76 protein-coding genes and 2 pseudogenes are annotated in these 108,669 nt (G+C 69.1%); 31 read left to right on the top strand and 47 right to left on the bottom strand.

Annotation, left to right across the window (positions count from 1 at the left end; translation table 11 throughout):
• The first annotated feature begins 262 nt into the window (after positions 1–262).
• The 3 genes from AB0H83_RS29820 (at position 263) to AB0H83_RS29810 (ending at position 5,757) form a co-directional block, all read left to right on the top strand.
• Positions 263–1,312 carry a hypothetical protein gene (locus AB0H83_RS29820; RefSeq protein ID WP_360100325.1) on the top strand — a complete coding sequence of 350 codons (1,050 nt, stop codon included), beginning with the start codon at positions 263–265 and terminating at the stop codon, positions 1,310–1,312.
• Positions 1,313–2,128: 816 nt separating this feature from the next.
• A complete protein-coding gene (locus AB0H83_RS29815; RefSeq protein WP_360100322.1) occupies positions 2,129–3,160 on the top strand; it encodes an HNH endonuclease signature motif containing protein in 1,032 nt (343 codons plus the stop codon).
• A 320-nt stretch (positions 3,161–3,480) separates the two neighbouring features.
• A complete protein-coding gene (locus AB0H83_RS29810) occupies positions 3,481–5,757 on the top strand; it encodes a hypothetical protein (protein ID WP_360100319.1) in 2,277 nt (758 codons plus the stop codon).
• 300 nt (positions 5,758–6,057) lie between these two features.
• Here AB0H83_RS29810 and AB0H83_RS29805 read toward each other — a convergent pair whose 3' ends face one another.
• Positions 6,058–7,014, bottom strand: coding sequence for a hypothetical protein (locus AB0H83_RS29805; RefSeq protein WP_360100316.1), 957 nt, complete (start codon positions 7,012–7,014; stop codon positions 6,058–6,060).
• Positions 7,015–8,096: 1,082 nt separating this feature from the next.
• Between AB0H83_RS29805 and AB0H83_RS29800 the strand changes: the two genes are divergently transcribed.
• Complete coding sequence (locus AB0H83_RS29800) at positions 8,097–9,791, top strand: enoyl-CoA hydratase-related protein (RefSeq protein ID WP_360100313.1); 1,695 nt, start codon at positions 8,097–8,099, stop codon at positions 9,789–9,791.
• 102 nt (positions 9,792–9,893) lie between these two features.
• Here the strand turns inward: AB0H83_RS29800 and AB0H83_RS29795 are convergent, their stop codons facing one another.
• The 27 genes from AB0H83_RS29795 to AB0H83_RS29665 form a co-directional block, all read right to left on the bottom strand.
• On the bottom strand, positions 9,894–10,610 hold the full coding sequence (locus AB0H83_RS29795; protein ID WP_360100310.1) for a hypothetical protein: 717 nt from the start codon (positions 10,608–10,610) through the stop codon (positions 9,894–9,896).
• Positions 10,611–10,686: 76 nt separating this feature from the next.
• Positions 10,687–11,448 (bottom strand): hypothetical protein, encoded by a 762-nt coding sequence (locus AB0H83_RS29790; RefSeq protein ID WP_360100307.1) that lies wholly within the window; start codon positions 11,446–11,448, stop codon positions 10,687–10,689.
• A complete protein-coding gene (locus AB0H83_RS29785; protein ID WP_360100304.1) occupies positions 11,445–12,896 on the bottom strand; it encodes an amino acid permease in 1,452 nt (483 codons plus the stop codon). The genes AB0H83_RS29790 and AB0H83_RS29785 overlap by 4 nt, the downstream gene beginning before the upstream one ends.
• Before the next feature lie 103 nt (positions 12,897–12,999).
• Positions 13,000–14,061 carry a M23 family metallopeptidase gene (locus AB0H83_RS29780; RefSeq protein WP_360100301.1) on the bottom strand — a complete coding sequence of 354 codons (1,062 nt, stop codon included), beginning with the start codon at positions 14,059–14,061 and terminating at the stop codon, positions 13,000–13,002.
• Between the two features lie 32 nt (positions 14,062–14,093).
• Positions 14,094–14,582, bottom strand: a complete 489-nt coding sequence (locus tag AB0H83_RS29775; protein WP_360100298.1) for a hypothetical protein — start codon at positions 14,580–14,582, stop codon at positions 14,094–14,096.
• A gap of 83 nt (positions 14,583–14,665) precedes the next feature.
• Positions 14,666–14,926, bottom strand: a complete 261-nt coding sequence (locus tag AB0H83_RS29770; RefSeq protein ID WP_360100295.1) for a hypothetical protein — start codon at positions 14,924–14,926, stop codon at positions 14,666–14,668.
• Positions 14,926–15,390: a hypothetical protein gene (locus AB0H83_RS29765; RefSeq protein WP_360100292.1), complete on the bottom strand. Its 465-nt coding sequence runs from the start codon at positions 15,388–15,390 to the stop codon at positions 14,926–14,928. The genes AB0H83_RS29770 and AB0H83_RS29765 overlap by 1 nt, the downstream gene beginning before the upstream one ends.
• Complete coding sequence (locus AB0H83_RS29760; RefSeq protein WP_360100289.1) at positions 15,387–15,956, bottom strand: hypothetical protein; 570 nt, start codon at positions 15,954–15,956, stop codon at positions 15,387–15,389. The genes AB0H83_RS29765 and AB0H83_RS29760 overlap by 4 nt, the downstream gene beginning before the upstream one ends.
• 109 nt (positions 15,957–16,065) lie before the next feature.
• Positions 16,066–17,928, bottom strand: a complete 1,863-nt coding sequence (locus AB0H83_RS29755; RefSeq protein WP_360100286.1) for a TraM recognition domain-containing protein — start codon at positions 17,926–17,928, stop codon at positions 16,066–16,068.
• Positions 17,928–19,571, bottom strand: coding sequence for a hypothetical protein (locus tag AB0H83_RS29750; protein WP_360100283.1), 1,644 nt, complete (start codon positions 19,569–19,571; stop codon positions 17,928–17,930). Before AB0H83_RS29750 ends, AB0H83_RS29755 begins: the two co-directional genes overlap by 1 nt.
• Entirely contained in the window at positions 19,568–21,064 is a 1,497-nt protein-coding gene (locus tag AB0H83_RS29745; protein ID WP_360100280.1) for an SCO6880 family protein, read from the bottom strand. Before AB0H83_RS29745 ends, AB0H83_RS29750 begins: the two co-directional genes overlap by 4 nt.
• 142 nt (positions 21,065–21,206) lie before the next feature.
• On the bottom strand, positions 21,207–23,174 hold the full coding sequence (locus tag AB0H83_RS29740) for a hypothetical protein (RefSeq protein WP_360100277.1): 1,968 nt from the start codon (positions 23,172–23,174) through the stop codon (positions 21,207–21,209).
• Between the two features lie 731 nt (positions 23,175–23,905).
• Positions 23,906–24,613, bottom strand: a complete 708-nt coding sequence (locus tag AB0H83_RS29735) for a hypothetical protein (RefSeq protein ID WP_360100274.1) — start codon at positions 24,611–24,613, stop codon at positions 23,906–23,908.
• A complete protein-coding gene (locus AB0H83_RS29730; protein WP_360100271.1) occupies positions 24,610–25,011 on the bottom strand; it encodes a hypothetical protein in 402 nt (133 codons plus the stop codon). Before AB0H83_RS29730 ends, AB0H83_RS29735 begins: the two co-directional genes overlap by 4 nt.
• 19 nt (positions 25,012–25,030) lie before the next feature.
• The gene (locus AB0H83_RS29725; RefSeq protein WP_360100268.1) at positions 25,031–25,612 is read right to left on the bottom strand and encodes a hypothetical protein; all 582 of its coding nucleotides are present in this window, start codon (positions 25,610–25,612) and stop codon (positions 25,031–25,033) included.
• Between the two features lie 854 nt (positions 25,613–26,466).
• On the bottom strand, positions 26,467–27,105 hold the full coding sequence (locus AB0H83_RS29720; RefSeq protein WP_360100265.1) for a hypothetical protein: 639 nt from the start codon (positions 27,103–27,105) through the stop codon (positions 26,467–26,469).
• A gap of 170 nt (positions 27,106–27,275) precedes the next feature.
• Complete coding sequence (locus AB0H83_RS29715) at positions 27,276–28,520, bottom strand: hypothetical protein (RefSeq protein ID WP_360100262.1); 1,245 nt, start codon at positions 28,518–28,520, stop codon at positions 27,276–27,278.
• Positions 28,521–28,617: 97 nt separating this feature from the next.
• Complete coding sequence (locus AB0H83_RS29710) at positions 28,618–29,430, bottom strand: HNH endonuclease (RefSeq protein WP_360100259.1); 813 nt, start codon at positions 29,428–29,430, stop codon at positions 28,618–28,620.
• 90 nt (positions 29,431–29,520) lie between these two features.
• Positions 29,521–30,027, bottom strand: a complete 507-nt coding sequence (locus AB0H83_RS29705) for a hypothetical protein (protein WP_360100256.1) — start codon at positions 30,025–30,027, stop codon at positions 29,521–29,523.
• Between the two features lie 309 nt (positions 30,028–30,336).
• Positions 30,337–30,924 carry a hypothetical protein gene (locus tag AB0H83_RS29700; protein ID WP_360100253.1) on the bottom strand — a complete coding sequence of 196 codons (588 nt, stop codon included), beginning with the start codon at positions 30,922–30,924 and terminating at the stop codon, positions 30,337–30,339.
• Between the two features lie 170 nt (positions 30,925–31,094).
• The gene (locus tag AB0H83_RS29695; protein WP_360100250.1) at positions 31,095–32,162 is read right to left on the bottom strand and encodes a GntG family PLP-dependent aldolase; all 1,068 of its coding nucleotides are present in this window, start codon (positions 32,160–32,162) and stop codon (positions 31,095–31,097) included.
• Positions 32,159–32,908, bottom strand: coding sequence for an alpha/beta hydrolase (locus AB0H83_RS29690; protein WP_360100247.1), 750 nt, complete (start codon positions 32,906–32,908; stop codon positions 32,159–32,161). The genes AB0H83_RS29695 and AB0H83_RS29690 overlap by 4 nt, the downstream gene beginning before the upstream one ends.
• Before the next feature lie 23 nt (positions 32,909–32,931).
• On the bottom strand, positions 32,932–34,752 hold the full coding sequence (locus AB0H83_RS29685) for a non-ribosomal peptide synthetase (protein ID WP_360100244.1): 1,821 nt from the start codon (positions 34,750–34,752) through the stop codon (positions 32,932–32,934).
• On the bottom strand, positions 34,749–36,086 hold the full coding sequence (locus AB0H83_RS29680) for a cytochrome P450 (RefSeq protein ID WP_360100241.1): 1,338 nt from the start codon (positions 36,084–36,086) through the stop codon (positions 34,749–34,751). The genes AB0H83_RS29685 and AB0H83_RS29680 overlap by 4 nt, the downstream gene beginning before the upstream one ends.
• Positions 36,087–36,269: 183 nt before the next feature.
• Complete coding sequence (locus AB0H83_RS29675) at positions 36,270–37,136, bottom strand: hypothetical protein (protein WP_360100238.1); 867 nt, start codon at positions 37,134–37,136, stop codon at positions 36,270–36,272.
• 85 nt (positions 37,137–37,221) lie between these two features.
• Complete coding sequence (locus tag AB0H83_RS29670) at positions 37,222–38,124, bottom strand: L,D-transpeptidase (RefSeq protein ID WP_360100235.1); 903 nt, start codon at positions 38,122–38,124, stop codon at positions 37,222–37,224.
• On the bottom strand, positions 38,121–39,854 hold the full coding sequence (locus AB0H83_RS29665) for a S53 family peptidase (protein WP_360100232.1): 1,734 nt from the start codon (positions 39,852–39,854) through the stop codon (positions 38,121–38,123). The genes AB0H83_RS29670 and AB0H83_RS29665 overlap by 4 nt, the downstream gene beginning before the upstream one ends.
• Positions 39,855–40,944: 1,090 nt before the next feature.
• Between AB0H83_RS29665 and AB0H83_RS29660 the strand changes: the two genes are divergently transcribed.
• On the top strand, positions 40,945–43,515 hold the full coding sequence (locus AB0H83_RS29660; protein WP_360100229.1) for a hypothetical protein: 2,571 nt from the start codon (positions 40,945–40,947) through the stop codon (positions 43,513–43,515).
• A gap of 87 nt (positions 43,516–43,602) precedes the next feature.
• On the opposite strand, the gene fabG is transcribed toward AB0H83_RS29660, so the two are convergent.
• Positions 43,603–44,313: a 3-oxoacyl-ACP reductase FabG gene (fabG, locus tag AB0H83_RS29655; protein ID WP_360100331.1), complete on the bottom strand. Its 711-nt coding sequence runs from the start codon at positions 44,311–44,313 to the stop codon at positions 43,603–43,605.
• A gap of 413 nt (positions 44,314–44,726) precedes the next feature.
• On the opposite strand from fabG, the gene AB0H83_RS29650 reads away from it, so the two are divergent.
• On the top strand, positions 44,727–45,560 hold the full coding sequence (locus AB0H83_RS29650) for a helix-turn-helix domain-containing protein (RefSeq protein WP_360100226.1): 834 nt from the start codon (positions 44,727–44,729) through the stop codon (positions 45,558–45,560).
• Positions 45,561–45,563: 3 nt separating this feature from the next.
• Here the strand turns inward: AB0H83_RS29650 and AB0H83_RS29645 are convergent, their stop codons facing one another.
• The gene (locus AB0H83_RS29645; RefSeq protein ID WP_360100223.1) at positions 45,564–46,463 is read right to left on the bottom strand and encodes an MBL fold metallo-hydrolase; all 900 of its coding nucleotides are present in this window, start codon (positions 46,461–46,463) and stop codon (positions 45,564–45,566) included.
• Between the two features lie 215 nt (positions 46,464–46,678).
• On the opposite strand from AB0H83_RS29645, the gene AB0H83_RS29640 reads away from it, so the two are divergent.
• The 4 genes from AB0H83_RS29640 to AB0H83_RS29625 are packed head-to-tail and all read left to right on the top strand — an operon-like array spanning position 46,679 to position 51,157.
• The gene (locus AB0H83_RS29640) at positions 46,679–47,887 is read left to right on the top strand and encodes an ABC transporter substrate-binding protein (RefSeq protein ID WP_360100220.1); all 1,209 of its coding nucleotides are present in this window, start codon (positions 46,679–46,681) and stop codon (positions 47,885–47,887) included.
• Positions 47,888–47,916: 29 nt separating this feature from the next.
• Positions 47,917–48,780, top strand: coding sequence for a branched-chain amino acid ABC transporter permease (locus tag AB0H83_RS29635; protein WP_360100217.1), 864 nt, complete (start codon positions 47,917–47,919; stop codon positions 48,778–48,780).
• Positions 48,781–48,782: 2 nt separating this feature from the next.
• Positions 48,783–49,766: a branched-chain amino acid ABC transporter permease gene (locus AB0H83_RS29630; protein ID WP_360100328.1), complete on the top strand. Its 984-nt coding sequence runs from the start codon at positions 48,783–48,785 to the stop codon at positions 49,764–49,766.
• Positions 49,763–51,157: an ATP-binding cassette domain-containing protein gene (locus AB0H83_RS29625; protein ID WP_360100214.1), complete on the top strand. Its 1,395-nt coding sequence runs from the start codon at positions 49,763–49,765 to the stop codon at positions 51,155–51,157. Before AB0H83_RS29630 ends, AB0H83_RS29625 begins: the two co-directional genes overlap by 4 nt.
• A 59-nt stretch (positions 51,158–51,216) precedes the next feature.
• Here the strand turns inward: AB0H83_RS29625 and AB0H83_RS29620 are convergent, their stop codons facing one another.
• The 7 genes from AB0H83_RS29620 to AB0H83_RS29590 form a co-directional block, all read right to left on the bottom strand.
• Entirely contained in the window at positions 51,217–51,588 is a 372-nt protein-coding gene (locus AB0H83_RS29620) for a helix-turn-helix transcriptional regulator (RefSeq protein ID WP_360100211.1), read from the bottom strand.
• 416 nt (positions 51,589–52,004) lie between these two features.
• Positions 52,005–53,459 (bottom strand): hypothetical protein, encoded by a 1,455-nt coding sequence (locus tag AB0H83_RS29615; protein WP_360100208.1) that lies wholly within the window; start codon positions 53,457–53,459, stop codon positions 52,005–52,007.
• A gap of 170 nt (positions 53,460–53,629) precedes the next feature.
• Positions 53,630–55,210 (bottom strand): amidase, encoded by a 1,581-nt coding sequence (locus AB0H83_RS29610; protein WP_360100205.1) that lies wholly within the window; start codon positions 55,208–55,210, stop codon positions 53,630–53,632.
• A gap of 88 nt (positions 55,211–55,298) precedes the next feature.
• A complete protein-coding gene (locus AB0H83_RS29605; RefSeq protein WP_360100202.1) occupies positions 55,299–56,591 on the bottom strand; it encodes a pyridoxal-dependent decarboxylase in 1,293 nt (430 codons plus the stop codon).
• The gene (locus AB0H83_RS29600; RefSeq protein ID WP_360100199.1) at positions 56,588–57,100 is read right to left on the bottom strand and encodes a MarR family transcriptional regulator; all 513 of its coding nucleotides are present in this window, start codon (positions 57,098–57,100) and stop codon (positions 56,588–56,590) included. Before AB0H83_RS29600 ends, AB0H83_RS29605 begins: the two co-directional genes overlap by 4 nt.
• Positions 57,101–58,114: 1,014 nt before the next feature.
• Complete coding sequence (locus tag AB0H83_RS29595) at positions 58,115–58,522, bottom strand: hypothetical protein (RefSeq protein ID WP_360100196.1); 408 nt, start codon at positions 58,520–58,522, stop codon at positions 58,115–58,117.
• Between the two features lie 265 nt (positions 58,523–58,787).
• Entirely contained in the window at positions 58,788–60,074 is a 1,287-nt protein-coding gene (locus AB0H83_RS29590; protein WP_360100193.1) for a hypothetical protein, read from the bottom strand.
• Between the two features lie 405 nt (positions 60,075–60,479).
• On the opposite strand from AB0H83_RS29590, the pseudogene AB0H83_RS29585 reads away from it, so the two are divergent.
• Positions 60,480–60,965: pseudogene (locus tag AB0H83_RS29585) on the top strand (transposase family protein); the annotation flags it as partial.
• 264 nt (positions 60,966–61,229) lie between these two features.
• On the opposite strand, the gene AB0H83_RS29580 reads toward AB0H83_RS29585, so the two are convergent.
• Entirely contained in the window at positions 61,230–61,451 is a 222-nt protein-coding gene (locus tag AB0H83_RS29580) for a hypothetical protein (protein WP_360100190.1), read from the bottom strand.
• Positions 61,452–61,791: 340 nt separating this feature from the next.
• Here AB0H83_RS29580 and AB0H83_RS29575 point away from each other — a divergent pair, with 340 nt between their 5' ends.
• The 11 genes and pseudogenes from AB0H83_RS29575 (at position 61,792) to AB0H83_RS29525 (ending at position 82,611) form a co-directional block, all read left to right on the top strand.
• Entirely contained in the window at positions 61,792–61,950 is a 159-nt protein-coding gene (locus AB0H83_RS29575; RefSeq protein ID WP_360100187.1) for a hypothetical protein, read from the top strand.
• Positions 61,951–62,488: 538 nt separating this feature from the next.
• Positions 62,489–66,871, top strand: coding sequence for a BREX system serine/threonine kinase PglW (gene pglW, locus AB0H83_RS29570; protein WP_360100184.1), 4,383 nt, complete (start codon positions 62,489–62,491; stop codon positions 66,869–66,871).
• Positions 66,868–70,467 carry a BREX-2 system adenine-specific DNA-methyltransferase PglX gene (gene pglX, locus AB0H83_RS29565; RefSeq protein WP_360100181.1) on the top strand — a complete coding sequence of 1,200 codons (3,600 nt, stop codon included), beginning with the start codon at positions 66,868–66,870 and terminating at the stop codon, positions 70,465–70,467. Before pglW ends, pglX begins: the two co-directional genes overlap by 4 nt.
• 324 nt (positions 70,468–70,791) lie before the next feature.
• Complete coding sequence (locus AB0H83_RS29560; RefSeq protein WP_360100178.1) at positions 70,792–71,076, top strand: Uma2 family endonuclease; 285 nt, start codon at positions 70,792–70,794, stop codon at positions 71,074–71,076.
• Positions 71,077–71,145: 69 nt separating this feature from the next.
• Complete coding sequence (locus AB0H83_RS29555) at positions 71,146–74,847, top strand: hypothetical protein (protein WP_360100175.1); 3,702 nt, start codon at positions 71,146–71,148, stop codon at positions 74,845–74,847.
• Entirely contained in the window at positions 74,844–77,651 is a 2,808-nt protein-coding gene (gene pglZ / locus AB0H83_RS29550; RefSeq protein ID WP_360100172.1) for a BREX-2 system phosphatase PglZ, read from the top strand. The genes AB0H83_RS29555 and pglZ overlap by 4 nt, the downstream gene beginning before the upstream one ends.
• A complete protein-coding gene (gene brxD, locus AB0H83_RS29545) occupies positions 77,648–78,964 on the top strand; it encodes a BREX system ATP-binding protein BrxD (protein WP_360100169.1) in 1,317 nt (438 codons plus the stop codon). The genes pglZ and brxD overlap by 4 nt, the downstream gene beginning before the upstream one ends.
• Positions 78,961–81,081, top strand: coding sequence for a DEAD/DEAH box helicase (locus tag AB0H83_RS29540; RefSeq protein WP_360100166.1), 2,121 nt, complete (start codon positions 78,961–78,963; stop codon positions 81,079–81,081). The genes brxD and AB0H83_RS29540 overlap by 4 nt, the downstream gene beginning before the upstream one ends.
• A 192-nt stretch (positions 81,082–81,273) precedes the next feature.
• Positions 81,274–81,411: pseudogene (locus tag AB0H83_RS29535) on the top strand (transposase family protein); the annotation flags it as partial.
• A 43-nt stretch (positions 81,412–81,454) separates the two neighbouring features.
• The gene (locus AB0H83_RS29530) at positions 81,455–81,781 is read left to right on the top strand and encodes a phospholipase D-like domain-containing protein (protein WP_360100163.1); all 327 of its coding nucleotides are present in this window, start codon (positions 81,455–81,457) and stop codon (positions 81,779–81,781) included.
• A gap of 134 nt (positions 81,782–81,915) precedes the next feature.
• Entirely contained in the window at positions 81,916–82,611 is a 696-nt protein-coding gene (locus AB0H83_RS29525) for a hypothetical protein (RefSeq protein WP_360100160.1), read from the top strand.
• A 9-nt stretch (positions 82,612–82,620) separates the two neighbouring features.
• On the opposite strand, the gene AB0H83_RS29520 is transcribed toward AB0H83_RS29525, so the two are convergent.
• The 3 genes from AB0H83_RS29520 to AB0H83_RS29510 all read right to left on the bottom strand — a co-directional run bounded on the left by AB0H83_RS29520 (position 82,621) and on the right by AB0H83_RS29510 (position 86,404).
• Positions 82,621–82,875 (bottom strand): hypothetical protein, encoded by a 255-nt coding sequence (locus AB0H83_RS29520; protein ID WP_360100157.1) that lies wholly within the window; start codon positions 82,873–82,875, stop codon positions 82,621–82,623.
• Positions 82,876–82,909: 34 nt separating this feature from the next.
• Positions 82,910–83,827, bottom strand: coding sequence for a hypothetical protein (locus AB0H83_RS29515; RefSeq protein WP_360100154.1), 918 nt, complete (start codon positions 83,825–83,827; stop codon positions 82,910–82,912).
• Between the two features lie 345 nt (positions 83,828–84,172).
• Positions 84,173–86,404 (bottom strand): tetratricopeptide repeat protein, encoded by a 2,232-nt coding sequence (locus AB0H83_RS29510; RefSeq protein ID WP_360100151.1) that lies wholly within the window; start codon positions 86,402–86,404, stop codon positions 84,173–84,175.
• 335 nt (positions 86,405–86,739) lie between these two features.
• Here AB0H83_RS29510 and AB0H83_RS29505 point away from each other — a divergent pair, with 335 nt between their 5' ends.
• From AB0H83_RS29505 to AB0H83_RS29490, 4 genes are all read left to right on the top strand, one after another.
• On the top strand, positions 86,740–88,377 hold the full coding sequence (locus AB0H83_RS29505; RefSeq protein WP_360100148.1) for a glycosyltransferase: 1,638 nt from the start codon (positions 86,740–86,742) through the stop codon (positions 88,375–88,377).
• Between the two features lie 5 nt (positions 88,378–88,382).
• On the top strand, positions 88,383–89,159 hold the full coding sequence (locus tag AB0H83_RS29500; RefSeq protein WP_360100145.1) for a hypothetical protein: 777 nt from the start codon (positions 88,383–88,385) through the stop codon (positions 89,157–89,159).
• Positions 89,160–89,196: 37 nt separating this feature from the next.
• The gene (locus AB0H83_RS29495; RefSeq protein WP_360100142.1) at positions 89,197–90,735 is read left to right on the top strand and encodes a hypothetical protein; all 1,539 of its coding nucleotides are present in this window, start codon (positions 89,197–89,199) and stop codon (positions 90,733–90,735) included.
• Between the two features lie 223 nt (positions 90,736–90,958).
• Positions 90,959–91,195: a hypothetical protein gene (locus AB0H83_RS29490; RefSeq protein ID WP_360100139.1), complete on the top strand. Its 237-nt coding sequence runs from the start codon at positions 90,959–90,961 to the stop codon at positions 91,193–91,195.
• Positions 91,196–91,362: 167 nt separating this feature from the next.
• Here AB0H83_RS29490 and AB0H83_RS29485 read toward each other — a convergent pair whose 3' ends face one another.
• The 4 genes from AB0H83_RS29485 to AB0H83_RS29470 all read right to left on the bottom strand — a co-directional run bounded on the left by AB0H83_RS29485 (position 91,363) and on the right by AB0H83_RS29470 (position 98,099).
• Positions 91,363–93,861, bottom strand: coding sequence for a hypothetical protein (locus tag AB0H83_RS29485; protein WP_360100136.1), 2,499 nt, complete (start codon positions 93,859–93,861; stop codon positions 91,363–91,365).
• A complete protein-coding gene (locus AB0H83_RS29480; protein ID WP_360100133.1) occupies positions 93,858–95,390 on the bottom strand; it encodes a hypothetical protein in 1,533 nt (510 codons plus the stop codon). The genes AB0H83_RS29485 and AB0H83_RS29480 overlap by 4 nt, the downstream gene beginning before the upstream one ends.
• 282 nt (positions 95,391–95,672) lie before the next feature.
• Positions 95,673–96,481 (bottom strand): IS5 family transposase gene (locus tag AB0H83_RS29475; protein WP_360100130.1). Its coding sequence is split into 2 segments (ribosomal slippage): positions 95,673–96,143 and positions 96,146–96,481, totalling 807 coding nucleotides; the frame shifts between segments, so codons are not numbered across the junction.
• 220 nt (positions 96,482–96,701) lie between these two features.
• On the bottom strand, positions 96,702–98,099 hold the full coding sequence (locus tag AB0H83_RS29470; RefSeq protein WP_360100127.1) for an IS1380 family transposase: 1,398 nt from the start codon (positions 98,097–98,099) through the stop codon (positions 96,702–96,704).
• Between the two features lie 257 nt (positions 98,100–98,356).
• Here AB0H83_RS29470 and AB0H83_RS29465 point away from each other — a divergent pair, with 257 nt between their 5' ends.
• From AB0H83_RS29465 to AB0H83_RS29450, 4 genes are all read left to right on the top strand, one after another.
• A complete protein-coding gene (locus AB0H83_RS29465; protein ID WP_360100124.1) occupies positions 98,357–99,742 on the top strand; it encodes an IS1380 family transposase in 1,386 nt (461 codons plus the stop codon).
• An 812-nt stretch (positions 99,743–100,554) separates the two neighbouring features.
• Positions 100,555–102,099 carry a hypothetical protein gene (locus tag AB0H83_RS29460; RefSeq protein WP_360100121.1) on the top strand — a complete coding sequence of 515 codons (1,545 nt, stop codon included), beginning with the start codon at positions 100,555–100,557 and terminating at the stop codon, positions 102,097–102,099.
• A gap of 245 nt (positions 102,100–102,344) precedes the next feature.
• The gene (locus AB0H83_RS29455) at positions 102,345–104,678 is read left to right on the top strand and encodes a protein kinase (protein WP_360100118.1); all 2,334 of its coding nucleotides are present in this window, start codon (positions 102,345–102,347) and stop codon (positions 104,676–104,678) included.
• Between the two features lie 817 nt (positions 104,679–105,495).
• The gene (locus AB0H83_RS29450) at positions 105,496–106,587 is read left to right on the top strand and encodes an integrase core domain-containing protein (protein WP_360100115.1); all 1,092 of its coding nucleotides are present in this window, start codon (positions 105,496–105,498) and stop codon (positions 106,585–106,587) included.
• Here AB0H83_RS29450 and AB0H83_RS29445 read toward each other — a convergent pair.
• On the bottom strand, positions 106,563–107,213 hold the full coding sequence (locus AB0H83_RS29445) for a hypothetical protein (protein ID WP_360100112.1): 651 nt from the start codon (positions 107,211–107,213) through the stop codon (positions 106,563–106,565). The two genes, AB0H83_RS29450 and AB0H83_RS29445, sit on opposite strands and share 25 nt — an antisense overlap.
• A 60-nt stretch (positions 107,214–107,273) precedes the next feature.
• Positions 107,274–107,777: a hypothetical protein gene (locus AB0H83_RS29440; protein WP_360100109.1), complete on the bottom strand. Its 504-nt coding sequence runs from the start codon at positions 107,775–107,777 to the stop codon at positions 107,274–107,276.
• Positions 107,778–107,990: 213 nt separating this feature from the next.
• Between AB0H83_RS29440 and AB0H83_RS29435 the strand changes: the two genes are divergently transcribed.
• Positions 107,991–108,587 (top strand): hypothetical protein, encoded by a 597-nt coding sequence (locus tag AB0H83_RS29435; protein ID WP_360100106.1) that lies wholly within the window; start codon positions 107,991–107,993, stop codon positions 108,585–108,587.
• Positions 108,588–108,669 lie beyond the last annotated feature (82 nt).

Genomic DNA, 108,669 nt, shown 5'->3' with positions numbered 1-108,669 from the left:
CCCTCGGGGCAGCAACGGACCCGCGTGTCGGTTCTCGGGGTGGTTCTTCCGTCTTTCGGCGCGCCGAACGACGGCATCGAGCAGCCACCGCCGCACCGATCGCGCCGGCAGCAACACGTGAGCTGCTCCTTTCGCGAGGTGACACCCAACCACACCTTCAGCCGTACCCTCGCGTTCGCGACGCTGGAGCCGTGCTCGTGTTCGCCGGACCGCACCCTCGCGCCGCACGGGCGGCCTGCACTCCACCGTCGGTCGGCCACCCATGAGTCGGCAGATCGGTCCCACCGCCTACGTCGACGAGGCGTACATCCAGCAGCCCGGCCACCCCGGCGTATACCTCCTCGCCGCGGTGCTGGTCGAGTCCGACGAAATCGACGCGATCGGCGAGGCCGCCCGCGTCGCCGCCCGCGGCGAGCCGTTCCACGCCACGCAGCTGCACCACCGCGGACATGCCCGACAGATCGAGGACATGCTCGACGTGGTCAGCCAGTACGCGTCATGGAGCATCGTCGTGGCACACACCCCGATCAGTCAGGGCAACGAGCTGGCCCGGCAGACCGCCATGCAGCGCCTGCTGCGGGAGCTGCACGGCAGCCGGGTCTCCGACGTGATCCTCGACGTCCGCGGTAACCCCGTCGAGTGGGACGCCGCAGCGGCGAAAGGGCTGCCGATGCCGGAGATCAACTATCGGGACCGGGACACCTACCGGAGCCTGGCGGCCGGCAAGCAGATCTCGCACCGAATGCGGTTAATCCATCGCGACGACCGCCTCGAGCCGGGGCTGTGGCTGGCCGACGTGGTGGCCTGGTCTGCACGGCGAACACTCGCCGCCGACGAACCGCAGTGGTTCAACCGCGTCGTGGACGCCACCACCGTGTACGAGGCTGCCACTGGACAGCTGTTGGTCCTGAACAGCGAAGGAGCCGCTCCACCAGACGGCGATCGCGGCTCCCACAGGCAGGCCCAGCGCGGTCCGGAGACCGCCGCCCAACCCATGTTCCCTCTACCATACCCGGGAGCCGACGCAGGCGGCCAGTACCCGCGGATGGGTACGTTCATGACGTCCGTGCACGTCCAAGCGCAGCAGGCACGGCATCCGGCGGGCGCCGCACCATCCGACGTCGCGGCCCGCCTGCTCAGGCAGAACGAGCAGATCGCCGCGGACATCGCCGAGATCCGCCGGGCGCTAGCGACACCTCCCGCGACGTCCCCCGTCCCCGGTCCGCCACCCGCGCTCAGCACAGACAGGACGGATGCGGCGATAGACACACCAAACATCATCACTGCGCCGCCGGTCGCCGAGCTCGACTGAGCACCCGCTGCGGTTGGCTACGTTCACGACATCGCCGGCTGTGGACAAACGGTGTGGATAGCTTGTGGACAAGCCGCCGTACTTGTGGATATCTCGTCGGCGGCGGGCAGCGGCGGCGCCTGTGAGTTCCCAGTGGAACTGATCTCTTCTCACTGGATCTGATCTGTATCTGATCCGTCTCAGTGGTTCTGATCTGCCCCGACTCGAGGGTTCGTCGATGGCTGCCGATAGTCTGTGCCGGTCGTGCGGACGAGGAGGCGGCGGGTTGGGTGGTCTGGCGGCGCTGCGAGGCTCAGCGCCGGCGTCGCTGTCAGGCCTCGCGGTCGGGTACGTCGGTGCGGACGGACGGGAGCAGCGCGACGGCCTGGCTGCTGTGGCCACGATAACTTTCGAGTCGGTGCCGCCGGTCCGGTCGTTCCCGGTTTACCGAGGGCAGCGCAACAACACCGGGTTCGTACTGGTCAGCGACGGTGGGACACCGGATCGAACTCGAGTCCTGGGTCGAGCGAGACCACCTGATCGCCCTCGACTTCGACCCGTCGGTCGTGGCGATGGTGTCACAGCCGTTCCGGCTGCACTGAACCGAGCGCGGGGGCAAGGTGCGGCGGTACGCCCCGGCCTTCCTGGTACGCCTGGACGACGATGGGGCAGGTCGCGGTGCTGGGACTCGCGCCCGGCCGAGGCCGCCCGGAACGCCGCCGAGCAGCAGCACGCCGCGCCGGCCCATCGTACCGACGATGTCGACCGCCGGTACGAAACGCTGCTCACCGCCCTGGCCAGCAGTGGCTTCACCGCCACCGACGCCGGATTCGCCCGGTGACCGCCCGCCGTCGTACTCCGGCCCAGGTCCTCTACGGCGGGGCCGACGACCGTGTGCTGCGGCTGGCGCTGCTAGAGGAATGGGGATGGCGCTGTTATTGGCGCGGAGAGCCGTTGAGTGTCTCCATCGCGCAGATCGACCACATCATCCCGCAAACCGTGACCCCCGCCCGGCTCGCCGAGCTCATCGTGCGGCACCACCTGGCCGCCGACTTCGACCTGCACGCGCCAGCCAACCTCGCCCCGATCTGTGCGGCTTGTAACAACGACAAGCGCGACGGCGACTACCTCGAGGCACCTGCCGTGCACACGAAGCTGGTCACCGCACGCCGGCACGCGCCGGCGGTCGTCCGGCGGGTCGAGGCCCTCAAGACGGCCGTCGCAACCGGCCGTGCGCTCATCGCCGCCGCAACTGCGGACCTGACCCAGCCAAAAGCCCACGCCGAGTTCCTAGAATTCGCGCCAGCAGTCGTGCAAACCCTGGCGCTGCTGGACGAGGACCGGGCCGACTTCGTCGTGCGCCGCGATGTCGTTCTGTACCTCAGCAACGGCACCATACCGGCGTCCTTCACCCTTAATGCACGAGGCCGCGCGAGGTATGCATGGGTGGAGGAGATCTGCAGTAGGGCCTGGTCCGAGCTCATCGAGGACGGCATGCGCAAGATCGTCACTCACGCACAGGCATCGCTCGAGCCGGCCATCCGTGATGAATGCGGCGAGACCGCCAGCATCTTGTCCAGCAGCACCGACAGTCTGACGGCCACTATGGACATCGCCGACGTCCGTCGCGACGGCAGCCTTATGACATGCCAGGTGAGCGGGCAACTGGAGGCTCACTACAGCGCCCTCGTGCACGACGCCGGCCCCGACTTTGAGATCAGCTACATCGACGTGGAAGCAGACGTGGTCACCCGATTCCTTCTCACCGTGTCCTGGGACCTCACTGCAGCGCTCACTGAGCTCCCCGCCACCAACGTGGTCATCACCGGCACCGATGCTGACGTCGGGGGCGACCGGTTGTGGAAATGACCTGGCTGGGCAGCCATCTCCCGGCTGCCCGGCCAACGACGAGCCCACGCTTCACCGAAACCGCCACTTCAAGCTAGAGACGATGACCAGTGACGACTGCTCGCTGCTGCTCGACGTCGTCGATCGTCACGGCCAGCCACGGTGCGCATCAGCAGGACCGGACCGCCATCGGATAAGCCGTGCCGTTCACGCGTGCGAATGACGGTACGGGCGAGGTCACGAGCCTTCGACAGGGTGTGCAGCTAGGAGCTCTGATCAGTACGTCGGGCCGAGGGCGGTGGACGGCACTGCAGCCCCTTCAGTCCACCCGATAATGTCTCGTGGCCTCTGTCGAGTACGACCTGCACAAGCTGGGCTGGCGCGCCTTCCAGGATCTCTGTGCCGTGGTGCTGCAGCAGGTCCTAGGACAGACATTCCATACCTTTGCCGACAGCAACGATGCTGGCCGAGACGGCGCGTTCCACGGTCGGTGGGCCACCAACGCCACGAAGGATCAGGCCGAGCTAGGCGTGAGTGGGCCAACTGTGGCGCAATGCAAGTTCAGCGTGCAGGCGACTGGAACGCTTACGCCGTCCATGCTGGCCGACGAGATCTCCAAGGTCAAACGCCTGAACACGCGAGGTATGTGCGACTCGTACCTGCTCTTGACGAATCTGGCCGTGACCGGACGTACCGATGAGTGGCTACGGGAGCAACTGAGATCCCATGGTGTGCAGCACAGCCTGATCCTCGATGGTCGGTGGATCAGCCAGCAGATCAGCCAGCGGGCAGAGTTGCGACGGTATGTGCCGAGGGTCTACGGACTGGGTGACCTCGGCCAAATCTTGGATGATCGGCGCCTTCGTCAGGCCCGCGTCCTACTCAGCCGGCTGGAGGCGGACCTCGCAACCTTTGTGCCGACCACCGCATACCGCCGTGCCGCCGACGCGGTTGCCGACCACGGGTTCGTGCTGCTCCTCGGAGAACCGGCATGCGGGAAGTCGACCATCGCGGCAACGCTTGCAATGGCGGCCCTGGACAACTGGCAATGTGGCGTGCGCCGCGTGGACTCTGCAGAGGAGCTCGTCGCTGCCTGGAATCCCGACGAACCCAGCCAGCTGTTTTGGGTCGATGACGCGTTCGGTGGTATCCGCCATGATGCCGCACTCACTGATGGTTGGGCCCGTCGGATGGATCAAGTGATGGCGGCCGTGAATCAGGGTGCTCGGGTCATCCTCACCAGCCGCGACTACATCTACCGTGATGCGCGCCCCTATCTGAAGGAGTACGCCTACCCCCGGCTGCGGGAGCGCCAGGTCGCGATCGACGTCACCGACCTGAGCGACACGGAGAAACGCCAGATTCTGTACAACCATCTGAAAGCTGGCGACCAGCCACGCGAGATGCTCGAGCGGTGGCGCCCTCACCTGCGTCGCGCGGCGGCGGTCGACCGCTTCCAACCCGAGGTCGCCCGACGGCTGGGTCGACAAGCGTTTACCGCCACCGCCAAGCTGACCACCGGCGACCAACTCGTCCAATACTTCCAGCGTCCGGTGACCTTTCTCGGCGACGTCTTGCGCCAGTTGGAGGCGGGCCCCCGCGCGGCCCTGGCCTGCGTCTACATTTCTGGTGACGAACTCGCGACGCCGGTGCTCTTCACACCGCAGCTGACGGAGGCAGTGACTCGGCTTGGCGCAACCGAGCGCGACGTCCTGCGTGCCTTCTCAACCCTCAATGACACTTTTCTGCAGCAGGCGACCGACACCCAGGGCGAGCCGGTCTGGCGCTTCCGTCATCCAACGATCCGCGAAGGATTCGCCACCGTCGTCGCCGAGGACGCCAACGCGGTCTCGGTCTTCCTTGACGGACTCAATGATCACGAATTGCTCCTGCAGATCGATTGCGGTGGCGCTTCCGCACGAGGGGCATTGGTGCGCATACCCGGCAGCCTCTACCCACGAGTAGTCCCGCGAGTGACCCTCGAAGCCGCTGCGGGAGCGATATACCTCAACCCTCTCGCCGAGTTTCTAGTCCATCGTTGCTCGCCCGCGTTTCTCCGCTTGTGGGCAGCCGCCCACGAAGGGGATCTTGAATCCCTACTACGGTTCGGCGGATACATCAACGCTCATTGGCAGCCGAGGGTTCTCGGCAAGCTCAACGAGGCAGGCGCCCTGCCAGAGCAGATCCGATGCAAAGCAGTCGAACAGCTCGATACACTGGCGATGGACCTGATGGACGGCGGCTGGCTGGACGAGCCGGTATGTCGCCTATTTACCGACTCGGAGCGCTATGAACTCCTCGAGCGCATCCGGGAGGAGATCCTTCCTAACATCATCGATGAGATCGACCGATCGGCCGAAGGGTATGACGATGACGTCCACCCTGAAGGCCGCTACCAGGAGGCCCGATCGACGATTGCCGCCTACAAGCGAGCGTTTGCGGATGATGAGGAAATCGTCGATTCGCTCGATGACGCGGAGCGCTATTTGGAGCGGGCAATTGAGAGCGCCCAGAGCGAATACGAGGAGCCGTCGTCGCGGCTCGCCGAGCCATCGCTCCCAGAATGGGAGACAGGCGATGGCCGCGACGAGTTCGACGACATTAGCGATGGACATTGAACGATCGATCGGCCCGCTGCATGTTCCGTTCTGAGAACTGTAATGAGTCCCGCGTGACGGTGCACAACATCGAAACCTGGGCGGCGCGGTGCTACCTTGCCGTCGCCATCGGCGGGCAACTTCCGCCAAGTAGCGTGCAATATCTCCGCCAACTACTGCGCACGGTCACCATGGCCCTTTCTGCGACGGCCAGACGCCGTGGCCAACTGACGGCTGTGATCAGCGCCGGCGCGCCCGCGCCATTACCAAGAAAGCACGCCTACAGAGCTCGGTGCCTCGCCGGCGCTCCGCGCCGGGCGTTCATGCTGGAAGCTGCGACCGCAGGTAAGTGCTGACGGTGGTCAAGGCGGGCCGATCGAAGCCACCACTGATGGTACGGAACCGGTAGGGCTGCCGCGTGTAGCGCGGGCTGGAGCGTCTGATAATCCTGCCGTCCGCGCTGCGGGCCGGGTCGTCGAGGCGGTGGATGAGCCCATATCCGGCGAGCTGCCCATGGGTGGCATACACGTCGCGGCGGACGCCGTACCGGTCGACCCGCTGCGCGGCGACCTTGAAGACGCCGTCGCGGCCACTCTCGGGATAGCGAGCGCGCAGATCGAGGATCATCAGGTAGGTAGTGATCTCCGCAGCGGTCAGGACGTGCACCCACCCATTGAGGAAGAACGCCTTCGGCAGCTGCACGACCTCGCCAGCCGCGTCCGCCCGCGGGATGCTGTAGCGGCGAAGCCACGTATGCCTCGTACCGTCGCCAGTCTCGTCGAGGAACTGGACACCGTCGTAGCGGCCGGCGACGCCGCCTCGACCCGCGATCACAGCGAGGTGCTGGCGCTCGAGGAGATTCAGGGCATGCACCGCCTGCCGCCGCATACCCGCCCGTGGTGGATCGGTCTGGGTGATGGTGGGCAGCAGGTCGGCCCAACCGGCTGGTCCGGTGCCAGCTCGGTGCAGCGGACGGGCGTGGTCTACGGTGGCCCCGGCCGGGCGGCGTGACTGCGCGTCGAAGATCGAGATCAGATACAGCTGCAACGCCCACCCCTTGAGCGGTGCGAGAGCACCGGCCGGAGACGACGGCGACGAGTCCGCGCCGCTACGGGGCCGGGTGTGGACGAGGTCAGAGCGGATCGCGTAGTGGGACCGGATACGACCCCCCACCTCATAGATCTCTCCGAGTTCGCCACGGGCCCGCTCGTAGGCGGCGGCGTGCTGCCGCAGCGCGTCCGCCCGCGCCACCTGACGCTCCAAGTCCCGTCGGCTCACCGTGTTGACCTCCCTGGTGACACTTCTGCCGCACCAAACCATAGGGGAGAGGCGCTCGTGCCTTCTTGCTCGGGTGCCTGTGACCTCCGGTTTTGCTCACGCTGTTATGCGGCTGATGTGTCACAGGACGTCCTGGCCTGCGACTGGCGGAGGTGCGACGGTTGCCTTGCTCGCGACTGGGCCCGGTACGTTGCCGGGCCGGCGGGCCACCTGGAATGGAGGCTGCGGTGTCGAGGATTGCGCTGGCCGCGTTGTGGATCGTGGTCGTGGGTCTATGCGGGCTGCTTGTGGGAACGGCGGCAGGCTGGCTGTCGTGGCTCGACGAGCGGCGGCTACCGCGCGCCATCCTGGTTGCAGGGTCAGCCTGTGGTGCGACCTGGGTGTTTGCCGTAGCAGTGGCAGCCCTGGTGGCGTGACGTGGCTTCGCCCTCGTCAGTGGCAGGGCGAACCCGACCACAGCATCTATACCTCGCTCCGCGCCAACGACTCCTCAACAGCCCGGATTCCGCCGCCGGATCAGATTCGATGAGACCCGACGAGTGAACCCCTTCTCACTGAATCTGATCCGGGCAGTTCAGCGGTTTACGGCCGGATCAGATTCGTTGAGAGCCCACAGCGCCCCGGTCCGAGTCGCCGGAGCACCCGGCGCCACACTGTCCGGTGACACGCAAGTCGGCCCCTTGCCAAGCAACTCGGCCCACTCGGCCGCTTTGCCAGTTGAGTCGGCCCGGTGTTGACGGATAGCACCGGCGTCTACCAGGACAATCGCTAGGTCCACCGAGGCAAGTCGCCGGGCCGCGACGGATGGCAGATCATGGGGCGAACCGTGCGGCGGGCCGACTTCGATGGCGCGTGCTGCCCCAACTCTTTGCCATTCAAGAAGGCCCGCGCAGGTCAGGGGCACCCTACCGGGCCGACATAACTGTCACAGGACACACACGGCATGACACGTAGTGGACGGCAGTCCGGCCGAAAAAGATCGAGGGTATGACGAGGCCGAGAACGACTTCACGACCAGCGCACAACTACCGCTTACCAAGCCACGTGCCGTTCGGCGTCGAACAGGGCTCGCGGGATGACCAATGAGGGTACTGCTGCTGATCTCCGCCTTCAACGGCCTGTCGCAGCGGGTGTGGACGGTCCTGCGCGCGGCCGGGCACGACGTCACCGTCGAGTTCGCGGTCGACGACGCCACCATGCTCGCCGCTGCGCAGCTGAGTCGCCCCGACCTGATCCTGTGCCCGTTTCTCCGCGATCGGGTTCCGGCCGCGGTGTGGTCGCGGTGGCCGACGATCGTGATCCATCCGGGCCCGGTCGGTGACCGCGGCCCGTCCAGCCTGGACTGGGCGATCACCGACAGCGTGCCGGTGTGGGGCGTGACCGCGCTGCAGGCGGTCGAGGAGATGGACGCCGGCCCGATCTGGGCGCACCGTACGTTCCCGATGCCCGCCGAGCCGGCCCGCAAGTCCTCCCTCTACGGTGGCCCGGTCGCCGACGCGGCCGTCGCCTGCGTCGAGGAAGTGCTGCTCAAGGCCGCCGATCCTGGATTCACGCCGACGCCGCTGGCACGGGCGGAAAGGCCGGTGCCGGGCACCGGCGTCCGGCCGCTGATGCGGCAGCAGGACCGGTCGTTCAACTGGGACGAGCCCGCAGCGGCGGTCCTGCGGCGGATCCGCGCCGCCGACGGCAGCCCCGGCGTCCGAGCATCACTGGGCGGCACGACGGTGCACCTGTTCGATGCGCACGTTGCCGCCGGCCGACACGCGGACCTGCCGGAACGCCGTCCAGGCACCATCATCGGTCATGACCGCGACAGCGTGCTCGTCGCCGGCGGCACCGGCAGCCTGTGGGTCGGCCACGTCAAGGTCGTTCAGAGCGTCGGGCCGGCCGGGACAGGACGGCCGGGTGTGAAACAGCCCGCTGCGCATGCCCTGCGCGACGCCCTCGCCGGTGTGCCGGACCGCCGGGGTCTCGAGCGGATCCGGTACCGGCGGCACGGCGACGTTGGGGAGCTGTCGTTCGACATCTACAACGGCGCGATGTCCCCGCAGTGGTCACGACGCCTCGCTGCGGCACTGCGCAGGGCCTACGCCGTCGACACGAAGGTGCTCGTGGTCCGCGGCGGCACCGACGCGTTCTGCAACGGCATCGACCTCAACCATGTGGAGGTCGCGACGGACCCGGCCGCGGCGGCGTGGGCGTCGATCCGGGCCATCAACGCGGTGTGCCGGGCCATCGCCGCCATGTCACCGCAGCTGATCATCGCGGGCGTGTCCGGCAACGCCGGGGCGGGCGGGGTCATGCTGCCGTTGGGTGCCGAGGTCGTCGCCGCCCGGGACGGGATCGTGCTCAACCCGTTCTACGACATCGGCCTGCACGGCTCGGAGCTGCATTCGCATGTCCTGCCGGCGCGGGTCGGTCCGGTCACGGCACGGCGGTTGCTTTCCCAGCGGCTTCCGCTCGACGTGGCCGAGGCCGCCCGGCTTGGCCTCGTCGACGTCGTCGGCCCCCGCGATCCGGCGGCGTACGCGGCGTGGCTGCTGGATCTGGCGCGTGACTACGTCGGCGGGCATCTGCGACGGTCGGTGCGGGCCCGGAAAGCCGCCGCGCTGGCTGGGCCGCCGTTGACGTACTGGGAGGCCCGGGAGCTGGCCGAGATGGCAGTAGACATCTTCGACGACCGGGACCGGTTCGCATCCCGCCGTGCCGCGTTCGTGTCCAAGTGGCGGCCAGCCGCCACGCCCCGGCAACTCGCTACACACCGGCAGGTGCCGTAGGCGCCGTGCCAGCACAGCGGTGCCAGCACGGCGGTGCCAGCGCGGTTTCCGTCCCGTGAGGGGCTCCGGTCGTTGCGTTCGACCGGGCTGAGCGGGTGTTGGTCAGCTGAGATCCGGCTCCGGACCGGGCGGGTCGGCCTGGTCCGGGCCGGCGGGTCCGGTCTGCCGCGGATTCTGGTTCAGGTCCGTCCACCGTGACTCCAGGCTTGGGCCGGGTGGCTTCGGTTGCTTGGTCGCGTCCCGGATGGTGGCGGCGAGGCCGCGGATCTGAGCGGCCAGCCGGCCGCCGAAGTCGACGTCGAGGTCTCCGACCATGCTGCGCTGGGCCATCCGCAGGTCGCGGGCGTACTCCAGCCAGGTGTCCAGGGCGGCGTCGACGCGGGCTTGGGCCACCTCGGCGGCGGCGTCGAGGTAACGGGCGGCATCGCCGGGGCTCATGTCACCGGTGAGGGCGTCACGGGTGCGTGGCTGACTGGCCAGCAACTGCTCGGCGTCCTCGGGCAGGGCGATGGTGAGCCGGCCGGTGAGCCGGTCCACGACGAGGCGATGCTGGGCCGGTTCGTGCTCGCTGCCGAGGTGGTAGCCGTTCAGGAGCCGCCGGACGAGGGTGTGGTTGCGGAAGAGGTGCCAGCCGTGCGGGTCGGCGTCGTCGGTGGTGACGCCGTCGTCGATCATGCACAGGGACCGGTCCTGGTAGAGCGCGACGTACTGCGAGTCGCCGAGATAGTCCAGCGCGCGCATGAGCGTCGGCGGCGCCTGCAGCGGTACCTCGACCGGGTGTCCAGGCATCGGCTGTGCCGGCCACACGGGTGCGCTCACCGCCGCCGTCCGAGCACCCGCAGGTCTATTGTCGCCGCGGCAGCGTGCACCGCGTGCGGATCGGCACCGGCCATCGTCATGACAGCTCGACACCGTGATGCCGGTCGGCGCCGCCAGCCGGGTCTGCTTCGGCGCTCGACCATGCCGCTACCGGCTGCATGCGGGCGCCATCGGGGCTGTCGGACGTTCCCGGGCCGGCGGACGACGCTTCCGCCGTACTGCCAGCACCGGGCGTGCGGTGCAGTTGCGTGCTGGTGCGGGCGCTGAGGGCGCCGATCCCCGCCACCACGTCGGCGGCGTGCTGCTGGACCTGGCTGCCGTCCAGGGCACGGGTCAGCGCATCGAGGAGCCGTCCCGCCCGGGCAGCTTCCGCCTGCCAGCCCGGGCCGGTCGGGGCGCGGGCAGCGCGGACATCGGGGTGCACCGCGCGGCCGAGGGTCCGCTCGATTGTGCGCAGCCCCGTGAACCGGTCACGGGTGTGCGGTTGCCCGGCCAGGACCTCAGCGACGTCCCCGGCGTGGCCGACGCGCAGCTGGTTCGTGTCGCGGTCCACGAGGAGCCACTGGGTCGCGTCGCGGCCGGCGCCGCCGAGGTCATATCGGGCGAGTGGCTCGGCGACCGGGTGGCTGGCGAACCGATGCCAGGCCAGCAGGTCACCGCCGTCCCGGAGGAGACCGTCATCGAGCCACACTGCCCCTTGGGGTCCGCGGAAGATGGCGACGTGCTGGTCATCGCCGCGGTAGCCGAGCGCGTCCAGCAGCACCTCCGGAGCGGCGATCGGCAGGTCGACGAGGGCACCGGGTTCCGGCGGATCCGGCCAAGACCGATCGGTGCTCATCGCCGACCGTGTGCTGCGGGTTGCCGGACGCGCCGCCGATCACGCTGCCGGTCCGCGTTGTCGATGGGCTGCGGCTCGTGCTGCGGGTGGTGCCGCCGCCCGCGGGGCTTGCGGCGGCGGCTGCGGTGTGGCGGGCGCCGACGCCACTCCTCCGCTCGCGCATGCCCAGGGGACTCGGGCTCAGCCGCTGCCGGCGCCGGGTTTGGAGTGCTGTCGGCGTGGACGGGGATGAGCCGCAGCCGGGTGACGGCGACGACCGCGAGTGCCGCAGGAACGACGAGGAGCGGCCCGGCGGCACCGAGCACTGCCGCGGTGACGACCGTGGCGGTGACCGCCGCTGTCCACCGCCAACCTCGCGGCAGGAGCAGGACGCCGGCGCTGGTCCCGGCGAGGGTGACCGCGGCGAGCAGCACCGACACGGTGCGCAACAGGGGGGCGACCTCGAGGTGCCCGGCGACCGATCCGGCGATGACGACGCCGGTGAGCGCGGCCTGCAGGGCGAGGCTACGCCGGTGCGCGTTGCCGGCTGCGATGCGGGCCGGGAGGGCGCCGCGTTCGGCGAGGGCGACACCGAGGCGGGTCGCGCCGGCGAGGAACGTGTTCGCGGCGCCGCAGGTCAGCATCAGCGCCACCAGCGCGGCGACCGGCGCGGCGGCGCGGCCCACGCCGTGCTGCAGCAGGGTAATCAGGGGCACGCCGCCGGCCCCGGTGTCCGGGCCGAGGACGCCGACCGTGGTCACGGCGACGCCGAGGTAGATCGCGCCGACGACCACGACCGTGGCGGCAGCGACTTTCGGCAGCGTCCGGGCGGGGTTGCTGACGCCGTCGGTGAGGTGCGCGGCGGCTTCCCACCCGGCGAACGCGATGAACAGGATGACGCATGCGTGCGCGACCGGGACCGGTCCGTTGGGCAGCAGCGGGGAGAGGTTGGCCGGGTTGACGTGCCGGGCGGTGCTGAGGGTGGCAGTGCCGAGCACGGCGATGAGGCTGCCGATGACGACGAGCTGGACCCTGCCAGATGTGCGCAACGCGAACGCGTTCGCGGCGAAGATGGTGCCGAGGATCGCCGCCGTCACCACGGTTGCGCCCGTGTGGCCGGCCCCGAGGGCGGCGGCGACATACTGACCGCCGATGTGCGCGGCGACGTAGACGGCGATCGGGGTCGCGGCCATGAACCAGAACCCGATGACGGCGAACGCCCGCGGCCCGTAGGCGCGGGCCGCGACCGCCGAGACGCCGCCGCTGTGCGGATAGCGGACCGCGAGCGCGGTGAACGTCGCAGCCAGCGGGACGCTCGCCGCGACCAGCGTCGCCCAGGCCAGCAGGGAGCCGGGGCCGGCGATCGCGGCGGCCAGCGCGGGCAGGGTGAGGACGCCCGGGCCGAGCAGCGCCCCGCAGTACAGGGCGGTGGTGTGCACGAACCCGATCCGGGCGCCGGCGGCGCTCACGACCGGACCGCCGCAGCTCGCGTCTCGATCGGCCGCCGTCGTATGCTCCGCCCAGGCATCGGGTGGTGCGGTACCACGGGTCGTCTGGGCATCCTGACGCTCGTCATTTGTCCACCGGTTCGCCGAGACTGACTCCGACACCGGCCATGAAGGGCACCGGGTCGGTCGAGTTCGCGCCGTTCAACGTGCACCGGTCGGTATTGCACGGCACGTCGCGGTGCACCTCGTAATGCAAATGGGTCCCGGACGAGTGCCCGGACGTCCCGACAAGCCCGATCGGCTGCCCAGCGGTCACCTGCTGCCCGTCGGTGACGTCAGGCCGGCGGACCATGTGGCAGTAGCGGGTGGCGATGCCGTTGGCGTGCCGAATGTCGACATACCAGCCGCACCCCTCAGCGTTCTTGCTGCCGTCCACGTCGCAGTTGCCGGTCTTTCGGTCGCACGCGACCCAGACGACCTCACCGGCCGACGCAGCTCGGATCACGTTGTATCGGGGGGCAATCAGGTCAACCCCGGCGTGCAGCCGGCCGTCGCGCTGGCCATAGCCGGACCCGACCTTCGCCTCAACCGGCTTCGTCCATCCGGACGAGGTGAGGGCCACCGGTCCGGCGCACCCGGCCGGCGACGCACCCGGCAGCTCGGTGATCGACTGGTGCTGGGTGACGTAGGCAACGACCTGTTCCGCGTCGTGCTCTTTGGCTGCGTATCGGGTCGGATATTCCGAACGCTGCACAGCCTGCGCCGCCTTCGTCAGCGGCATCGTCTCCCAGCCGTCGACCTTGAGCAGCGCGTCGTAAAACTTGGACGCCGCGTACACCGGGTCGATGAGCTGTTCCGGGGTGCCCCACCCTTGGCTGGGGCGTTGCTGGAACAGCCCGACGCTGTCGTGGTCGGTCACGACCGGCGTGTTGATGAGGCTCGACTCGACCATGGCGGTCGCGACCGCGATCACCCAGCCGCGGGCGGGGACACTGCGGTCGGCGCCGACCTTGACGATGATCGCTGCGTTCGCGACCCGATCGGGTTTCCACACGCCGACCGCCTGGTAGTCGTCAGCACGTACGGAGACCGGCGCGCCGCTGCCAGCCGCTGGCGTACAGGCGTAGGCAGGTTCGTCACCGCCGAGCGAGCCCATGACCAGCATGCACCCGGCCGCGACCGCCACGACGACCGCGGCAACGGCCATGCGGGTGCGGCTCACGAGGACTCCTGAGCAGGGCGTACGTCGGCGACTAGCCAGCGTCCGTCCCGCAGAACGAGCACCACGCGGATGGCGCCGGCGTCGGTCGGGACGTCGACGTCGGCGGCGTCCGGCGTCGCGGTCCGCGGGACCGCGTCGGCGACGATCCGGTGCGCGTCGACGTTGGCCGGGTCGACGGTGGCCAGAACTGCGGTGTACTCGGGCGTCGCGTGCTGGCTGACGCCGGCAAGCCAAGCTGGCTGGTCCAGGCCGGGGCGGGCCCACGCGGCGACGAACGCGACCGCGGCCTGGACCGCTTGTGGCGTGACCGTGGTGCTCGCGGCGGGTCCGGCGTCCTCTTCGTTGGTGTCGCTGCCGGGGTCTGGGGTGCCGTTCTGATGCGGTGCCGTGGTGACCGACGGCATCGATGGCTGCCGCGGCGCGGGGCGGCCGGGTGCGCAGCCGGTCAGGAAGGCGAGGAGGGCCACCGCGAGGACGAAGCGCACACCGGTCGGTGTGGTATCGATCTGCGGTTCCGGACCGCTGACGGGCGCGGGGCTGCGGCGGCTGCGGGCCGTCGGGGTCCCGGTCATGGCGCCTCGTCCGTCGGCGGCAGCGGCGGCCAGCAGTCATCGGCGTGCTGGCGTAGCTGCTCCTGCAGCCGATCGGCGGCCGTGCGCAGGTGCGTCACGAGGTCGGTAAGTGAGTGCGCGCGCCGGGCGGGTTCGGCGTTCCGGGCTGTGATGATCTGCTGGCGGATCCGGTCGACGGCGGCGGCTGCCTGGTCGAGCATCGCCTGATAGCCGGCGTCCGGGCTTGGGGTCGCGGCGGGCGGGGCAATGGTTCGCATCAGCTCTCCAGGTCGAGGTCGGGGTCGGTGGTGCCGCCGTCGCCGGGTTCGGGGTCGTAGTCGCCGTCCAGGACGCCGTCGGACTGCAGGTCGCGTTGCTGCCGTTCGTGCTCTTCCATGACGAGGTCGTCGCGGCGGCGCTGTTCATCGGGTTGCATGGCATCGCTGCCTTTCTCGGGTTCGGTGTCGTTGCCCGCGTCGCTGCCGGGTTCGGCGGCCGGGCTGTCGGCAGGCTCTGAGCGCTGCTGGCCGCGGTCGTCGACGCTGATGTCGGGCTGACGGCGATTGGCCTCTGCTGCCTCGTCCGGCTCGGTGGATTCGGTGGGTTGTTGGCCGGCGCGCAGGTCCTGGTAGTGATCGATCCGGTCGTTGATCCACTGGATGGCCTCGCGGGTGGCCCGGATGGCGTCGAAGAGTTCGGCCCAGCCGTAGGGGGTGGTGATCTCTGCCGGTCGGGTACTCATGGCCGCTCACCGCCGTCCGTGCCGTCGCCGGCTTGTGCCGGCGGCGCCGGCAGGGTCCGTTGCGAAAGGTCGTGTTCGGCGGTGTCGAGGGCCTGGTCCCGCCAGGCGGGGGGCCAGGTCAGGTCGACGCGCCGCTCGTGGTGTTCGCCGTTGCGGCATCGGGTGTGGTCGTCCCACTCCCGCAGCCGGGGCCGGGCGCGGGCGAGCGCTTCGAGCCAGCGCAGCGGCGCGTCGGAGGCCGCGCGTGGGTCGTAGGCGAGATGCCATGACGCGGCGAGCGCGGTGAGTTCTTCGACCAGCGGCGGGTGGACCGGCCAGCATGCCGGGATCTCTTCGGTGAGGCTGTACCGGTCGATGCACCAGCCGACCCAATCGATGAGCCAGATCCACACCTTCGACGCAGTCGGCCGGTCCAGCACGCGCCAGCGCAGGTCGGCCGGTGCGGGTCCCGCCGGGCCGGGCCGTAGGTGCTCGGCTAGGGTCTGGACCTGCTCGCGGAGAGCAAAGTGGGAGTCGGCGAGGTCACCGACGGTTTCGACGAGCTCGGCGAGGCCCTCGCTGAGCATCGTCGCTGCTTGCAGCTCCGGCGGTACGTCACCGCCAGTTCCGGCCGTCGGTGACGTGGTTCCGGCCGGGCCGCCGCTGTCCGGGGCGGGTTCCATGGGGTGTGCCATTTCAGGCTGCCTCTGCGATCCTGCGTTGGAACGCGTCGCGGTCGGCGGTGAGCTCGACGCCGTCAGGGCGTTCCCACCACGCGGTGAGTTGCAGCTCGACCGGGGGCAGGTTCCCGACAAACGCGAGGGCCCGTCCTTCAGGCAGGGTGCGCAGCTCGGCGAGGTCGACCAGGTTTTCCCGGCGGACGCTTTCCGACACCGACGCGCGGCCGCCGCCCCAGGAGTGCCCGGAGGACACCTCGAGGATCTGCCCGGCCAAGGACTGCGCGTCTTTGAGGCCCTGCACGTCGTTGGAGCCGCCGATGACGAGTTCGGCGTTGGCGGAGGCGTTGATCGCCCGGCCGGCCTTCTCGCCCCACCGTTCCAACGGCTGCTGCTTGTTCTGCATGAACAGGTCGATCGCGATACCCGAGCCCCCACCTTCGGTCATCAGCGACGGCAGCGACTGGATCGGCGCGACATTGGCGATCTCGTCGCCGACCAGGTACAACGTCGGCTCGATCCGACCGCCGGGCGCAGTCAACGCGACCCGTTTCGCCTGGTAGAGCAGGTCTTCAGTGACGGCGCCGAGGAGCGGGGCGATGAGGGCCTGGGCATCGCGGGTGCCGACCAGGTAGATCGTTCCCGAGGCGTTGAGCCACTCGCGGGTGTTGAACTGTTGCCCCCGCGGCGGCGAGCACGCGGCGAGGACGCGGGGGTCGTTGAATGCGTCTAGCGCGCCCGACATCACCGATTGGATGGTGTCGCGGGCGCGGCCGGTGGTCTCGCGGTGCCGGGCGAGCCGGTCGGCCCATGAGTGAACCCCGTGATGACGCAGGATCCGCTCCGGACGGGCGTCCGCGGGGTTCTGTGACCAGGCCAGGACGTCGACCATCGTGGCCTTGCCGTCCAACGCGGCAGCATGTAGCAGCCCGCGGATCAAGGAGGCGGCCTGGTCCTGGAAGTATTTGCCGTTCTCCACGCTGTCGCTGCCGACGCCGGACCCAGACGCGAACCCCGACGCGCGGAGCATGGCCACGATCTGATCTTCGGCGCCTTCGATCGGGGACCAGCGCAGCCGCTCGACCCCGGCGATGGGGATCTCGCCCTGCGGTTCGAACACGTGCGTCGGGCCGATCCGGCTGCGCCGGGCGTGGGTGACCGCGGCGACGTCGAGGCGGGTCGAGGTGGAGATGACCGCCCCGCGGGCGTCGAGGACCCGCGGAATCACGCACCGGGATGTCTTGCCCCCGAACCGGGCCACCGCGGCGGCGACCAGCGTGTACTCGTTGGCCAGGAACAGCTTCTCGCCGGTGAGCACGTCGGTGCCGAGGAACCGGCCGACCTCATGCGGGTCCTTCCGCCGGGCTTCCTTCTCGGCCTGCTGTTGGGGGGTGTCGGCTTCGCGGACGGTCAGACCGGGCCGGACGACGTCGACGCGGGCGAGCACCGCGGCCGGGCTGAGCAGCGCCCGGACCGCGCCGCGGCGGGCGAACCCACGCCGACGCAGCAGCCGCCGTCCCACCGCAAGGGTGGGCACGGCGATCAGAAACGCGTGCCACAGGAACATCCCCAGCCACAGCAGGTAGAGCGCGATCCCCGGCGGCAGGTCAGCGCGCGCTGCGGCCGGCCACGCCTGGGCCGGGTCGCCGAGGTGCCCGGCGAGGCGGAACGCGACCCCGGGCGCGTCAGCGGGCTCGGTGTCCGGCCAGGCGAGGTGGGTGACGACACCGCCGAGCTGTCCGGCCAGCCACAGCGTCCAGGTCATGGTGGGCAGGACCACGGCGAGGATGGCGAGCATCGCCAGGCGAACCATGATGTCGCCGCGGGCCAGGCCCTGCTTGGGCAGGTGGTGCCCGGGGGCGGACAGCGGCGGGCGGCGCATCACGGCACCCGCCGTTCCGCGGCACCGACGCCGACCCGGCTGTTCGGCGGACCGGCGTCGCCCGCCCGGTCCAGGCCACCGGCTGCGACGGAGTCGTCCGGCGCCGAGTCGTCGCTGGTGTCCGGCAGGGCCTCCATCTGGCTGTCGGTATGCACCATCTGCCGTTCCACAGAGGACAGCTGGTGGCGGACGACGATGGAACGGTTGCCGATACGCCACAGCCCGACGCCTTGGCGCAGGTGCCGCAACAGGTCGGTTTCGGTGTCGTTGGTGCCGAGGAACTCGGCGGCCTGTTGCAGGGAGCCGGGTTCCTGGCCGTAGGAAACCCGCACGCCGGAGTCCTCGATCAGGCCGCGGGCGATGCGGACCTGCTCGGAACCGGCCTCACCGACCGCTGCAAGATCACTGAAACGATGCAGCGCCAGAATGTTGCCGATGCCGAGCGCCCGGGCGAGTTTGGTCTGTTCACGCATCCGCCGGATGAGGCCGAGATGCCGCGCGATGAGGGTGAACTCGTCGTAGATGCAAACCCTGGGGCCGCCGGCGGGACGGGACAGTTCCGCTTCCAGCCAGGACTGCGCGCAGGTCATCGCCATGGCGGTGAGCTGGTCGGAGGAGCGGATCGCCTGCAGGTCGAGCACGGCGCCGGCCTGGGTGAAGTCGATCCGGGCCTGGGTGGCGGTGTCGTCGCTGTCGAAGACCCCGCCGAGGGCCCCGCGGATGAGGCGTTCCAGGGCGAGGCGGACCCGGCGGGAGTCGGCGGTGAACGCGTCCAGGGGGTAATTGACGGCGTCGAGGCGGTGCTGCCACCACTCGGGCTGGCTCATCGCGTGCAGCACCTGCGACAGGGTCGGGGTGGCCTGCCGGTCGGGGTCGGTGCCGTGCTCGGCGCGGGTGACCGCGTCAACGGCGTACTCGATCATGGACCGTTCGGCCTCGGTGAGCCGTTCCCCGACCTGGATCTCGAGGAGCCCTTCGAGGAGCAGCAGGCGTCGGGAGCGTTGCAGTTGCAGCCACTGCGGGACCGGCATGCCCGGGTCGCGGCGGATCGCCGCGAGGGGGTTGATGGTGGTGCCGAGCCCGGGGCCGATCCGGACCGGTGTGATGCCGCACAGCCGGGCGAGTTCGGCGTATTCGGAGCGGATGTCGACGGCGTAGAACTTGACCCCGAACGGCACGCCCCTGAACGCGAGGGTCTTGAGGAGGCTTGACTTGGCCGTGCCGATCCTCCCGCTGACCATCATGTTAGGAGCGGTGATGGCCTTGGCCCGGTACAGCTCGTGCAGGCTGAAGCAGAACGGGGTGCGGGAGTAGACGTCGAGGCCGACGAACGGCCCGTCAACGGGCAGCTCTTCACCGACGACGAACGGAAAGACTGAGCACAACTGCGCTGATGTCGTCGTTAGCGGCGGCAGGTTGAGCCGCGAGCCGACCCGCCCCGCCGCCGTGCCGAAGCCGCCGCGGCGGTCGATCGAGGGCAGCCCGGTCAGCCGTTCCTCATCGGCGGCCAGTTCGCGTTGTTCTCGCTCGAGTCGGCGGGTGGCGTTGCGCAGGTCTCGTTCGGCGGCGGTGCGGTCGATCAGGTCCCGCAGCGATCCCTCGCGCCGAACGGTGGGCCCCGGGGTGCGGCTGCGGCGGGTCATGCGGCCCACCCGCGGATCGGCTTCAGCCCGCGGGCGAGGGGTAGCGCACCGGCGGTGAAGCCTTGGTCCTGTTCGCCGTAGAGGACGACTGCGTCGCAGCCGGCGCGAGACAGGATCCGCTTGACGGCCCGAGTGTCGCGGTTGAGATCGTCGATGGTGGCGGCGGTGACGGTGACGAGCAGCGCGTAGCGGTAGCGGACGTGGCCGTGGGCTTGTTCGCGGTCGATCTGCTTGACCGAGCGGGCCTCCTCGTCCTCCCGCGCTGTCCTGACGAGGCGGAGCTTCGTCTTCGTCGCCGCGTCGCCGGCTCGGGCGACCTGATCTCGGCGCGACGCCAAGTTCGCGAGCTCAGCCGGGACGGGCTGGGCGGTGAGGGTGACGGTGCGCCGGCACGTGGTGCGGGTGTAGAGCGGCGTCAGCCAGGTTGAGCCGACCGGCTGACGGGGCATCTGGGCGATCCACAGGGTGCGGGAGTAGCCGCCGTCGTGGCGGTAGGTGTCCCAGCCGACGACCTCTGCGGCGACCGGCCCGGCCAGGCGCGGCTCGACCTCGGCGGGCCCGTCAGTGCGCAGGTCGGCGGTCTCCTGCTCGGCCGGGTCCCACTGGGTGCGCAGCACCGCCGCGTAGCGGCGCGGGGTGAGCCAGCCGTGCGTGCTCACGCCGGCCTCGGCGACCGACGCCGCGATGCCGGGCAGCCGGTCGAGGACCACCGCGGCGATCGCCGCGTCGGTGCCGCCGGCCTCGGCGATCTGGCCGGACATGCGTCCGAGGTCGAAGACGCAGACGAGGTGGATGTCGTGCCGCTGCGCCATCATCGACCCGGCCGCGGTCACTTCCGCCAGGGACCGGTAGGCCAGGCTGCTGCGCTCCACGGCTCGCTGCTGCAGGAACCGGGCAGCGCGGTTGCCGGCGTCCGGGACCGCGCGGCTGGTCACCGACCAGCGCACCAATCCCGCGTCGGCGTACTCGGTGCCGAGAATGTTCAGCAACCGCGCCCAGTCGACGAGGCGCCGGCTCTGGTCGTCGCTGTCGGCCAGGATGAAGTTCGCGCCGGAGCAGACCAGCGCCGCCGTGACGGTCTTCTCCCGCCGGTGCAGCAGCAGCCCGACCTCGGTGGTCCCGTCAGCGGCGACCGCTGGCAGCCATGCGTACCCAGCGGCCGGTCCGGGCAGGTCCATGTGCCGCTCGACCGAACCGTCGGCGAACACGCCACCGCGGTAGCGGTCCTGCCCGGTTGCCCGCTGGACGAGGGCGCCAGCGATGACCGGTACCCACTCGGTGATCCGACGCCCGCGGAGCCGCACCAAGGCCAGCACGAACAGCAGCACGGCCGCCGTGAACGCGACCGTCGCCGACCATGTGTGTCCGGCGGCGAGCAGGTTGATCCCGATCACCGCCACGATCAGCCCGGCGACGACTGTGCCGATCTGAGACCACGTGAATCCGAGCACCGCCCCACGGCTGGATCTGGGCGGGAAACTGAACTGCGTCATCGGTGCTTCCCCCGTGCGTTGTCCGGGCGCGCCGTGCGGCGTGTGCCGGTGGCTGATGTGGTGAGCCGCTCCTGTTGAACTGGCAGTGACCCGGCGTCGGCCTGGCCGGTACGGACCGGTGACTGCGGCTGCTCAGCTGCGGTCAGACCGCTGCCGCAGCTGCGGCACTGGACCCGCCCGCACCGCCCCCGGCTCCGGTCGCGCCCTCGCCGACGGCGGGTTCGCCGCCGGAGGCGTCGGGCCCGTCACCGGCGTCGGCGCCGCCTTCGGACCCGCCACCGCCGTCCGCGCCGGCCGAGGACAGGCCGGGCTGCATGGATGGCGAGCCACCGCTCGGGTCGGCGGTGTCGGACCCGGCCGACCCGGAGTCATCGCCAGCACCGGGCAGGCCGGGCGAGTCGTCTGCGCCACCCGACTGCCCCGACGGTGTTTCCTCCGGCCCCGATGGGTCAGCAGGATTCGTCGCGTTCAGGTCGTCAGCGCCGGTGGTGGCGGTGCCGTCTGAGCCGAGTGTCTGCTGGGTGCCGCTCTCGCCGGTCGGATCGCTCGGCACCTGCACACCGCTGCCGTCGTTGTCCTGGTCGTCGTCCTTCCCGGCGCCGGAAAGGTCGTGGGTGGCTGCGGCGACATCGGTCTGGGCACCGGCGGCGTTGTCACCGATCGCGTCGGCTTCGTCGCTGTTCGCTGAGCCGCCTCCGTCGTCGCCGGCGGCCGGTCCGCCCTTGCCGTCGACGGCACCGACCGGTTCGCCCGACTCGTTCGTCTCTGCGTCTTCGGTCAGTTCACCGGCGGTCTCGGTGACGCCTTCGACTGCTGTGTCGTCGGTGTCGGTGCTGCTGCCGGTGTTGTCCATGTCGGCGACGTTGTCGGCCATCACCGCGGCGGCGTCTCCCCCGTCGTTTCCGCCTCCGCCGCCGCTGCCGCGATCCATCAGCGAGTCCGCGGCCCTGCCGGCCAAGTTGCCGATTCCTGCAGCGGCGGCGGTGGCGAACCCGCGGCCGTTGGCGTCGGCGAGGTAGCCGTCCCAGATCGCGGTGAGCCGCAGCAGAATGCCCGGCGCGAGCACCATCAGCCAGATGATCAGTACCGCTTGCAGGATCGTGGTGATGTCGTCGGACCCGTACGCCGCCCGGGTGCCGTAGATCCACAGCGCGGCGATGGCGAACTTCGACATGGCCAGGGCATTGATCGTCCAGAACCAGCGTCGACCCCAGGAGCGGGTCTCATGCGACGCCTGGCCGGCCATTGCGACGGCACCGAACACGGCAGCCGCGGTAGTGAGCATGCCCCGGAACAGCATGATGATGAACAGGAACAGCAGCCCCACCAGCGAGAACAGCCCAGCAACGAGCGCGAGGGCCCCGGTGCCGGCGCCGCCGGACGCGTTCGTCAGCGCGGTGATCCACACGGATGCGTCCCATGGGGTGCTGTTGTTCTGTTCCAGCAGGGCGTTGGTCGCCTCGTCCCAGGCAGTGACGATCAGCCAGGCGATCCCACCGGCAAATACGATGCCGATGACGGCGCGGACCAGCCCGCCGACGCTGGCGAGCGGGCCCGGCCCGCCGCTGAACCGGAGCGTGTTGATGATCGCCGAGATGATGAACAGCACGAAGACGAAGATCAACATGATCCCGGCGGTGGAGTTGTAGACCAGGTAGAAGGCGTCGTCTGGTGCGCCGATCGACGTCTGCGTGAACACCTGCGAGGCAAGCTTCGACAGCAGGATCGCGACACCCTGCACGATCAGACTGATCACGCCCTGGATGCCGGCATCGATGCCGCTCTGGACGGCGCCGTCGACCGCCTTTTCGATCTTGCATTGCTGGTCGAGGGTGTCGCACTGCTTCTCGACCTTGGGCGGCGGCGGCGCGACCGTGGCCCCCAGGGCAGGCAGCAACGCCTCGGCGATCGCGTCGCAGCGACCGGCCATGCCCAACCAGATCTGCGACTCTTGAAAGCCGATCTGACCGCCCTTGCCGGCGGCGGCCGCAGCGGCGAGCCTGAACTTGTCGCAGCCGACCATGTCCTTCACCGGCGCGGTCCCGGCCGGGACGTCGGCGAGGGTGGCGCGGGAACCGTCCTTCGGTTTGCTCGCGAACTCGAACGACACTGTCCGGCACGCCGCGAGCTCGTCCGGAGTCTTCGTGCGGCTGCATGCAGTCGTCCAGTGCGACACCGAGTTCTTCGGCGGGTTCGCGGTGTAGTCGACCCACCCGAAGCACCATCGCTGCTGGCCGGCTGGTACATCCCCGCCCCCGCACGCGCCCGAAGTCGGTGCCTGCGCCGGCGCGGTCGGTGACGGTGGGGCCGGAGTCGGATCGGCGCTCGCCGCCGCCGGGATCAGCAACAGGCCGGTGGCCACAGCTATGCAAGTCACCAACCGGTGCCGCCATCGCCGCACCCGACGCCGCGCCATAGGGGCAGGCGACCGCGTCGCATCGCCGGCCGGACGTCCGGGCAGCCAACGCCGGCGCCGCCGCGGCGGCACGCCACCGATCCGCGACCGTGTCGCCGGGGTGACGACGCGACGGATCCGGGCCAGCCGTAGACCGGCAGCGCCCGCGGCCATGGGTCCGGCGGTGTGCAGTTGCACCGGGTCGCTGCCCACACCGTTGTGACCGGTAGCGGTGCGGTCGGCGAGCAGCTCAGCGAGAGCCCGGGACGGGCCCGCAGTCAACGGCTGCCCTGCCATCAGGACGAACACCGCTGCGGCGAGGAGCGTGCCGATCACCCGGTACGGCAGCTGCCGCCGGCCTCCTCGAACAGCCCGGATGGCCGCCAGTGCCGGTCCGGCGGTGTTGCGCGGCATCGGCGTGGCGGAGGACATGGTTGTCGGCATGGTCACGGCCCCCAGCTGTCCGGGCCCAGGACGCGGGCGAGGAGCTGCCCGTCGCGGGGTGTGCCGTCACGGACGGTCCCGGCGACGTCAGGCGGCGGCACCGGCACGGGGCTCTGCACATCGGCGAGGCGCCACCCGTTATCGGTCCAGCGCATGGTCAGGTCATGGACCATCCACATACCGGCCGGCCCGCCGTCACCGACGCCGGTCATCCCGTCGGTGCCGGGCCCGAACAGCGACACCATCAGCGTCTGCACCCGCACTGTCCCGCCGACCGGCACGGTCGCGGCGGTGTCGTCGGCGCGTTCGGCCCAGACCCGAACCGTCGTGCTCTGCCAGATACCGCCAGCCTGTTCGCGCGGCAACGTCGGCAGCAGCTGCACGACGTCGGCGTCGGTGACGTCCGGGTAGAGCCGCCGGATCAGGGCGGTCCCGTCCTGCCGGGGCAACGACCCGGCCGCCGACAGCACCACCTCGAACCGGGCGGCAGCGTCGCCGGCGCCGCGCGGCGTCGCCGGGAACCCGACCGGGACCCCGTCGACCACCCGGATCCCATCGCCGGAAGCGGCGACGAGATCCGGGGCCGGCGCCGGGGCAGGCGGACGCAGCCAGGCGTGCAGCACCGCGCCGACAGCCAGAGCCGCGACAACGGTGAGCAGCCGCCTCGGCCAACCGGTGCGCGCCGGACGGGCTGGTTTGAACCCGGTCACTGCTTGACCGCCGACGCCTGGATCAGCCAGGCGATCGTGGAGGCGCCGCAGCCGACGATGATGGCGATCAGGCCGGCCTTCCACATCATGCTCTTGCCCCTGTCGCTCACGACGTGGGCGCCGAAGATCGGGCCGACGCCGAAGGCGATGACACCGGCCATCAGGCCGCAGACGGCGGCGACGATGCCGATGTAGAGGGTGGCGTTGGTCAGGGTGTAGAAGATGTCGGTGTTCGGCACCGCGCCCGGATCGGGCTTGACCCGCTTCCAGTCGAACCCGCCACCGGTGTCCGTCCCCGTGGTGGGAGTCGGCGTCGGCGTCGGGGCGAGCTTCAGTGTCCACTGTGGAACGCCAGTGGTGATGGCCGTTGCGATCCACGCCCCCGCGTAGGACAACATCGACATCAACTCCTTCACATCAAGGGGTGGGCATGCCGCTGGCACCGCTGGGCGCGGTTGCGGAAATGGGCTGTTGGTCGCCGCCGTCGAGCGGCTTCGGTGGCAGGCAGGCGGCGGCGAGCTCGACGAGGGCGCGGCGGGTGATGCGGCGGCAACGGCGTACGTCGACGGGTTCAGGCCGGGCGAGGTGCTCGTCCCAGGGCACTGGGATCAACGCGGCGACACGCTCGGAGGCCTGATGACAGGCCGCGCGGACGTCACGGGACGGTTTCGGCACGCTGGCCACGACGGCCAGGACCGTGCGGTCGGCGACGGCACCCAGTCCGGCGGTACGCAGCTGGGACAGCAGGTGCAGGGCGTGACGGACGCCGTCCACGCTGGCCCGGGCGACCAGCAGTGGGCAGGTCACGATGCTGAGGTACTCCCAGACGGGCCGTACGTCGGCGGGCGGCAGCTCGGCCAGGACTGCGCTGGTGTGCGGGCCGAGCGCGCTGATCACCCGCACCGTCTCGGTGAACGCCGGCGGGCGGCGCGAGGAGGTGCGCTGCGGTTCGGCGGTGAGCGCGTGCAGCCCGGTCGGGCCGCGCCGCGTCCACTGCACCGCTGGTGCGAATCCCTGCCAGGTAGGACCGGCCTGTTGGGCTTGGACGGCGTCCCAGATGGTGCCCTCACCGCGGCCGGTGCGTGCCGTCAGGCCGCTCCACGGACGGCTGGTCGTGTCCACTGCCAGAACCGGGCCAGCGGCAGCTAGGGCGAGGACCCCGCCGAGTGCGGCAACGACTGTCGACCGGCCGACACCGCCATCGGCGGACGTGGCACCGATGAGGCAGGTTCCCAGCGGCATCGTCGCCGCACGTAACCACACTCGCTCGGCGGTGCTGCCGCCGCCAAACTCACGGGGCACGACCACCGTCGGCGCAGCTACGCCCAGGCGCACCGAGGTTGCGGCGTCGGGCCGTGCGACTCGGTGGTGCGCGCTGGGGGCCACTATTCGCTCCATTCGCTGGTCGGATTGGCGTGTGGGTGACGCGGACCGCTGTGCACGGGCGGAAATCGCCGCGGCGAGCACGTCTCGCAGCGCGACCGGGACGCCGGCCGCTGGTGTGCGGAACTGTGTGGGCTGCCCGCGCGGGACGCCGGGGAGGGCAGGCCCCGCGCGGGCCGGATCGCTGCCGTCAGGGCGACGGGCGGCTGGGGCGACCGGCCGGGCCCCGGTGGCCCAGCACGACCGGGTCGTCATGCCAGAGGAGCGGCCGCCATCCCCCGTAGCAGCCAGATCGGCTACCGCGACGCGGACGCTCCCGCTGCGATCACGTGATCGACACTGCCGCGCCGGACGCCGCTGCGGAATGTGTGACCGCGTGCGTGGTGGTGTACCTCGCCCGCATCACCGCAGGTCAATCCCGTGCTGGCGCTCAGCCCAGGGCGTCGCGCTGCGACTCTCCAATGTCGAGGTCACCAGCGCAACCTGCGCCGACGCCACGATCCCGTAGCCGTGCAGCGCAGCCGCCAACATCCACTGACGAGACCGCTTGAACTCGTCGCACCACATGCCACGAGCTGGTGTGCCGCATGCCCATCGGCGGCGTCGGCAACTCGCTGATACGCCACCACCAACGGCGACGACGGACGAGCAGCCGCACCGCGGTCCCGTCGTGTAGGTGGCGGTGGAGGGACCACGGCGCGGTCATGTTCGAGCGCGGCGACGGAGACCAGGACGCCGAACTCGAGTTGCCGTGCGGTGATCGCGGCACCTGGATCGACGGCAACAATGTTCAGCGCTGTCGCAGCCACCCGCGCCAGATGCAGCGCTTGCACACTCCACTGCTCGGTCAGCTCGGTGAGGTAGGTCCCGCTCAGGATCTGCCGTTGCTGGGCGGCGACCCATGCCACGGCGGTACGGTCACCGCGACTCAGCGCCCGCTTGGCGGCGATGACCTGCCGGGCCGCGTGCTCGGCGGCCGGCTGCGCCGCCATGGCCGCGTCGGCGGCGTCGCATGCCGCGGTCGCCGCGTCGAGCAGCCGGTCGACGAGGCCGCCCTCGAAGCGGATACCCCACACGCCGGCCAGACAGGTGTCCAAGTGCGTGTTCACGCGCTTGACGGTCGACCGTGCCGGATGCAGCGCAGTAGGTACTGGCTCGTGTGGTCCGGTGGCAGCGGCACCACTGCACGATCGATCGCAATCCGCCGGCAGGGCATAGTCGCGAGAACCGAGCTCAGCTGTGGACTTCGGGCGCAGTTCCCAGCCCGTGCTTACGATCCCTAGCGGTCAGCGCGATGCTCGAAGTCATTCCATTCCGGGTCGCGGGCTCGAAGGTGTTCCAACACCCGCGGCGCGTCCTCGTGCGAGGCTAACGCACTCAGCACCTGTGCACGCTTGGTGTATCCGTGGGTTTCGGCAAACGCCAGGAACTCGTCGAGGGTTCGGATCACGTCGTGGCCGAAGCGCCTGGCCTGCTGGTCAGTGACGACGGGGGGCTCACTGCCGTGCACGGCGGCTGACCGGACGTCCTCGTACTGGTAATAGATGTGCTCCGGGGCCGGCCATCCACCGCTCACCACGTGACCGAGCATGGTGCGCCGGAAGGCCAGCCCCAATGACTTCCGGCCCTCGGCCTTATCACCCAGGATGGCCTCGAGCGCGAAGAACTGAAACAGCATGGCGACGAGCCGGTCGGGCATCACGAGGCTGCGGTCAATCCAGGTCAGAGCTAGAAGCGCTCGTCGATCAAGATCGTTCGCCGGCACCGCGGGTACCCGCATGAACCGCAACGTCGCCAGACGCTCAGCAGTCTGGCCATCTACTGCTACGGAGTACGCCGAGTCAGTCTGCCGAGTCCAACCCGCGAGGCGATCCGCGAACGCGTACCGCTCGCCAAGACGAAACCGGAGCTGCCATGGGTGATACACGTTCTGCTGTTCTAGACCGGCGCGCAGAAGACCCAGCGCATGGATGGCTTGCTTCCTGGCCCGCTCGGCCATGTTGGGGTAGTTCGTGCCCCTGCACGGAACCGAGATATAGGCCGTGCAGTTCAGTTCCGTGGTGAGCTCCGGGACGGCTGGTACGAGCTCGTGACCCAGCGGTAGAAGCACCGTGCCTGCGATCTCCAGACGCTCAGGTACCTCCAGATGGAGGAGCGTCAGGACGCAGTCGGCGCTCTCAAGCTCCCGAGCGTGCTCGCGCATGAAGGCAGCAACGTGATCGGTCTTCCGGTCGACCGATGCCTCGGCGACAAACCGGTGGAGGAGGCTCTTGACGTCTTGAAGGTGCTCAAGTCGAAGATCGCGTCCGACCTCATCAATGGCCTGCTTCAGCAGCGCCTTTGCCACACCGTTGAGGACGAGTCCCCGCCGCACTTCTCCGGCTAGGTCCGCGGGAAGCTCGAGGTACATCCGGTCATGTGGGTCGGGCTCGGACGGACTGCGGACCGCCTGCTGAAGTTGGCGCAGTGTCTTGTCAACGGGCACGATCCGCAAGCCTAGCCCGCGAAGCGCCAACAGCAGCATGGATAGTTTCGTCCGGGTTGCCGTGAGCGAGTTACGCAACGTCGGGACTCGTCGCTAGTCGGGAGGACTCACTGTGGCGAGCGCCGGCTAGCGGCAGCTACGAGGCGCTGAGGCTCCGCTCTCGGTGACGACGGAGCGCTTCCTTGTCTGGTCGGCTCGCGGATCCGCTCGGCTGGCGTAGCGATACTCCATCGAACTGGGCATACTCGGAGCTTTTGAGTCTTGGATCTACGCGGACGCGGTTGCGGCCGTCGACCCAGATGAGCGTCTTGTCGAAGAGGTTGTGCAGGTCCGCACGTAGCAATAGGCCGTTGCTGACGTGGTCACGTCCGCCGCCGGCGACTGGGTCGATGTGGGCGGCCTGGAGCACGTCGCTGACGTCGCAGCCGCTGATCGCGCACCGTCCGTGGTAGGCCTTCATGAGCTCGGCCCGGAATGCCGGTTGGCCTTGTCGGTCCAGTACCTGCTGGAGTCTCCGGATGCGGGACTTCGGCAGTATCTGCGGTCGCGGTGCACGTACGGCATCGAGCCAGTCCTGAATCCGGCCGGTTTCGGCCGAGTCGAGCGTACGTACGGTCCGCGGCGAGGAGGACAGGACCTCGGGCGGCGTCGCGGCGGAGAGGAGCTGCCTGGTCGTCTGCGGATCCCACTGGATGTAGATCCGCCAACAGGTATGGGCTTCCGACCAGCGAGGATCATCAACGGCAACGCCGCGCGCGACGATCCGAGAGTACGGAACGCCTGCATACACCCAGATCGCGTCGCCGGCCTTCAGCAGGCGGAAGCTGCTGCCCAGGTGCCAATCTGCAATGTCGCCCGGTCGGACGGCTCGAAACATGTCGAGTACACCCTCGTCGTACCCCCACGCTTCCGGGTCGCTCTCATTGACTGGATAGACGTACTCGCTCATCGCATCACTGCCTGTCCTTTCGGCACTCACCGACTGCACCTGCTGTCGTCCCGTTGGGGTGCCCGATCGGGCCTCACTGCGGTCGTTGTTCTAACGACCCGAGACATACCTCCAGACCGCACGATCCAGGTCCCGAGGATCCACCTCAAGGCGCTCAGCGGCACCCAGGTAGCAGCTGTGCAAGTCGGCGTATGAGAGATCCGGCAAGCCGGCGTCGGCGGCAAACGAACGAAGATGAACATCGACTGCTGCAGTAGACGTGCCAGCCAAAATGCACAGGTAGTCCGCGGTCTTCGGACCCACACCATTTATCGCACGGAGTCCAATGACGTTGTCGCGGTTGCTGACGAAGGCCGCGAGTTGCTCGACCGTATCGACGCCGTGGGCGGCCAGGTGGAGCGCAAGTCGATGGATGCGGTCCGGCTTTTTGCCGGGCCACTTGAGCATCTCGCGTAGACGATCTGGGCCGCCGAGTGCCAACAGACCACTTGTTGTGTCCGCATCTGGCTGGTCGGAGCGGAACTGGCGCGCTCGGGCGTTCACCGTCTCGTATCGCATACCAGCCTGCAGAATCGCGTCCACGAGGATGGCGCCCACGTGACCGTAACCACTCTGCTGGTGAACGTCGATCGATAGGCCCACATGCCGGACGTGCGAAGCTAGTGCAACTGTGTGCGGCACGAGCCCGGTGGCTGGGTCCTGCATCCTACGATCTTCGCGCATCGAGGTAACCGTGATGCAACGAGGTCATCGGCAAGCTCGTCCAAATTCAGCGACCAGGCCTGCGGCACCGACTTTGTCGGTGTGCGTGAAGGTAGTGCGGCTGCACGCGCCGTACCACCGTCGTGTCCACCAGGCAGTCATCACGTCGGCAGCGGTCGGCCACGCTGCGCCCAGGTTCGGCAGTCAGCGGGCGACGGTGTGGGTCGCCACCAGCCATAGTGCATGAGCGCCGTAGTCGTGCAGCGCCTCCGCCAGGTCCAGCAGGCCGAGCGCGGTGATGCTCTCCTTGATGTCTGGCAGGTCGGCGTCGAACACGTGGGGTGGGGTGTTGTGCTCGCCGGCGACGCGAAGCGCGGCGGACACCCGTTGATGTGCCGCGGCAAGAGAGGCCGCAGTTGGCGCATCGAGGCTGGGGTTGTCAGCTGGGAATGGTGGAGCGGCCAGAAGGTGTGGCGTGACGTACAACGTTGAGACCGCTGCAACGTCGGCCAGCCGAAGATTGTCGGCGCCGATGCGGGCGTCGCCGGTGTGCAGGGTGTGCGCTACAGCGGCGGCGATCCGCGCCAGGTGCAGCGCCTGTCGGGCCCACAGACGCAGCAGCGCGTCGGCGTAGTCGGTGATCGCGCTGTACCGTTCGCTGGCACTGGCCGCTCGCACGCCCGCTGAGCCGGTGCGTTCGCCGACCAGTTCCGCGTCATGGATCTGCTGGTTGCTGGCGAACTCGGCGTGGTGCGCCGCCGCGAACGCCTGGACGCAGTCGTTGGCGGTCATCGCGGCTTCGAGCAGGCCGTCTACGACATCGACGTCGAACTGTTCTCCCCACCGTCCGGTGGGGAGCTCCCGTGGCAACAGGTTCATGCGCTCGATCCTGATGCGGCGAGCCGACGTTCGGTAGTTGGCCAGGGTTAGCCAGGTGGCGCACGCCGAAGGCCTTCAACTCGTCAGTTGGACGGTAGCGCCGGGTCTGACGCCCTTGCTTGCGCCGCCAGTAGGTCGGTGAGCGTTGCGACAGCGTACTGCAGGTGCTGGTCGGTGACGTCCATGTGGCATACGAGGCGTACCTGTCTCGCGGATACCGCGAAGCACAGTACGCCGCGGGCGGTGGCAGCAGCAGCGTAGGCGTCCGCGGTCCAACCGGCCCGGTCGACGTCGAGCATGACGATGTTGGTGTGCACGTCCGCCGGATCGACGACGCCGTACGGCTGAAGGGCTTCGGCGAGCGCCGCAGCGCGGTGGTGGTCGTCCTCGAGCCGGGCCAGCTGGTGGTCGATGGCGTAAATGCCGGCTGCGGCGAGAAGCCCGGCCTGCCGCATCGCACCGCCGAGGCGTTTGCGTACCCACCGCGCATGGTTGACGAGCTCTGCGGAGCCGAGCATCAGCGATCCTGCTGGTGCGCCGAGGCCCTTGGACAGGCAGACGGACATGGTGGTGAACAGCCGACCGTACTCGTGCAGGGCCACGCTGGCGGCGATGTGCGCGTTCCAGATCCGCGCCCCGTCGCAGTGCACCGCGACGCCGGCCGCATCTGCGACAGCCTGCAGCTCGACGAGCACCTCGACTGGGTGGACTCGCCCGCCGGCCCGGTTGCCGGTCTGCTCGACACCGATCGCGCGGGTCGGCACGGTGAAGTAGACGCCGCTGCGGATCTGCGCCGCGACGGCCGCCGGGTCCAGGACGCCGCCTGGGGCGGTGAACGTGCGAGTGGAGATGCCCCCCACGGCTGCCGCCGCGCCAGCCTCGTAGGTGACGAGATGCGCGTCGGTATCGGTCAGCAGTTCGTGGCCGGAGGCGACGAGGGACTGGACGGCGACCTGGTTGCTCATCGTGCCGGTCGGCAGCAGGAGCGCAGCCTCGTGGCCGAACAGCTCGGCAACCTTGGCCTGCAACCGGTTCACCGTCGGATCCTCACCGTAGCCGTCATCGCCGACGTCGGCTTCGGCGATGGCCCGGCGCATGCCGGCACTCGGGCGGGTGACGGTGTCGCTGCGCAGGTCGACGCGGAGAGTCATGGCCCGCTCCAGGTCCGGTCGGCGAGGTCTTTGATGAGGCTGGCGATCCGGGCCGGGTGTTGTAACGGCAGGTCATGGCCGCCGTCGAGCCAGACGGTATGCACCTGCCGACCGGATTGGTCGACGGTGCTGCGCAGCGCCGCCTCCAGCCGGTGCAGCTGTGCAGGACTCTTGGGACGTGCCAGGACAGCGGTCACCGGAACCTTGATCCTGGCGAGCAGCCCTGCGGGACGCTGGCACCACACGCTGTATGCGAGGCCGGTCTCGGCGCCCTGGTCCAGTCGCAGCCGCAGCCGGCCGGGCTCGGGCGCAGGCTGGTGGTTGGCGAGCACGGCAGGCAGCGCCGTGTCGGGCAGTTCGGCACCGCGTACCCAGGCAGCCAGGATTGCCGCGGTCGGTTCGGTCCGCCGGTCGTAGCGCATCAGCGCATGGGCGGTGTTCCAGTCTTCGCCGAACAGTGTCCGCGGGTCGGGTAGGCCACCTTCGACGCAGCAGACGCTGGCGACGAGGTCGGGGCGACGGGCGGCGAGTTGCAGGGCGACGGCAGCGCCCATGCTGTGCCCTGCCACGACGCAGTCGTGTAACCCGCGGTGGTCCCAGCGCAGGAGGCGGCGGCGGGGCAGATGGCGGGTGACGAGGTCCCACCACCGGTGTGTGGAGGCCAGCCCGTGCAGCAGCACCACCGGTGAACCGGTACCGCGCCGATCATGCACCGGCCCTCCGGTCCCGCCGACGCTGGCCGCCATCCGGCTGGCGGGCGGACGGGTGTCTATCGCGGCGTGGATGGCACACCTCCCAGATGGCCCGTACTCAAGGCAGCGATCCGGTCGGCGAGTTCTGCGCAGGTGGGATGGCGCATAACGTCGTCGAAGGCGAGATCGACGCCGAACATGTCGCTGAGCGCGACGGACAGTTCCGCCGCGAGGAGGGAGTGGCCGCCGACGTCGAAGACGTTGTCGTCAACGAGGACCGGGACTTTCAGGACGCGCGACGCGATCTTCAGCACTGCATGAAGCACGCCGTTCGCCGGCAGCTCACCGCGCGGCGCGCCGTCGGAAGATCCCTGGACATCCGACGCAGGGGGCGCGGACGCGATGGCCGGCGAGGTGGTGAATGCGGCGGTACGCGTGGCCCGTTCGATGAGTTCTGCGCGGTCGACCTTGCCGTTGCTGGTCAGCGGCAGGTGCGGGACGGCGTGGATGGTGTGCGGGGTCATGAAGTCGGGCAACCAGAACATGGCCTGGCTGGCGGCGGCCTCGTGGACCACGGCGGGTTCGGCGTGCGGGTCCGTGCCGACGACGTAGGCGACGAGCCGGCCGCCAGCGACGACGACGGTGCAGGACCGTACGGCGGGGTGGGTGCACAGCATCTGTTCGATCTCGCCGAGCTCGACCCGATGACCGCGGATCTTGACCTGGTCGTCGGCGCGGCCGGCGTAGACCAGGACTTCGTCGGTGCGGCGGGAGACGAGGTCGCCGGTGCGGTACCAGCGCTGGCCGTCGCCGTCGGTGGTGAACCGGTCGGCGGTTCGGTCGGGGTCGGCGGCGTAGCCGCGGGCGAGGCCTGCGCCGCCGACCCAGAGTTCCCCGACCGCTCCGGGCCGCACGTCGCGGCCTTGGTCGTCGACGACTCGGACGGTGACGTTGCGCAGCGGGACACCGATGTGGACCGGGGTGCCGGGGGTCATGACGCCGACGCTGACCGCGATCGACGCTTCGGTGGGGCCGTAGCCGTTGAGAACCTGTCGGTGCGGTGCCGTCCACCGGCGCACGAGGCCGGGGTGGCAGGGTTCACCGACCGAGACCACGGTATGCAGCGCGGGCAGGTCGGCGGACGGGACGGCGTCGAGGACGGACGGGGTGAGGGTGACGACCTCGACCGCGTGCCGGCGCAGGACGTCAGCGAGCGCAGCGCCCCCGGACCGTGCCGGTTCCGGGGCGAGGACGAGGGTGCCGCCGGCGGTGAGCGTGGTGAGGATTTCGCACATCGCGGCGTCCCAGCTCCACGCGGCGAACTGCAGCACCCGCGTTGCCGGGCGCACGTCGAACACCTCGGCGAGGTCGGTGACGGTGTTGAGGACGCCGCGGTGTTCCACCAGCACGCCGCTGGGTTTGCCGGTGGACCCGGACGTGAACACGACGTAGCACAACCGGTCCGCGCCGAACCGCGGCGCGTCCCAGCTCCGGGTCGCGGTGTCGGGCCGGCCTTCACCATCGGGCCGGTCCACGTGCCGCGGGGCGTGTCGCGGGTGGATGCCGTTGGCGTCGACGAGGAGGGCCACGTCGCACGCGTCCGTCATGTGCTCGATGCGCTGTGGCGGCCAGGTCGGGTCGAGGTAGAGGACGGCTGCTCCGGCGCGCAGGATGCCGAGCAGGTGCACGAGCCCGTCGACGGTCCGCGGGTAGGACAGGCCGATCACCTGGTCGGGTCTGGCGCCAAGCGCGAGCAGCCGGCGAGCGACCGCGTCGGCGGCGGTCGTGAGGTCCTGGTAGGTGCGGGCCGTGTCGTCGGTGAGGACGGCAGCAGCGTCCGGGGTCCGGCGGGCGTGCTCCCAGATCAGGTCGTGGACGAGCCGGGTCGACGGGGTCATCGGGCACCGGCGGTGATGTGCGGAGTGCCCGGGATGCTGCGGTGCAGCCGGACGGGCAGGGTTTGCAGGCCGCGGAGGTTGCCGTTGCGGCGCCAGGCCCGACCCGGCAGCGGCGTGAGGTGCAGGAACGTGCTGGCGAGGCGTTCCAGGGTGCGGCGGGTTTCCTGCCTGGCCAGGGGCGCGCCGAAGCACAAGTGCGGGCCGTAGCCGTAGGTGACCGGTTGCGGGCCCGGGCGGCCGGGCAGGAACCGGTCGGGGTCGCTGAAGGCGTCCGGGTCGCGGTTGGCGGCAGCGAGTATCAGCACGACGCTTGCGCCGACCGGGATGACGTCGCCGGACGGCAAGGTCAGCGGCGCGGTTGCCCGGCGGGCGGTGAACTGCGTTGGTGGGAACAGCCGGCCGACCTCCTCGATGACGTCGGGTATCCGGTCCGGTTCGGTCGTGACGAGCCGCCACAGGGCCGGGTCGTCGGCGAGGGCCATGACGCTGTTGGCGATCAGGTTGGCGGTGGTCTCATTCCCGGCGGTGATCAGCATCAGCAGGTTCGCGAGCAGTTCGTCACGGCTGATCGACCCGCCGAGCATCGCCGATACCAGGGCCGTGATCATCGACTCGCGCGCGTTGCCCGCGTTGGCGTCCGTCGTATCGTTCGCCGAGATCCGCTCCGCCACGATGGCTGAGGTGTGCCGGTCGATCAGCGTCTGCAGGTACGCGATCAGCTCGGCGACCGTGTGCAGGAGCTCGGCGCGGTTGCCGGTGGGCACGTGCCCGGGCGCGGCGACGATGTCGCTCCACGCGTGGGACCAGCGCTGGACGGTGGTGATGTCGACGTCGTGGATGCCCAGCAGCTGCTGGGTAACGAGGATCGGGACCTGGTCGGCGACGGCGGTCGCCACGTCGACCGGTTCCAAACGCTGGACGCTGTCGGTGATCGCGTCGAGCACAGCGTCGATTGCGGTGTCGATCGGGGCGGTGAGGTCGGTGCGGACCTTCCGGACCTGGACGGGTTCGGCCAGGGTCCGGCGCAACCGCCGGTGCTCGGGGTCGTCGACGAACGACACGTGCAGGTCGAGCAGCCGGAACGCCTCCTCGAGGCCGGCTCCGCCGAACCGGGCGAGAGTGTCGGTGTGCCGCATCTGCACGGTGGTGTCCGGGCTGGTCAGGACGTGCTTGACGTCGATGTGTCGGGACAGCAGCCAGGTGGAGATGAACGGGTCGAAGTACACCGGCGCGCTGGTGCGCAGCCGGGTGTAGTACGGCACCGGGTCGGCGATGACCTCCGGTGCTTGCAGGTTGTGCAGGGCCAGCTGCTGGTCGGCGGCGGTGATCGTCATCTGTGTCGTTCCCCCGTGTGCGGATGAGCAGGTCGGTGCGCGGACGGCAGTGGCCGCCGGATGCGGCCCATGGTCAGTCGGCTCCGCGGCGTGTTGCCCGGGACAGCGGGCCGGACGATCCTGCTCGTGGTGCGGACCGTCCGGCCGTGCCGCAGATGCGCGGCCGTCCAGTAGGGCACCGGGTCAGCCGGTGACCGGTGCCTTTGTCTGGCCCGGGGTGGGGATCGGCGCTGGGGGCGTTCCTGGACCGCCGGTGCCGGGCGGCGGGGTCGGGTTACCGGTCGGCGGCGCCGTCGTCGGGCCGCCGGTCGGGTTGCCCGTCGGGCCGCCGGTCGGGCTACTGGTGGGATTGCTCGTCGGATTCCCGGTCGGGCTCTTCGTCGGGCTGGCTGACCCCGTCGGGCTGATAGTGGGACTGCCGGTCGGGCTCTTGGTCGGGCTTGCGGTGGGACTGCCCGAAGGGCTGCCGGACGGCTTGCCTGTCGACGTCGGGCTGGCCTCTCCGCCAGGGGCGGCGCAGGTCGCGGAGGCGAGGTTGATCGTCGCGGCCTCGCTGCCGGCACCCGCGGTCAGCTTGACCTGCATCGCGATTACGGTCACGGACCCGTTCCCGTTCTTGATCTTCACGCCGTAGGCGACGGTGCCGCGCCGGCCGAGTGACCCGGCCGCAGTGCCGGAAACACTGCTGGAGGTGACGCCGTTGGTGCACGTGGCCGTGGCGCTCGACGCGGACACGAGGCCGTCGAACGCGGTGAAACCGGTGACGGTGGCTTTGGCCTTGCCGCCGCCCGCGCTGACCGTGGCACCGCCGACGGTGATCGTGCCGTCGGAGGATCGGGCGCCGCCGCTGCCGTTGCGGGTGGTGCCGTCGGTGGAGCTCACCGATGGGGTCGCGCCGATCGGTGCGGCGCCGCTGGCGGAGATGCCGTAGGCGGCGTCGTGGTAGGCCGGGGCGGCGCCGGCAGCGGTGGCATACAGCATGACGCCGAGCGTTCCGGCGGCGAGGGTTGCGGTGACGGCGACGACGCGCCGTGCGGTGCTTGCGCTCACAGTGCTCCCTTGAACGATGGATGGACATCAGGTCTTGCCGCCGGGCTTGAGCCGGTCCGACGTGGACCGGGCAGCGGCGTGCGGGTCAGGGGTCGATCCGCACGAGGGTGCCGAGGGGAACCCGGCGCAGCGCAGTGAGCGCGTCCGGGGGGATCCGTAGGCAGCCGTTGCTGACGGCGTGGCCGTAGACGCTGTCGTCGGGCCAGGTGTGCAATGCGGTGGTGGCCGGGCCGCCGTGGTAGGTGGCCAGGGTGGTGCTGTGCGTGCCGAGGGGCAGGATCACCGGCGAGTACGGCTGCGTCGGGTCGGTGATCGAGGCCAGGACGAAGGTGCGCCCGGTCGGTGTGGGTGTGGAGGTCGCGCCGACCGCGACCGGCCACTGCCCGGCCGGTTGTCCGTTGTGCCAGAGGGTGATCCGCCGGGCGGTGACGCTGGCGCGGATTTCGTACGGAGTGCGGGCGAGATCGAGGCGGGTGGCATCGAGCCAGCCGCTCGCGCCGTTGGGCCGGTTCGGCAGCAGCACCCGGACCCAGCCCGGCTGCCGGGCGATGACCGGCAGCCAGGTGGCGCTGCCCGCCTGGGTCGGCGGCAGCCGGGCGAACGCGGTCCCGCCGGGCGCGTCGTACACAGCCACGGTGGTGTAGTTGTGCACGACGGCGCCGTCGGTGCCCGCGGCCCGGTCGGTGTCGACCGGCGCGGCGGGGATGGACGTGTCGGTGGTGGCCTCTGGTAGGGCGGCGAGCTGCCCGGCGGTGACGGGCGGCGCGGCGACTGGGTCGTACCGCCACGTCGACGCGCTGGCCGACGGGCTGCTTGACGTGCTCGCCTCGCCGGGTCCGGGCGCGTGTTCCTGCTGGTCCGAGTCGTGGTCGATGGTGCGCCAGGCGAGAGTGAGCATGACGGCCAGGAACAGCAGGCTGGCGACGACGGCGGCGTACTCCCGGCGCCTGACATGCGTGCGGACGTCGCCGCCGTCGCCGTCGCTCATGACGTGATCGCCGTGAGGAACGCCGGGCCGGGCACGCCCAGGCCGGTGATCTGGTCGTAGCCGGGGCCGGTCCGCAGCGACTGGGTGCCGGCGTCCAGGTCGATCAGGTAGTCGCCCTGTGGGCTGTCGGCGCTGATCGCGGTGGTCCACACCCCGGCGCCGACGTGGGTGACGTCGGTGACGATCGGCACCCCGGCCGCCGCCTTGCCATAGAGCACCGGCGCGGCCAGGCCGATGACGAAGCCGTTGCCGGCCTTGCCCTGGGCGACCGCGGCGAGCGACGCGACGATGGGCGCGGCGAGGGAAGTGCCGCCGATCGGTCCGGCCCGGTACTGCCCACCGGCGGTCCAGCCGACGTAGAACCCGGTGAACGGGTCGGCGAGGGCCGAGATGTCCGGCACCGACCGGCGAGTCCCCGGCGTGTTCGCCTGCCAGGAGGGCTTGGCGAAGTAGGCGCTGGTGCCGCCTCCGGCACCGCCGATGAACGGCGGGTTGACCCGCTGCCAGGTGCCGCCGGTGAGCCGGTTCGCCGCGGATGACCAGCCGGTGTTGAACAGCACTTGGTTCTGCCCGCCGACGGCCGTGGAGGTCCCGCCGACCGCGGTGACCCACGGCGAGCTGGCCGGGAACAGCACGCTGGCGCCGTTCGAGCCGGGCACGCCGGAGTTGTCGCCCGCGTCGCCGGAGGAGACGTACGTGCCGATGCCCAGCAGCGCCGCCCGGGCCATGATGTTGTTGACCGCGGTCAGGTACGGCTGGTCGTTGGGCTCGCCGGTGGTGATGCCCCACGAGTTGGAGATGATCGTGGTGTCGATGGAGGCGTCGGCGACGACCTTCGCGACGGTGTCGGGCAGCTTGGTGCAGTCCGGCGCCGCCGCGTAGACGATCTTGGCATCGGGTGCGATGGTGTGCGCAGCCTGGATGTCGAGGGCCTGTTCCATGTTCCACGCGCCGACGTCGCAGCCGGCCACGGTCGACTGTGGCGCGTACTGCTTGACCACGAACCTGTCGGCGGGCAGCTGCGGGACGCCGTTGGTGGCGAAGGTCTTATTGGCGTCGGCCAGTGCGGTCGCCTGATGGTAGGCGCCGACGATGACGATCGTCTGGCCCTGGCCGCGGTCGTTCGCGCCGAGGCCGTACATGCTGCGCAGCTGGGGACCGTTGTAGCCGCACAGCATGTTCGACTGCTTGCCGGGATACTTCTGCGGGACCGAGCCCTTGTTCCACTCGCCGAAGTAGGTCGAGCAGTACTGCCCGTCAGCGAGGGGCTGCACCGCGGCGACCGGCCGCACCGACAGTGGTTTGGCGGCTCGCGGGGTAAGGCCCATGACGGCCTGGACATCGCTGCGGACCTTCGCCGGCACACGCGGGGTGCCGGTCGCGGTCAGGGCCCGCACCCCGTGGTTGGTGTCGGTGCGCAGCCCGACGCTGAAGGCGGCACCCACGGCGCGGGCGGTGCCGGTCACGGTGAGCTGGGAGCCGGTCTCGTCGAGGCCGGTCACCTGCAGTCCGGCCCGTTTCGCCCAGGTGGTCACCCGGGCCACCCGGGCGGGCGGTGCACCGAAGCGGTCCCGCAGCTGCGTGCGGTTCAGCCGCTTGCCGTGCTGCGGACTGTCCGGTGTGGACACCTCCGCGGCGAGGCGCTGCAGTCCGTCGGGGTCGGCGCTGGTCAGGTCGAGGGTGACGGTGACCTGCTGACCAGCGGGGACGGCGCCGCCGCCAGGCTGCACTGGTGCACCGTGTGCCGGGCCGACCATCGCGACGAGCGCGACAGCCGTACCAGCGGCGGCGGAGATGACAACGCGTGCAAGGCGCATAGAGGGGTTCCTTCCTGACCGTCGAAGGACAGACGGCAGCGATCAACACCGGCCCGGTAGGGCGGTGCTGATGAGCGGATGAGGCGTGCCGTGCTGCGACCGTGAGGCTGTCGGCAGATCGCGTAGGACCTACGCGGCTCGCGATCGACCGCGGATGCGCAGCAGCGAACCGGTCACGCCACCGACAATGGCCGCCGCGCCCAGGCAAAGGAACGTGTCAAGGGGTGTGCCGTGCAGGCACAACGCCACCCAAGACGCTGCCTACGTGACGGAAACCGCCCAGGAAGACCAGACCAATCCACTTCTTGTCCGTCAGAGCGAGTCCGGCACGAGCTCATGACACCCTGCCGCCCCTCGCTCGCAACCCTTCACGGTGCACCGACCAGGTCGGTCAGGTCGGGTGACGGGTGACGGGCCGCCCAGCCGAAGGATCTCGCCCGCGTCGGTACACGCGCGTCGAGCGATCTGCCGTTGGACGCTGTGTAACGCGTGAAGGACTTAACCGGAGGACCTGTCACCCCCGTCACCCTGAGGCCCGATCCGAACGCCACTGCCGCGTCCGCCTGAACCTCGCGGAGTCCGGACTTACCTTGCGGATGATCTCGCGGGCGGACCTGGATATCCGTGGCGGTAAGCCAACCGCGCACACAACACCCGGAATACGCCGCCGGGTGGCCGACCCGCTGCGGACGAAGGGTGGCGCGGGGTGCCCGCAGGGTCCGGCCTCGGCGGCGAGACCGCTGAGCGGCGCCTCATCCGTGGTCGGTCGATCGGCCCCTCGTGCGAGGCGAGCCGGGTCAAAGGTCGGCTGCTCGGTGGAAGGCTGCGAGGCCGCCACCGGCGATAGCCTGGCGTGATCAATCAATGACTGCCAGTGGGAGTCGATCCTTCTGCGCTGCCGCGCGTGGCTCCTGATGCCGAAGTCGCCTACTGATTTGGGGGACGCATGGTTCGTGCACGTCATGCCCACCGCCGCACCGCAGGGTCGAGGCCACGACGGGCCTTGACCGTCACGGCCGCCGCGGTCACCTGCGCGCTGCTGACCGGACTGACCAACGGCGCCGTGGTGCAGGCCGCAGCCGGCCCATCCAGCATGCCGGCGCCGCCCGCGGTCGCCACCCCTTCCGCAGCGATGCTGCCCGAGGTGGCCATGGTCTGCGGCGCCGGTCAGACCAACATCAATACCGCACCCGCCCACGAGCTGATGCGAGCCTTCACCCTCGACGCCCCGGTCGCCGCCCGGCTGATCGGGTACCGGCCGTACCTGGCCGTCAGTGACCTGCTCGTCGTCGAGGGCATCGGTGCCGACAAGCTCCGCCAGATCCAGGCGGCCGGCCGCGGCTGCGCCACACCGACCAGCACGCCTCCGCCGGCGCCGAGCCCGTGTGCCGGCGTCGACAAGGTCGACATCCAGTCGGCCACCGCCGAGCAGATCGCCCGAGTCGCCGGCATCAACAAGAACGCCGCCGACCGGGTCGTCGCGGCCCGGCCGTTCGCCAGCCTCCGCCACGTGACACCCGAACGCGTCCCCGGCGTCGGCAAGGGCAACCTCGACACCGTCGTAGCCCGCGCCTGCCTCACCCCGCAGCCGATCCGCGACGCCGCCACCAGCTGGCGGTGGGCATACCCGGCCTACGCCACGACCGCATCCCGTGACGGCTACGCCCTGACCGCCCCCGCCGGGGTCATCGACGCGGCCAGCGGCGCGTGGCTGTCCATCACCCCGCTGGCGACGCCGGACAACCTGCCCGGCCCCGCCTACCCCCGCGCCGACGTCCACATCCACGGCAACTGGACCGGGCCCCGCACCCCCGCCGGCGCCGCTGACGAGGTCCTCGTCACCGTGCCCGCCGCCACGTTCGCCGCCGACTTCGACCCCGCCGAGTCCGCCCCCTACATCAAACACGTCAGCGGCGACGGGGCCACCCGCGGCGGGGAGAACGTGTACGACGGCGGCAAGGTCACCGTCGACACCCGCACCGGCGCGGTGACCGCCTCGCTCACCAGCCTGTCGATCGTCGAATGGGCCAGCCGTGCCCTCAACTACGTGGTCGAGCCGGCCGAAGGCGTCCTGTTCGGCAACCGCTTCCCCGCCCCCACGTGCACCAGTCCGTGGACCCAGCAGTCCGGCACCGCCACCTACGTCAGTCCGGCCGGCGCTCACGTCGACCTGACCGGGGCACTGCTGAACCTGCCGGGCAACACCCCTCCCGTCGGCGGGTTCCTCATCAAGCACTGCGTCCAGAACGGCCCCGGCGCAAGCGGTTACCGCGGTGGGCAGGACGCCCGCACGGTGCTGCGCAACACCACCGGCACAGTGCAAGTGCTCAAGCGGTACGCCGGGGATGTTAGTGTCGCTGGCCCGACGTGGTCGTGGGACGAAGACATCGACATCTCCGAATACCTTGCAACCCAGGTCAACACTGGTGGCAACCTGTACCTGGCGCCGGGCAAGACAGGAACCGCGGACGTGCCGGCCGGCACGATGGGCAGCGCCCAGATGCAACCCGACCGGGTCCGGTCGCTGGTCAAGGTTGGCGCGGCCAAGATTCTCGACGAGATCTTCGACAAGTTCGGCGCGAACAAGATGTACTCGGACCCGAAGATCCGCAACTGGATCGTGCAGATGGCCGGCTGCGTCTACAACCGCTACAACGCCCTCGCCAGCGGCAACGGGTTCGCGAACACCGCCCGAGACTTCGCCGTCGCCGCCTACGGGTGCTTCAACTACGAAGGCATCTACGCACTGATCGAGAACTGGATGCGCAGCGCCCTCGCCAGCGGCGACCTCGACGGGGCCGGCTCGGTCCGCATCCACAAGGCCCTCGAGGGCCTGCGCGAGGTGTTCAAGTGGCTGGAGTTCGGCCAGATCGCCGTCGACGTGTCCGATGCGCTGATCTGGGGCTCGCTGCCGACCTCGCCGATCCTCATCGAGCACTACGCAGCCAAGCCGACCCGCGACGACCTCCACCGCATCGTCCAACCGGCGTGCGTGAGCCGGAACCTCTACACCTGGCGTATCGACATGCTCTGCCAGGACGCCGCGTACCGCCAGCAGCAGCAGCCGACCGGCGGTGGTGGCACCACCGGCCTCCCGGCCGGCAAGATCATCCGCGATCTCGACGGCCACGCGTGGCTCGTGACCACAGACGACCACAAGATGCACCCGATCGCCGACGGCGGGACCTACATCTGCCTCGCCAAGCACTACGCGGTCGACTGGGCCGTCGACGCCCAGGACTTCCTTGGCTACCGCCAAGCGTCCGGGCCGGACGGTGCCGCCGCATCCTGCGACGGCGCGCTCGCCCCGACCCGCAAGATCACCAAGGAGACGGCGCCCGACCTGTTCGCCGTACTGCGGATCGACGGCGGGCCGGAGTCGTGGATCGTGATGGGCGGCAACCGCTGGCCCATCCCGACCGGCACCGAGTTCAACTGCTGGGTCAACCCAGAGTTCCGCGCCAACATCGAGGTCGACGTCTACGACTTCACGACCCGCGACGAGCTCAGCACCTGGCCCGTCGGCAACGGCGCCATCAGCAACTGCGGCGACCCGGAACACCCGGCCTTCTAACCATCCCGCCTCGGGAGCCGAACACCGCCACCCGGACGGAATGCGGCCCCGGTCAGATGCTTGACCGGGGTCGCATTTGCCCAGGCGCTAGTGACCCATGCCAATGCCGCCGTCGACGGGAATGACTGCTCCGGTGATGTATCCGGCATCATCCCCGGCGAGGAAATGGACGAGCGCGGCAACTTCCTCCGGTTGACCGATGCGCTTGAGAGGGATTTCCGTGGCGAGCGCTGCGGCCTTCTCGTCACCGATCGTCGAGGTGACCATCTTCGTTGCCGTGAGACCGGGATTGACCACGTTGACTGTAATGCCGCGTGGGCCAACCTCGCGGGCCAGCGCGCGAGCCGCGCCGACGAGACCGGCTTTGGACGCGGCGTACGTCACCTGTCCCGCCTCACCGCGAAGCCCGACGACCGAGCCGATGAAGATGATCCGTCCCCAGCGGTTCACCATCATCCGACGTATCGCGCTCTTCGCGGCGAGGATCGGCCCGACGAGGTTCGTGTCAAGCACGCTGTCGATCATGTCCGGGGTGGTCCGCATCAGGAGTCCATCGGCAGTCACGCCGGCGCTGCAGACCAGCACCTCGACCGGCCCCTGCGCGGCCTCGACCTCCTTGAAGGCTGCGGCGATCGAATCCGGGTCAAGCACGTCGCACTTGACCGCCAGCAGGCCTTCCGGTGGCTCACTTGTGCGGAACGTCACAGCAACTTTGTGACCGCTCGCCGCGAAGCGCTGCGCCGTAGCCAGACCAATACCAGAGCTGCCGCCGGTAATCAAGATGGAACGCCCGCTCATGTGACCAGCTTTCGATACGTCGACCAATTGGCCGGAACTTGGTGGTTTGTGCGCCCGGTGTGTCGGTTTTCGCAGCAATTCCATCGCCTCAACACGCACGGTGGGCGCGCCTTACAGAGCGTGCTCTCGACACGCCTCAGGCGCCAGGGAGGTGACGGTTCATGAACTGGCTGTTCCGGAACTAGCACTTCCGAACACGTCAAAATGTGGTATTTGCCCGACACAGGATGCACATGCTGATTGACAACGCAAAATGGGCCGACTAAAACCGACCGTTGGAGGTGAACGATCTTCTGATTCGGGGATGGCCTGCGGTGTCTCGCGCCAGATCGGACCTTCGTCGCATTCGTCGCGACGTCGCGAGCCCGCATACCGCCACCCTCACACGTGTCGTACACAGACGGGGGGAAAATGTGGACACGACAGTGGTGCCTGCTGCGCAATTCGCGCCGGGCGAACAACTCCGGGAACTGCTGCCGAAATGGCGGCGGCGACTTGATCCGGGAGCCGTGCCGGGACTGCTCTACGGACGTAAGAGCCCGGCAAAGAAGCATGTCAGCCAAGAAGACGTCGCACACCTGATCGGCGTCTCAACGCGCTGGTACGCGAATCTCGAACGCGGCGAGGCAGGGCCGTACTCGATCCAGTTTCTGGACCAGGTGGCGGCGGCGCTGCGCTTGTCCCGCGAGGAGCGAGCCGTGCTGTACATGCTCGCTGCGGGTCACGAGCCTGACCGCCCGCGAGCGGTTCCGGTGGGCGACGAGTTTGCCGGGCTGCGGGCGATCGTCGCTGCACAGCCGTGGCCGGCGTATGTGTCCGACGACGCATGGGACTGTCAGTTCAGTAACGAACTCCACCAGAGCTGGTTCCCGCATTTGCAACATGAACCGAACATCATGCTGTGGCCGTTCCTGTATGCGGAGGCCAAGCTGCAGCTGGTCAACTGGGAACGCGACTGGGCGCGACCGATGCTGGCGCAGCTGCGTGCGGCAAATGCGCGCCATCCGGACAACGTACGGCTGCAGGAAATCATCCGGCGAGTTCTTGCCGGAAGTGCGGACGCTCGCCGGATCTGGGAGGAGAAGGCCGAGGTTCATCTGCATCCGGATGGTGACCGCAGGCTGATGCACGTCCCGCACTTCAAAAAGCCGAGGGTGGTTGAAATTATCGCGCTCACGGCGTTGAGGGCTGCCGGATTCCGACTGATGATGCTGATTCCGGTGGACGAGATGAAAGTGCCGTCTTAAGCATCAGTTCCGCGATGCATCGATGTACGCCTGGCCCATTCGCTCGAGGACTTCCGGTGGAGGAATTTTGGCGGCGCCTAGATGGTGATATTCGACGGCTGCGGTCGCGACGAGCCGTTCTCGCAGCGCAAGATCCTCGTAGGGACCGAGCGGCAACTCTGTAGCCGCGATCCAGTACGGCACTCCTGCGTCAAATCGTTGCCGCAGCTCGCTGCTGACCAGCTCAAGGTATCCACGGAAGTCCCTGACGCCCTGCGGACCGACGACCGGGCCGTGGCCAGGAACGATCCGCGTTGCCCCGGTCTGCAGGATGCGATCGCACGCGGATATCCAGTTCTGCAGTGGGCCTGCCCACATCACAGGGTGGTCGGAGAACAGGATGTCGCCGGCGAATACCAGGCCAGCGTCTGGGACGTGGACGATGACGTCACCGTCGGAATGGGCCGGGCCGACCTCGATGAGCACGACGGTGCGGCCACCGACAGCCCGTTCCTGGACACCGGTGAACGTCGACGTTGGCGGGACGACGACGATGCCGTCGAAGTCGAAGTCAGCGAAGTGCTGGCGGGTGTAGCGGCCCGCCGCGGTCGCAGCGAGTTCCTCGCTGAGCAACCGGCGCATCGTCGCTGGCGGAAAGTCGTGCGGCATTGCCGACGCGGTAGCTGCCGACGCCACGATGTCGGCCGCCGGGAACAAGCCGTTACCCCAGCAGTGATCACCGTTGGCGTGGGTGGTGACCAGCGTCGCGACCGGCGGGAGTCCAGCCATCTCGAGCGCTGCGATGAGTTGCCTGGTCATCGGCAACGTGTACTGGGTGTCGACCAGCAGCGTCTCACCGCCGGATACAACGACCCCGGCATTGCTATGGCCCCAACCGCTGTCGGAGTGCAGGTAGGCGTACACGCCTTCCCCAAGCTCCGCCAGCGACGCGCATCCCCCGCTCAAAGGCATACGGCATGTTCTCAACGGAACGGAGCAGAGACAACGGCCAATCAGATGAATGAATAAACGCTGCGGGCAGCGGAGTGCACCGAACAGGGGGCGCATTCCAAGCCAACCAGCATGTCCGAGATTGAACAGTTTTCGCCACAGTGCACCATAAGCAAACGGGGGAACAGATGATTATCTCGCGTAGATCACAGCTAGGCACTGCCGCCGCGGTCGCCGTCCTGCTGGCCCTGCCGCTGGCCGGGTGCTCCGGCTCGAGCCTCGACAGCGACGAACCAGGCACCTCCAACGACGGCCTCGTCATCGGCGTCGTCGTGCCGAAATCGGGGCCGTATCAGCCAATCGGCCAGGACATGCTCAAGGGCTGGACCACCTACCTCGACGAGCACGGCGGGAAGCTCGGCGGTCACCCCGTCCGAGTCGTGGAAGCAGACGAAGGCGACGGTGGGCCCACTGCCCGAGCTGCGGCGGACCAGCTCATCACGGCCGAGCACGTCGACGCGATCGTCGGCGTAGCCAACGCCGACGCAGTCACCAACATCGCAGGCCCCGCCACCTCCGCCCACGTGCCATTCATCGGCACCGGCGGCCGGCCGAGCACCCTGCAGGACCTGACGTACACGTGGCACACCTCGTTCGCCTCGACCGACTACGGCAAGGCGGCAGGTCCCTACGTGCGGACCGCCGTGGATGGGCCTGTATACGTCATCGGACCGGACTACCAAGGTGGCAAAGACCAGATCGGCGGGTTCGTCTCCGCCTTCACGGCCGCCGGCGGGAAGCTCGCCAACCCGGGCGGGCAGCCGACCTACACGCCATGGCCGGGTGACGGCAACTTCGGTCCGTGGCTGGCCAAGATCAAGGAGTCGGGTGCGAAGGCGGTGTACGCCTTCTACGCCGGAGCTCCGGCCGTGAGCTTCGTCAAGCAGTACGCCCAGTTCGGCGTCGGCGTTCCGGTCTACGCTCCGGCCTTCCTCACGGAGGGCTCCGCGCTGACGGCGCAAGGCGCGGCCGCAACCGGCATCACCACGATCGCCACCTACGACCCGACGCTCGACAGCCCGGGTAACGCGGCATGGGTCGAGGCGTACAAAGCCAAGCACGGCGGTGCGGCCCCGACCGTTTACGTCGAGACGATGTACGCCGCCGGAGCCGTTCTCGACAAGGCTGTCGCCGCGGCCGGGACCCGCGTGACGTCGGAGACGATCAATACGGCGATCGGCAAGGTCGGTGATGTCACCAGCCCGCGCGGCACATGGAAGCTCAGCTCGACGACGCACACACCGGTCCAGCGCTGGTGCGTCCGCCGGGTACAAGCCGCCGGAGCGGGCGTCGCCAACACCGTCATCACACAAAACCTGGCCACCGTCGGCGGCTGACCCGACAACACCGCGGAAGGGGTGAACCCGTGGCTGGGCAAGTGATCATCGCGCTGGATGGGCTGGCGTTCGGTCTGCTGCTCTACTGCGTGGCCGCGGGTCTCAGCCTGTCACTCGGCGTCGCCGGTGTGTTCCAGCTCGGCCACGGCGCGTTCTACCTGGCCGGGACATGCCTGGCCTGGTGGCTTGCCGAGGAGGGCAGCTGGCGCGGTTTCAGCGCCGCGCTTGTCGTCGGCGCCGCCGCCGGCGCAGTGGCCGGCGGTGGGCTCGGCGACGTCCTGCGTCACCTCCGTGAGCACCTCGACCAGGCACTGGCGACCATCGGCTTCGGCCTGATCCTCGTCGACATCCTCACCGCAAGTTACGGAGCCCAGCCCAGAGCGGTCGAACCGCCGCCCGGGCTGGGCGGCTCGATCGGCGTGCTAGGACGGTCATACCCGACGTACCGGCTCATAGTCATCGCGGTCGCGGCGGTCCTGGCCACAGTGCTGTACCTCGTGATCGAGCGCAGCCGTCCGGGGATTCTGGTGCGCGCAGTCGCCGCCGATCCTGACTACGTCGCGGCGCTCGGCGTCCAACCGCGACGGGTGCAAGTCGTCGTCATGGCCGCCGGAGGTGCGCTCACGGTCAGCGCAGGAGTCCTCGGCGCCCCGATCCTCGGACCGTCGCCAGGGCTGGACAGCACCATGCTGACGTTGTCCCTCATCGTTGTGGTCGCCGGCGGGCTCGATTCCATCCGTGGTGCACTGTTCGCGGCCCTGGCCGTCGGGCAGATCCAAACGACCGCCGCGGTCGCCTGGCCTTCCGCCGCCCCTTTCCTGCTGTTCGCCGTCCTCATCGCAGGACTGACGTGGCGCACGCGACGACACGCGAACACGGTGCGGGTCACGTGAGCATGGACCCGATAGCGCAGTCCAGTGCCGTGCACCGTCCACGTGCGGCCCACCGACTGGTCGTAGCGGCTGCCCTCCTCGCCGCAGTCGTCGCGCCCGGAGTCCTCGACGCGTACACGATCTCCCTCGCCACGTATGCCCTCGTGCTGGGGCTGTTGGCGAGCTCCGCGTATGTCCTGACTAACGTCGCCGGCCTACCAACGCTCGGCCAGGGCGCGTACCTCGCCATTGGCGGCTACACCGCAGCGGCCATCAGCCACACCATCACCACCAACGGTCCGGCGCAGCTGATCGCCGGAGCGGCCGCAGGAGCGGCAGCGGCCGCCGCCATCGGCGTTCTCGCCGCCAGAACCCGCGGCACGACGTTCCTGATCATCACGTTGGCCGTCGGCGCGCTCACCCAGACTCTCGCCAGCCGAGCCGTTCCACTCACCGGCGGAGACGCTGGCCTCGCGGTCGACCCGATCACCGTCCTGCCGGGCGCATCGCTGGTCACGGTCAAGGGCTATCTGTACTTGTACGCGCTGGTGTGCACCGTCATCATCGGCGGAGCGCTCACCTTGATGTTGCGCTCAAGGTTCGGACTCGCCGTCCGCGGGATCGCCGCCAACGAACCGCGTGCCCGCGCTGACGGTTACCCGGCCGACACCTACCTCTGGGTCACCTATACCGTCGCCGGTGCAGTCGCCGGCGCTGCAGGGGCAATCCTCGTCGCCACCCGCCACACCATCGCCCCTGTCGACGGGGGGTTCGTCGTGTCCGGACTCGCTCTGCTCGCTGCCCTCCTGGTGACCCGGACACTGGTCGGCGCACTGCTCGGGGCCACGGTCATCGTCGCCGTCCGCGACCTGATCGCACCCAATGTCCTGGCCGGCCACGCATCCGCACTCCTCGGCGGCCTGTTCCTCGCCGCCGCGTTCGCTCGAATACTGATCCGGCCACTGATCCACAGGTCAGAGCACGCACCCGCACGCAGGTCCCCATGATCGGAATCACTGTTGACATCGAAGACATGAGCCACCGATACGGCGACACCACGGTCCTCGAACAGCTGAATCTGCACGTTCCCGCCGGCGCCCGCCACGCCGTCATCGGCGCCAACGGCGCCGGCAAAACCACGCTGCTCGGGCTCATCGCCGGCACCTCCCGCCCGAGCACCGGCTCGGTGCACTTCGGCGGGCGCGACGTCACCCATCTGCCACTGCACCGCCGCGCTCAACTACGGATGAGTCGCACCTGGCAGCGGCCTGCCGTCATCGAGCCGCTGACCGCCATCGACAACGTCGCACTCGCACTACGCGGTCTGCGACTGGCATCCGCTCGGCGAACCGCAGCAGCGCTGCTGGCGCAGGCCGGGCTGGCCGAGAACGCCCATATCCTTGCCGGGCGTCTCCCGTACGGGCAACGTCGCGTGCTGGAACTCGTCACCGCGCTGGCGTCCCGCCCGCGGCTGCTCGTCCTGGACGAGCCCAGCGCCGGCCTGGACGACCTCGAAGCCGCGGACCTGCTGCAGCGGCTGATCGGCGTCTCCGACGACACCACCATCCTGCTGACCGACCACAGCCGTGCCCTCGTCGCCGCGGTCGCCGACACCGTTACGGTCCTGGAACGCGGACAACACCTCCGGACCGGGCCCACGTCTGTCGTACTGCGGGACGCGAACCCGTCACCGGCAACAGCGCCGGCGGCCGCGGCGCCGGTCGGCAAACAGACCGAACGCAACCCGTCGCGGGCACGGCCCGTCCTCGAAGTGTCGAACCTCAACAGCGGCTACCGGGATCATCACGTGCTCCACGACCTCGACTTCACCGTCGACCCGGGCGAGATCGTCGCCGTCGTTGGGTTGGACGGTGCCGGCCGCACAACGCTCGTCGACGCCCTCGCCGGAACGTTGCCGATCTGGCGACTATCCCGCATCATTCTCGCTGGCGTCGACGTCACCGGGCTCCTGCCCGCGCGACGTGCACGCATCGGGCTCGGGACCGTGCCTCAACGTCAGCTGCTGACACCGGCGCTGACCGTTGCCGAACAGCTGCGCATCGCCGACGTAGAAGTCAACGGCCTCAGCTCCGAGCTCCTCGCACTTGCACCATGGCTACCGCGCCGCCTCAGCCAAGCCGTCAACACCCTGTCGGGCGGCGAGCGGCAGATCCTCGCAGTGACCTGCGCATTGGCGCGACAGCCAAAGCTCCTGCTCCTCGACGAGGTCACGGAGGGTTTGGCCACCCCCGTAGTCAGCCAGCTCAGCGGCCTCCTCCGACTGCACGCCGCCCGAGGCGTTGGTGTCCTGGTTACTGACGGTCCGAGCGGGCACCTGGCCGCCGCCGCCGACCGAGTGCTCCAGCTGTTCAACGGACACCTGCAGCGCATCCGCTAGTGCCGGCCGCCAGGCGTGGGTTGCCGCCGGCGGCGGATGTATCCGGCACGACGACGTGCCTATGCAGCCCGCGAAGCCGAGAGGACCGAACGCTGATCAGTTAGATGTTCCGGGGGCCCGCTGTCACCTTCGGCCAGCTCGAAGTAGGGGTTTGGGGCGAGCCCGAGATCCTGCACCTGCACACCCAACGCCATGGCCAGAATGTGACGGGTGTATTCGTCCGGTTCGTGTCCGCCGGTTTCCCACCGGTACACCTGCCATCGATCAGTGCCCAAACCTCTGTACCGTTCAGCGATCAGCCTCATGCGGCTTGCAAGCCCCGACTGGGACATGCCGCGGATGAGCCGGTAATGAAAGATCCGTTCTCCCGGCGCCATCTGCTCGATTTCTTCGGCAGTCGGCAGCCGGTCCGGCAGACGCCGCCGACTCATACCACACCCCGCATCAACGCTGGCCTGTTCCCGTGGCTCATGTTCGTATTCCCCCGTTTGACTGCGTCGTAGGCACAACCTCGAGGTCGGCAGCGCTTGGCTAGCTGACCTGCAGGCGTGCACGCCGTGGCACTGCTGCGGCAATGACCTGCCCGGGGCACACCGTGACACTCCGTGCACCTAGGCAGCACTTCGCCTGCCAGCATGCAATGCGACGATCAAAGGCACCATGAAGCATCCGGTACCAGAACTGCCCGGTACCGGCACTGGTAGTGCCGAAAAGCGCTTTCCGTTCCGTGGCGAACTCGCTCAGTAGGGACGCCAGCGCCTTCTATCTCTCGCGCCGTAGGGTTCGCGGGCTCGCCGCGCGTTTCAATTCGGTGCATGCCGATGGGCGTTGCGTTCGCGACGATGTGTCAACGGCCGAGCTGCGGAATCCACGACCGCTGTACTCGATCCACATATGCTGTGGCGGCCGCTTCTGGCGCTTTGATCAGGCCGGCGGTGACGAATGTGGCGATGATCGCCCGCAAACCGGGTGCCGCGATGCTGTCGGCCGTGATATCCGGCAGAGCAGCGGTCGGCAACTGCTGCGTGGAACGTGCCGCCGCGCTCCGAACTTCGGTGTTTTCGGGGAGCAGGGCCGCGAGCCGGCGGATCACCGCGCCGGCGGCATCGGCTGGCATCTCGAGATCAGCGGCGATGCGCGCGGCGAGGTCCGGCCCGTACACGTGGTGCAGCGCATCCGGGTCGACCGTCAGGAGCTTGCCCGCGAGCCGCTTGTCGAGCACGCCGTGGCGGGCGAGATACAGCAGCGAGCTGCGGATGGCGGTGCCGTCGCCTTGGCGGCGCCGCCGGTGTCCGTACGCGGTCAGCAGCGCGACGAGCACGTCCACCAGGGCGGGCGGCGAACTTCCACGAGCGGCGCCGATCTCATCGGCGGCGCGGCCGGTGAACGGTTCGCCGTGTTCGACGGCTCGGAGGGCGTCGCGAACAGTCGAGTTCTCCGTCACCCATTCATGGAACGCTGGGCCGGTGTCCGGAATGCCGCAACGTTGTGCCAGCTGCCGCCACGGTGGGATGACGGTGAGGTACCACCGGATGAGTGCCAGGTACCGGCCCGCTGCCGTCCGGTCGTCGAGCCCTTGCCGGCTCGCCGTGGCGCGGATACAGGCGCCGACCTGGGTCTCCCACGTGCCCCAGAGCTCACCCAGCCGCAGTGGACCGTACGCGTCGCGTTGGAGCAGCTGGTCCGCCCGCGTACTGGAGGTGCCGTACTCGCCCAGCAGCCGAGCACCCTCGGAGAGGTAGTTGTCCGGGTCTTCGATCTCGTGCAGCGGGACCGGCGGCTTGGCGTCGGCCTCCTGCATCGCGCGCGCGATCGCGACGTGATGGAGCACTGCCGCCCACGTGTCGTCGGACAGCTGCACAGCGGCGTTGAACCCTGGAGGCATCGGTCCGCCCGTGACGGCGCGAGCGTGGTCTGCGATGACGCGCCACATGGCCAGCGCCTGCCGACGGGAACGTTCCGCAGCGCGTTCGGCGAGGATCTTGGTCGCGGCTGACGTACCGGTGCTGTTCAGCAACGGCTCGCCGCGGAGCACCCGGACGTGGATCTCGGCCGTCTCAACTGCGGCCAGCTCACCAACCGGTACATGCTCATGAAGCGGCGTGATCAAGGGTTGGAGGTTCGCGGCAGTCAGCTCAGCCAGCCAGACCCGCATCGACTCCGACGTCGGGCTGCTGAAATGACCGGCAAGCCGGGACGCCAACGGCGAGGTGGTCGCTCCGACGTAACGACCTTTCCGGGTCCGAGGATCTTTCAGCAGGTAGACGGTGCCGGTAGTCGCTGCAACGGCAACCTTCGCCACGAGTGCCTCCTGTCGAACCCGTTCCGGACATCCTGCAGACAGGATGCCCGGTGGGTACGACAGTTTTCCGACTGGAAGGCCGTATCGCAGTAGGGGCGGCCGATCGGACGGGCGCAGGTCGCCGGGCCCACGGTGCCGCCGTCTGGGGTGCTGGCGCTAGCAGGCGGTCGTCAGTGACGGGGAAGGTCGGTGTACCAGGGACGATGCCGCTCAATGGCATAGCCGGCATTGAGCACCGCCACGTCGGCGCCGCGCCGACCGATGAGTTGCATGCCGATCGGGAACCGACCGGCGAGCCCGGACGGAACGGTCAGACTCGGATGCCCGGTGAAGTTCGTCAGGTATGTCATGGCCCAGCCGATGAGCGGGTTGACGCCGACACCGTTGATCGATGCTGGTCCGACGGTGTAGCCGGTGGGACCGTTCGGTACGGCCGGGACCGCGAGGGTCGGACAGACGATCAGGTCGTAGCCGGCGAAGGTCCGCTCGAGGGCGGCGTTGACGGCCACGCGTAGGAACGCGGCGTGCTGGTACTGCACTGCGCTGGTCTCCTCGCCGCGGCGGATCATGTCGACGAGGTCCGGGGACAGCTGGTCGGTGATGGCAGGGTCGAGCAGGTCGACGGGGGCGCCTTCGACGAGGAACAGGTCCCTGCCGTGCGCATACAGCGCCGACTGCAGCATGACCCACAGCGCGGACAGGTCGTCCTGGGTGACCGGCCGCCCGGCCGGAGACCGCAGCGGGTGGATCTGCACCTGGTCCAGGCCGAGGGACACGGTGGTGACCGTGGCCCCTGCGGCGCGCAGCGCTGCGAGTCCGGCGGGAATCGTGGCGGCCACCGCCGGGTCGACGGGGAACAGGTCAAGGTCAGGGCTGTAGGCGACCTTCACGCCGTGCAGCCGGCCGGACAGCCCGCCGGTGTAGGTGCGCGGCGCGTCGAGCAGGGAGAACATGTCGACCGGGGACGGGCCGCCCATGACGTTCATGAGCAGCGCGGTGTCGGTGACCGTGCGGGTGATCGGGCCCGGTGTCAACATCGGGGTGTGCGGCAGCGGCGGCGCATCCTGCGGGATACGACCCTGGGTCGGTTTGAGCCCGACGACGCCGCACAGCGCGGCCGGAATGCGGACGCTGCCGCCGGCGTCGGAGCCCTGCGCGAGCGGCACCAGGAACGCAGCGACCGCGGCAGCCGCGCCGCCGCTGGACCCGCCGGCGTTGTAGTCGAGGTCGAACGGGGTGCGGGTCGGCCCGAACACCAGGTTGTCGGTGGTGCCCTTGTGCCCGAGCTCGGCGGTGTTCGTCTTCCCCACGACGATCGTACCGGCGTCGATGAGCCGCTGGATGTACACCGACGTGAACGGGGCGGTGAACCCGAGCTGCTGGAACGGCCGCGACCCGAAGGTGTTCGGGACGTCCTTGACGTAGTCGAAGAGGTCCTTCACCGCCAGCAGCAGCCCCTCCAGGGGCCGGTTCGTCCCGGCCCGGTAGCGGCGGTCGGCCTCTCGGGCCGCGGCGTAGACCTGTTCGTCCGGCAGGACATAGACGAAGGCGTTGATCGCCGGGTTCACGCGGCGGATCCGGGCAAGGTGTGCCCGGGTCAGCTCGATGACGGAGATCTTCCGGCGACGCAATAGCTCCAGCTGCACCGTCGCGGGCAGGAGGCATGGCTCCTCATCCGTCGGCACCGCGCCGGCGTACGGCAGCGGAGGTCCAGGTGGCGGCGGCACGGCCAGGGCCGAGTGGGCAGGCATCAACGCGGCCACCCCTGCGGCGGCCGTGAGCAGAGTCCTTCTGGACAGGTGCATGCATTCCCCCATGAGTTGGTCGAGCGGGTAGATGTCAGGCGGCCCGCGTCCGAGCGCGATCGGCACCCGGGGACGCGGGAACATCGGTCGCCAGGGCCGACTGTCCGACGGGATCCGGGTCGGAGCCGAGGCTGCGGCTCGGGCTGTGAACGGGGCTGGGTGCCACGCTGGCCGCGGCCGGTGCGGGCGGGGGTTCGTGGCTGAGTTCGGCAATAAACCGGTCGATGTGGGCTTCGGTTACTCCGGGAACGCACACGATCCGCGCCCAGCCCGCATCGACCTGCAGTGACCAGCGTCGCCGCAGCAGGGCGGAGGGTGGCTGCAGCAGGACGGTCATCGAGCCCGGATGGCGCCAGCCCGGCCAGCTCAGTTCGTGCAGGCGGCGCAGGGTGTAGCCGGCGAGCGCGTCGCTGCGCCGGGCACGGCGGGCCAGACCATCGGTGCCGCATTCCTGCAGGGCGTGCCACAGCAGCACCGCGGCGTGCCCGGACCCGCACCCTGCCGCCTCGATGTCGTCGACGGCTGGGGCCCAGGCAGTGACGGGAATGGGGCCTGGTGCCGCGACCGGCGTGAGGGCCGGGCCGGCAGCGAGGTGCTGTGTTCGGTGCAGGGCCACGGCGCACGGCAGTGGCACCGGCAGGAACTGGTCACCGGCCACGACGATGCTGTCCGCGCCGGCGGCGAACCCGACCGGTGTTTGTGGCGCCGCCCGTGCGGCCAGCGCCAGACCTTCCAGCGGTGCGTCCACGTGGAGATGCGCCCGGATCGGCAGCCCGTCCACGGCGGCTCGGATCGCGGCGACGTCGTCGAGTGCGCCGGCCGCGGGGGTGCCGAGGGTGGCCACCGCGGCGACGGCTGATGGGCGCCGCTGCCGGATCTCCGCTGCCAGCTGGGCCGGGTTGAGGACACCACGTCGGTCCGTCGGGACGATGACGGTGTCGAGGCCGAGGATGTGTGCCGCCGCGGCCACATGGCCGTGGCTGGCCGTCGACCGATACAGCACCAACCCCGGTTCGGCCTGTCGTAGCGGCAGCAGCGTCCGGATCGTCGCGGCGGTCAGGCTGTCACAGAACGCGCCCTGCCACGCCGGTGACGGCGCCTGCAGTAGCTGGGCGATCTGCCGAACGACCTGGTCGGTGAACCAGCCGACCGTCGGGCCGGTGTCGGCGTCCTGCTCCGCCCGCAGCGCGTGACGCAGCAGCGGCACGATCAGGTTGGGGCGGTCCAGGTCGGTCGCGTACGGCTCACCGATCGCCGTCATTCGGCGGGTGTCCCGAGCGCCGAGCAGCGACGCCACCGGCCCGGGCAGCGGCTGGCGGCCGTTCACGCCGCCGTGTCCAGCTCGGCGATGCGCACACCGAGGGCGGCGCACAACATGACGAGATCGGGGTGTGCGTGCACATACGCGGCGTCGGCGGTGCGCATGGCAGCGGCCATCCCGGTGACCAGGTCGGCGCCGGCCGGCGTGCAGGACAGTACAACGGTCCGCCGGTCCGCCGTCGGCCGCTCGCGGGTGATGAACCCGCGCCGGCCCAGCTTGGCGAGGATGTCGCTCAAGGTCGCTTTCGCGACCGCGATCTGCCGACACATGTCCAGGACCCGAACCTGCGGCTGCGAGTGGATCAGCTGCAGCACCGCATAGTCCGGCAACGTCAGGCCCGAGCCGGCCAGGACCCCACGTTCAGCGTTGGCCCGGACCCGCCGTGCAAGGTGCCAGGCCGCCACTACCAACGGCACCGCGGCACCGCCGTCGCCCGTGTTCGTTGGTTCGGCGGTGGCGGTCATCGCCGGTGCCTGCCGCTCGGCCGGTTCAGCCGACGCATCAACGTGCGCCACCAGGCGGTCCGCACCCTCTGCCGATGCTGGCCCCTGCGGTGTTGATCGTTGCCTGTCGCATTGGACTGCGACGGTTGCGACGTAGGCGTCGCGGCAGTGGAGTCAGCGCTGTCCATGATCCCCCCGGCTTGATCGAGTCTCGGCTGCATCACCCAAGCCCCGGCACGCCGGCGACGGAGTGATCACCGTGATGAGCACGAATCTGACCCTGCCCGGAAGGCGCCCCTGCCCGGAACGTGTTTGGACGTGTGGAGGCGTGTGGTGGCACGACCGTGCTGCGACCTGCTGCGGTTGCTTCGTGATTCGCTGCGACACCGTCGCAGGCGGACGCGGTCGGCGCCGGGTGCGACGCGACGGGCTGCGATCGCAATGCGGCGAGCCCGGTCGTGCGACACGGCCGCAGGCCACCGTTCGCATACCGGATTGTTGGTGAACTGCCGCCAGCGCCAGTGCGACTCGACATCGCGCCGTCGCAACTGTGTCGCAGTGGCCGATCTCCAGCCATGTGAACCGGCGAGCCCGAGTCGCGGCTCTGGCGGTGTACCAAGGCCCGACGCAGTCCAGCTCCGGATACGCCGACCCGCCTCGCTGCGGCGCCGACGCACTGCAGTTGCCGTTCGCAACGGCCTCGGCGTATCGCACCGCGGATACGGTGGTGTCGCAGTCGCTGTCAGCGATCGCATACTGCGGTTTAGGGTCGCCCGTGCGGATCACGCTGGCGGACCTGCGGCGCGATGGACCGCTGCCGCTGCACGTTCACCAGTCCGTCAGTGACAACCACGAGGCGCTGCCGCATCTACCCTGCGACGCAGACACCGGATGCCGAGTCGTACTTACGCGAGGTCCGATGCGACTCCGCTGCGACGGACCGGGGCGCGGGGCAACTGCCCTACGGCCTTGTCGCAACGGAATCAACATGCCCTGGTTCCCGACCGGACTACGACGGACCGTTAGTCAGTCGAAAGCCGAGACGCCCCGGCTCCCGGCGCAGGGAGCGAGGGCGTCCGTAGCGGGTCAGCGCGTAACAGGCGTCCGTCGAGTCGACGGCACGAACGTCTTGTCGCAGCGGGCACAGTAGAACAGGCTCCGCCAATACTTGAGCCGCTGGTGGAATTGGGGCAATTTCGCCTGGTGCTGCCGCCGACCCACAACGGTCAGCATGACGGCGCCGGCAAGCATGCCGGCCAGCATCAGCAGCACCATGGCCACGCCGAGCACCATGGACGGGGTAAGGCCGCTGGGATCGTTGACGATCAGTCCGACGCTGCCGAGCAGCATTACCGCGAGGACCGCGGCAGCTGCTGCCGGGAGCATGTACCAGGCGGACAGGCGGGGCGGTGCGAGCCGCCGGGCCAGATGCGTCCGGGTCGTGGCCGTGCCGCGCGCGGTGAACCATTCACCGGTCAACGACTGCTGCTGCATCCGGACGGTCGTCTGCGTCGTGCTCGCAGCGTGCAGAGCGCTGACCTTCCCGACCTGGTCGAGGCTTCCGCACTGCGGACACCGCACGTCCAGGCGCGCCGGTCCAGCGGCCGGCTGCCCGGGCGGCGTCATCCGGCCGGCTGCCTGCGGTGCTGTTACACGTTCCATCTGGACCCCCGTTCCACCCCTGATATTGATCCATGTAGCTGGCAATGTCCACCGGCGACGTCAGTACCCCAACCACCGCCTACACGGACCGTTGCCATCAGTCGCCGGGAGTGTTCGCGGCGGGAGTCATCACCGAACGGGGCCGCCGGCGACGCGGCTTCACCACCGTTCGGTATTCCGCCTCGGAGATTGCGCCGTCCTGCAGCCATCTCGCGGCGACGTTGGCGGCGTACCGGACGGACCCCGCGAGCCGGTCAAGTTCAGCCGCCGATGGCAGCGCCTGACCTCGACGCCGCCGATCCTGCACGGTCGCCCACATGAGTGCGGCCTGGGTCTGCGGCTTTGTCGGCACTGCCACGTCATCCGAATCTCTCACGTCCTGGCCGGCCGAGCTGGCATCGCCCGCAGGAGCCACGGCTCCCAGACGTGACGGGACGAGATCCGCGGCGATGAGCGCGGTGAGCCCGACGTAGTCAGCGCCGTCGGCGAGCCGCTCGGCGATCTCGTCCAGGTCATACACCGCGACCGCGATGTCTGCGGTCGTCGGGTCGACCGCGGACCGGATCTTGCGGTGCAGGACCTTAGCGATCGCCTGCGTCCGCGCCTCCCGGCGCTTCTCCGCGCGGGCGGCGGCGAGCGAGGTGTAGAGCCCGAGCCGCTCGTCGGCCTTCGCCAGGTTCTTGGCCCGCAGCGTCAGCCACGGGTGCCGGATCCAATGCCCGACGACCTCGTACGCCGGGGTGGTCGGCGGCAGGTCACCGGTGGCCCGCAGCCGGTCGCGGCGCTGGTTCTCGGTGTGCATCAGCCACACCAGGTAGCCCAGCGCGGACATGCCGGCGAAGAACCCGGCGAGGAGCTTGTTGTCGTGCGCCAGCCAGTTGAACGCGACGGCGAAGCCGGCGATGGCCGCCGAGAGCACCCGCGACGCGGTCGCCCGCTCGCCGAGCCGGCGCCGCACGTCGGCATTGGCGAGCACGACGATGCCGCCGAGCTCCAGCGCGCCGACCGCCGGCACCGCCCAGAGCAGCGGGATACCGAGCGCCTCGACCGCGCCGGACACCTGCCCGGCGAGGGCGACTAGTAGCACCACGACATAGAAGAGCTGGCGCATTACCGAGGTCGCCTGCACCGCGCGGCGGACGGCAGCGTCAAGATCGCCAACAGTGAACAGCTGATCGGCCACCAGCTGCCCGGTTGCAGCGCCACCCGCCCGCAGCGCACCAGAAGGACCGGCGTTCTCCCAGCCAATCGGCATGGGGGTGGAACTCAGTCGGTTGCCGTTGATGCGTGGCGCTCCATCCACCGTGGTCACGAACGCGAGTGTTCCACGTTTTCTACTTTTTCCACAAATACTTTGCCGCGGTGACCGGCTGACCAGCAGCAACCTCGTTCCGGCTACGATGCGCGTACCGAAACGGAAGCGAGTTCGATGCCGCGGGAGACTGCCACCCCAGCCCAGCTCGAGCAGCGATTACAGGCGGGCGAATGGCTCCGCAGCGGCCAGGTTGCCAAGCTCTTCGGCATGTCCCGGTGGACCATCCTGTACTGGCTCAAAAACGGTGTACCGCTCGACGGCGACCGGTTCTACATCCGCTTCCGCGAGTCCCCGGGCGGATGGCGCACCTGCCACCCCGACGACGTACAGCGAGTGCTGACCGCACACCGCAGGGAACACATCGCACATTCTGCCGAGCCGAACGAACCGCCGACCTAGCCCAAGAGCACGCTGCACGCACAGAAGCCAGCCAGTCCCAAGTCCGGTCCATGCGACCTGCAAGGCCAGGCCCCCCGCAGCCGATGGCGGCGGCTGCAGCCGGGCGACCAGGCGCTGCTGGTTCTGGCCCACCTGCGCAACGGTGACACCTATGCCCGACTTGCCGACGGGTTCGCGATCGGCACCAGTACCGCGTGGCGCTACGTCCGAGAGGGCATCAGCCTGCTTACCGCCCAGGCAGACGACGTCCTCGCGGCCGCTCGCCGCGCGGCCCGGCTGGCCTACGCCATCCTTGACGGCACGCTGATCCCGATCGACCGTGTCGCGAACCAGCGCCCGTACTACTCGGGAAAACACAAGTGCCACGGCGTCAACGTGCAACTGCTTGCCGACCCCGCCGGCCGGCTCGTGTGGGCCTCACCAGCACTGCCCGGCGCGGTCCACGACCTGACCGCGGCCCGCATGCATGGCCTGGTCGACGCGCTCGCCGCCCACGGCGTGATGGTGCTGGCCGATAAGGGCTACCAGGGCGCCGGGGGCACGGTACGCACACCGTTCAAGCTTGGGGAGTAGCTGAAGCTCGGCGAGGTGCTGGTCGGAAAAGGCGTCGGCGCGGCGGGTCAGCCTGTTCGCAGTTCCCACTCGCGGTTGCCTTTGTGGCCCGCGACGACCGCAGACCTGCATGGTGACCCGGCGGCGGACCTCGGTCACCGTCGTGTTGCCGGCAAGGGGCGGATCGAGGGCAGGGAGTACACCATGGCTGACGGCGATGTAGCGGAGTTCTGCTTCAACGTCTGAGTGACGTCATGGAATGAGGGTGCGCGATCAGAGATACTGCTTGAGCCAGTCGGGAATGCTCGGATCGTCAACCCCCCACGACTCCACGACCGTCTCGTCCTCCTGCCAGGTGTTTTCGTTGCCATCGAAGAACTTCTGCCTGTGACACTTGTACTTGACGACGGTGTCACCTTCGAGCCGGTACTCGTTCCAGTAGTAGTTCTGCTTCCCGTGGCCGTTCCACTCCTGGGTTGTGTAGATCGTCGTCATGGAGGCGGAGTGTAGCTAAGACGGCAGTGAGACGCCGCTGCACCTTGGCCACGGTGTTGGATAACACGGCCCGCCGGGTCACCATCCAGGTCCGTGGCTCGGCGTGGCCGCAAGGGCAATCGCGACTGGACAGGGGCATGTGACTGTCCACCAGCGGCACTCGGTCATGCATGCCTCCATAAAAAGCGTTATGGAGGCATCACGGCGCTCCTGAGAGCAGATGTTCGCGGTGCCTGATGGCGTGGGAGGTACTCCGCCAACTGCATTACTCCGCCAAGCGCAGCCTCGAGCGTGTGGTGATCGCTGGACTGACCGGAGCGCTGGCCTTCAGGACCCGTCGATGAGCGGCGTCGGCGCGGTGATCGACAGAAGCCCACTGTACGTTGTGCTGTTCTCCGCGACTGACGCCGACGCAGAGATCTCCCCGATCGTTGCCGCGCAGGAGGGGGTCGACACGCCTGCGACGGTGCCGCACGGCTTCGATCGCTATGCCGCCTGAGCGTCCGCGGTGACAAGCTCGACTACAGATCCGGCCTCATCGGGTTCGCCACCCGTGACCGCCTGGTAGTGGACAACCCCGCGCGCCGCCGATGTCAGCACCATCCACACGCCGGATGCCCCGGTGAGCAGCGTCAGCGACGCCGCCCGTTCGGCGGCGAGCCACAGTGATCGCGGTGCTCGCGGTTGCTGGCGCAGAGGGTGGCGGCGACGGGCAGGCAGACCGGCCGGTCGAGGATTGGTAGTCGGACGATGACGCCGAGAGACTCACACCGCAAGATGTCGGTGGGCCGGGCATCATTGGGATCTCGCCGCCCCAGCCCATGCTCGACCTGCGCCGCAGTGAAACGCCATGATTCGTCCCGAAGGCCGAGTCAGCCGACCGGCGTCCTGGCGCCGATGCTCGCCTGGGCCTGTGGAGACGGCACGGCATTACTCCGATCTCGTCCAGTGGGTTGATCGGGGAGTAGCACCGCACCTACTACACTCACGGACCTGGTCACTTACAGTGTGTCTCCGCCGAGAAGGGTGCTCTGCTGATGCAGGAGGGTCGTTGGACGACGGTCACCCCCTCGCAGTTCACCCATGAACGGGAGGCTCTGGCCCACGTCCAGCAGCTCCTGCCGGACGCGGAGCCCTACCGGGCCTGGTCGAACTTCACGTTCACGGCCGACACCGGACACGTATACGAGGTTGATCTTCTCGTCGCCGCGCCGAGCGGGCTCTACCTGATCGAGATCAAGAGTCTCCGTGGCCGGTTGACCAACAGCGGCTCCAACTGGCTGCTCGGCGGTGGTGAGGGCACCCGCACCTTCGACAACCCGCTGCACCTCGCCGACGCCAAGGCCAAGCGCCTGCGTTCGCTCCTGGACAAGGCCGCCGGCAACAACGTCAAGGTGCCGTTCATCCAGGCCGCGGTGTTCCTGTCCGTGCCGAGCCTGCAGATCGCCCTCTCCGACAACCAGCTGCATTGGGTGTACGGGCCGGCGGGTCCGACCCAGCACCAACTGCCGGACATCGGCTCTGGCCTGTTGCTGCGTCCGCCGATGGACGAGTACCGGCGGGTCACGCCGACCATGTCCAAGGCACTGCCTGAGCTGCTCAAGAAGGTCGGTATCGCCCGCAGCCGCAAGCACTACCAGATCGGCGCGTGGCAGCTCGCCGCGAAGCCGATCGACCAGGGCCCGACCTGGCAGGACCACCTCGCCCGGCACAACCAGCTCGACAAGGAACACCGGCGGATCCGGATCTACCTGGTCGAGCGCAACGCCGTGCAGTCGGAACGGGCCAGCATCGACCGGGCCGCGAAACGGGAGATGCTCGCGCTGCACGGCATCAACCATCCCGGCATCGTGCAGGTCGACGCACTCGAACAGCACGAGGCGGGCCCGGCGCTGGTGTTCCGCTACGACCCGCGGTCCCTGCGGCTGGACCACTACATGGCGCAGTACGGCGCCAAGCTCGACGTCGCGGCCCGGGTCGGCATGGTGCGCCAGCTCAGCGAGGCACTGGCCTACGCTCACGGCCGTCACCTGCATCACCGTGCCCTGTCTGCGCGTAGCGTGCTGGTCACGCCTGGGCCACGGCGGCGCGGCACAGAGGAAGAGGCGTGGCTGCGCCCGCAGTTGCAGATCAGCGACTGGCAGACCGCGAGCCGCAGCACCGACTCCAACGCCGGCTCGTCCGCGCCCAACCCGCTGCTGGTCTCCCCCACCGCGCACGTCAACGCTCACATCGAGCAGTCCGCGCAGGGGTACCTCGCGCCGGAGCTCGCGGCGCCGGAGGCTGATCCGGTGGCGCTGGACGTCTTCGGGCTCGGCACGGTGGCGTACCTGCTGCTGGCGGGGAAGCCACCTGCGGCCACCCGAGCGGAGCTGCTGGCCAGGCTCGCCAGCGACAACGGCCTGCGCCCTTCGGCGGACGCCGACTCGGTCTCGGAGTTCATGGACGAGGTGGTCCAGGCCGCCACGGCGCCGCAGCCGGCGCAGCGCCTGGCCACGGTCGCGGAGTTCCTCGAGATGCTGGAACTCGTCGAGGACGAGCTGACCGCACCCGAGGCACCGGCCGTCTCAGTGTCGGTCCATCCACCGGTCGAGCCGGCCTACGAGGCCGACCTGCTCGAAGCGCGCGGCGGCGACGTGTTCGGCGAGTGGCGGATCGAGCGACGCCTGGGGACCGGTTCGACGAGCCGGGCGTTCCTGGCCCGTAACCTCGGCTCGACCGCCGAGACGTTGGTGGTCTTGAAGGTGGCGCTGTCCGACGAGAAGGCCACCCGGCTGGACCACGAGGCGGCGGTGCTGCGCGGGCTGGTCGACTCCCGCATCATCCGCCTGGCCCGCCAGGAGCCGGTCCCGCTCGGGCGGCGCACCGTGCTCGTGCTGGAGCATGCCGGGGACCTCACCGTCGCCCGCAAACTCCGCGAGGACGGCCGGCTCACCGTCGATGAGCTGGAGACGTTCAGCGACTACCTGTTCGGCGCGGTCGACTTCCTCGACGGCGAGGGTGTCTACCACCGTGACATCAAGCCGGACAACATCGCGATCCGGGTCCGGCCCAACCGCACCCGCCAGCTCGTCCTGTTCGACTTCTCGCTCGCCGCCACCGACGTCAAGCAGACCACTGCGGGTACACCCCGCTATCTGGACCCGTTCATCGGTACGGTGCACCGCCCGGTGTACGACGCGCACGCGGAACGCTACGCGGTCGCGGTCACCCTCCACGAGATGGCCTCGGGCGAACTACCGGTGTGGGGCGACGGCGTCACCGAGCCGCAGTTCACCGAAGGCCCGGTCACCCTGGCCAGCGAGGCGTTCGACCCGGCGATCCGGGACGGATTGGTCGAGTTCTTCAACCGCGCGCTGGACCGAGACGCCAAGCGACGGTTCGAGACGCTGAAGGAGATGCGCGACGCCTGGCTGCAGGTGTTCCGCAAAGCCGACGCTGCCGTCCCGGTCGGCTCAGCCCACCCGGAGACCGACGACACCGCGGACCTCGAGATCCTGGCCAGCACCCGGGACGCGGCTGCGGCCGCCGCCACCCGGGCGACGTCGCTGGAAGCGGCCGGTCTCAGCCCACGGGCGATCTCGGCCGCGCACCGGCTCGACGCCACGACGGTCGGGCAACTGCTCGGCCTCGCCGGCAAGGTCCTGTTCAACCTTCCCGGCATGGGTGCCAAGACCCGGCAGGAACTGCAGCGGCGGATCAAGGAATGGCGGACCCGGCTCGGCGAGCAGGAACCGACGCCGCAGGACTCCACCGAACGCAAGGCCGCCAAGCACGAGGTCACCGCCGGCGGTGCGACCGAGGTCCAGCTCGCCCGGGTCGGGCTCGACACGATCGCCGCGCTGCTGCTTCCGCCGGTACCGAAAACTGGAAAACCCACGACGGAGGCCGAAGCGATCCGGCTGCTGCTGGGCCTCCCGGACACCGTGGGAGTGTTGCCGGCGCTGCCGGCGTGGCCGCAACAACCGCTGGTCGCCAAGCATGTGCAGGTCACGCCCGGCCGGATCGCCCAGATCCTGATCAAACAGCGGAAGCGTTGGCTCGCCGAACCGGTGGTCACCGACGTACGTGCCGAACTGCTCGGCATCCTCACCGACAACGGCCGCGTCATGGGCGTCACCGAGCTGACAGCCGTGCTGCTGAGCCGCCGCGGATCGGCCCGTACCGGCGACGAGCTGCGGCTCGCACTGGCCGCCGCAGCGGTTCGCGGTGCTGTCGAGATCGACACGATCGTCGACGAGCCTCGCCTGAAGACCCGCCGGCACGGTGACACCCTGCTCGTCGCGCTGGAGGTCGGCGCCGACGAGAGCCCCGACACCCCGTCCGCGCCGGCCCTGCTCGACTACGCCGACGCACTCGGCACCGTCGCCGACCGGCTGGCCGGCCTCGAGGTGCTGCCCAGCCCCGCCACCGTGCTGCGAGAACTCGCAGCCGTCACACCACCGGCCGGCGCCGCGCCGGACGAGCGGCGCCTCGTCCAGCTCGCCGCGGTGGCGTCCAAGGACGCCGCGGCGAGCCCACGCCTGGAGATCTACTCCAAGACCCTCGACCCGGTCCGCGCACTGCGGCTGGCACAGGCCGGTGTCGTGCCGCCACCCCTCAACGACCTGCCCGTCGGGCTGAAACCGGCGCAGATCCAGCAGCGGGTGTCGGCCCGGTTCCCGGACCTGCCACCCCTTCCACCGCACCCGAAGCTCGACACGCTGCTCGCGGACGCCGGCTTCCAGCTCCAGTGGCGCGACGGGCAGTACGTGCCGCCACGCTCCGCCGCCTCCTCGTCCGCGTCCCTGGTCAACCGGCGCCACTCGACACGCCTCACCGGCGCGCACTGGACCGTCGTGGACTCCCCCGAACTCGCCGCGGCCCTGCGCACCGAGGAACGGCTCCACGGCACCCGCGACAGCGTGTTCCGCGCGCTCACCGTCCGGTTCGACCGCGCGGACGCCGCGCAACGCGACCTGACCGGCCGATTCGGCGCCCGCCCGGTCAACGTGGCAGCGCTGTTCATCACCTCGCTGCGGGAACTCGTCACCGCGAAACCGAAGCCCACCTGGGAGACCGTGCTGCGCGCCGACACAGCCCCGCCGGGTTCACGCGACGCCATCAAACTCTCCGAGTACGTGAAAAGCGCCTGGACCGCCGTCCGGCCGCACCTCTTCGAACAACTCAGCCCGGACCAGCCTCTCCTGCTCCACGACGCCGCGCCGCTGGCCCGGTACGGCGCGATGGACCTCCTGCACGAGCTGACCACGCGGGTCGAAGCCGGCGCCGGAGCGGTCTGGCTGCTCTGCCCGGTCGAAGACCCGGGTGCCCTGCCCCGCCTCGACGGCACCGTCGTCCCGGTCGCCGACAACCAGTGGATCCCCCTGCCCGACGCCTGGGTGGCCAACGAACACCGAAGTGGAGCACGCGCCTCGTGATCGACCGTCAACTGCTGCTCGCCGACCTCAAGAAGCAGGTCAAGCTCCTGGAGACCGACCTGCGGGAGCAGGTGACGGCCGTGCCTGAAGTCTTCGAGCGCCTCGATACCGAGTACAAGCGGGCTTTCAAGCTAGGCCGGACCGCGGCGACTTGGGGGGCGTGGCGGGACGAGCGAGTCACTCAGGCTGCCGCCGCGTGGATCCTCGGCACGGTGTTCGTCCGGTTCTGCGAGGACAACGGTCTGCTGGAGCAGGCATACCTGGCCGGGCCGACGGTCGAGCGGATGACCCATGCCGAGGAGGCGCAGGAGGACTTCTTCCGCCTCAAGCCCGCCGAGACCGACCGGGGCTGGATCCAGGAGGCGTTCGACGCAATCGGCTCCACCCAGGCCGGACGGCTGCTGTTCGACAAGCGCCACAACGCGGCGTACCAGATCCCGGTGTCGGCGGACGCAGCGAAGGCTCTGATCGGCTTCTGGCGTCGGCGGGGCGAAGACGGCGTGCTGATCCACGACTTTATTGACCCAGAGTGGGACACTCGGTTCCTTGGCGACCTGTACCAGGACTTGTCGGAGAGCGCCCGGAAGACGTATGCGCTGCTGCAGACCCCGGAGTTCGTCGAGGAGTTCATCCTCGACCTGACACTCACGCCAGCGATCGAGGACTTCGGCTACGACGTCGTCAAGATAATTGACCCCACGTGTGGGTCCGGCCACTTCGTGCTGGAGGCCTTCGATCGGTTATCGAAGGAATGGGAACGTTCAGGCAAGGATCCGCATGAACGTTCGAAGCTGGCGCTCGATGCAGTGCACGGCGTGGACATCAACCCGTTTGCCGTCGCCGTAGCTAGGTTTCGACTCCTCATCGCCGCGCTCAAAGTCGCCGACTTCCGCACGCTCACAGCCGCCTCGGGGTACGACTTTCCAATCCATATCGCGATCGGCGATGCGCTCATCAAACATCGACAGCGGACTCTTTTCGACGGTGAAGACGACGAACTGGTGGGGTTCCAATACGCCACCGAAGACCTCGATGACCACCCCGAGGTGCTAGTCGCAGGTCGATATCACGTGGTGGTCGGTAACCCGCCTTACATCACCGTCAAGGACAAGAACCTTAACGATCTGTACCGCGATATCTACTCGAAGGTCTGCGTCGGCAAGTACGCACTCTCCATGCCATTCGCGCAACGGTTCTTCGAATTAGCGCGCGGCGCCGAGTCGGACGGCAGAAACGCGGGATACGTCGGCCAGATCACTGCTAACTCCTTCATGAAACGGGAGTTCGGCAAAAAACTGATCGAAAATTATTTCGCCAGCGAAGTTGACCTTACTCATGTCATCGACACGTCAGGCGCGTATATCCCCGGGCACGGCACTCCCACAGTCATCTTGATTGGCCGCCAGCGTCGACAGCATCGCGCGCCGACGGTACGAACCGTCATGGGCATCCAAGGGGAACCGAGCGCTCCCGATGATGCAGCAAGGGGACATGTATGGCGCTCCATTGTTACGCAATTCAATAATCCTGGTCGCGAGGATGCATGGGTCTCCGTTGCGGATACCCAACGCGCCCAGCTTGCCAAGTTTCCATGGAGCCTAAGTGGCGGCGGGTCAGTCGACACGAAGGGCGCAATCGAGACTGGCGGCTCAGGATCAATACTTCGATCAATACTTCGCGAAAACGTGGGGCCTGCGAGCTTTCCGGGACTAAACGACGCATTCGAAATGCCCCCTCACTGGCACAGAAGGAATGGAACTACATCCGAAACTGGGCGCCGATTCGTTACCGGCGAGGACATTCGTGACTGGCAGGCAAACTCAACCCTTGTAGGCCTCGCTCCATATTCATCAGCGCAGGAGCTGATCGAACCGGATACAAGTTCTGGCTGGGGTCGACATTTGTGGAGCCTCAGGCGTAGCCTTCAATCTCTAACCGGGTTCAATCGAGCAACCCGACTTGAATCAGGTGAACCCTGGTGGAGCTGGTATCGCTGGATCCCCTCAAGATACCAAGTAGCGATTCGCCTCGTGATGTCTGATGTGGCAACACATAATCATTTTGCCACCATTGGCCCAGATGCGGTCGTTAATCAACACGCCCCAGTTGCTATCCTAGCGACTGAAAGTAACGAGATCGACTATCCGCAGCTACTTGGGGTGCTCAACAGCTCCACCGCGTGCTTCTGGCTCAAACAGGTGAGCCACAACAAAGGGCGCCCTGGCGCCGAGCAGGCAGGCGCCGATGAGCCCTGGGAGCATCGATACGAGTTCTCCGGGACCAAGCTGCAGGAGTTTCCGCTGCCTCCGGCGTACCCGACCAAAATTGCAACGCGACTGGACGAATTAACTCATTGCCTGGCGGCCGTGAACCCCTCGGTGGTGGCGTCAGCCGCCGTTCCAACCCACAGCCGGCTCGCGGAGGCGGCGGCCGAATGGCATTCAACCCGGTCGCGGATGATCGCACTCCAGGAGGAGTTAGACTGGCAGGTTTATGCACTTTACAACCTGCTCGATGACCTGACCGCGCCGGCCGATTCGATACCGGAGCTACACGCGGGAGAGCGAGCGTTCGAAATAGTCCTCGCTCGACGGATTGAGCGCGGGGAGATCGAGACCACTTGGTTCGAACATCACAACCACCGCTTCGCAATGAATACCAAAATCCCGTCTCACTGGCCCGCCGACTACCGCACGATCGTAGAGCGCCGCATCGCCGTGATCGAGTCGAATAGGAGTATCGGATTAATCGAACGGCCCGAGTGTAAGCGCCGGTGGTCGACTGACGGCTGGGACGCCATGCAGTGCAAGGCCCTGCGGAGCTGGCTTCTCGACCGGTGCGAGGCCCGTGAGCTGTGGTTCCACTCGGTCGATGGGATCGAGCAGCCGCGTCCATTGACTGCGAGCCAGCTAGCCGACGAACTGCGTCGTGACGCAGACGTGCTCGCTGTCGCCGAGTTGTACGCGCCGGGCAAGGATTTCACGAAGGTAATCGCCGAGCTAGTTGCCGACGAGCATGTGCCCTACCTGGCCACGTTGCGTTACAAGGACAGCGGTCTGGACAATCGCGCCGAGTGGGAGGCGGTCTGGGAGCTGCAGCGCGCCGAGGACGCCGCCTCGGACGAGCCTGCGAAGAAGAAGATCCGGGACACGATCCCGGTGCCGCCGAAGTACGGCTCGGGTGACTTCCTGAAAAACAGTTATTGGCGCAATCGGGGCAAGCTGGACGTACCGAAGGAGCGGTTCGTCTCCTATCCGTTGGCCAGTCCGGATGGTGATCCTTCGCTGCTGCTCGGCTGGGCGGGCTGGGATCACTGTGAGCAGGCCCAGGCCCTCGCGACCCTGATCGTGGAGCGGGAGCAGGCCGAGGGGTGGTCCGCGGATCGGTTGACGCCGTTGTTGGCCGGTCTGCGTGAGGTGCTCCCGTGGGTGCGGCAGTGGCACGGCGACTTCGACCCGCTCTATGGCGGGTCCCCCGCTGAGCTCTACGAAGGGTTCCTGTCCGAGGTCACGGGCCGGCTGCACGTCACCGACCAGGCAATGACCGGCTGGCGTCCGCCGAAGGCCGCCCGTGGCCGGCCGGCGAGTGCCACGTGATCGCCCTCGGGCAGGCTGTTGCCGTCGTGGCCTCGAATCGCGTACCGCGGAGGGAGGCAGGATGAATGCGGAGGCCCGCTGGTGCGGGCATGCCAGCGCAGGTGACGTTGGACGACCTTGTCGCGATGGCTGCGGCTGACGAGAACCACCGCTATGAGCTCAGCCGTGAGGGAGTGCTGTCTGTCATTCCGCCCGCGGATCCTGACAGCGCTGCTCGTGTCGCGGACGTTCTCCTGGTTCCTCGCCATCGGTTACGGCCCCGGAGCAGGTGTTCACGGATTGCGGTATCGACGTCGGCGGCGGCCGCGTGCCGGATCTCATCGTTTGGGCGAAGGGTTGGCCGCCGCGTTCGGTGCGGTCGAGCTATGCAGCCATGGCCGGTTGCTCCTTGTCGTCGAGGTCGTGTCCACAGATTCCGAGGTGGTCGACCGGATCATCAAGAAGGCGGGGTACGCCGAGGCCGGTATCTCGCGCTACTGGTTCGTCAAGTGTGACGGCGGCACCGCGCACCGGCGCGCGCTCCACCCGGAAACCGGCGAGTACGAGCCCGGCCCGGGTGGCGATCAGCCGCTCTCCTGGCTGTTGACGGCAGTCCCTGACCTGTTGTGATCTTCTCGATACGATGGCGCGGCGGGCGGGTCGTGTATCGACGGTGACCGGCACGCTACGGTGACGACCATGGCACAGACGACCCCGCCGCTGCTCCGTGAGCTGATCAGTATTCCGGAGCGGTCCAGCCAGAGCGACTTCGTGCTCAAGCTCGTGGAGGGTGTGACCGATCCGCGGGAGACGCTGCGGGAGTATGTGATCACGGATCGTCTGGTCGATAACTTCGACCAGGCGCTCAACCTGATCGCCGGTGCGCTCAGCGGTGGGTCGAAGGCGGCGTACCTGCACGGCTCGTTCGGTGCCGGTAAGTCGCATTTCATGGCGGTGCTGCACGCGTTGCTGCGGGGTGAGCAGGTCGCGCGGGAGCGGGACGAGTTCGCCCGGTTGCTCGGCAAGCACGACGAGTGGCTGTCGGGGAAGAACTTCCTGCTCGTGCCGTTCCATTTGATCGGCGCCAAGTCGCTGGAGCAGAAGGTGCTGGGCGGCTATGTCGAGCACATCCGGCGGCTGCATCCCGACGCGCCGATTCCGGCGGTGCATCGGACCGACGCGCTGCTGGACAACGCCCGGTACCAGCGCAAGAAGATGCGTGATGAGGCGTTCATCGACGGGCTGCCCGGCAGCGACGACGAGTGGGGCGACGAGGAGGCCTGGACGCCGCAGCGGCTCGACGCGGCGTTCGCCGCACCGGCCGACGACGAAGACCGCCGGAAGCTGGTCAACGACCTGCTGCTGACCTGGAACCAGGGGTTCTTCACCAACGCTCAGGAGGACGCGGAGGGGTTCGTCTCCCTGGACCGCGGCCTCACTGAGATCAGCCGGCATGCCAAGAGCCTGAAGTACGACGGTCTCGTGCTGTTCCTGGACGAGCTGATCCTGTGGCTGGCCAACTCGATCGCGGACGAGAAGTTCGTCGCGCGGGAGATCCAGAAGATCACGAACTTCGTCGAGGGCGGCGACACCCGGCGGCCGATCCCGATCGTCAGCTTCATCGCCCGGCAGCGTGACCTGCGGGAGCTGGTCGGCACCGACGTGACCGGCGCGACCGAGCTCGGGTTCATGGACACGCTGAACCTGGCCAGCGGCCGGTTCGAGGTGATCACGCTCGAGGACCGCAACCTGCCCGACATCGCCCGGCAGCGCCTGCTCAAGCCGGTGTCGGTCGAGGCCGGTCAGCAGATCGCCGACGCGTTCGAGCGCACCACGAAAGAGGTGCGCCGCGACGTCTTCGACACGCTCATGGGCGCCGACGGCGCGGACATCGCCTCGTTCCGCGCCACGTATCCGTTCAGCCCGGCGTTCATCAGCACCCTGGTGCACGTGTCCAGCGCGCTGCAGCGGTCCCGGACGGCGTTGAAGCTCATGCGGGACCTCCTTGTCGAGCGTCGTGACGACCTGCGGCTGGGGCAGTTGGTGCCGCTCGGTGACCTGTACGAGGTGATCAGCCGGGGCGGGGACCAGCCGTTCACGGAGAAGCTGAAGATCGAGTTCGAGACGGCGCAGCGGCTGTACCAGGGGCGGCTCCGCCCATACCTGCTGAGCGTTTACAGCATCGGTGAGGACGATGTGGAGCGGGTCCGCCGCGGCGCGGACGTGCCGGCAGACCTCGCTGGCCGGGTCCGGGTCTTCACCGGCGACGACCGGATTATCAAGACGCTGCTGCTGTCGGCACTGGCGCCGACCGTACCGGCCCTGCGGAACCTGACCGCGCGGCGGCTATCGGCGCTGAACCACGGCAGTATCACCAACCGGATTCCGGGTGGTGAGGTCGGCCAGGTCATGCGCAAGATCGACGACTGGGCGGGCCAGTTCGGTGAGATCAAGAAACTGGGCATCGAAGACCCGGTCGTGTCGCTGGAACTCGTCGGCGTCGACGTGGACAGCGTGCTGCAGTCCGCGCACCACTTCGACAACCTGGGCAACCGGCGTTCGATGGTGAAGCGGCTGCTCTGGGACGAGTTCGGCATCACCGAGTCCGGTCAGTACGTCGACACGGCGGATCTGACGTGGCGCGGCAGCCGCCGCCAGCTTGAAGTGATCTTCGGTAACGTGCGCGACGAGAACAACATCCGCGACGATGCCTTCCATCCGCTGGACCCCAACGCGTGGCGGCTGGTCGTGGACTACCCGTTCGATGAGGGCAACCACAGCCCGGCCGACGACCGCGACCGCGTGCACCGCCTCGGTGAACGCATCGCACCGCGCACCGTGTGCTGGATCCCGGCCGCGTTCACCACCGACCGTCTCAACGACCTGGGCCGGCTGGTCATCATCGACGCGGTGCTCAGCGGCCAGCGGTTCGACAGCCACGCCCAGCATCTGAGTAAGGACGACCGGCGGCGGGCGTTCGACACCCTGCGCAGCCAGCGGGACGCGCTGATGAGCCGGATGCGGACGCTGCTGCGGCAGGCGTACGGGTTGGCGGCGAAGCAGTCGGGTGACGTCGTCACCTCGTACCAGGATCATGTCCTGGCGTTGGCCGCCGGGCTGACGCCGACGTTGCCGGTCGGTGCGGCGTTCAAGCAGGCGCTGCATGCGCTGGCCGACCAGATGCTGGCCAACCAGTTCCCGGCGCATCCGGACTTCGACCCGGACCGCAACGGCACCATCGTCAAGCCGGCCGACCTGAAGCTGGTGCTCGAGGTCGTGCGTCAGGCGATCGACACTCCCGACGGTCGGGTCGAGGTGGAGCGCAAGGATCGCCTCACCGTTCGGCGGATCGCCAACCCGCTGCGGCTGGGCGAGATGCACGAGTCGGCGTTCGTGCTGGGACGGCACTGGGTGCAGCATTTCCACCAGAAGGCCGCGCAGGAAGGCATCAGCGACGACCTGAAGGTGAAGGACCTTCTGCGCTGGCTGGACGAGCCGCAGCCCTACGGCCTGGACCGTCACGTCGCCGGACTGGTCCTGATGTGTTTCGCGGAGCAGACCGACCGGGCGTGGCTGCAGCAGGGCGGTGTGCTCAACCCGCCGCCGGACCTGACGACCATCCGCGAGCACTACACGCTGCGGGAACAGGCGCTGCCGTCCGAGGAGCACTGGCAGACGGCGGTCCGCCGGTCGATGGAACTGTTCGGGGTGACGACGCCCGGGCCGCGACGCGGCCGGCTGGTGGCGCTGCTCGTTCGTGGCGTCTCGACTGAGGCTGCCCGGCACCGCGACAGCGCCCATCGGCTGCTGCGCCAGCTGCAGAACCATGCCGAGCAGCTCGACCTCTCCCCCGACACCGGACGGCTGCACACCGCTCAGGCCGCCGCCGATCTGCTCGACGGGCTGCACTCCCGGGCAAGCACCGTCGACGTCATCCAGCACCTGGCGACAGCGGATCTCGGCGGACCGGCGGACCGGTGCGGTACGAGCATCAAGTCCGCCGCCACGAACGCCCAGGCCCTCGACCAGATGGACTGGAGCTCACTGGACCTCATCGTGCAGCTCTCGGCGCCGTTCGACCGCGACGGTGCCGACATTCTGGAAGAACTGCGAACGGTCGCGCGCACAGACGAGCTGACCGCGAAGGTGAAGCTGGCACCGGCACTCACGTCCGCCAAGTCAAAGGCGTCGGCATTGCTGAAGCGGGCCATCATCAAGCCGCCACCGAAGGGTGATCGGGTCGTTGTCGTCGATCTGCCGGTCGTGGTCGATCTGCCGGACGTCACCACCCATCCGGATGTCACGGCAGCCAACCTGGCGGAGGTCGTCGAAGCACTGCGTGCGGCGGTCACCGCGAAGCCGAGCAAGCGATTCACAGTGTCCTGGCGGGAAGTCGGATGACCGCTGCCGACGCCACGCGGTCCCGCGTCATACGCATCACGCCGGCGGCACTGACCCGCAAGATAGAGCAACAACTCGCCCGCCACCGGCGGGCTGCGGACGGGCCCGCCCCGGTGATCCTGCTGCGCGCGGAACCGCAGTGGGCCACCGAGCAGACCTTGACGCTCACGGACGGAACCCCGATCCGGGTTACCACGGCGGTCTCCGCGCTCGCGGTGTGGGACCACCTCGTCGGACATCGCACCGGCGACGCACCCGAGCCGCTGGTGGTCCTGACCGACCTGACCGACACCGAACTCGGCCCCGGCGTGCTCAGCGACGTGTTCCGGAACAAGGTCATCACCATCGAACCCTGGTCATTGATCGCGGACTGCTTCGGCGCCCAACGGGTCGATCCACGGCTGGCGCAGCAGCGGTGGGCCGGCACGGCGCTGATCGACGCGATGCCGAGCACCGGATGGCCGAAGCTGTCCGGCACCGTGCTCACCCGCGACGTGGCGCTCAGCTGCCTCGCCGCGGCACGGCTCGGCCTCAACGCCACCGACGGTGACGCCGAGAACCTCGACGGTGCCGCGCTGCTGCGGTGGACCCTGCGGCCTGAAGCCACCGCCGCGCTGACCGACCTGCCGGCCGACGAACGCGCCGGCCTGCAGCACTGGCTGGTGGAACGCACCGGCACATCGGCGCGTCCCGTATTTGCCCTGATCAAGGCCGGACGGGTCGGGGACAGCCTCCCGCTCGGGCTGGTGTGCGCGGTGCTCTGGTCCGACGACAGCGCTGACGCTGCCCGCGCCAAGGGCCGGGTCGACCAGTACCTCAACGACGCCGCCATCGGTGACCAGGAACTGGTCGCGCTCGGCCGGGTGGCCGAACAGGTCGTCGCCGAAATGCTGGTGGAGTCCGGACGCGACGGTGTGCACGGTGCTGCCGTCGGGCTGCACCTGCGGCAGGTGCTCGACCGGGCAGAGGAGCTCGTGATCCAGCTCGGCGCCCAGACCGCCGCCGCATCCAGCCCGATCCTGCGGTCCGGCTTCGATCACCTGGTCGGGACCGTCGCCGACGCCCTGCACGGCACGCTCGCCAAGCCCGGACAGCTGTCGGCGCCGGCGCTCGAAGCCGCGGTCGACGCGCTCGGCAGACACCATCTCGCATCCGTGCAGCGGCAGCGGGTCGAACGGGCCCGGATGGCGCTGCGCCTGACCCGCTGGCTGGTCCTGGGAGATCCGACGCCGCCGCAGGGCGTCGGGGAGGCGATCGACCAGCAGGTCGCCCAATGGGGCTGGGTGGACTGGGCGCTCACCCACGTCTGGGCGGGCGAGGAGGCGCACCCGGTGCTACAGGCGGCGTACCGGGACCTCTATGCGTCGGTGGCGGCCCGCAGACGCGCGCTCGATGAGGCATTCGCCGGCCGGCTGGCGACGTGGACCGCCGCGGGCGGACCGCTGTCCGGGCCGACCCTCGTCGTGGAGAAGGTCCTCGAACGGGTGGTCGCGCCGCTGATCCGCGATGCCGGACCGCCGGTGCTGCTCGTCATTCTCGACGGCATGAGCACCGCCGTCGCCGCCGAACTGGCCCAGGACCTCACCGACCACGGCCTCGTCGAGTTCGACCCGCTGTCCGGCGCCGACAAGGCCGCTCAGCCCCGGCGTCGCGGCGTCGTGGCCGCGTTGCCCACGCTCACCACCGTCTCCCGGGCGTCGCTGCTCAGCGGCAAATTACGTAACGGCGGCCAGGACGACGAGCGCACCGCCTTCGAGTCACATCCGCTGTGGGCCGGCCGACCGGCACGGCTCTTCCACAAAGGCTCGCTGCACGGCGGGGCCGGTGAAGTTCTGGGTTCGGAATTGGTGCAGGCGCTCGGCGATGCTCAGACGGTCGTCGCCGTCGTCATCAACACCGTCGACGACGCGCTCGACCGGGGCCGCGAGTCCGCCGACGCTTCATGGCGGCTCAACAACCTCGGCCCGCTGCGGGTGCTGCTCGACCATGCCCGAAGCGCGGGCCGTGCGGTGATCCTGACCAGCGACCACGGTCACGTGCTGCACCGCGACGGCACACACCGCTCCGTCGACGCGGCGGAATCCGGGCGCCATCGACGTCCCGGCTCGACACCGGTCGGCGCCGGTGAGGTGCTGCTGTCCGGCCCCCGGGTCGTCGCCGATGAGCACCGCATCGTCGCGCTCTGGGACCCGGATCTGCGGTACGGGCCGAAGAACGCCGGCTACCACGGTGGTGCGGCACTCGCGGAGGTCACCATTCCACTGCTGGCGTTCCTGTCCCGCGGTGCCGAGGTACCGGCGGGCTGGGGGGCGTTGTCCGACCAACGCCCGGCCTGGTGGGAACCAGTCACGCCGATCACACCGGCAGCGCCTGTCGCGACGATCCCGCCGGCCGCTCCCCCGCGGAAAGGTACACGTCGTCCGGTACCGCAAGGGCAGGAAGCACTCGACATCGTGCTCGACGCGCCAGCCGTGCCAGCGCCCGCGCCCGGACTGCTCGACGCGTTGTTCGCCAGCGAGATGTTCGAGGCGCAGCAGACGTCCACCCCGCGACGGATGCCGAAACCGAAGATCAGAGCCGCCCTCGACGCGCTCCTCGCGGCCAACAACACACTGCCGTTGCCGGTCTTCGCGCAACGCGCCGGTGAAGTGCCGGCACGGGCCAACGGGTTCGCCACCACCCTGGCCCGCATCCTCAACGTCGACAACTTCGAGGTGCTGCAACTGATCGACGGCGGGCAGACCGTCCGGCTCAACGTCGCGCTGCTGCGCGCCCAGTTCGGCCTCCCGGACGACGTGCGATGACCGCCGCGGTGAGCGCCGCGCGGCGCCGGCAGGTCATCGACGCGCTGCGGCGCGGCGCCGTCCCCGAAACCGGACTCGACCTGCTCGCCGTCGGCCTGGACCGCTTCTCCGGCAGCGTCGAGGAAGACCTCAACGTGGCCGCCGGTGGTGGTGCCGTCTTCAAGGCCGTACGCGGCGAGTACGGCGCCGGCAAGACCTTCTTCGCCCGCTGGCTCGCCGACCGGGCACGAAGAGCGAACTTCGCCACCGCCGAGGTCCAGATCTCCGAGACGGAAACCCCGCTACACAAGCTGGAAACCGTGTACCGGCGGCTCACGGAACGCCTGACCACATCAGCGTTCCCGCCGAGCGCGCTGCGGCCCGTGGTCGACTCGTGGTTCTACGCCCTCGAAGAGGACGCCCTCGCCGCCGGTACACCCACCGACGACGCCGCAGCACTGGAACACGCCGTCGCTGACCTGCTGCAGCAACGCCTCGCCGAAGTAGGCCGGACCGCGCCGACCTTCGCGGCCGCCCTCGCCGCCTACCGGGCCGCCACGATCGGCGGCGACCCGACCACAGCAGCCGCGATCCTCGCCTGGCTCGGCGGGCAACCGCACGTCGCCGCCGCGGCCCGCCGCATCGCCGGCGTCCGCGGCGACCTCGACCACTTCGGCGCGCTCGGCTTCCTCCAAGGGCTCCTGACCGTACTGCGAGACTCCGGTCACCCCGGCCTCCTCCTCGTCCTCGACGAGGTCGAAACCCTGCAACGCGTCCGGTCCGACGCCCGCGACAAAGCCCTCAACGCCCTGCGGCAACTCATCGACGAGGTCTACTCGGGCCGCTTCCCCGGCCTGTACCTGGTCATCACCGGCACACCACCGTTCTTCGACGGCCAGCAGGGCGCCCAACGACTCGCCCCGCTCGCCCAACGGCTCGCCACCGACTTCCCCGCCGATCCCCGCTGGGACAACCCGCGAGCAGTCCAGATCAGGCTGCCCGGCTTCACCATCGACGCCCTGGCCGACCTCGGTACCAAGGTCCGCGACCTCTTCGCCGCCGGCACCACCGACCCGGCCCGGATCGCCACCACCGTCGACGACCGCTACCTTCACGACCTCGCCAACGCCGTCGCCGGAAAGCTCGGCGGAAAAGTCGGCATCGCACCCCGGCTGTTCCTGAAGAAACTCGTCGCCGGCGTCCTCGACCCCGTCGACCTCCACCCGGACTTCGACCCCCGCCGGCACTACGCCCTGACCGTGACCGACACCGAAATGTCCGACGTGGAACGCAACGCGGCCAACGCCGACGACATCGACCTCGAGGTACCGTGAGCCTGGAGGCGCTGCACCCGTCCATCCAGCATCACGTCGCCAACACGCTGGGCTGGTCGGCGCTGCGACCGTTGCAGGAGGCCGCGGTCGCCCCGCTGATGGCCGGCGACGACGCCTTGCTCCTGGCCCCGACGGCCGGCGGGAAGACCGAGGCCGCCGCCCTGCCGCTGCTGTCGCGGATGGCCGCCGAGCAGTGGCGCGGACCGTCGCTGATCTACCTGTGCCCGCTGAAAGCGCTGCTGAACAACCTCCTCCCGCGCCTGGAACAGTACGCCGGCTGGATCGGACACACCGTCGCCCTCTGGCACGGCGACGTCAACACGCCACAGCGCCGACAGATCCTGCGCAACCGCCCCGACGTCCTGCTCACCACACCGGAATCCCTGGAAGCGATGCTGGTCAGCGTCAACGTCGACCATGCATCGTTCCTCGGCGGCGTACAAGCGGTCGTCGTCGACGAGGTGCACGCGTTCGCCGGCGACGACCGCGGCTGGCACCTTCTCGCCGTCCTGGAGCGGTTGAGCCGGGTCGCCGGGCGTCCGATCCAACGGGTCGGGCTCTCCGCCACCGTCGGCAATCCCGACGAGCTGCTGCACTGGCTGCAAGGCGCCCAGCGGGGGCAACGACCCGGGTCGGTCATCGCGCCCGACCTCCCCACACCCGTCGTCCTCGGCGGCAGCGTTCCTCCCGGCGACATCGAACTCGACTACGTCGGCTCCGTACCGAACGCCGCCACCGTCATCGCCGCCCTCCACGCCGGGGAAAAGCGGCTCGTCTTCTGCGATTCCCGCCAGCTCGTCGAAGAGCTCGGCGCGGCGCTCCGCGACCGGGGCGTCACCACGTTCGTGTCACACGCCTCGCTCTCCATCGACGAACGCCGCCGTGCCGAGGTGGCGTTCGCTGAGGCGCGTGACTGCGTCATCGTCTCCACCAGCACACTGGAACTCGGCATCGACGTCGGCGACCTCGACCGCGTGCTGCAGATCAACGCGCCGCGCACCGTCGCGTCCTTCCTGCAACGCCTCGGACGCAGCGGACGACGGCCCGGCAGCGCACGGAACTGCCTCTTCCTCGCCCTCGACGAACCGAGCCTGCTGCAGGCCGCAGGACTGTTGAACCTCTGGGGCAGCGGATGGGTCGAACCCGTCACGCCACCGCCCGAACCGAGACACATCGTCGCGCAACAACTCCTCGCGCTGTGCCTGCAGGAACAACAGGTCGGCGAGAACCTTTGGCCAGCCGCCTGGAACGGGCTACCACCGTTCGACAAGACCTCCGAGGTCATCCAGCGGTACCTGCTCGAGCAGGGCTACCTTGACCAGGACGGCGGCATGCTCCACATCGGCCCAGCCGCGGAGCTGCGCTTCGGCCGGCGCCACTTCATGGACATGACCGCCGTCTTCACCGCACCGCCACAATTCACCGTCCTGAGCGGACGCACCGAGATCGGCCGGACTGACCCCGCGCTGCTCACCGAAGAGGTCCGCGGGCCACGACTCCTCCTGCTCGCCGGACGCAGCTGGCGGGTCACCTACGTCGACTGGGTCCGGCGACGCTGCTTCGTCGAACCCGCCGACAGCGGCGGAAAGGCACGCTGGAACACCAGTGGCGGCGTCGCCGGGCTCAGCTTCGAACTGGCCCGAGCTATGCGCGGCGTGCTACTCGGCGCCGACCCGCCGATACAGTTGACCCGCCGGGCCCAAGGTCGCCTCGAAGAGACACGACTGCGCATGTCTTCGCTCGCGCATCCAGGCGGCACGGTCGTGCACCGCAGCCGTGGACAGCTGCGCTGGTGGACCTGGGCCGGCTACCGCGCGAACGCCACACTCGCCACCACCCTCAGCGAGCTGGTCGACCCCGCCGGATACTTCGACGACCAGCACATCCGACTACGTACAGACCTCACCCCGGATGACTGGCGCTCGGCCGTCTCGGATGCCGCGCAACGACTCTGTCTACCGGACGTCGACCCGAAGGCACTCACGGGACTCAAATTCAGCTCGGCCCTGCCGGAACGACTGGCCACCGCCACGCTGTCAGCACGTCTCGCCGACCTACCGGCTGCCGCAGAGGTGCTGGGCGATCATGTGGTCTTCGCAATGTCTTCCGAAGGCTGACGCGATGCCGTGCTGCGCATGCACCAACTCTGCTGGCTCCGTCCGTGAGAACGGGGCTCTGGCGCGAACTGTGTGATGGATGTTGGACGATGATTCGTTGTCCGGGTGTGTGATGTCGTCGGACAGCTACTTCCTCATCTGAACGGCATCGAGATCGACGAGGTCGTGGACGCCGACTCCGAGCTGGTCATCATGGCCCGGGTCCGCAGCCGACAGGCCGGTTGTCAGGCGTGTGCGGTGCCATCGTCCCGGGTGCACTCGCGCTATCGCCGGACGTTGCCGGATGCTCCGGTCGCCGGCCGACCAACCCGGATCGTGTTGTGGGTGCGCCGGTTCTTCTGCGGCCTACGACTTTTCGACGCTCCTCAGGATTATGGGCCGCGCTTCGAAAGCGGCGCTGCGCCCCGACCTGGCCTTGCGCGTCTACCTCGACACCGCTGCGGCCGACTGGCATCCCAGCAACTTGACGTCGGCCACATCCGAGGTCGCCGTACACCTACGACCGGGAGCCGTCCTGCGTACGAAGGAGTTCGACGGCGCCCAGGTCCGCAACCGTGCGAAGTTCCTCGCCATCGACCACCGATTCCTAATGGTGACCAGCGCGAACTTCTCCTGGAGCGCGGAACGTGGCAACGTCGAGTTCGGCGTATTCATCGATGACCGGAATCTCGCCAAGGCGATTGAGCGCGAGATGCTGTAAGCCGAAGAGCTGCTCTACGAACGTGTTCACTCGGGAAAGCACGGCTAGCGCAAGCAAAGGGCTCACTTACTGGTTGATGACGCCGACAACCATTCGTCACCGCCGTAGCAGCGACTCGTGTCATCCTTGTCGGCGTGACAAGTGACCTGCGGGACCTGGTGGGATCCCTTCCAGCCCCCGAGCAGGTAGCTGGACACGGCTCTCACTTCCGGCCGACGTGGTGGCAGCGGCGGATCAAGGTGAGCGTCTGGACGGACTTCCTCGTCGCCCTACCCGAAGCGGAACAAGGCCGGGGCTACCGGCGCATCACCCGGGGCGACGTGCTCGCCCTCGGTGAGCAGGACGGACAGGACACACCGGCAAAGGTGCTCGTAGCAGCCTACGCGTGGGGCACTGGCCCGTGGGGGTTCCTTGTCGCGCGCCGGTCCCGAGTCTTCCGCGACAACGAGCCCCTCGACATTCTGGCCCGTCTGACCGATGCATTGGATCGGCAGGCCGCGAGCGGTCCCGAAGCGGCATACCGCTCGTTGCTGCGACGAAACGAGAACTGGCTACAACATCTCGGCCCGTCGTTCTTTACCAAGGCGCTGTACTTTGGCGGCGCTGGCGCCCTCATCCTGGACAGGTTCGTCGCGATCGCCCTCAACCACATTGAGGGGTGGGGCCTGTCGACGACAGGTCCGTGGAGGAGTGCAGCCGAGTACGAACGGTGGCTGCGCTATGCCACGGCGCAGGCGGAGACGTCCAGCCGCATCGAGGGACGGGAGATCCGACCAGATGCGGTGGAACTCGCCCTGTTTCGGTACGGCAGGCGGATCGCTCGGCTGTAGCCGGCGAACTCATCTCGCATAGGTCCCGTCGGCGTTAAGGCCGTACCGCGTGAGTCGCCGGCTCTGGTCGCGCCGGCCTTGCCGATCCAGCACGTCGGCCAGTGACCCGAGTTCCGCAGTTCGAGGCTTGATCGAATCACGCTGACCGGCACCAGGATGCACATCCTCGCCGTCATCGAGCACGCCAGCCGCCGCGTCCGGGTTCCGGTCGGCGACCACATCATTGCGGCCATGGGAAGGTGTCCGCTGGTCGGAGTGCTTCATCTGGGATCTGCGGCAGCGGACGGCAACTCGAAGGTCACGAGCCGCTGTGTTGCATGACGATCGTTTCGGCAGTTTTGCGGTGTGCACCGACAAGGCCTTGGGTCTGACCGATCCCGGCGAACGGGTCCCTGCTGTTGGGCTTGACCAGGTCGCCTCGGCGTACCCAGACGTCGGTGGGTCTGATCAGGTAGTTGGTGGTCAGGATCGTGGAGTTGCGGGCGAGCAGATACTCCAGAACGCGGTGCAGTTTCTCGCTGTTGCGTGAGTACCGGCTCAGCGCCGAGGTGCACAGGACCAGGTTTCCGTGAGCTGCCTGCTGGAGCAGATCGAGGAGGTGCTGGTCGAACCGTGGGTCGATCGCGCTGAACGTCATGGTGCTGTCGGCTTCGGTCGGTGATGTGACGACCAGTTCGCCATCGGTGGGGAGTTCGGGGATCGGTGCTGCGGGTAGCCGCACCGGGTGCCGCCCGCCGTCGCTGAAGACTTCTGTCAACGCGTCCAGGCATGCCCACGCGCGTGGGTAGCGGGTGGCCAACCCGATGAAGGGGTTCGGTCCGCGGTAGTCGACGGGTTCGCGCCGTCGCGCGGCGAGGAAGTGTGACAGCGGGCCAGCGGCCTGCTTGGTGACGGCGATGATCCCTGAGGTCAACGGGCCGTCGTGGTGCGCCTGTTCCAGCAGGCTGTTGCGGACGACCACCGTTACCTTCGCTTTGATCTCCAGCGACGCGTCGAGCGGCTCATGATCGAACACTTCCTCCACGAACGGTGCAATGAGCCCATCCTGCTCTCCCGGAGAGAGCGCGGCGAACGCCTCAGCCCGCTGAATAACGTCCGCGCCGATCCGACCGGCAAGGTCCGCGTCCACGCCGCACGCCTTGGTCAGCATGCCCGGAAGCACCTCACGGCAATACTTGACCATGTGATTCGGATTGGGATCGTTCACTCGCTCCACCCAGTGCATCGTGGTCAGGGCCTGCGACGCCGCGCTGCGCAGTTTTCGGTCTCAAAGGCCAACCCGCTCCGAGGATAAGCACCGCAAGCCAGCAACGACGACTCGATGCGGAGCCTTCACCGCAGCCGCCAACAGGTCGCGCTCGGACCTTCGACACAGACCGCGGACGGCGCCGCGCCGAGCTCGGGCCAGAATGCCGCGCACGCCGCCGGCACCGCCCGACGCTCCGCCACCTGACCGCCCTGCGCAACGCAGGCCTGACCTTCGGCACCCGCGCGGGCCGCCGCGTGCACTACCGCCGTACCGACCTCGGCGACCGCCTCACCACCTTGAGCTGACCCGCCGTCACGGGACCGGCTGCGGACGGTCGTCGAGGAGCCGCTCCGCCCGTTTCCGGCAGGCGGCCGCGAGCGCGGGCGCACCGCCGAGCTCGTGCGCCTCGGCCATGCCCACCAGCGTCCGCGCGGCCCAGTACCGGTCGCCCAGCGCCAGATCCAGCTCCAGCGCCACCGCGAAGTGCCCGATCGCGGCGCGGTGGCGCCCCAGCCCGCACTCGGCCCGGCCCATCGCGCTGAGCACGTTGGCCAGCCCTTCGCGATTGCCCAGCTCCCGGTACCGCGCGGCCGCCTCCGCCCCGCTGACGAGCGCTTCGCCGAACTGTTCCAGCCGGCCGTGCTGCTTCGCCAGCGCCGTGCACCCGTCCGCCACCGCGGCCGTGTCGCCGGCCTCGGCGAGGCGCCGGGCCATGACCGCGTGGTCGAACGCCTCCGGGTAGTGGCCCATCCGGTCGAAGGCCCGCACCAGCGACAGGTGAGCCTGGCGGATCCCGTCGGCGAAGCCCGCCTCACCCGCCATCCGGATCGACCGCTCCAGCAGCTCGACCGCCTCGCCGTGGCTGCCGATGCCCTTCAGCGCGTCCGCCAGCAGCCGCAGCGCGGTGGCCCGGACCCGCAGATCACCGGAGCGCTCGGCGGCGAGCAGCGCGGTCTGGTGCATCTCCACGCGTTCCCGGTGCCGGCCCGTGCGGCGTAGGAACACCGTGCAGGTCCAGGCCAGCTCCCAGGCCCGTTCGTCGCGGCCGTACCGGACCGCGAGCGGCACCAGCGCGCGCAGCGTGCGGATTTCGGCGGCGAACCACGCCATCGCGCCGTTGTAGCCGGCGAGCACCGGCCCGTGCTCCGGGGCTGCACCGTCGCCGGCCGGCGGCTGGATCAGCGCCCCCGCCCGGGCGGCGGTGGCGGCGTACAGGTCGAGCATCCGGTCCACGGCCGCCAGCCGCTCGGCGGGCTGATCGTCGGCGAGGCGCTCGGCGGCGTAGGCACGCAACAGGTCATGCAGGTGGAACCGTCCCAGCGGCCCTTCGCGCAGCAGACTCGCCGCCAACAGCGCCTCCGTCGCCTCCGTCGCCTCGGCGCCGGCGAGCGCCGCGCAGCCGTGCCGGTCAATCGATGGCCCAGGATGCAGGCCGAGCCGCCGCAACAGCCGCCGCGCCGGTTCGGGCAGGACGTCATGGGACCACCCGAACACCTCGGCCACGCCGGCACCGCCGGCGTGTCCGCGTAGGCCGAGCGCACCCCGGGCCGTACGCAGGTCCTGCACGATCTGCCGCAGCGACGCCGAGCCGGGCCGGCCGGCCACGTAGGCGGTGGCGACGCTGATCGCGAGCGGCAACCGGGCACACAGCGCGACGAGATCGTCCGCGGCGTCCGGCTCGGCGGCGATCCGGTCGGCCGGCAGGCGGGAGGCCAGCAGCAGACGGGCCTCCTCGGCGCTCGGCAGGAGCAGCTCGACGCGCCGGGCACCCTCGCGCACCGTCAGGCCGTCCAGCCGGTTCCGGCTGGTGACGAGGGTCGCGCACCCCGGCTCGTTCGGCAGCAGCGGCCGGACCTGCTCGGCAGAGCGCGCGTTGTCCAGCACGACCAGCATCCGCCGACCGGCCAGCAGACTGCGGTAGAACGCCGACCGGGCGCCGATCTCCGACGGCGCCGCCCGCCCGGGCACGCCCAGCGCGATGATGAAGCCGAGCAGCGCCTCCTCCGGGTCGACGGGCTCCCCCGCCCCGAACCCGCCGAGGTCGGCGAAGAGCTGACCGTCGGGGAACTGCGCGGCGACGCCGCCCGCGGCCTGCACCGCCAGCGTCGTCTTGCCCGCGCCGGCCATGCCGTCGACGACGACGATCCGGGGCACGGGGCCGAGCAGGTCACGCACCAGGGCCAGGTCGGCCACCCGGCCGACGAACGGTGCGGCGACCGGCGGCAGCTGCCGCGGCACCGGTACCGGCGGCGCGCCGCGGCGGCGCCCGGCGCGGCGCTTGACCTCGACACGGTCGCGAAGCCCGTGCAGCCGCCGGGCCTCGTCGCCTTCGACGCCGAGCTCCGCGAGCAGCCGGTCGAAGACCACCGCCGACGGCAGCGTAACGCCCTGCAGATAGGCGTAGAGGCTCGCGCGCGAGACGAAGATCGAACGGGCCAGCCGGGTCCGGTCGACGGCCCGGCCGGCACGACGCTCGGCCGCGATCATCGCCAATGCCAGCTCGTCGAGCAGTGCCCGGTGCTCGGGGCCCGGCCAGTCCCGCACTCGACCCCTCCGCGATTCGGCGCATTCGCCCATCACCATTGCCCAGGGTGGATCGCCACGCAAGCAGAGCCCAAATGCCCGGCATTTCCCGGCAACGCCGGCCGTGGATCTTCACTCGTCCGGCGTACATCACGAAGTCTGGAATCTTCTGCCAGCCCGGGCGACCGGGCCCGCACCAACCGGACCTTTCCGCACCGAACGCAAGACATCGGCGAACCGAAGCGGAACAAATGTCGCCGCACGCATACAGCAAGATAACGAATGCATAAACTCACGCCATTCGGGGCTCCGGTCGCGGCACGGGCACCGACCGGGCCCCTGTCACCATCGCGGGCATGGCCAGCAGTGCTCCGACCAGACCGCCCGTGGTGTTCACCCTGGACACGTCCTGGGAATCACGACACGGCGGCATCACGACCTTCAACCGCAACCTCGCCATGCAGCTCGCGGCCGCGGGGGCGCGCGTCTATTTCCTCGTCCCAGGGCCGACCGTTCGCGAACAGGACGACGCACGCGCCGCCGGCGTCACGATCGTGCCGTGGGACGACGACGAGGAAACGCTCCCGAAGCTGCCCGACGGCGCCACACCGGACCTGATCATCGGTCACGGCCGGGTGACCGGCGCCGCAGCCCGCCGGCTCCAGCGGCTCCATTTCCCGGCCGCCATGCGCTTCCAGTTCCTGCACACCGCGCCCGATGAGATCGAATGGCACAAGACCGGCCGCACCGGCGACCCCGGCATGCGGGCCGAGGAACGCATGCAGCACGAGCTCAGGCTCGCCGCCGACGCCACCGAGGTGTTCACCGTCGGCCCGCGCCTGCACGACCTCTACATCGGCGAACTCTCCGCGATCCGGGACGCGCCCGTGCCGGTCGAGATCAATCCCGGGTTCGACGACCCGGAGTGGAGCGACCGCCCACCACCGCCGGGCCGCCCGCGCCGCGCACTGCTCACCGGCCGCCTCGAGGACGCCAAGATCAAGGGCCTCGACATCGGCACCCGCGGCCTCGCCCGCGCCCTGGAGCGGCTCAACGCCAAGGAGAACGAGGCCGCGCTGGTACTGCGCGGAGTCCCGGAGGATCAGCACCAGACCCTCTACGAACGGGTCGGCGAGTGGTCCCAGGACCGGTTCCGGTCGATCACCCGCAGTTTCTCCGTGGACCCCGAGGATCTGCGCGCCGACCTGCGCCGGGCCACGCTGCTGCTGATGCCGTCGCGGGCCGAGGCGTTCGGCCTGGTCGCCGCCGAGGCGATCGCGCTCGGCACCCCCGTGGTGATCAGCGAGCGCAGCGGCCTCGCCCAGTTCCTGGAATGGCGGCTGCCGTCCGACGAGTACCGGCGGCTCGTCGTCCCGGTGACCGGCAACGAGGAAAAGGACACTGACGCATGGGGCGACGCGATCCGATCCGTGCTGCGCGACCCGGAGGCGGCATTCGGCAACGCTGGCCGCCTCCGGCAGACTCTGGCGCAGCAGCAGACCTGGCGCATGGCCGCCGAGGTCGTGCTGGGCAGGATCCCCGGCGCCGCGGTGCGGCCGGCGCCAACGGCCGCACCGAGCACCCCGACACCCGTGCCGGCGACCGGCACCACCCGGCGGCGGACGTGGGCCGCCGGCCTATCCGCCGTGGCCGTGCTGGGGCTCGGTGGAGCGACCGCCGTCGACCTCTGGCCGTCGGTGACCTACAAGGAGATCGCGGGCAACCGCAACGGCTCGCCGCTCTACACCGACGCCGGCCGCACCCCGGTGCCGGACGGGCGCCGAATCCCCTACCTCACCAGCGTCCAGGTGCGCTGCAAGGTGCCCGACCGGACCGGCATGCAGAGCGTCAGCTTCTGGTACCACCTCGCGAGCACGCCATACAAGAACCTCTTCTCGCCGTCCGACACGTTCATGAACGGCGACCCGCCCGGCGGCGGCTCCACGGCGGTCGACCCCGCCGTCCCCGACTGCGCGAACGGCCAGGGGGCGTGAAGCGCATGCCGACGCCGTCAACGGCGGTCACGCGCCAGCCGTGGGCCACCGCGACCGCCGTCGCGCTCGTCCCAGCCGGGCTGCTGCTCTGGGGATGCTCGCACCCCGCCGAGCCGCAGCCCGTGCCCTCGGCCGAACCGTCCGCACCTGCCACCGCCGCCGTCGAGCTCATCCAGGGCGATCCCGCCACGGCCGGCTACTACTACGCCGTCCGGCTCACCGGCTTCACACCGGGCGCGACGGTGCCCGTGGTCTGCCGCGACACGGTCACCCCAGACGGCTTCAAGACCTTCACCCTGCCCATCGCCAGCGACGGCACGGCGGCCACCGACCGGCAGTGCTACTCGGGCGACGGCCCGCTGCACTGGGTCACGGCCGCCGGACTGGCATCGAACAAGATCACGTGGGACGTCCAGCCCACCGACCCCGCCACCACGACGACGGCCGCCACCACCACGCCGGCGCCCCGTCCGACGCTCACACCCCGCTCACCGAGCCCCAGCCCGACCCCCCGGCGGACCGAGAACCGCAGCGTCCAGCTCGCCCAAGGCGCCCCGGCCACCTTCGGCTACTGGTACGACGTCCACCTGAACGGCTTCCCCGCCAGCACCGCAGTCGAGCTCGTCTGCCGCGACAGCGCCGACCCGGACGGCTTCAAGACCTTCACCGTGCGCACCGACGACACGGGCGCGGCCCGCATCGCCCAGGCGTGCTACTCCGGCGACGGGCCGCAGCACTGGATCACCGCCGACGGCCAGACCTCGAACAAGGTCACCTGGTGACGCCGGCCGGCCCCCTCACCCACCCGACAGCAGAAAGGTGACCGCCATCAACCAGGTCAAGCCGCGTACCGCGTCCCGCAGTCGGCGCCTCGGGACGGCCCTGACCCTCGTGGTCGCCGCCGCCGTCGCCACGACCGCGACCGCCTACGCCACGCAACGCGATCAGGCCGACCGCCGACCGGCCGACTCCCCCGGTGAACCGGTGCCGGTCGGCAACTGGAACCGGATCCAGACCAGCCGGGGCGGCGCCCAGGCCACCTCGGGCACCAGCCGAGTGAAGTCCGACACGCCGTCCGTGCCAGTGACCCTGCGCAGCGACCCGAAGGCGAGGTCGACAGCCCTGGACACCCTCGACGACGGGACACCCGTCATCATGAAATGCTGGATCAACTGGGATCCGCCGTTCGAGGGCGCCACCGACCGGTGGTTCCTCGTCACCCAGGCCCCGGGAGCGCCGCATCACGGTGTCTCGGGCTTCGTGCTCGCCGACTACGTCTGGGAGCAGATCCGCGTGCCCCAGTGCGCATCCGGCGTTGACCCGGCACTGTACTGCGAAGGCCACGTTGACGGCGTGCCGTGCACGTCGCCAACGTCGGTCAATCCCGACTTCCTCAAGCACGCCCGGCTCCTGCTGTCCGGCGGCGACCTGACGCCCGACGGCTTCCGTTACTTCGACATCCGCATCGAAGGCTTCCCGGCCGGCTGGCGCGCAGACCTGACCTGCCTGCGGGCCGAGACGACCCCATGGGTAAACATCGGCTCCGTCCGGCTCGTGGCCGACGCCAAAGGCAACGCTCGCAATACCAGCGCCTGCCGGGACGGCTCCGGCACATACCTGCTCCAGATGACCAGGCCGTACATCGCCACCGACGCGTCCGGCGAGTGGCTCTACTCGGCGGCAGCGCAATGGAGCGCGCCGGGCACGGCGGTGACCAAGCCGGTTACCGGCGCTCCCACACCGACGACCGGGCACAACCACTCGAACCCAGCGCCGCCGGGGACGCAGGCGCCACCGCCGCCGCCGAAGCCGGTAATCTCGAACTTCACCGTCGTGGTGTACGGCGACCCCGGTCACGTCGGCGTGTCGTACAACGTCGCATGGGCGGCCGGCCGCGACCCGGTGACCTGCCACTTCTTCGTCGACGGCCGGGAGGCGTTCACCGCACAGTGCGGCACCTCCTCGTCGAAGCAGTTCACCGGCCTCTCCCCCGGCCGGCACACCTTCTCCGCCACGGTCAGCGACCGGTTCGGCGTCTTCAGCGACCCGTCACCGACCGTCGCCCGGGACGTCCCCGGCCAGCCGGAGCCCCCGCCCGCGGCGCCGACCGCGAGCCTCGCCAAGGGGCCAGCCGCCCCGTCCGGGTTCCGGTACGCCATCACGCTCGACCACTTTGCGCCCAACACCGGCGTGACGATCACGTGTCACGACTCGGTCGACCCGAACGGCTTCTACACGTTCACGCTGACCACCGACGGCAGCGGACACGCCTTCACCCAGGCGTACTGCTACTCGGGCGATCACCCTAACCACTGGTTCCGGGCAAACGGCGTCGAGTCCAACCACGTCTCCTGGTGAACCGTCCCCACGCGGCCGTGACCCGGCGAAAGGTCACGGCCACGTGGGGACTCCTCCCGGTAAACGGCCTGTTGGGCGACGAGCTCGTCCGCGAGTGCGCACCCGACGTGCGCGGCAAGTTCGCGCAAGGTCGCCTGCTGATGGTTCGTCGCCGCCTTACGTCCGCGTGCCCGCGCAGCCGCCACCGCTTCGACGTGGCCTGCAGACGATGCCGGTTTGATCGATGCATCACCGCGTCGTCATACGCCTGCCGATCGAACCCGGCAAGTACCTGCCACACGTCGTCGGAGCCGCAGGACCCAGCGCCAAACGCGTCTACAGCACCTACTGGAACCGGATGGCCAAGACTTGGGCCGGCCGACCGATCGACGACATCGCCGCCAGCGAGATCCAGGCGCTGCGGCTCATGATCGTCGCCACCGCCCGCACCCGCCGCAACAGCCGCGGCTGCCGCTACTGATGGTCAGCGGCACGCTCGACGGTTCAGCCGTGGTGTTGTCCCCGGCGCTGTGGCAGCTGGCAACGACACGCTCAAAGTGGTCATCCACCCGGTTGCCGCTGAAGCTAGCTGAGACCCCCTGCTGGCACATTGGCCCTTCGCAGACCGGGAGATCAGTGTCTGCGATGTCAATCGGGGAGCTGGGCAACGCGCTCGCGGGTGGTCGGGGGTGGCAGCGGGACTCGCGCGTAGCTCGCAATGCCAGTCTTCAGGTTTGCCCAGGTCAGCAACTGCCAGGCGCCGCCGGCAGCCGGGATGACCAGCCGCAGGCACGGCGGATTCCACCAACCGTGCGTTTCCGCGCCGGTCGGGCCGACGACTACGACGTGGGTGCCCGGATGGTCGCGAAGTGCATCGAGGACAAGCACCGCTACTCGGCGCGAATCCTTCGCCGAGCGGACCCTTACGATGCCGTCCGGCGAACGTTCGATCGCATCGTCGCCGAGCGCCAGCCCTGCGATCGCCTCGTCAATCGGATCTCTGCCGAGGAGCCAGTCGAAATCCTCCCGCACGTTGCGCCCCGTGAAGCGAAGCCCGAACGTGGCACCGCTGAGGTTGGCGGTGTACCGGTCGAGCAGCTCATCCGAAGCCGCCTTCAGCCACGACTCATACTCCCGGAACGCTGTGCGGAACTCCTCGAACCAACCGGCGAGTTCGGGCGTCGCCGGGCACGAGAGCTGACCGTGGCGGAAGGCTGCGAGTCCGACCGTCACGAGCGCGGCATGCTCGCCGGTGAAGGCGTCGTCTTCAGGTGCGGACCACAGGTTCCACAGGCTTTCACCGACGAGCGGCGTCCAGCGTTCCGGGTGCGGCCACAGACCCGCCGAGGAGACGATGAGCACGATTCGGAACGCGGCGAGCTGCGCCGGCAACGGCCAATCGGCACTGCGGGCGACCAGCCTGGTAAACCGACGTTGCAGCTGTTCCCGCTGACGCCGGTCCAGGTTGTCGACCGTGTGCGCGGCCGTGGCGGCCTCAGCGCCGGCCGCCGACTCACCGCTGCGCTCGTCCGCGTCGTCGTGCCGCCGGTCGTCCGGAGCAACGGCGTCGTCGTCAGCCGGCTGCGGCGCTAGGCCGGTGTCACGACCCAGTGCGAGATGCACGAGCGCGGGTCCCACGGCGCTGCGCAGCTGCGCCTCCTGACGGGTACGGCGCGCCGGCACCGTCCCGCCGGCACCGGCCGCGACCGGGCGCACAGCGGCGAGCTCGTCGAGGGCTTCGAAGAGGGCCCGCACCTGATGCTCGTCGCCGAGCAACGCTGCCAGCGTCGTCTGTTCCAGCGGTGACGGACGGGTGATCCTGGTGAGTGCGTGATCGACGTCGGTCACGAGCGCGGCAGCGACGACGGTGCCGTCGACGGTCTGCACGGTCGTGGTGCGTCCCGGCTGGCCCAGGTCAGCGCTCAGGACGTAGGTGTGCACACGTTCGTCGCTGCTGACGAGTGGCACCGTGTGTGATTGTTCGGCGAAGTCGACGACGACGTGGGCCGGTGGTTCGTCCTGGACGAAGAGGACGACTTCGACGCGGGTCCGGAACCATCGGACGGCGAGCACCCGCATCGGCACCCTCGGCGGCCGGTGCTCGTCGCCGGGGTTCCGGATTGGCAGCGAGGAATCGCCCAGGACGACGGGCTCGAACTCCATCGCGTCGAGCGTCGACATGTCACTTTCCTGCAGGAGAGCGAGTTCGCAGTTGCCGCCGGCAGCGGTGGCCTCCAGCAGCGCCGCACGGGTGCAGTTGGCGCTGCCGGTGACGATCACGCCGTTGTCGCCGGTCCACCATTCGAAGACCTTTCCGTGGTGGTATCGCTTGGTGCCGCCGGGAGTCGAGACCGAACTGGTGCCGACCCAGGACACCGCCTGTGCAAGGGTTTCGGGGTCGCATTGGACGTCGCGGGTGAGCAGCAGGTCGACCTCGGCGGGCTGGGTGCGCCGGATCAGCTCGGTCAGTGCGACAGCCCCCGGGTCGAAGAACGGTGCGGCAACGACGAGGAGGTCAGTTGGATGGTCGGGAAACGGGAGCTGATCGATAATCGAGATCTGGTCATTGGCCAGCAGCAGAGGTTCGCCGGCCTGCGGCTGCACAGGGCGGGCTGTGAGCAGGTCGGCGACCGCGTTGAGCCGCTCGACGCCGAGCCGGTCGATCCACAGGATGTCGGGGAGCCGGCGCAGCCACGCCGCGAGATCACCGACGACAGCCGGCACGGTGGGGCCATCGGCCCGCAGATGGGTCCAGACCTCGGCGTTGTGGTGCCAACCGGAGGTGGTGGCGTTGCCGGAACCGATCGATATCACCGCATCGGTGCCCGATGCGATCACGACGAGCTTCGGATGGAATGCGCCGTTTGCCCGGCACACCACCGGCACCGGTATGTAGTCCCTGGCCGGTAAACCGGCCAGTGCGGCCTCGCCGGTGACCTTATCGGCGTCGTAGACGACGGTGACCCGCGCGCCGGTGGCTCTGGCCTGCGGGACGCAGACGTCCTCGACGAACGACAGATCGCACGTATACGTGAGGACCAGGACTTCTTCGGCGTCCGGGACCGGTTTGGCGTGGAGCAGTTTGGGCGGGGGCGCGCCGCCGGCCAGCTCCTGCCAGTCGGTGGTCTCTGCGAACGGGGATGTCATGCGTGCGCCTGCGGTTCGTGAGGTCCGTACATCCATTTCCTGCCGTCTTCGGTGATCCCGAGGATGCCGAGTTGGTGGAGCACGCTCGTGAACGTTTCGAGCCGCAGTGACGCCCGGCCGTCACCTTCCTCGCCTTCGAGGCGGAGCTGATCGCCGATGGTGCGCAGCCTCGTGGGCATGCGAAGTCCTCGCCGTGTCCACTGCATCTTCTGACGGCTGACCTTCTCGGCCCTGGTGAACATCTCGCCGGCGAGTGATGCCGCAGCGTCCGGCAGGGGCCGGTCGGCGTCCTGCTCCAGCCACTTGCGAACCCATGACGGGCCGAGGCCCGTTTGATCGAACCGCAGGAACGCGTCACGGCTGACACCGTCAAGGCTGTCCGCCCGCTGCGCCCCGATCGCGAGCAGTTGCAGCATGTGCAGCACCGACCATCGACCGCGAACCGCTGCGGAGACCATGTGCTCTGCCGGCTCGAGGTTGCCGACGCTGTCTGTCAGCGGCGGCAGCCCATCGACCAGCACGGACTGGACGGTGGCTTCCGGCAGACCTGAGACGAACGACGCGGTCGCGGTGGCGCGGGTGCCTGGCTTCTGCAGCGGGTCGACCAGCGCCGCCCACAGCATCCGCCATGCCCACACTGACCAGTTCCGCAGCAGAGCGCCTCTCCATCGCAACGCGTGCAGTCGCAGGTCCGCGTCGGGCAGCACGTCGGAGAGATCCGGAGTGAAGCAGCACAGCCGGTCCATCAGGAGATTGATGCCATCGTCCGTAGGCTGTCCGGCCAATGCCGCGACCACAACGCGAGCGCTGAGCCGGTGCACGGTAGCGACCTCGTCGGGCTGCCCCGGCGAGCCGAAGAACGCCCGGCGAAGATTTCGTCCGTCCGGCGCGGATCCGACCTGGCACAGGCAAAGGTGGGAGAGTCTGTTCAGGTCCTTCGTCGACAACTTCGCCCTCATACCGGCGAGCTTGATGATCTCGTTGAGGGCTGCGAGCTCGCCGGCCGCCGACGCCGGTCCGGGTGCTGGGACCGTGTCGCGTTCGACGAGACCGAGCACGCTTTCGACGCCACTGTAGGTGCCGTAGAACCCGTCCTCGCTGTTGCTGTATTCGTCCGCGACAGCGGCGATGTCGATGAAGTCGTGGTTGTGCAGCTTCCAGCGCTTGACCGCGTTGATGCCGTGCGGTGCTTGTGCACCGCCGAGCCGTCGATGGAGAGCGGGTTTAGCCCCGTCATGCTGGGCTGAAACCGCCGCAAGCACCACTTCGGCTCGTCGGAGCAGCTGACGGAACGCCGGCTGATCCGCTGCGCCCCAGCCCAGCCGACGGGCTTCCGCGGCCACCGCCGCGTGCAGGGAGAGGTACCGCGCGTGCGGGGTGGTAGTGATGACTCCGGGAATCAGCTCACCGGCGTGCGCGGCGGTCACAGCTTCGACCGCGAGCGGCTGCCGGCCGGTGTCCTGAGGGCTGTCCGCCTTTGCTGTCCAGGCCGGTCCGGCGATCAGCATCCGTGCCTTCCGCTCGGTCATTCCTGGATTGCGCTTCGCGACAGTCTGCCCGACCGCCTCGGTCCGAACGACCCTCCGTTCTGGCAGCCGGTCGTACCCGGCAGGACAGAGCCGGGCGACGAGTGGCGGTGCAGGCGTGTGGGACAGTCAGCACGAATTCGACCTGCGCATGGACATGAAATCTGCGCAACTATTCCATGAGTATGGGCTCATCCCCTTCGACACCACTGTTGGTGGTGTCGCATCACTAACATCATGTGGCGGTATACGCGCACACCACATAGGCACGCCTTAGGCGGTGTCTCAGATGGTGGCCTTGGTCAGTCGGCGGTAGCAGATGAGGATGGCGCCGAGGTCGGCGAAGGCCTGGAAATGCTCGGCTTTGCGGTCGTAGCGGCGGACGAGTCTGCGGTTGTTCATCAGCCAGGACAGGCACGCCTCGACGATCCAGCGATGCCGTCCGAGGCGTTGCGAGGACTCGATGCCCTTGCGGGCGATCCGCACGGCGATGCCGCGGCGGCGGACCTCGGCACGGATGGCTTTGTGGTCGTAGGCCTTGTCGGCGTGCAGCTTGCCCGGCCTGCGGCGGGGCCGGCCGCGGCGGGATCTGGTCGGGGCGACGGAGTCCAGCAGCGGGAACAGCAACTGCGCGTCGGGAGTGTTCGCGGCGGAGATGAGGACGCTGAGCGGGATCCCGCGCCGGTCGCACAGCACGTGGATCTTCGAGCCTGGTTTGCCGCGATCGACCGGGTTTGGCCCGGTCAGATCCCCCTTTTCAGCGCCCGGACGCTGATCGAGTCCGCGACTGCCCTCGACCAGTCGATCTCACCGGCGACGTTCAGCCGGTCCAGCAGCCGCTGGTGCAGCAGTTCCCACAGCCCGAAGCGGGTCCACTCGGTGAACCTGCGGTGCACCGTGGCCCGGGAGACGCCGAAGAACGCCGCCGGCAGCTTCGGCCACGAACAGCCCGCCTGGACCATGTACAGCAGCGCGGCCAGCACCGCCCGGTCATCAGCCCGCCGTTTCCCGCCACCCTGCGGCCGCGGCGGCGGCACCGGGATCAGCGGCTGCGCCACACTCCACAACTCGTCCGGCGCCCAGGTCCGGATCATGTCATCCACCACATCGGCCACGAATAGGAGATCATGCCCCAGGCGGCGGCCTCACCAACTGAGACACTCCCTTAGCCTCGATCCACCGACGATCTTGATGTCGGTGGATTGCGGTTGCTGTGCATTGAAGTCTGCGGATGTGTTGTTCGGTGGGTGTGGCTGTGCCGCCGGGCGCTCCGGCGTGCTCCGTGGTGGCGGTTGGGCCCGGGTGGGCGGGTGGTCAGGGTTCAGGTGTGGCGGGTGGTGGGTGGATGTGGTGGAAGAGGGTTTGCCACGCCTGTTGCCAGGGCCATCGGCTGGGCAGGTGCAGTGTGAGGCGTCGGGCTCGGCGGGCGAGGCGGGCGGGGATGGTGATCAGGTGCCGGCGGATGGTGGCGGTCCGGGCGGTGCTGTAGCGGGGGCCGGTGAGACTACCGGCGGCGCGCAGGAGGTTGTGGGTCATCGCGGTGAGGGTGAGCCAGGCGGCGTTGGCGGCGAACCGGCCGGACGGTAGGTGGGCGAGTGGTCCGTCGATGAGGTCGGCGAAGACCTGTTCGACGACGGCGTGCCCGCGGTGGGTGAGGTCGGCGTCCACGGTGGACTCGTCGGTGTCGGTGAGGAACGCGTGATGCCGCCAGAGCGGGAACAGTTCCTCCTGGCCGGGTGGCGCGGGGTTGCGTTCCTTGACGCGGCGTACGACGAGCCGGGCGGTGACCTTGTGGCTGCTGGTCTCGAACGCGGTGTATCCGGTTTCGGCGACCTGCGCGTCGGAGATCCAGTCGCCGGTGTCCGGGTCCTGGACAGCGCCGGGGTAGCGGACCGGGGTCCAGGCGGTCTCGTCGATGCCGGCGATCGCCGCGCGGATCTTCGGGTTGGTTTGCAGGGTCACCGAGTAGTTCACGCCGGCCTTGCGGCAGGCCGACACCACGGCGCCGGAACCGAACGCGGAGTCGGCGCGGACCAGGACCGGGCCGGTCGCGCCGCACGCCCTGGCGGTGCGGATCGCCTGCGTGATGAGCGACGCCGCGCCACGGCTGGAGCCTGCGCTGCCGCCGCGCAGCCGGGTCGCGGCGATCACCGGCGCCGACCGCGGGGTGCTGATCGTGGCGACCAGCGGTGACAGGCCACGCAGCCTGACGTTGTACCCGCCGACTTTCGCGTGCCCGAACGACGCGCCCTGCTTGCCGTGGCCGTAAACCCTGCGCAGCAACGAATCCACGTCCACGTACGTCTGCGTCGCCGCGCCCGGCAGCAACGGCGTCGCCGCCGCGAGCGCGGTCAGCAGATCCCGGCCGGCGGCCTCCAACTGCAGGGCATGACCCCAGGTGAAGAACCGCAGGAACGACCCCAACGTCGACGGCGCGTACACCCCGGCGAACAGCCTGCCCATCCCACCGTGCCGCAACACGTCCAGGTCATCGATGCTGTCCGCGCCGGCGCACATCCCAGCCACGACCGCAGCGGCCTTCCCGCCCGGGTTCGACCCGGTCGACATGTCCGGGCTGACCCGACCCCCGACCAGCCCGGCCAGATCGACCCGCTCGGCCAACCCCATCACCGGGACCAGCCCGGCACACGACACCAGATTCGCCTCATCGAACACCGCGCCCACCGCACGGCCAACATGCAACAATCGCACCTACGAGATGCCCTCTCGAGCAGGATGACGGAAGCCTAGAGAACTCCCATCATCCCAGCTCAGAGGGCATTTCCCATACCCGCCACACCATCACATCTCGATGCCCATCGGTGGATCGAGGCTAAGCCTCGATCCGTGGATCGGATTGCTCTGCCGTGACCAGAACCGGTGTGGAGATGTGACGAGAGTGCCCTGTCGGCTGGGAGGATCGGGTTTGTCTAGGACCCTGACCAGACCAGCTTGGAAGGACACTCTCGGTGCAAGCTTCTCATGCCTGGCGCGCAGACAGCGAGGTGTTCGACGAGGGCAATCTCGTGTCGCACGCGGGCCTCGTCCCGCTGCTGGAACTGGCCGAGCAGACGGGGTTACCGCAACTGCTGGACGAGCACGTGCGGTTCGCCTGCGAGCGGGTCACGTCCGGGGCGGCCAACGCAACACCGAAACTCACGTCGATCATCGCCGGGATGGCTGCCGGCGCGGACAGCATCGACGACCTCGACGTCATCCGCGCCGGTGGGACGAGCAAACTGTTCAGCGGCGTCTACGCCGCCTCCACGTTGGGGATCCTGCTGCGGGAGTTCACCCACGGCCACACCCGGCAACTGTCAGCGGTACTGCACCGGCACCTCCTCGCCCTCGCCGCACGCACCCCGGTGCTGGCCGGGATCGACGAGCGCGTGTTCATCGACATCGACTCGTTACTGCGTCCGGTATACGGCCGCGCCAAGCACGGTGCGTCGTTCGGCCATACGAAGATCGCGGGTAAGACCGTGCTACGGCGGGGCCTGTCCCCGCTCGCCGTCACCATCAGCACCCGCAAAGCGGCGCCGGTGCTGGCCGGGGTCCGGTTACGGGCCGGACGCGCCGGCTCCGGCAAGGGCGCGGCGAGCATGGCCACCGAAGCCCTCAACACCGCGGTGGCGGCCGGCGCGGACCCGGCGAACATCCTGGTCCGCGGCGACTCCGCCTACTGCTCCGGCAAGGTCGTCACCGCGGTCGCCAAAGCAGGAGCGCAGTTCTCGTTCACGATCGCCCGCAACCGGGCCGTCGACGCCGCGATCGCCGCCATCAGCGACGAGCAGTACACACCGGTGCGCTACCCCGGCGCCATCATCGACCCCGACACCGGCGCGCTGATCTCCGACGCCCACGTCGCCGAGGTGCCCTACACCGCGTTCGCCGGCACCCGCCACGAGACCACCGGCTGGCTCGTCGTGCGCCGCGTGCTGGACGCCAACCCCCAGGACCCGCTGTTCCCGGTCTGGCGCTACCACCCGTTCTTCACCAACACCACAGAGCCGGTCACCGACGCCGACCTCACCCACCGCCAGCACGCCCTCTGCGAAACCGTCTGGTCCGACCTCATCGACGGCCCCTGGGCCCACCAACCCTCCGGGGTGTTCGGCGCCAACGCCGCCTGGACCATCCTCGCCGCGATCTGCCACAACCTGCTCCGCGCCGCCGGCACGCTCACCGGCACCACCCGCTACGCCACAGCCCGCGGCGCCACCCTGCGCACCCACCTGATCAACATCCCGGCCCGGCTGGCCCGTCCCCAACGCCGCCCGATCCTGCACCTGCCCGCGCACTGGCCCCGCACCCGAGCCTGGCGCAACCTCTGGAACGCCGTCTTCGCCACCTGAGACAGACCACCCCGCCGCGCGCACCACCACGCAACACCCCACCCCGCAACCAACCACACCAGGAACCGAGCACGCTGGATCGAGGCCAGCAACACAACCACGCCCTCAACCCAACAAGATCAATTCGACCCAACCCAACGACCAATGTCAGCACCGATCCACGGATCGAGGTTAAGGCCAAGGACCTCCGCGATGCGCTGAAGGCCGCAACCGCCAAGGTGCGGGCGGTCGACGCCACCCGCCCCAAGCCGTACGCAAGGCCCCTCGACCCGGAATTGCCCGAACACGCAGAAGCTGGCTCTGCACGAACGGCTGAGACGCTTGAAAGCAACACAATGGATCAGGACGAGGTCGCGCTGTAGCTCGCACGACACCAGACGACTGGCGAGCCGCATGTCAACGTCCGGTCCCGCCAACGCCGTGCGGGCGGACCTCCGGCACGGAGGCCGGATCGTGTCGACGGCGGCCGATCGTGCGCCATTGCGTGGCCGCAGACGTGCGTGCAGCATCGATCGCCCAATCGGCGAACGTTATCGGACTGGCAGGTCCTACTTGGGCGAAATCCGTCGTCCGGAGCCGTCCCCGCCGGGCCGGCCCCAGGACGGGAGGCCGAGGCTGTCGAGCACCTCGCGGCACTGCTGGTAGGGCAAATCGTCAGCCCAGGACGGTGGCCGACTTCGCCGGGCCTGCCGAGGGGTTCCGGGTGCCGCACGGCCGTCAACTGCTCCTCCTCCCACCGGCCGCAGGGCCGGCAGCGTCCCGCGCACGAAATTGGTGCGCACAACCTGACGCCGGTGCGCCATTCTTAGCCGATGGATGAGATCGAAAGCGGGCTGCGAGTGGCCGCGCGGGCGTTCCTCGCCGCAGCTTGGCCCCGGCTCCGGGAGCACCATGTAGTCCCGCCGCCGCTGCATCATCCATACATCAGAGTTGGTCGAGACTACACCGGTGACATCATCATGGGTCTGCGGGAACACGCTGTGCTGGAAGCAGCAGTTGCTGCAGCACACGAGAGATTCGCGCCAGCTGCTCCGGCCGGTCAGCGGCATTTTCCAGGCGGCTACATCTTCAGCTTCCTCGAGACGTTCGTTGCTCGCCTCTCACAGGCCGGTGAGGCGTTCACCGTCGATGGCGGATCCGCAACACAGTCCATCGACGACATGGTGTCGGCCGTTCGAGCTGAATCGTTCGAGATTGCATGTTGCCGCGCCGTCTCCTACATGACGACCGTCGACCGTCAGCCTGTCGATTTTGCCGGCGTGCGTGTTGAACCGACTGCGTCCGGGCCCAACCGCGTCCAGCGAGGCCTCTACACGATTATCTCGGACGTCATCCCGTATGCGTCCAGTGCGTACAGCCGAGTCACCCCGGGCGGCTTCGGATCCCCGCAATGCGTCATCGTCGCCCGCGACGCCGGACCACGACCGTTCGACCTACATGAGCCGCTGTCGAACCGCATCGAACGCTTTCTCCTACTCGTACGGCTACTCAAGCCCGGCACCAGCGAGTCGATGTTCGAGGTACAGGGCGGAACCCACTCAGTGCGCGAATTCAGCCCGACATTGGTCCAATTCCGCGGCGCGGGCCCCTCACTCATGTCGCCCACCCAGCTCGCGACCCGGGTCATCACGCTCGACCAGAAGGATTCGCCCCGCGTCGACGGCCTCGAACGGCTTCTCGCCAGTGCGCAGCGGGAACAGCCTGGAATGCTCTTCACTTCGTTCGGCATGGCCATGCACAAATTCCTCCTCTCGTTCCACGCACATGCGTGGCACGAGCAGATCGTCGACCTCGCCACCGCGTTCGAGGCCACTATGTCGGGCACCGCGAAGGACGACGTCACGCTGCGCCTGAGGATGCGCGCCGCCACGCTCCTCGCGACGGAGCGCGACCCAACCGGAAAGATCTTCGCTGACGTTGGGCTGATCTACGGAATCCGCTCAATGCTCGTACACGGAGGTGCAATCAAGACAAAGGATCTCCTCAAGATTGTCCGGAAGGTCTCAACCGTCCCCGGCGATGCGCGCGACGGCGAAGCAACCGCCTACCTTGTAGAGCGGCTGCGAGATCTCGTTCGACGCAGTCTGCTCGCCAGGATCTGCCTCGCTGCCGGCAGTGCCCCGCTGTGGACGCTGGACAACGACGCCGGCGTTGACACCGTCATGGTCGACGACACCCTCCGGACGGCGTGGCGGGAACACTGGCGTTCGACACTCGCTGCCATCGATGCTGAAGCTGCTGGGGACCGCCCGCTGTATTTCCCCGGCCGTCCAAGTGTTTTGGACCACGACGACGACCGGGCGCCGCTGGTCACCTTCACCCAAGCGGCGGCTCGTGAGCGAACACAGCATCCTTGACGGCCTGACGTACGTGGGCGCTGGAGTCGCTCGCCAGCAATGCTTCGAGCTGCATCCGAATCGCGTCCGCATCACCACCGAGCCCTCTCAGGCCGGTTGCCAGCTGAAGCCGGACCTCAGTGTCCCCATCCCTCGGACAGGAGGCCACACGACGACTGCCGCGGCACGCTAGCCTGAGTGCAGCCACAGTCACCGCACGAGATCCGCGCACTCTCCGCCCTGCGGAGCGGAGGTAATAGTACAAAGTGACCGACCCGACCGAGCCGGACGCTAGTGGGCTGTTGCCCGTCGCGCGGTACGCCCAGTTCCTGGATGAGCAACACGACCTTGCCGACGACGACTGCGGCGATCGCCTGGCCACCCTGGTGGCCGAGGTGTTCGCGAACGCCGGCGCTGCCGGTCGCCGAGTGCCGTCGATCCTCGGCCTTGCCGCCGCCTGCTTGATGCGGATCGATGGTGTCCAGTACCTGCTCGAGACCTGGGGCCGAGACCCGGTAGAGGCTGGCCAAGTCGACGAGCTGACCCGGGCCGCAGCGACGCGGCCAACCGTCGTGCCGGTCCTGCTGTCGATGGCCGGCTACGCGCCCGGCGTCGTGGAGAAGCTGCAGGCCGCCGGCCATACCGGCGTCGTGCTGCTCGACGGGCAGCATGTCGAGGCGATGCTGGGTGAGCTCATCGGCCCGATCGAACTCCTGGCCGAGGTTGCCGAACGGGCGCAGTTCCACAACCAGCCACACACCGGCGTGACGGAGCTGCTGACGTCCGGCACGCTTCCAGAACCGCCGGTGTTCGTGACACCGGATCGGCTGCCGCCACCCTGGCCACTGCTGGACGATGCAGCGCCGGGAGCCCTGGTCCAGCATCTCCTCAGCGGCGTTGCCCCGTGGCCAGACGCATGGGGATATACCGCCGCGGACCGCGACCGCGGTCTGATCACCGTCCCAGACGGCATCCTCGACCTGGACCTCAAACGGGGCTCCACCAACTGGCTTGTCCCGGTGCGCGGATGCCGCGGCAACCCGCTCCTCGCCGCGGACGGCGCAATCCTTACGGTGTGCGGCGGCGCCGTGATCCGCTGGAAAGACGAGATGTTGACCCTGGTCGGAGGCGGATTCGCTGACGCGCTGGCGTTGCTGCCCGGGCCCGGTGGCGAGCCGTGGATGCTGTCAGGGTCCGGCGCCGCGGGCACTCTGACGCTGACCCGGCTCGGCGACACGCTCGGTGCACAGCACCCGCACCGCGTCGAGTTCGGGGCCGTCGTCCACACCGCAGGATGGCTCGACGGGCTCCGCTTCTTCCTCGCCGCCAGCGGACACTCCGCAGTCGTCGACCTCGCCCGCAGCACCCTCGTGCGGCGCGAGGACTGGATCGAGACACCGCACCATCATCCAGGGCATATCGTCGTCACGAACCCGCATACCGTGATCACCGCCTCGCCGTCAGGCCGCGGGCTTGGCGCGACGCTGTACCGCACCGACACCACCACCCGAGCCAGCGAACTCGTCGCTGACATCCCCACCAACCGCGTCAACGGGCTGACCACCGACACCGATGGACGGCTCGTCCTCCTCGGCGACGTCCGCGGCAACGACTTGCTGACGCCACACCCTGTCCTCATCGCGGTACACCCGCCGCAGCTGAGCCCGCGACCCGTAGGCCCGGCGGCGGCACCGACACCACACGGCAGCACGACGCCAACCCCGCGACGACCGAGCTCGACCAGCGCCACCGTCATGTCAGCCCCGGACCCCGTGACGGTGCCAACCGAAGCGCCCGATCCCTACGCCCCGGTCCGACTCGCCGCCCGCGGCAACCGCGGCGACTACGCCCTCGACCATCGACCCATCAACCGAGGCGGTCAGGCAATCGTTTTCGGCGCCACCCACAAACCCACCGGGATCCGCGTCGCGCTCAAACGCCTGCAGTTCACGAACCGTGACGCCACCGCACGGATGCGCCGCGAGGTCGACGCCGCCCAACGCTTCGGCAGCCACCCCCACGTCATGCCGATCCTGGACTACGGCCCCGGCCACGACTGGTTCGTCATGCCGCTCGCCGACGACTCCGCCCAGACCGTCGCCCCTGAACTCGCCAACGAGGCAACGCTCCGTGACCTCGTCACCGCCATCTGCGAAGCACTCCGCGAACCGCACGCTCTCGGCTGGATCCACCGCGACCTCAAACCAGACAACATCCTCCGCATCAGCGGCCGATGGCTGGTCGCCGACTGGGGCCTCGGACGACGCCCCAGAGGCCAGACCACCGACCCGCAACGAACCCAGATCGGAGGCATGTTCGGCACCGAAGGCTTCGCCGCGCCAGAACTGTCTGTCAACGCCCACACCGTCCCCGCACAGACCGACATTTATGCCATCGGACAGATCATCGGCTGGGCCCTGACCGGCCGCTGGCCGCTCGCGAACGTTCCGCTCCTGCCGCCGAGCGGGCCGTGGCTAGCTCCCGCCGAAGCGGCAACGCGCTGGAACATCAAGGACAGACCCGCCACCGTCGACGAACTCCTCGCATTGATCCCGACAGACGCCGACATTCCCCTGACCACGACCATCGACGAGCAGTAGCCGGGAAAGTCACCAACTTCCGACATTCGCCAGTGGCGTCCGCTGACACCAGCCACATCCCGGCATCCCGGGCCCGTTCAGCCCGGACCCGATGGTGCACGTCCTTCCACGGGCGCGGACTCGCGACACAGCATGTGTTGCGCCGGGACGAGCAGCAGCCGCGCCCTGGACCGCTATCGCCGCGGAAGCTGGCCGAGAGACCCGGGAACGTGCTGCGGCTGCATCGACTCTCTTACCGATGAAGCCACCCTGCCGATTCACTCTTCCGGGGACTGCCGTCTATGCGGTTGAGGTCGTACGCTGAGCTGGCTACGCTACCGGCATGTGCACACGCTTCCGGCGTGTGTGCTGGCTTTTTGTGTCAAGATCCCCCCTTCGACACACATTCGTTGCACACATGCCACATCTGACGGGCGAGTGTTCGGGTGCCTTCCGACATTCGCCTGTAGCGTTCACGCGACGTCCGTCGGGTCCCCGCGAAGGCGGGTGGACCTCATGACGGGCTCCACGATCCCGGCGGTGATTCCGTCCTCGACGGCACCGCAGGCCCAGCGATCAACATCGTCCGGGACAGCGACGCGTGCTGCCCATGGCTCAACTCCAGGCCCGACGCACCCGCTCAACGGTGTACGGGTTCGCCGCCGTCGACAACCGGGGCAGGATCGCCGATGGTGCCCTGTTCCGCGCGCTGGGCTGGCTCTGCGGGTGCCGACTAATCATCCGGCCAGGTCACGGCCTTGATCGGCAATCTCTGGCACGACCGCCGACCGCCCCCGCTGGCTTCATGTGGACAGGGGTGGACGGCATAGGATCTGTCGTGCTGCTGCGCCTGGCCTACCTCGCCGCGACCAACGCCTTCGCCCTGCTGCGCTTGCTGCCGATGAGTGACCGGGACAAAGACATCGAGATCCTTGCCCTGCGGCATCAACTGCTCGTCCTGCAGCGCCAGGTCGGCAAGCCCACGTTCACGAACGCCGACCGCGCTGTCCTCGCCGGCCTGCTCCACCACCTCCCGGTGAAGAAGCTGCAGCAGCTCCTGCTGCTGGTCCGCCCGGACACGATCCTGCGCTGGCACCGCGACCTGCTCAAGCGGCGCCACGCTGCGACCTGTGTGCCGAAGCGACGCGGGCGCCCACCCACCGTCCGCTCGATCCGCACCCTGGTCCTGCGCCTGGCCAGTGAGAATGCCTCGTGGGGTTACCGCCGCATCCACGGCGAACTCGCCGCCCTGGGCATCAAGGTCGCCGCCTCCACCGTCTGGGAGATCCTCAAAGAACACGGCATCCCACCCGCTCCCGAACGACAGAGCACCACCTGGGCCGCCTTCCTGCGCAGCCAAGCAGAAGCGCTGCTCGCCTGCGATCTCTTCGAGACCCGCACCCTGACCGGAGCGCGCCTGTACGTCTTCGCCGTCATCGAGCACTCAACGAGGCGCATCCGGATCCTGGGCGCCACCGCACACCCCACCGCGGACTGGATCGTTCAGCTCGGACGCAACGTCGTGATGGACCTGGAAGAGGTGGGAAGCAGGGCCAGGTTCTTGATCCGTGACCGAGACTCAAAGTTCACGGCCGCCTTCGACGCCCTGCTGACCGACACCGGACTGACGGTCATCACTACCGGCATACGGATACCCCGAATGAACTCCATCATGGAACGCTGGATACTGAGCTGCCGCAAGGAGCTCCTGGACCGCACCTTGATCTGGAACCAGCGCCACCTCCTGCACGCGCTCCGCGAGTTCGAGACCTTCTACAACTGCCATCGCCCGCACCGAACCCTGGGCCAAGCCGCGCCGCTACGCCCATTACCCGAACCGATCAGCCTGCCAACGCAAATCAGGCACCTGGAAGTCCGCCGGCGAGACCGACTCGGCGGCGCCCTTCACGAGTACCAACGTGCCGCCTGACCAGGCCGAATGATTAATCGGCACCCGCAGTGCCCGTCGGGGGCGAACGCGGCCGCCCACGCCGTGGTGGACCAGTCCCGCCGAAGCCTGTCGTCGATGGGCGTCACAGCGCCGCCGGCCAGGTCGACCAGGACGTACTGCGCCGGCGGGCCGGCGGTCAGGTAGCCGTCGCCGGCCTGCAGCACCAAGACGGCGCCGTTGTCCGGCCGCCAGGCCACCACCTGCGCGCAGCAGCTCGTCGCGCTGCCGACGTAGTCGCGGCTGCGGCCGGTGCGCAGGTCGGTGACCAGCAGCCGCCACCCGGGCGGGTCGCCGGCCTCGACGGTCTCCGCGAGCAGGTTGCCGTCCGGCGACAGCTGCACGTCCTGCCCGGCGCGCCCGCCGTGGTCGGGGAAGCGCAGCGCGCGGTAGTCGCCGTTGCGGCCGAGCACGGCGAGCCTGCTGCTCTCACCCTCGAAGACGTCCTCGTCCAGTCCCAGGCCGTCGCCGCCGAACAGGACCGAGGCCGCGCCCGGCGGCGCCATCTCGACCGTCGCCTGCCAGAAGTATGGCAGCTCGACGCTGCGCGGGACGGCAGCGCCGCCGGGTTCGGCACCGGGACCGGGACAGCACGGCCACGACTGCACCGAGCAGCGCCACCGCGGCGACGGCGACGATCCGGCGCCGGTGCCGAACCCGGCCGCGGGTCACGTCGACGACGGCGACGGTGATGGCGTCCGCGATGGGCGGTTGCCGAGCTGTGTCGCGTAGGCCTCCACGTCCCAGGAGGTGACGGTGGCCTCCGCGTCGAAGATCACGGTGTAGGGGCCGCCTTCGTGGGGGTTGTCGTCGTGGCGGAAGGGCGGGAAGAAGTTGCTGTCGAGCAGCCACTTGCCGGTGCATTGCGGCACTTTGCCCCACTGGTTGAAGGCCTTCCCGCGCACGCTGAACGACAGCGTGCCGGTGCCGGAGCACCGCGCCCGGAAGCGGAAGTCCCATTCACCGGAGGGCATCGGCTGCTCCAGCATGATGCCCTCCAGGTGCAGGGAGTCGGTCATCGTCGAGTGCCACTCGCCGACCAGTTTCTCGTACGACGCGGGTGTCTGATCCGTTGTCGGCACCGGCACCGGCACGGGCGGCGGCTGCACGGGCTTGCCGCACGCCGTCAGCGCGACGAGCGAGACAAACGCGACCGACGCAAGAGTTCGCATGTTCCTCCGAACGTGCACAGCAGGAGATCCTAGGTGGACGGGTGGAGCGTCAGCTACCGCTGGAGATGTTGGCGATCTCGCGGTCGTTGAGGATGCCTTGGTACAGGTGGACGTCGTCGATCGCGCCTGTCGGGCTCGTAAATCCGGTTGGGGCTGTGACGTGCGATTTTGTGTGGAGTCTGCCCGGCGGTACTAGCGGCGACAATCGAGGTCATGACCGCTTCGCTGGTGTACCTGCTCCTACGCCAGATTCTGCAGATGCTCACCCAGCTCGCCCGCGACGGCGGCGCGAAAGGCGTCGAACTGCTCGTGTTGCGCCATCAGGTGGCGGTCCTGCGCCGACAGGTCCACCGCCCCGACCTGCAGCCCGAGGACCGGGCGGTGCTGGCCGCGCTGTCGCGACTACTGCCCCGACCGCAATGGTCGGCGTTCTTCGTCACCCCGGCCACGTTGTTGCGCTGGCACCGGGAGCTGATCGCACGGCACTGGACCTATCCGCACGCACGACCCGGCCGGCCACCCATCGACCGGGAACACCGCGACCTGGTCCTGCGTCTGGCCGCGGAGAACCCGACATGGGGCCACCGCCGAATACAGGGGAGAGCTGGCTCGCCTTGGCTACCGGATCGCGGCCAGCACGGTCTGGAAGATCCTGCACCGGGCCGGCGTCGACCCGGCACCCCGCCGGACCGGACCCACCTGGCCGCAGTTCCTCACCGCACAGGCCCACACGATCCTGGCCTGCGACTTCTTCACCGTCGACACCGTGCTCCTCAAACGCATCTACGTGCTGTTCTTCGTGCGCCGTGAGGCGCTTGTTGATCGTGTGGAGGTGAGAGACCTGCACCGCTGTCCTGTCGTAGCAGGGTGGTGAAGCTGAGGGCAGCCCGAG

Source organism: Dactylosporangium sp. NPDC050688, from assembly GCF_040654515.1.
Classification (GTDB): domain Bacteria; phylum Actinomycetota; class Actinomycetes; order Mycobacteriales; family Micromonosporaceae; genus Dactylosporangium.
The sequence above is the reverse complement of the archived record's forward strand: the minus strand, read 5'-3'. Positions and strand labels throughout refer to the sequence as shown.

Bases quoted from the DNA above. Each gene is read 5' to 3' on its own strand.
- AB0H83_RS29695 (WP_360100250.1), bottom strand. From the start codon at position 32,162: ATGACTCTCCGCGTCGACCTGCGCAGCGACACCGTCACCCGCCCGAGT.
- AB0H83_RS29435 (WP_360100106.1), top strand. From the start codon at position 107,991: ATGACCGCTTCGCTGGTGTACCTGCTCCTACGCCAGATTCTGCAGATG.
- AB0H83_RS29680 (WP_360100241.1), bottom strand. From the start codon at position 36,086: ATGACGATCACCGCCGCCGACCAGCAGCTGGCCCTGCACAACCTGCAA.
- AB0H83_RS29765 (WP_360100292.1), bottom strand. From the start codon at position 15,390: ATGAGTACCCGACCGGCAGAGATCACCACCCCCTACGGCTGGGCCGAA.
- AB0H83_RS29670 (WP_360100235.1), bottom strand. From the start codon at position 38,124: ATGAGCGACGGCGACGGCGGCGACGTCCGCACGCATGTCAGGCGCCGG.
- AB0H83_RS29555 (WP_360100175.1), top strand. From the start codon at position 71,146: ATGGCACAGACGACCCCGCCGCTGCTCCGTGAGCTGATCAGTATTCCG.
- pglW (WP_360100184.1), top strand. From the start codon at position 62,489: ATGCAGGAGGGTCGTTGGACGACGGTCACCCCCTCGCAGTTCACCCAT.
- AB0H83_RS29595 (WP_360100196.1), bottom strand. From the start codon at position 58,522: ATGCAGCAGCAGTCGTTGACCGGTGAATGGTTCACCGCGCGCGGCACG.
- AB0H83_RS29500 (WP_360100145.1), top strand. From the start codon at position 88,383: ATGCCGACGCCGTCAACGGCGGTCACGCGCCAGCCGTGGGCCACCGCG.
- AB0H83_RS29710 (WP_360100259.1), bottom strand. From the start codon at position 29,430: ATGAGCGAGTACGTCTATCCAGTCAATGAGAGCGACCCGGAAGCGTGG.
- AB0H83_RS29580 (WP_360100190.1), bottom strand. From the start codon at position 61,451: ATGACGACGATCTACACAACCCAGGAGTGGAACGGCCACGGGAAGCAG.
- pglZ (WP_360100172.1), top strand. From the start codon at position 74,844: ATGACCGCTGCCGACGCCACGCGGTCCCGCGTCATACGCATCACGCCG.
- AB0H83_RS29800 (WP_360100313.1), top strand. From the start codon at position 8,097: ATGAGGGTACTGCTGCTGATCTCCGCCTTCAACGGCCTGTCGCAGCGG.
- AB0H83_RS29790 (WP_360100307.1), bottom strand. From the start codon at position 11,448: ATGAGCACCGATCGGTCTTGGCCGGATCCGCCGGAACCCGGTGCCCTC.
- AB0H83_RS29530 (WP_360100163.1), top strand. From the start codon at position 81,455: ATGGGCCGCGCTTCGAAAGCGGCGCTGCGCCCCGACCTGGCCTTGCGC.
- AB0H83_RS29760 (WP_360100289.1), bottom strand. From the start codon at position 15,956: ATGCTCAGCGAGGGCCTCGCCGAGCTCGTCGAAACCGTCGGTGACCTC.
- AB0H83_RS29520 (WP_360100157.1), bottom strand. From the start codon at position 82,875: ATGAAGCACTCCGACCAGCGGACACCTTCCCATGGCCGCAATGATGTG.
- AB0H83_RS29630 (WP_360100328.1), top strand. From the start codon at position 48,783: ATGGACCCGATAGCGCAGTCCAGTGCCGTGCACCGTCCACGTGCGGCC.
- AB0H83_RS29490 (WP_360100139.1), top strand. From the start codon at position 90,959: ATGCATCACCGCGTCGTCATACGCCTGCCGATCGAACCCGGCAAGTAC.
- AB0H83_RS29460 (WP_360100121.1), top strand. From the start codon at position 100,555: ATGGATGAGATCGAAAGCGGGCTGCGAGTGGCCGCGCGGGCGTTCCTC.
- AB0H83_RS29715 (WP_360100262.1), bottom strand. From the start codon at position 28,520: ATGCTGCTGTTGGCGCTTCGCGGGCTAGGCTTGCGGATCGTGCCCGTT.
- AB0H83_RS29820 (WP_360100325.1), top strand. From the start codon at position 263: ATGAGTCGGCAGATCGGTCCCACCGCCTACGTCGACGAGGCGTACATC.
- fabG (WP_360100331.1), bottom strand. From the start codon at position 44,313: ATGAGCGGGCGTTCCATCTTGATTACCGGCGGCAGCTCTGGTATTGGT.
- AB0H83_RS29770 (WP_360100295.1), bottom strand. From the start codon at position 14,926: ATGCGAACCATTGCCCCGCCCGCCGCGACCCCAAGCCCGGACGCCGGC.
- AB0H83_RS29690 (WP_360100247.1), bottom strand. From the start codon at position 32,908: ATGGCGGCCAGCGTCGGCGGGACCGGAGGGCCGGTGCATGATCGGCGC.
- AB0H83_RS29745 (WP_360100280.1), bottom strand. From the start codon at position 21,064: ATGACGCAGTTCAGTTTCCCGCCCAGATCCAGCCGTGGGGCGGTGCTC.
- AB0H83_RS29625 (WP_360100214.1), top strand. From the start codon at position 49,763: ATGATCGGAATCACTGTTGACATCGAAGACATGAGCCACCGATACGGC.
- AB0H83_RS29750 (WP_360100283.1), bottom strand. From the start codon at position 19,571: ATGACCCGCCGCAGCCGCACCCCGGGGCCCACCGTTCGGCGCGAGGGA.
- AB0H83_RS29610 (WP_360100205.1), bottom strand. From the start codon at position 55,210: ATGCCTGCCCACTCGGCCCTGGCCGTGCCGCCGCCACCTGGACCTCCG.
- AB0H83_RS29440 (WP_360100109.1), bottom strand. From the start codon at position 107,777: ATGCGAACTCTTGCGTCGGTCGCGTTTGTCTCGCTCGTCGCGCTGACG.
- AB0H83_RS29480 (WP_360100133.1), bottom strand. From the start codon at position 95,390: ATGACCGAGCGGAAGGCACGGATGCTGATCGCCGGACCGGCCTGGACA.
- AB0H83_RS29730 (WP_360100271.1), bottom strand. From the start codon at position 25,011: ATGTTGTCCTACGCGGGGGCGTGGATCGCAACGGCCATCACCACTGGC.
- AB0H83_RS29755 (WP_360100286.1), bottom strand. From the start codon at position 17,928: ATGCGCCGCCCGCCGCTGTCCGCCCCCGGGCACCACCTGCCCAAGCAG.
- AB0H83_RS29700 (WP_360100253.1), bottom strand. From the start codon at position 30,924: ATGACCGCCAACGACTGCGTCCAGGCGTTCGCGGCGGCGCACCACGCC.
- AB0H83_RS29685 (WP_360100244.1), bottom strand. From the start codon at position 34,752: ATGACCCCGTCGACCCGGCTCGTCCACGACCTGATCTGGGAGCACGCC.
- brxD (WP_360100169.1), top strand. From the start codon at position 77,648: ATGACCGCCGCGGTGAGCGCCGCGCGGCGCCGGCAGGTCATCGACGCG.
- AB0H83_RS29485 (WP_360100136.1), bottom strand. From the start codon at position 93,861: ATGACATCCCCGTTCGCAGAGACCACCGACTGGCAGGAGCTGGCCGGC.
- AB0H83_RS29640 (WP_360100220.1), top strand. From the start codon at position 46,679: ATGATTATCTCGCGTAGATCACAGCTAGGCACTGCCGCCGCGGTCGCC.
- AB0H83_RS29505 (WP_360100148.1), top strand. From the start codon at position 86,740: ATGGCCAGCAGTGCTCCGACCAGACCGCCCGTGGTGTTCACCCTGGAC.
- AB0H83_RS29575 (WP_360100187.1), top strand. From the start codon at position 61,792: ATGAGCGGCGTCGGCGCGGTGATCGACAGAAGCCCACTGTACGTTGTG.
- AB0H83_RS29620 (WP_360100211.1), bottom strand. From the start codon at position 51,588: ATGAGTCGGCGGCGTCTGCCGGACCGGCTGCCGACTGCCGAAGAAATC.